General features: G+C 55.7%; 73 protein-coding genes, 3 pseudogenes and 1 riboswitch. Of the genes and pseudogenes, 45 read left to right on the plus strand and 31 right to left on the minus strand.

Features of this window, described 5'->3' with window-relative positions; genetic code table 11:
- The 4 genes and pseudogenes from ACFQUU_RS21875 to ACFQUU_RS21890 all read right to left on the minus strand — a co-directional run.
- Window positions 1-391 (minus strand): annotated as a pseudogene (locus ACFQUU_RS21875) (phosphomethylpyrimidine synthase ThiC); the annotation flags it as partial.
- Between the two features lie 46 nt (window positions 392-437).
- Window positions 438-547, minus strand: a riboswitch (TPP riboswitch).
- Window positions 548-579: 32 nt separating this feature from the next.
- On the minus strand, window positions 580-1,899 hold the full coding sequence (locus tag ACFQUU_RS21880; protein ID WP_382250242.1) for a D-amino acid dehydrogenase: 1,320 nt from the start codon (window positions 1,897-1,899) through the stop codon (window positions 580-582).
- Window positions 1,900-1,926: 27 nt separating this feature from the next.
- Complete coding sequence (locus ACFQUU_RS21885) at window positions 1,927-2,952, minus strand: YeiH family protein (protein ID WP_382250243.1); 1,026 nt, start codon at window positions 2,950-2,952, stop codon at window positions 1,927-1,929.
- 588 nt (window positions 2,953-3,540) lie between these two features.
- On the minus strand, window positions 3,541-4,416 hold the full coding sequence (locus ACFQUU_RS21890) for an NAD(P)-dependent oxidoreductase (RefSeq protein ID WP_382250244.1): 876 nt from the start codon (window positions 4,414-4,416) through the stop codon (window positions 3,541-3,543).
- A 412-nt stretch (window positions 4,417-4,828) separates the two neighbouring features.
- Between ACFQUU_RS21890 and ACFQUU_RS21895 the strand changes: the two are divergent.
- A pseudogene (locus tag ACFQUU_RS21895) lies at window positions 4,829-5,035 on the plus strand (aspartate 1-decarboxylase); the annotation flags it as partial.
- A 132-nt stretch (window positions 5,036-5,167) separates the two neighbouring features.
- Here the strand turns inward: ACFQUU_RS21895 and ACFQUU_RS21900 are convergent.
- Both ACFQUU_RS21900 and ACFQUU_RS21905 read right to left on the minus strand, forming a co-directional pair.
- Entirely contained in the window at window positions 5,168-5,290 is a 123-nt protein-coding gene (locus ACFQUU_RS21900; RefSeq protein ID WP_382250314.1) for a hypothetical protein, read from the minus strand.
- Between the two features lie 34 nt (window positions 5,291-5,324).
- A pseudogene (locus tag ACFQUU_RS21905) lies at window positions 5,325-5,486 on the minus strand (tripartite tricarboxylate transporter substrate-binding protein); the annotation flags it as partial.
- A 722-nt stretch (window positions 5,487-6,208) separates the two neighbouring features.
- On the opposite strand from ACFQUU_RS21905, the gene ACFQUU_RS21910 reads away from it, so the two are divergent.
- Complete coding sequence (locus ACFQUU_RS21910) at window positions 6,209-8,473, plus strand: hypothetical protein (protein WP_382250245.1); 2,265 nt, start codon at window positions 6,209-6,211, stop codon at window positions 8,471-8,473.
- A 12-nt stretch (window positions 8,474-8,485) separates the two neighbouring features.
- On the opposite strand, the gene ACFQUU_RS21915 is transcribed toward ACFQUU_RS21910, so the two are convergent.
- Window positions 8,486-9,376, minus strand: coding sequence for a LysR substrate-binding domain-containing protein (locus ACFQUU_RS21915; protein WP_382250246.1), 891 nt, complete (start codon window positions 9,374-9,376; stop codon window positions 8,486-8,488).
- Window positions 9,377-9,426: 50 nt separating this feature from the next.
- On the opposite strand from ACFQUU_RS21915, the gene ACFQUU_RS21920 reads away from it, so the two are divergent.
- From ACFQUU_RS21920 to ACFQUU_RS21955, 8 genes are all read left to right on the plus strand, one after another.
- A complete protein-coding gene (locus tag ACFQUU_RS21920; RefSeq protein ID WP_382250247.1) occupies window positions 9,427-10,629 on the plus strand; it encodes an AMP-binding protein in 1,203 nt (400 codons plus the stop codon).
- Between the two features lie 16 nt (window positions 10,630-10,645).
- Window positions 10,646-11,827 (plus strand): acyl-CoA dehydrogenase family protein, encoded by a 1,182-nt coding sequence (locus ACFQUU_RS21925; RefSeq protein WP_382250248.1) that lies wholly within the window; start codon window positions 10,646-10,648, stop codon window positions 11,825-11,827.
- A 116-nt stretch (window positions 11,828-11,943) separates the two neighbouring features.
- Complete coding sequence (locus tag ACFQUU_RS21930) at window positions 11,944-13,503, plus strand: AMP-binding protein (RefSeq protein WP_382250249.1); 1,560 nt, start codon at window positions 11,944-11,946, stop codon at window positions 13,501-13,503.
- Between the two features lie 75 nt (window positions 13,504-13,578).
- Window positions 13,579-14,544, plus strand: a complete 966-nt coding sequence (locus tag ACFQUU_RS21935) for a Bug family tripartite tricarboxylate transporter substrate binding protein (protein WP_382250250.1) — start codon at window positions 13,579-13,581, stop codon at window positions 14,542-14,544.
- A gap of 166 nt (window positions 14,545-14,710) precedes the next feature.
- Window positions 14,711-15,172, plus strand: coding sequence for a tripartite tricarboxylate transporter TctB family protein (locus ACFQUU_RS21940; protein WP_382250251.1), 462 nt, complete (start codon window positions 14,711-14,713; stop codon window positions 15,170-15,172).
- A gap of 10 nt (window positions 15,173-15,182) precedes the next feature.
- Window positions 15,183-16,682, plus strand: coding sequence for a tripartite tricarboxylate transporter permease (locus ACFQUU_RS21945; RefSeq protein WP_382250252.1), 1,500 nt, complete (start codon window positions 15,183-15,185; stop codon window positions 16,680-16,682).
- 149 nt (window positions 16,683-16,831) lie between these two features.
- Entirely contained in the window at window positions 16,832-18,760 is a 1,929-nt protein-coding gene (locus ACFQUU_RS21950; RefSeq protein ID WP_382250253.1) for an alkyl/aryl-sulfatase, read from the plus strand.
- A gap of 169 nt (window positions 18,761-18,929) precedes the next feature.
- Window positions 18,930-19,166 (plus strand): sugar transferase, encoded by a 237-nt coding sequence (locus tag ACFQUU_RS21955; RefSeq protein ID WP_382250312.1) that lies wholly within the window; start codon window positions 18,930-18,932, stop codon window positions 19,164-19,166.
- A gap of 77 nt (window positions 19,167-19,243) precedes the next feature.
- Here the strand turns inward: ACFQUU_RS21955 and ACFQUU_RS21960 are convergent, their stop codons facing one another.
- Together ACFQUU_RS21960 and ACFQUU_RS21965 are read right to left on the minus strand one after the other, a co-directional pair.
- Complete coding sequence (locus ACFQUU_RS21960; protein ID WP_382250254.1) at window positions 19,244-19,840, minus strand: hypothetical protein; 597 nt, start codon at window positions 19,838-19,840, stop codon at window positions 19,244-19,246.
- A 74-nt stretch (window positions 19,841-19,914) separates the two neighbouring features.
- Window positions 19,915-20,139, minus strand: coding sequence for a hypothetical protein (locus tag ACFQUU_RS21965; protein WP_382250255.1), 225 nt, complete (start codon window positions 20,137-20,139; stop codon window positions 19,915-19,917).
- A 531-nt stretch (window positions 20,140-20,670) separates the two neighbouring features.
- Here ACFQUU_RS21965 and queE point away from each other — a divergent pair.
- The 5 genes from queE (at window position 20,671) to ldcA (ending at window position 24,607) form a co-directional block, all read left to right on the plus strand.
- Window positions 20,671-21,303, plus strand: coding sequence for a 7-carboxy-7-deazaguanine synthase (queE, locus tag ACFQUU_RS21970; RefSeq protein WP_382250256.1), 633 nt, complete (start codon window positions 20,671-20,673; stop codon window positions 21,301-21,303).
- Window positions 21,303-21,749, plus strand: a complete 447-nt coding sequence (gene queD / locus ACFQUU_RS21975; RefSeq protein WP_382250257.1) for a 6-carboxytetrahydropterin synthase QueD — start codon at window positions 21,303-21,305, stop codon at window positions 21,747-21,749. The genes queE and queD overlap by 1 nt, the downstream gene beginning before the upstream one ends.
- A gap of 6 nt (window positions 21,750-21,755) precedes the next feature.
- Window positions 21,756-22,253 (plus strand): tRNA adenosine(34) deaminase TadA, encoded by a 498-nt coding sequence (gene tadA / locus ACFQUU_RS21980; protein WP_382250258.1) that lies wholly within the window; start codon window positions 21,756-21,758, stop codon window positions 22,251-22,253.
- Between the two features lie 422 nt (window positions 22,254-22,675).
- Window positions 22,676-23,587, plus strand: a complete 912-nt coding sequence (locus tag ACFQUU_RS21985) for an alpha/beta fold hydrolase (protein WP_382250259.1) — start codon at window positions 22,676-22,678, stop codon at window positions 23,585-23,587.
- 90 nt (window positions 23,588-23,677) lie between these two features.
- Window positions 23,678-24,607, plus strand: coding sequence for a muramoyltetrapeptide carboxypeptidase (gene ldcA, locus ACFQUU_RS21990; RefSeq protein WP_382250260.1), 930 nt, complete (start codon window positions 23,678-23,680; stop codon window positions 24,605-24,607).
- 3 nt (window positions 24,608-24,610) lie between these two features.
- Here the strand turns inward: ldcA and ACFQUU_RS21995 are convergent, their stop codons facing one another.
- The 3 genes from ACFQUU_RS21995 to araD all read right to left on the minus strand — a co-directional run bounded on the left by ACFQUU_RS21995 (window position 24,611) and on the right by araD (window position 28,216).
- Window positions 24,611-25,507, minus strand: coding sequence for an aldose 1-epimerase (locus ACFQUU_RS21995; RefSeq protein ID WP_382250261.1), 897 nt, complete (start codon window positions 25,505-25,507; stop codon window positions 24,611-24,613).
- A gap of 8 nt (window positions 25,508-25,515) precedes the next feature.
- Window positions 25,516-26,388 carry an SMP-30/gluconolactonase/LRE family protein gene (locus tag ACFQUU_RS22000; RefSeq protein ID WP_382250262.1) on the minus strand — a complete coding sequence of 291 codons (873 nt, stop codon included), beginning with the start codon at window positions 26,386-26,388 and terminating at the stop codon, window positions 25,516-25,518.
- A gap of 106 nt (window positions 26,389-26,494) precedes the next feature.
- Window positions 26,495-28,216: an L-arabinonate dehydratase gene (gene araD / locus ACFQUU_RS22005; RefSeq protein WP_382250263.1), complete on the minus strand. Its 1,722-nt coding sequence runs from the start codon at window positions 28,214-28,216 to the stop codon at window positions 26,495-26,497.
- A gap of 347 nt (window positions 28,217-28,563) precedes the next feature.
- Here araD and ACFQUU_RS22010 point away from each other — a divergent pair, with 347 nt between their 5' ends.
- From ACFQUU_RS22010 to ACFQUU_RS22020, 3 genes are all read left to right on the plus strand, one after another.
- Window positions 28,564-29,478, plus strand: a complete 915-nt coding sequence (locus ACFQUU_RS22010; protein ID WP_382250264.1) for a 2-dehydro-3-deoxygalactonokinase — start codon at window positions 28,564-28,566, stop codon at window positions 29,476-29,478.
- Between the two features lie 11 nt (window positions 29,479-29,489).
- Window positions 29,490-30,125, plus strand: coding sequence for a 2-dehydro-3-deoxy-6-phosphogalactonate aldolase (locus ACFQUU_RS22015; RefSeq protein ID WP_382250265.1), 636 nt, complete (start codon window positions 29,490-29,492; stop codon window positions 30,123-30,125).
- A gap of 89 nt (window positions 30,126-30,214) precedes the next feature.
- Window positions 30,215-31,816 carry an ABC-F family ATPase gene (locus ACFQUU_RS22020; protein WP_382250266.1) on the plus strand — a complete coding sequence of 534 codons (1,602 nt, stop codon included), beginning with the start codon at window positions 30,215-30,217 and terminating at the stop codon, window positions 31,814-31,816.
- Between the two features lie 152 nt (window positions 31,817-31,968).
- Here the strand turns inward: ACFQUU_RS22020 and ACFQUU_RS22025 are convergent, their stop codons facing one another.
- On the minus strand, window positions 31,969-32,556 hold the full coding sequence (locus ACFQUU_RS22025; protein ID WP_382250267.1) for a hypothetical protein: 588 nt from the start codon (window positions 32,554-32,556) through the stop codon (window positions 31,969-31,971).
- Between the two features lie 404 nt (window positions 32,557-32,960).
- Here ACFQUU_RS22025 and nadA point away from each other — a divergent pair, with 404 nt between their 5' ends.
- Both nadA and nadC read left to right on the plus strand, forming a co-directional pair.
- Entirely contained in the window at window positions 32,961-34,100 is a 1,140-nt protein-coding gene (gene nadA, locus ACFQUU_RS22030; RefSeq protein WP_382250268.1) for a quinolinate synthase NadA, read from the plus strand.
- Complete coding sequence (nadC, locus tag ACFQUU_RS22035; protein WP_382250269.1) at window positions 34,097-34,963, plus strand: carboxylating nicotinate-nucleotide diphosphorylase; 867 nt, start codon at window positions 34,097-34,099, stop codon at window positions 34,961-34,963. The genes nadA and nadC overlap by 4 nt, the downstream gene beginning before the upstream one ends.
- A 94-nt stretch (window positions 34,964-35,057) precedes the next feature.
- Here the strand turns inward: nadC and ACFQUU_RS22040 are convergent, their stop codons facing one another.
- From ACFQUU_RS22040 to ACFQUU_RS22070, 7 genes are all read right to left on the minus strand, one after another.
- Complete coding sequence (locus tag ACFQUU_RS22040) at window positions 35,058-35,381, minus strand: cupredoxin family copper-binding protein (RefSeq protein WP_382250270.1); 324 nt, start codon at window positions 35,379-35,381, stop codon at window positions 35,058-35,060.
- 48 nt (window positions 35,382-35,429) lie between these two features.
- Entirely contained in the window at window positions 35,430-35,951 is a 522-nt protein-coding gene (locus ACFQUU_RS22045; protein WP_382250271.1) for a DUF4142 domain-containing protein, read from the minus strand.
- A gap of 37 nt (window positions 35,952-35,988) precedes the next feature.
- Window positions 35,989-36,669, minus strand: coding sequence for an RNA polymerase sigma factor (locus ACFQUU_RS22050; protein ID WP_382250272.1), 681 nt, complete (start codon window positions 36,667-36,669; stop codon window positions 35,989-35,991).
- A 118-nt stretch (window positions 36,670-36,787) separates the two neighbouring features.
- The gene (locus ACFQUU_RS22055; RefSeq protein ID WP_382250273.1) at window positions 36,788-38,041 is read right to left on the minus strand and encodes a type II toxin-antitoxin system HipA family toxin; all 1,254 of its coding nucleotides are present in this window, start codon (window positions 38,039-38,041) and stop codon (window positions 36,788-36,790) included.
- Complete coding sequence (locus tag ACFQUU_RS22060; RefSeq protein WP_382250274.1) at window positions 38,028-38,354, minus strand: helix-turn-helix domain-containing protein; 327 nt, start codon at window positions 38,352-38,354, stop codon at window positions 38,028-38,030. Before ACFQUU_RS22060 ends, ACFQUU_RS22055 begins: the two co-directional genes overlap by 14 nt.
- Window positions 38,355-38,589: 235 nt before the next feature.
- Window positions 38,590-38,967 carry a DUF4148 domain-containing protein gene (locus tag ACFQUU_RS22065; protein ID WP_382250275.1) on the minus strand — a complete coding sequence of 126 codons (378 nt, stop codon included), beginning with the start codon at window positions 38,965-38,967 and terminating at the stop codon, window positions 38,590-38,592.
- 343 nt (window positions 38,968-39,310) lie between these two features.
- The gene (locus ACFQUU_RS22070) at window positions 39,311-40,009 is read right to left on the minus strand and encodes a TetR/AcrR family transcriptional regulator (RefSeq protein ID WP_382250276.1); all 699 of its coding nucleotides are present in this window, start codon (window positions 40,007-40,009) and stop codon (window positions 39,311-39,313) included.
- 221 nt (window positions 40,010-40,230) lie between these two features.
- On the opposite strand from ACFQUU_RS22070, the gene ACFQUU_RS22075 reads away from it, so the two are divergent.
- The gene (locus ACFQUU_RS22075; protein ID WP_382250277.1) at window positions 40,231-41,130 is read left to right on the plus strand and encodes a hypothetical protein; all 900 of its coding nucleotides are present in this window, start codon (window positions 40,231-40,233) and stop codon (window positions 41,128-41,130) included.
- Between the two features lie 127 nt (window positions 41,131-41,257).
- Here ACFQUU_RS22075 and ACFQUU_RS22080 read toward each other — a convergent pair whose 3' ends face one another.
- Complete coding sequence (locus ACFQUU_RS22080; RefSeq protein WP_382250278.1) at window positions 41,258-41,653, minus strand: hypothetical protein; 396 nt, start codon at window positions 41,651-41,653, stop codon at window positions 41,258-41,260.
- Window positions 41,654-41,756: 103 nt separating this feature from the next.
- Window positions 41,757-42,758 carry a GlxA family transcriptional regulator gene (locus tag ACFQUU_RS22085; protein ID WP_382250279.1) on the minus strand — a complete coding sequence of 334 codons (1,002 nt, stop codon included), beginning with the start codon at window positions 42,756-42,758 and terminating at the stop codon, window positions 41,757-41,759.
- Window positions 42,759-42,853: 95 nt separating this feature from the next.
- Here ACFQUU_RS22085 and ACFQUU_RS22090 point away from each other — a divergent pair, with 95 nt between their 5' ends.
- The gene (locus tag ACFQUU_RS22090) at window positions 42,854-43,300 is read left to right on the plus strand and encodes an MAPEG family protein (RefSeq protein WP_382250280.1); all 447 of its coding nucleotides are present in this window, start codon (window positions 42,854-42,856) and stop codon (window positions 43,298-43,300) included.
- A 48-nt stretch (window positions 43,301-43,348) separates the two neighbouring features.
- Here ACFQUU_RS22090 and nadB read toward each other — a convergent pair whose 3' ends face one another.
- Window positions 43,349-45,007 (minus strand): L-aspartate oxidase, encoded by a 1,659-nt coding sequence (gene nadB / locus ACFQUU_RS22095; protein WP_382250281.1) that lies wholly within the window; start codon window positions 45,005-45,007, stop codon window positions 43,349-43,351.
- An 85-nt stretch (window positions 45,008-45,092) separates the two neighbouring features.
- Between nadB and ACFQUU_RS22100 the strand changes: the two genes are divergently transcribed.
- The 4 genes from ACFQUU_RS22100 (at window position 45,093) to otsB (ending at window position 52,811) form a co-directional block, all read left to right on the plus strand.
- Entirely contained in the window at window positions 45,093-47,552 is a 2,460-nt protein-coding gene (locus ACFQUU_RS22100) for a penicillin acylase family protein (protein WP_382250282.1), read from the plus strand.
- Window positions 47,553-48,655: 1,103 nt separating this feature from the next.
- Window positions 48,656-49,738 carry a mechanosensitive ion channel family protein gene (locus ACFQUU_RS22105; RefSeq protein WP_382250283.1) on the plus strand — a complete coding sequence of 361 codons (1,083 nt, stop codon included), beginning with the start codon at window positions 48,656-48,658 and terminating at the stop codon, window positions 49,736-49,738.
- A gap of 14 nt (window positions 49,739-49,752) precedes the next feature.
- Window positions 49,753-52,011: a trehalose-6-phosphate synthase gene (locus tag ACFQUU_RS22110; RefSeq protein WP_382250284.1), complete on the plus strand. Its 2,259-nt coding sequence runs from the start codon at window positions 49,753-49,755 to the stop codon at window positions 52,009-52,011.
- 2 nt (window positions 52,012-52,013) lie between these two features.
- Entirely contained in the window at window positions 52,014-52,811 is a 798-nt protein-coding gene (gene otsB / locus ACFQUU_RS22115) for a trehalose-phosphatase (RefSeq protein ID WP_382250285.1), read from the plus strand.
- 97 nt (window positions 52,812-52,908) lie between these two features.
- On the opposite strand, the gene purT is transcribed toward otsB, so the two are convergent.
- Together purT and ACFQUU_RS22125 are read right to left on the minus strand one after the other, a co-directional pair.
- Window positions 52,909-54,120 carry a formate-dependent phosphoribosylglycinamide formyltransferase gene (purT, locus tag ACFQUU_RS22120; protein WP_382250286.1) on the minus strand — a complete coding sequence of 404 codons (1,212 nt, stop codon included), beginning with the start codon at window positions 54,118-54,120 and terminating at the stop codon, window positions 52,909-52,911.
- A gap of 183 nt (window positions 54,121-54,303) precedes the next feature.
- Window positions 54,304-55,965 (minus strand): MFS transporter, encoded by a 1,662-nt coding sequence (locus ACFQUU_RS22125; protein ID WP_382250287.1) that lies wholly within the window; start codon window positions 55,963-55,965, stop codon window positions 54,304-54,306.
- Between the two features lie 387 nt (window positions 55,966-56,352).
- Here ACFQUU_RS22125 and ACFQUU_RS22130 point away from each other — a divergent pair, with 387 nt between their 5' ends.
- The 10 genes from ACFQUU_RS22130 to ACFQUU_RS22175 all read left to right on the plus strand — a co-directional run bounded on the left by ACFQUU_RS22130 (window position 56,353) and on the right by ACFQUU_RS22175 (window position 65,798).
- Complete coding sequence (locus tag ACFQUU_RS22130; protein ID WP_382250288.1) at window positions 56,353-57,531, plus strand: acetyl-CoA C-acyltransferase; 1,179 nt, start codon at window positions 56,353-56,355, stop codon at window positions 57,529-57,531.
- A 119-nt stretch (window positions 57,532-57,650) separates the two neighbouring features.
- Window positions 57,651-59,465 (plus strand): acyl-CoA dehydrogenase, encoded by a 1,815-nt coding sequence (locus ACFQUU_RS22135; RefSeq protein WP_382250289.1) that lies wholly within the window; start codon window positions 57,651-57,653, stop codon window positions 59,463-59,465.
- A gap of 106 nt (window positions 59,466-59,571) precedes the next feature.
- Entirely contained in the window at window positions 59,572-60,357 is a 786-nt protein-coding gene (locus ACFQUU_RS22140; protein WP_382250290.1) for an SDR family oxidoreductase, read from the plus strand.
- Window positions 60,358-60,360: 3 nt separating this feature from the next.
- Window positions 60,361-60,798 carry a PaaI family thioesterase gene (locus ACFQUU_RS22145; RefSeq protein ID WP_382250291.1) on the plus strand — a complete coding sequence of 146 codons (438 nt, stop codon included), beginning with the start codon at window positions 60,361-60,363 and terminating at the stop codon, window positions 60,796-60,798.
- A gap of 46 nt (window positions 60,799-60,844) precedes the next feature.
- On the plus strand, window positions 60,845-61,840 hold the full coding sequence (locus tag ACFQUU_RS22150; protein WP_382250292.1) for an NADP-dependent oxidoreductase: 996 nt from the start codon (window positions 60,845-60,847) through the stop codon (window positions 61,838-61,840).
- A gap of 218 nt (window positions 61,841-62,058) precedes the next feature.
- A complete protein-coding gene (locus ACFQUU_RS22155) occupies window positions 62,059-62,988 on the plus strand; it encodes a glutathione S-transferase family protein (RefSeq protein WP_382250293.1) in 930 nt (309 codons plus the stop codon).
- A gap of 57 nt (window positions 62,989-63,045) precedes the next feature.
- The gene (locus ACFQUU_RS22160) at window positions 63,046-63,951 is read left to right on the plus strand and encodes an SDR family oxidoreductase (RefSeq protein ID WP_382250294.1); all 906 of its coding nucleotides are present in this window, start codon (window positions 63,046-63,048) and stop codon (window positions 63,949-63,951) included.
- Between the two features lie 33 nt (window positions 63,952-63,984).
- On the plus strand, window positions 63,985-64,875 hold the full coding sequence (locus ACFQUU_RS22165; protein ID WP_382250295.1) for an alpha/beta fold hydrolase: 891 nt from the start codon (window positions 63,985-63,987) through the stop codon (window positions 64,873-64,875).
- A gap of 60 nt (window positions 64,876-64,935) precedes the next feature.
- Complete coding sequence (locus ACFQUU_RS22170) at window positions 64,936-65,373, plus strand: acyl-CoA thioesterase (RefSeq protein ID WP_382250296.1); 438 nt, start codon at window positions 64,936-64,938, stop codon at window positions 65,371-65,373.
- Complete coding sequence (locus ACFQUU_RS22175) at window positions 65,370-65,798, plus strand: GNAT family N-acetyltransferase (RefSeq protein ID WP_382250297.1); 429 nt, start codon at window positions 65,370-65,372, stop codon at window positions 65,796-65,798. Before ACFQUU_RS22170 ends, ACFQUU_RS22175 begins: the two co-directional genes overlap by 4 nt.
- A 47-nt stretch (window positions 65,799-65,845) precedes the next feature.
- Here the strand turns inward: ACFQUU_RS22175 and ACFQUU_RS22180 are convergent, their stop codons facing one another.
- Genes ACFQUU_RS22180 through ACFQUU_RS22190 form a run of 3 tightly spaced genes read right to left on the minus strand, consistent with a single transcriptional unit; the run spans window position 65,846 to window position 67,915 of the window.
- Entirely contained in the window at window positions 65,846-66,571 is a 726-nt protein-coding gene (locus ACFQUU_RS22180; protein ID WP_382250298.1) for an NRDE family protein, read from the minus strand.
- Complete coding sequence (locus ACFQUU_RS22185; RefSeq protein WP_382250299.1) at window positions 66,562-66,894, minus strand: DUF4936 family protein; 333 nt, start codon at window positions 66,892-66,894, stop codon at window positions 66,562-66,564. The genes ACFQUU_RS22180 and ACFQUU_RS22185 overlap by 10 nt, the downstream gene beginning before the upstream one ends.
- Complete coding sequence (locus tag ACFQUU_RS22190) at window positions 66,878-67,915, minus strand: YgfZ/GcvT domain-containing protein (RefSeq protein ID WP_382250300.1); 1,038 nt, start codon at window positions 67,913-67,915, stop codon at window positions 66,878-66,880. The genes ACFQUU_RS22185 and ACFQUU_RS22190 overlap by 17 nt, the downstream gene beginning before the upstream one ends.
- A 159-nt stretch (window positions 67,916-68,074) precedes the next feature.
- On the opposite strand from ACFQUU_RS22190, the gene mltG reads away from it, so the two are divergent.
- The 7 genes from mltG (at window position 68,075) to ACFQUU_RS22225 (ending at window position 76,197) form a co-directional block, all read left to right on the plus strand.
- Window positions 68,075-69,055: an endolytic transglycosylase MltG gene (gene mltG, locus ACFQUU_RS22195; protein WP_382250313.1), complete on the plus strand. Its 981-nt coding sequence runs from the start codon at window positions 68,075-68,077 to the stop codon at window positions 69,053-69,055.
- Window positions 69,056-69,088: 33 nt separating this feature from the next.
- The gene (gene tmk, locus ACFQUU_RS22200; RefSeq protein ID WP_382250301.1) at window positions 69,089-69,697 is read left to right on the plus strand and encodes a dTMP kinase; all 609 of its coding nucleotides are present in this window, start codon (window positions 69,089-69,091) and stop codon (window positions 69,695-69,697) included.
- 19 nt (window positions 69,698-69,716) lie between these two features.
- Entirely contained in the window at window positions 69,717-70,754 is a 1,038-nt protein-coding gene (locus ACFQUU_RS22205; RefSeq protein ID WP_382250302.1) for a DNA polymerase III subunit delta', read from the plus strand.
- Between the two features lie 28 nt (window positions 70,755-70,782).
- Window positions 70,783-71,175 (plus strand): PilZ domain-containing protein, encoded by a 393-nt coding sequence (locus ACFQUU_RS22210; RefSeq protein WP_382250303.1) that lies wholly within the window; start codon window positions 70,783-70,785, stop codon window positions 71,173-71,175.
- Window positions 71,176-71,199: 24 nt separating this feature from the next.
- A complete protein-coding gene (locus tag ACFQUU_RS22215) occupies window positions 71,200-71,709 on the plus strand; it encodes a GNAT family N-acetyltransferase (protein ID WP_382250304.1) in 510 nt (169 codons plus the stop codon).
- Between the two features lie 655 nt (window positions 71,710-72,364).
- Window positions 72,365-74,347: a response regulator gene (locus ACFQUU_RS22220; RefSeq protein ID WP_382250305.1), complete on the plus strand. Its 1,983-nt coding sequence runs from the start codon at window positions 72,365-72,367 to the stop codon at window positions 74,345-74,347.
- Window positions 74,348-74,661: 314 nt separating this feature from the next.
- Window positions 74,662-76,197 (plus strand): methyl-accepting chemotaxis protein, encoded by a 1,536-nt coding sequence (locus ACFQUU_RS22225; RefSeq protein ID WP_382250306.1) that lies wholly within the window; start codon window positions 74,662-74,664, stop codon window positions 76,195-76,197.
- A gap of 31 nt (window positions 76,198-76,228) precedes the next feature.
- On the opposite strand, the gene ACFQUU_RS22230 is transcribed toward ACFQUU_RS22225, so the two are convergent.
- The 3 genes from ACFQUU_RS22230 to ACFQUU_RS22240 all read right to left on the minus strand — a co-directional run bounded on the left by ACFQUU_RS22230 (window position 76,229) and on the right by ACFQUU_RS22240 (window position 77,985).
- Window positions 76,229-76,900, minus strand: coding sequence for an SOS response-associated peptidase (locus ACFQUU_RS22230; protein ID WP_382250307.1), 672 nt, complete (start codon window positions 76,898-76,900; stop codon window positions 76,229-76,231).
- Between the two features lie 150 nt (window positions 76,901-77,050).
- Window positions 77,051-77,473, minus strand: a complete 423-nt coding sequence (locus tag ACFQUU_RS22235; RefSeq protein WP_382250308.1) for an NUDIX hydrolase — start codon at window positions 77,471-77,473, stop codon at window positions 77,051-77,053.
- A 35-nt stretch (window positions 77,474-77,508) separates the two neighbouring features.
- Window positions 77,509-77,985 (minus strand): hypothetical protein, encoded by a 477-nt coding sequence (locus ACFQUU_RS22240; RefSeq protein WP_382250309.1) that lies wholly within the window; start codon window positions 77,983-77,985, stop codon window positions 77,509-77,511.
- A 989-nt stretch (window positions 77,986-78,974) separates the two neighbouring features.
- Between ACFQUU_RS22240 and ACFQUU_RS22245 the strand changes: the two genes are divergently transcribed.
- Both ACFQUU_RS22245 and ACFQUU_RS22250 read left to right on the plus strand, forming a co-directional pair.
- Window positions 78,975-79,706, plus strand: a complete 732-nt coding sequence (locus ACFQUU_RS22245; protein WP_382250310.1) for an intradiol ring-cleavage dioxygenase — start codon at window positions 78,975-78,977, stop codon at window positions 79,704-79,706.
- A gap of 400 nt (window positions 79,707-80,106) precedes the next feature.
- Window positions 80,107-80,652: a M23 family metallopeptidase gene (locus ACFQUU_RS22250; RefSeq protein WP_382250311.1), complete on the plus strand. Its 546-nt coding sequence runs from the start codon at window positions 80,107-80,109 to the stop codon at window positions 80,650-80,652.
- Window positions 80,653-81,138: the final 486 nt, after the last annotated feature.

Below are 81,138 nucleotides of genomic sequence, written 5' to 3' on the forward strand. Positions count from 1 at the left end.
CGCGACGCGGCTTGCGGTGCAGGTTGAAGCGCAGCTCGGCCAGCTTGGGGTCGTTGAGGCGCTCGATGCCGTATTTCGATGTCGGTCCCGGCAACTCCTCGGTATCGTTGCGCTCGGCAATCCAGCCAGCGCGCAATGCCGCCAGGCCGGAACGAATGTCGATCTTCACCGCCGGGTCGCTGTACGGACCGGACGTGTCATAGACGGTGATGGGCGGATTCTTTTCCGCGCCGAAGGAAGCCGGTGTGTCGGCCTGGCTGATTTCACGCATCGGTACGCGAACGTCCGGACGGGAGCCTTCGACATAGATCTTGCGGGAATTCGGCAGGGGCTGGATTGCGGCTTCGTCGACCGTGGCGGTGGCGGCGAGGAATTGCGGATTGGCGTTCATAAGGTTCCTTTGCTCAAAAAAAGCGAAAGGAACCTCGGAATGGGGGTGTGTTTTCCGATTGCTTCCCTTCGCTGGCATTACCCAGATCAGGTTCAAGGGTATTTCTCACCCGGCTGCTTAGTTGTTTTAAGCAGGCCAGGACCCCTAGCTTTGCCAGTGTTGACTGGCAGGGTGGTTATTACTAACTACTAACTCGTTCGTGCGACGCGCGCCAAACTCCGTCGCGCCGGCATGGCCGGCGACATGCCGGTAAAGACAAAATCGACGTCCGGCCGCCGGCCGCTGACGATGTCCGCAATCGCGCGGCCCGAGCCGCAGCCCATCGTCCAGCCCAGTGTGCCGTGTCCGGTATTAAGGAACAGGTTGTCAAATTTCGTCTTGCCGATATACGGAACATTGGACGGCGTCAGCGGACGCAGGCCAGACCAGTACACTGGATGATCGTAGTCGCAGGCAGCGGGAAAGAGTTCGCGTACGCGGCGTGTGATTGCCTTGCATCGCGCGTCGTTCAACTCCCGCGTGTAGCCATTAAGTTCGCAGGTGCCAGCTACGCGAAGACGGTCACCCAGCCGTGAGAACACCAGTTTGTAGCCGTCGTCGGTCAGCGACACGGTCGGTGCGGCGTTCGCATCGAGGATCCGGTAAGTCGCTGAATATCCTTTGCCGGGGTAGATCGGCAGCGCGATGCCGAGTGGTTTGAGCAAGGGCGCGGAAAAGCTTCCGGCGGCCATTACATAGGCATCGGCGTGGACCATATCGTGCCGACCTTGCGCATTGATGATTTCCACCCCGGCGATCCTTTCGCCCATACGTTGGCCATTGGTCAGCAATCGCGTCACTGTTGTGTTGAATCGAAAATCTACGCCGGCTTCAGCAGCCTTGGCGGCCAATGCAGTGCTGAACTTGTAGACATCGCCCGATTCATCCGTTTCCGTGAAATCGCCGCCGACTATCTTGTGGCGCAGATGTCGCAGTGCCGGCTCCATGCATACCACTTCATCCGCGCTCAGCGAGTTGCGCGGACAACCCAGCTTGCGCATCAGCGCGGCAGCATGCAGCGACTTGCGGAACTCTTGTTCGTCCGTATAAAAATGAAGGATGCCGTGTTGCAGGGCGTCGTAGTCGATACCGGTTTCAACCCGCACCGATTGCAAGATGTGGCGGCTGTAGTCGGCAATCGCGACAATCTGGCGTATGTTGCCGGCGACGCGGCCTGGCGTGCATTCCCGCAGAAAGCGCAGGCACCATGCCCATTGCTGCCAATCCGGCCGCAACCGCAGCAGCAGCGGGGCTTCTTCCCGTCCCAGCCACTTGATCACCTTGAGCAGCGTCGCCGGATTCGCCCATGGCTCCGCATGGGAAACCGAAATCTGGCCGCCGTTCGCAAAACTGGTTTCCATTGCAACGCCCGGCTGACGTTCCAGTACCGTCACCTCGTGACCGGCCTTGCGCAGGAACCAGGCCGACGCGGTACCGACAATGCCTGAACCAAGGACAATGACTTTCATGGGGCTCCTTCGCACGAGGAAACGGATTTAGCGGCTTAGCAGAATCGCACCGGCGACCAATAGCGCAATCCATACGGTTTCCATCACCAGCATGAACACCGGACGCCAGCCCAGCGACGCCAGCGACTGGAACGAAGTCTTGACGCCCAGCGCCGCAATCGCAGTAACGAGGCAGGCGCGGGACGCGCCGTTAATCCAGTCGGCTGCCTGGGGCGGTATGAAGCCGGCACTGTTGACGATTACCAGCCACACGAAGCCGATCAGAAAGAATGGTACCAGCGGCGGAGTATCGATCTCGGTCTTGCCATCCTTGGTCTTAAAGAGGATGGCCAGCGTCAGCACCACCGGAACGAGGCAGGCCACGCGCGTCAGCTTGACGAACGTGGCGACATCGCCGGTATGGTTGGACACCAGGTAGCCAGCACCAACCACCTGTGCGACGTCATGGATCGTGCCGCCAATGAAGACCCCCGCTTCGGTGGGGTCGAGTCCGAGCAGTTTAACGATGAGTGGATAGACGATCATCGCCAATGTCGACAGCGTGGTGACACCGACCACGGTCAACAACGTGAATTTTTCATTTTCCTTGGTCTGCGGCAGCACTGCGGAAATGGCAAGCGCTGCCGATGCGCCGCAGATTGCGACCGAGCCCCCCGACAACAATCCTTCCGTCGCAGGGCGCTTGAGCCAGCGCGACAGCAGGTATCCGAAGCAGAGCGTCATGACGAGTGCGCCGGTTACGATCACCAGCGGCGCCACGCCGACGGACTCGATCTGCGCAAAGGTGATGCGCGCGCCCAGCAGCGCGACCCCAGTCCGCAGTAAGACTTTGGAGCAAAATTCAATGCCAGGTTGGGCGGTACGGTCTTTTGACAGGAAGTGGAACGCAAGACCAAAAAACAGCGCATACAGTAGCTGCGGACCACCGTAACTGGTCGAAATGAATGTCGCCGACATGGCAATGGCGGTCGCCACAGCGATCCCAGGCCAGTTACGCCGAACAGACTTTGGGTGCCAAATCGCAATAGTGGAGGAGAGATATGGAATATTCATATAGGGCGGCCGCGCAGTAACCAAGAATAGGGTTGCATAAGCAAGGCTTTTAAATATCAAAAAACGGCACAAGGCATCTCGGTTTTTATAATATACCAGTGAAAAGACTTTTTAAACGTTTTTTATTAAATTTTGGAATAAAAAGTTCCGCTATATGAGATTAATGAAATGCGAGCACTCAGATGGTGCTAAAGCATTTGCAAAAAGCAAGCTTGTTGATTTCCTTGCGGGAGGAATAAAGGAATGAGCGTAAGCGGGATGAGTTTGCCGCTTTACCGAAGCGGCGCTTACGCCGAAAGACACGCAGTGACGTGACCGGCCCGAATCTTTATCTGGAGATGAAGGGCAACTCTAGGGTTGGGACGGTCGTTCTTGCCGAACTGGAATGGGTGGCAGCGCGCTATGGTTGCGCCGCTGCAAGGAGATCTAGGCAGCGTGCGCAGTGCACAGCCACCGTCAAGCCCCCTGAGGCCGACGGTATGGCCGCGATGCAACCGGTTTAATTGCCTGGAAGACGGCAAGGACGCTGGCAGTCGTTAAGTGTAAAGCCCAGCTCGGGCGCCGGGCAGCGCGAGGAAAGCCTACCGCTCAGGTCTGCGATTTTCCGAGGCATAGAATCAGGCTGGAGGTGTCGAACTTCCCGCCGCCCATTTTTTGAACTTCCGCATAGTACTGATCGATGATTTCCGTAACAGGAAGCCGACTGCCGTTGTGTTTTGCTTCCTCCATGCAGATCCCCAGGTCCTTGCGCATCAGGTCAACTGCGAAGCCAAAGTCGAATTGCCGCACCCGCATGGTATCGGCGCGATTTTCCATGGTCCAGGATTGCGCTGCACCCTTGGAGATGACATCAATCACGCGCCTTACATCCAGTCCGGCGTTCTCTGCAAACGCTATACCTTCTGCCAAGGACTGGATGACTCCGGCGATGCAGATCTGGTTCACCATCTTGGTAAGTTGGCCGGCACCGGCCGGTCCCATGTGGGTCACCGCACGTGCATACGACTCAAGCACCGGCGCGGCGCGCGCAAATACGTCGCCATCGCCGCCGACCATGACGGTCAGCTTGCCGTTCTCAGCACCTGCCTGGCCGCCCGAAACCGGCGCATCGAGAAAATGAAAGCCATGCTGCTTCGCCGCGTCATACAGCTTGCGTGCAGCTTCTGCAGAAGCTGTCGTGTGGTCGATCAGCGTCGCACCCGCTTGCATGCCGGAAAAGGCGCCCTCCGGACCCTGGGTCACCTGATAAAGATCATCGTCGTTGCCTACGCAGGTAAACACGAATTCCGCTTCCGCCGCCGCTGCAGCCGGCGTGTCGGCACTCCGTCCCTTGTATTGCTCCAGCCATGCTTGAGCACGCGCCGGAGTGCGATTGAATACGGTCACCTCGTGGCCGCGCATAGCGAGATGTCCTGCCATTGGGAAACCCATGACGCCTAAACCGATAAATGCGACCTTAGCCATTTCTGTCATCCTTATTCAGTAATGCATGACCATCTGCATATGCCACCGCGTTGCGGAAACGGCCGCCAGCAGGCTGGACCGTCGTTCCTCCGCTTGCCGCCTGCAGATGCGGACCATCCGTCATTCGTTGTCATGTGCGAGAACAGAGGCCGAAATCATCATATCAGCTCTTACCAAGAGATGCCGCGCCGAACAAATACGTCCTGCCAGGTGTGGGGCAAGTCGTGCTGTTCGCGGACTGAGCAAGCGCTGAGAAGCATAAGGGTAAAGATGAAACAACAAAGGCAAGCATGAACGATTTTCACGTGCAGCATTTTGCAGGCGCTACGCATCTTCTCGACTATGACGAAGCTATCGACATGGTTACCTGCTTCGCAAGCTTAGTGGCTGTGGGGGCTCAACATTACATAGGATCCACTTATGTAAAGAATCATGCTGCGCTCCAAAAATCCGTCACGCCACTGTGACGCAATACGATCTCGACTATGAAGGTTCATGTAGTATCGATGAAGATTTGCTCGATGCGGCTGACATACGGGAGTACGAGAAGATCGAGATCTGGGATATTAATAATGGCGAGAGCTTTTCCGCGTACGCGATCAAAGGAAAGCGCGGCAGTGAGTTGTTCACGTTCTGACGTTAAAAGTGATGGCAAACGGTGGTGAGTAAAATCAGGAAGCCAGCGTTCGCACTGGTTTCAAGGTACTGGAAATGATCGAGTGGAAGCGATTCAATAGCGTTCCACGTCGTTTCATACAAGCCCTTGTGTAGCCAGTGCTGCGGCGATCTGCGAGCCGTGGCCGATACCGCCGCTAATGGCACACAGAGTGGGCTGGCTTGCCGCCCACGCCGCATTGAAAAATGTACCGGCCATATCCATGCCTGTCTGCCCACCGCGATGCTTGAACGATGTTGATTCCGGATTCCTTGAGAGTGGGAGCGTTCGTATACTGGGCCATGCGCTTGCCGCTCCAGACAACCAGCAGACGGAATTCTCCCGAATCCACATGTGGTGCCCTTGCAGACATTTCTGCAGTAGATTGCACTTCGTCGCTGCCCTTGCACGGCACATGATGCTCAATTTCAGGCTATGGCTCCAGCTTTTCGTGAATTGGTACCGGGTATTGGCTTCGATGAACTACGACAGCCAATTTGGCGTCTCCCGAGCTTCGCACTCCTCGAGCTCATCCGGGCATTGGCCTACGCTGCAGCGATGGAACTTCGACCGGGTTCGCGTCACTCATAGGGATGAAAATTGTCCGTCATTGCGCACACTCCGGTTTTGTGAGGAATGCGCGTTGGGGTACTAAAAAATGGTTGGAGGTTGCGACTTCGTGAACTACGCACGAAGACCTTGTTTCGGTTGGCTGGATATCCACGGGAGTAGATATGGGCGGGGTTTTGTCATGCATCAGAGGAGGCTCAACGCAAACGTTAGTGAGGGATCACGCACTGGCGCAGAACCCAACGCCAGCGCAGAACCCAACGCCAGCGCAGAACCCAACGCCAGCGCAGAACCCAACGTCAACGCAGAACCCAACGTCAACGCAGAACCCAACGTCAACGCAGAACCCAACGTCAGCGCAGAACCCAACGTCAGCGCAGAATGCGCAAGCGCGTGCCCGTGTCATGCGAAGCATATACAGGCCCCTGCAGGGGAGAGAAACGATCGCTTCGGATATCGCACGATCGCCAAATATCGATGTCACCCGGCCCACAGCAGACGCAACAGTGCCGGCGGAGCCGGAAATTACACCGAATCCATATATCCGGTGCATCCGGGGTGGCATTCATGGCAAATGAGTTGCTGGATGAGATCCTTGGTTACCTGTCTCCGGCGGACATCGCAAGCCTCGGCCAAGTAGACAAGACTCATCATGACGATGAGGCCATTGGGTATAGCTTGGGTGTGGCGAAACTACATCGCCAGTACAGTCAACTTGAATCTGGTTCCATGCATCTGTCACTCCAGCAATGGAATGAGCTAGTCGATCACATTGATACAGCCTCAATTTCGCTGCAAACCCAGTCAGGCGGACCCTTAACCAGAGGAATTTTGCGGCAAGACAGGGCTGAGCTGTTTTGCAGGCTGGCAGGAAAAATCGAGTTGGTACAGGATAACTTCCGATGGAATGCGATGCAATTCATGTGCGACGCCATCAGGACCCGAACGTTGGCGGATTCGCCGCGCACGCAAGCCCAGGTGTTGGTGGCGTTGACCGGCAACATCGTGGACTTGCTCGAAGCACACAGGACTGACGCATTCAATGAAATCTGGAGTGCTGCCGCAGTCCTTCCGGCTGCCGAGCAATGCATGGCGCTGGCGGCACTGAGCAGGGAAATCTCGAGCCTGTCCGAACTGGACAGACTCGACGCATTCAATGATATCCGGGAGCTTGCCGTCACGCTTCGACCTTTCGAGCAATCCGTGATGCTGGCGGCGCTGAGCGAGCGAATCATGAGCCTGTCCCTGGAAGACAGGTCCGATGCGTTCCATAGCATTCGGGTCGCGGCCGCAGACCTTCCGGCTGCCGAGCAATCCATGGTGCTTGCGGCGCTGAGCGAGCATATTTTTAGCCCGCTTTGGGTGGACAGTCCCCTCGAATTCTCCTGGGTGGACAATCCCGCCGAATTCAATAGCATGCGGGCCGCTGCCGAAGCCCTGCCGGCTGCAGAGCAATCCGTGGTGCTGGCGGCGCTAAGCGGGGGAATCGTGAATCTCCCAGTGGAGAACGCCTGCAACGCATTCGGCAGCATCCGGGTCGCTGCCGTAGGCCTTCCAGCCGCCGAGCAATCCATGGTGCTGGCGGCACTGAGCAGGGAAATCTCGAGTCTGTCCGAACTGGACAGACTCGGCGCATTCAATTACATTCGGGCCGCTGCGAACATCCTTCCGGCTGCCGAGCGATCCGTAGTGTTGGCGGCGCTAAGCGGAGAAATCCCGAGTCTGTTCAATCTAGTCAATCTCGGCGCATTCAATGAGATCCTGGCCGCTGCGAACGACCTTCCGGCTGCCGAGCGATCCGTGGTGCTGGTGGCGCTAAGCGGAGAAATCTTGAGTCTGTTTAACACAGACAATCTTGAGGCATTCAATAGCCTCCGGGACGCTGCCATCGGTCTTCCGCCTGCCGGGAAATCCGCAGTCTTGGCGGCACTGGCCGGAGTAATCCCGGGTCCGCCCGATGCAGACATGCTCCCCGGATTCAATAGCCTTCGGGACGCTGCCGTCGGTCTTCCGCCTGACAAGGAGTCTGCAGTCTTGACGACATTGGCCGATAAAATCGTGAACTTTCCCCAGGAACGCGGGCACGATGCATTCAATAGCCTCCGGGACGCTGCCTTTGCCCTTCTTGGCACATTCAATATCACATCGGATGCTGCCGTTGCGCTTCCTGCGGCTCAGACGGCCGCAGCGGTCCTGGTGACGTTGGCAAGCAAAATCGGGAACCTTTCGCAGGGCAGAAAGCGCGAAGCATTCAACGGCACATGGGACGCTGCCTCGGCCCTTCTCAGCGCATTCAATAGCATCCGGGACAATGCCGATGCTCTTCCTCTTGCCGCGAAATCCGCAGCAGTCTTGACAGAATTGGCCGATAAAATCGCGCACCTTCCCGAGACAGAAAGGCTCGGTGCATATAACCGCCTCCGGGACGCTGCCGCTACCCTTCCGTCTGCCACGAAGAGCGTATTACTGGCAACCTTGGTTAATCAAATCCGGCACCTGAATGCAGACGACCGAAGCGATGCATTCGTGGCGTTTGATTCGGTTTCCGACACCCGGGTGCAATCGGCTTTGATCCGCAACTTGAAGCATGTGACGGCGGGTCAAGACGCGCTCACAGAGCTTCGTGACATCATGACGCGAAGCTCTGTACTTTCAGATCTATCGAGGGTTGAGGTGTTGAAAACGATAGCCCGAGAAATTCGCGATTTCCCGCCAAGCCAAGGCAAAAGTGGAATTGTCCAAGGTCTGCACGAAGCAGCGGACGGGCTAGCAGCCCCATTGAGGATAGCGCTGAAGATTCAGTTGCCTCTGCCTCAGATACAAAACGCATAGATAGTAGAGACCTTAAGTCACCTGGTCTTCAAGCAGCGTGATGAGTCGCTCGGCAAGCGGTGGAAGATAAGCACCAGCGCGGGCGACAATGCCGACTCTGCGACGCAGATCAAGTTCATCCTGTCGGACATCGAGCGGGAGAAAACCGGGAGCGACGCCGCTCGATTCAGCACCGGCTACGCTGAGCATCTGTGTGCCACGAATCAAATCGAATAGTAGAGTGCCGCCAAAATCCACTTCTATTCGTAAGTGAGGTTGCGGAAGACCCTGCTGACGGAATGCGGTTTCGACCCGCTGACGCAGGGTGAACTGGGAACCAGGCAGGAGCCATTCCTGATCGACCAGATCGTTGAGGGTCAGATTCCGGCGGCGGTGTAGTGGATGGGCATCGTCCGCCATTACCGCGAGCCGGTCACTGAATAGTGCCCAGACGCGAAAACTATCCGTATGCACCTCCGGCAATGGCACGATTGCAAGGTCGAGCGTACCTTGCGTGACCATGTCCAGCAACTCGCGCGCGAACCGTCTGCTCATGCGCAGACGCGCCACGGGCCGTTCTCTTATCAGCTGGCGACATGCGCTGACGATCACGCCCGTAGGCATCGATGGCGAGTAACCGATCCGAAGAATGCCCTGTTCGCCACTCTTTAGTCCATGCATTTCCTTCATCGCGTCTTCATATTCAAGACGGATGCGCTTAGCGCGTTTAATGAAGAGTGTGCCGGCTTGCGTGGGACTGACGCCGAGGGCAGTGCGCTCGAATAAAGGCAAACCCGTCATTGCCTCGACACGTTGGATCGCTTTTGTTAACGCCGGCTGGCTTAAGCCCAACGCTTCGGCAGCGCGGCTGACGCCGCCATACATATCCACGGCCAATAGGTAATCAATGTCTCTGGTGTCCATCGGGGCATTCTATTTGGTTATGGCTTTATAACCAGTGAGAAGTAGTTGGAATGACAGCCATTTTATACACTGGCCGGACATTTACCACGCACCCAAAGCAGTCATGGGCTTCCCTTATGTATCCGGAATCGCCAAAAGTTTGTTCAGGTAATGAAATCGCCGTACAGCAGGGAAGTCGTGTTCTTTCCTTTGAGGAACTTGACAACTACGCAATACGGTTTGCCGAATGGCTGATCGCGCAGGGGCTCACTCAAGGCGATCGGATCGTGGTGCACATGCCTATGTGTCTGGAACTCGCCGTCATCGAATGCGCCATCCACAAGGTGGGCATGCAAATGGTGGGGATTACTCCTGTTGCGGCGCCGGAAGAGGTAAGCCGGATTGTAGAGAGTTGTACTGCGCGTGCTTTTATCGCCAGCAGCACGCTTTGCAGTTATTCCACCAAGACACGCGGGTTTGGGTCAATCATGGCATTCGCCTCTGTCGGCGCATCGGTGAGCGGGTATGCCGAATATAGTGAATTGGTTGCAAAAGACACGTCGCGGTCTGCGTCAATGCAGCACGTCACACTGCGTGAGCCGACACGTCTCACAATCCTCACAATCCCCACAGTCGACAAAACGGGTAAGCCTGCAACGGCGATTAACTTAGCGCATCTACGCAGTCGGATTGCATTGGTTGGACCGTTCAACCATATCTTACCCGGAGTAATGCAATCGTATCTCGATTCAGGCAGCTCCTTGATTTTGTTCGACAACCCCGAAGTCCCGGAGTTTGGCCGCGCGATTGCAGCGAAGGACGTCACTCATGTCCTGCTGGCGGCCGATACGGTCTTCCGGCTCATCAACAGCAGTGAGGATACGAAGCTTGAACAATTAAAAGTTGTTGTAACGGATGACTTGTCCGCTGCCCGCGTTCAAGACAACACCTGCCATGTAAATGGAACAAGCGATGAACGTGACTGTGCAGCGGCAGAGACCGTGCTGCTCGCCCATCCTGCTGTGATGGAAACATGCGTGATCAAGGTGCCCGACGAGGGTAATGAGGAAAGCTTGAAAGCGGTGGTTGCGCTCAGGCCGGGCGCGCGGGCAAGCGCGGCTGAGCTGATTGCCCATTGCCGTGCGGGGCTTCCTTGCAGCCAATGTCCGGCATCTGTGAGCTTTGTTGCCGAGCTCCCGAAAAATGCAAGCGGCCATCCGGCACGAAAACTGTTACGTGAACAATATCTGCAGGCATATCGCTTGCCCTACTAACGGAAAAGGACATAGCATGTTTGACCAACTGACCACGCCTGAATTCCTTGAAATCCGCAACGGTATTCGACGCTTCGTCGACGAAGAATTGCGGCTGATCGAGCGGGAACTGGGGCTTGATTCAGAAGACCCATGGCCGCAGGAAGTCCTGCGAAAAGTCTGGCGCCGTTCCAGCGAACTGGGCTTTTATTCTGCCTGCCTCCCAACGGCACTCGGTGGCAAGGGACTGAGCATCCTTGAGCAATGCGCTTTAAAGGCGGACCTCGCAGCAAGCGGTTCGGCGCTTGCCATGCATGTGCTAGGCGACCTCGGTGGCCCGCCGCGCGTCGGGAACATGCTTAAGTACGCCACGCCTTACCACCTTGAACGCTATTTCAAGCCGGTGATCCGGGGTGAAAAGTCGACCTGCTTTGCAATGACCGAGCCGCATTCCGGTTCGGATGCGCAGAGTATTACGACAAGTGCCGTTGCCGATGGTGATGAGCTGGTCATTAACGGTCACAAGCATTACATCAGTGGTGCGCCGTTCGCCGACTTCGCGATTGTGATGTGCGTGACCGACTCGTCCACGACGCCTCCGAGCATCACTGCCGTGCTTGTCGATCTGAACTTGCCGGGCGTGACGGTCAGTCATGAATATGTGCCGATGTCAGGCCAGCACATTGACGCTGACATCAAGTTTGAAAACGTACGCGTACCGAAGGAAAACATTTTCGGAGGTGAAGGTCGCGGATTCCAGCTCGGCATGTCTCGCATCAATGTCAATCGGCTGCTGCATTGCCCGACGATGCTTGGTCTGGCGACAAAGGTCTATCAAGCGTCGCTCGAGTATGCCGGTACGCGTCGGCAGTTTGGGGGTCCCATTGCACGCTTTCAGGCAATCCAGCACATGCTGGCCGATATGGCGACAACACTGTGGGCATGCGAGAGCATGATTGCGCAGACAGCGGCTTTGGCCGATGCCGGTGCAGACCTGCGAATGAAGGCCGCCGCATGCAAGCTGTTCGTGTCGGAACGCTGTTTCGAAGTGGCCGACAAGGCAGTTCAGATTCACGGCAATGTTGGCGTGACAAAGGGGCATCCGGTTGAACAAGCGTTCCGCAAGTTGCGTATGTTCCGGATCTTCACCGGCACCAGCGAGATCCAGCGCAACACGATTGCCCGAGCCATCCTTGAGCCTGCTCAGGAAAAAGCATGACGTTCGCTCTCGTGGGCATTGGGAGAACTTGACGTCGTTACATCGTTAAGCCGATTGAGAATATCCGCCGGCGTCTCGGCGTGGCAATCCAATATTAAGAAAGAAATGGAGAAACAATGGACATTAGTTTGTATTTTCCGCGTGCAGCGCGCTATTGGCCCAATCAGACGGCGATCTTGTATGGGGAGCGCGAGATTACGTTTCGAGAACTCGATAGGCGAGCGAACCGCCTTGCAAACGCGTTATTAGGGCTTGGTTTGCGGCATGGTGACCGCGTCGCAATACAAACCTTGAACAGGCCGCAGGTGGTCGAGGTCGAGTCTGCATTGTACAAGGCAGGGCTGGTCAAGGTGCCGGTGAACGCGCGACTCTCGCCTGTCGAAGTGGGAGAGCTCATTGACGATTCCGGTGCAGTCGCCTTTATCGCCAGCAAGGGACATGCTGGGCTGCTCGCTAATGCAGGCGCCTCCCTGACAAGCGTGAAGCATCGGCTCTGCCTTGATGGCGCGCTGGATGGTTGGGGCGAATACGAATCGCTGCTGGCTGCCGCATCCGACAGCATGCCAGTAGTGCACAAGAGCGACAAGGACATCGCCGTCCTGCACTACACCTCGGGTTCGACCGGTCGCCTTAAGGCTGCGATACAAACCTACGGTAATCGCCATGCGTCCCTTAGAAACCTGTTGCTGGGCCGCCCCGGCGGAGCGCCCGGTCCTGGTGACCGTATGGCCATGCTTGGTCCGATGACGCATGCCACCGGCATGTTGATTCAGCCCTTCCTTTCGCGCGGAGTTACATTGTGCGTATTCCCACGCTATGACCCGGAAGAGTTTCTGGAAGCAGTACAGCGAATGAGGATCACTCACGTTTTCATGGTTCCTACCATGGTGAATATGCTGCTTTCCCACCCCAAACTGACGTCCTACGATCTGTCCAGTCTGCGTTCGCTGTCTTATGGTGGCGCCCCGATGTCGGCACGAAATATCACTGCGGCATGGGAGAGCATAGGGCCAGTGCTCACACAGGGCTACGGTGCCGCTGAAACGACCGGCGGGATTATCAATTTCGGCGTCGAAGATCATCAGTTTGCGCTGGCACATCGCCCTGAACGTCTGCTGACCTGCGGCCGTCCCTTCGGCGAAGCGGAAGTACGTGTCGTCAATGATCAGGGCGAAGAAGTCGAGGGTGACGAGATTGGCGAGATTGTTGTACGCGGCGCGAACGTCTTTGCCGGTTACTGGAAAGCACCCGAACTCACCGAGGAATGCCTGCGAAATGGCTGGTGGCACTCAGGCGACCTGGCGCGTGTCGACGACGAAGGATTCATTTACATCGTTGACCGCAAGAAGGACATGATCATCTCGGGCGGCTTCAATATATATACCAATGAGGTCGAGCAGGCGCTGTCGCGTCATCCCGATGTCAACGAAGTTTGTGTGTATGGCATTCCCGACGAGAAGTGGGGCGAGAGCGTGCGAGCGGCGGTGGTCAAGAAGCCCGGATCCGAACTCACCGATGAAGCGTTGATTGCGTTCTGCGCGACGCAGCTGGCTGACTTCAAGAAGCCGCGCAGCATTGAATTTCTGCCAGATCTGCCAAAGAACCAGAACGGTAAGATCGCCCGCAAGGTCTTGCGCGATCGCCACTGGACTGCCGGCGACCGCAAGGTTTCCTGATCGCGATCCAAGCTTCGCAACCACCATGCAGTACGGCCGCACATGGGCCGAATGACCTAATCAAAAGGAGACGTCATGAAGATACTGAATAAAATCGGTGCAGTAGCAATTGCAATCCTGGCAGCCGGACCCGTCAAGGCAGATGATGCTTATCCGAATCAGCCGATCAAGATCGTGCTGCCGTACCAGGCGGGCAGTTCACCTGACGCGACGATGAGACTCATCAGTCAGCAGCTCACGCAGATACTGAAGCAACCGGTCATCATTGAAAACCGACCTGGTGCAGGTGGGCTGATTGGCGGTGATGCGCTTGCAAAAGCGAAGCCGGACGGGTACACGCTCGGCTATCTTTCGAACCAGCACCTGTTGCACCCTTATATGGTCGATAGGTTGCCTTACGATCCGCTGACGGCGTTCCGATCCGTGGCAACCCTGGGACGCAGTGCGCAAGTCATGCTTGTCCCTGCTTCCAGTCAGGCGAACAGCATGAAAGAATTCATTGACTCCGCCAAGGCAAAGGGCGGATCAATGAAGTTCGGCTCTGGCGGCATCGGCAGCCCGGCCCATTTGGCAGGCCAGATTTTCGCCAAACAAGCCGGAGTCAACGCAGTGCACGTTCCCTACAAGGGTGCGCCGGAATCGGTGACTGCACTGCTTGGCGGGCACATCGACTATGTGATCGCAACGGCCGGCGTTGCTTATCCATTGGTCAAGGCAAAGAAGGTTAAAGCGCTTGCCGTTACCTCTGAAAGCAGGCATGAGGCGTTCCCCAATACGCCGACGCTGGCGGAAACGTTCCCCAAGGGATTGGTCCTCGAACCATGGAGCATCATCGCAGTGCCCGCCAAGACGCCGCAACCGGTGATCGACAAACTCAGCCAGGCATTTACCCAGGTACTAAAGGACAAGCGGACGATCGACTACTACCATAGCCTCGGTGCAGATGTGATGGTCAAGTCACCTGTGGAAACCGAAGAGTTCTACAAGGCGGAGGCCGGTCGCCTGGCGAACTGGGCTACTGAGATAGGACTGAAGAACTGATGCCAGACAGTGGTTGCGTGCCGACGGCCGGTGCAGGGGAGTCCTGCGAAGGAGCGGCTGTGCTTTAACCCGCATTCCGCCTTCATGGTCTGCGTTGGGACACATGGAAGCGATGATCGGGAAGCGTGCGGCGCCGCTTCCCGCATTTCTATAAAAGGAGACACGTATGCAGTTCTTCGTTCGAAATCCGAAGGATTTTTGGTCCGGCGTCATTTTTGTCTGTATCGGCTCGACGTCTCTTTTCATCAGTGATGATTACGAACGAGGAACAGCCGGAATGATGGGGCCGGGCTACTTCCCCGTTGTGCTGGGTGTGTTGCTCGCAGTGATCGGACTGGTAGCGGTCATCCGTTCCATCGTCCTGCACGGTGAGGGAATTTCGCGCCTTGCCGTTGGAAAGGCAGTCCTGATAGTCGCTGCAACGGTATCTTTTGGCCTGTTGGTACGCAGTGCCGGTCTTGCGATTGCGATCATTGCGCCAATGATGATTGCGGGTTATGCAAGCGCTCGCTTCAACGTGCGCCGGTATCTGATGCTGGCGCTTTGCATGGCAGGGTTCAGCGCGCTGGTGTTCGTGCAGGCACTTGGTCTGCCGATACCGGTATTTGGCGCGTGGCTTGGCCAATAAGGAACGGATCATGGATACTTTTGCGCACCTGATGCTCGGCTTCGAAACGGCGCTAAGTCTGAGCAATCTTCTCTACTGTCTCCTGGGTGTATTTCTCGGCACTGCGATTGGAGTACTGCCTGGGCTCGGGCCGATCACCACCATCTCCATGTTGTTGCCGGCTACCATGTCTTTGTCTCCGGTGTCAGCACTCATCATGCTTGCCGGGATTTATTACGGCGCCCAGTATGGCGGCTCGACCACTGCCATCCTGGTGAATCTGCCGGGCGAGGCCTCGTCTCTGGTCACTGCCATAGACGGATATGAAATGGCGCGCAATGGACATGCCGGCAAGGCATTGGCAACTGCCGCGATCGGATCATTCTTTGCCGGAACGATCGCGACCGTCCTGCTGGCCGTCTTCGCGCCACCGCTGTCACAACTTGCATTGACGTTTGGTCCGGCCGAGTATTTTTCATTGATGGTACTCGGATTGGTCGCCTCGGTAGTCATGGCACAGGGTTCCTTGCTGCGCGCAATCGGGATGATTGTGCTTGGCCTGCTGCTGGGCATGACCGGGATCGACGTCAATTCGGGTACACAACGTTTTACCTTCGGCATTCCCGAACTCACTGATGGCATTAACTTTGTCGTTATTGCAATGGGCATGTTTGGCATTGGCGAGATCATCCGGAACCTTGAACAAGAGGAGACACGGACGCTGACAGCGAAGAAGATTGAAGGACTCTTGCCAACCAAAGCAGATCTGAAGAGGATTATCGCGCCGGTGCTGCGCGGTACCATGTTAGGATCGATGCTCGGCGTGCTGCCTGGCGGTGGCGCTGCACTTTCTTCCTTTGCCGCGTATTCCATCGAAAAGAAGGTTTCGCCAAATTCCGCCCAGTTTGGCAAGGGCGCAATCGAAGGTGTGGCAGCACCCGAATCGGCCAATAACGCGGCAGCCCAAACGTCGTTTATTCCCATGCTGACGCTCGGCATCCCGTCCAACTCGGTCATGGCATTAATGATCGGTGCCATGATCGTTCAGGGAATCCAACCGGGACCGTCGGTCATCAACGAACAGCCAGCGTTGTTCTGGGGCTTGATTGCATCCATGTGGATCGGCAACCTCTTTCTCGTCGTTCTGAACTTGCCGCTGGTTGGGATGTGGGCCCGTATGGTGTCGGTTCCGTATCATCTTCTTTATCCGGCCATCCTTGTCTTTTGCTCGATCGGCGTATTCAGTCTGAGCAACAGTGAATTCGACATTTACATGATGGCCTTGTTTGGACTGATCGGTTACATCTTTATCAAGCTCGACATGGAGCCGGCTCCGATGCTTCTCGGCCTGATTCTTGGCCCGATGATGGAAGAGCATCTGCGACGCGCCCTGCTGTTGTCTGATAGCGACCCGATGATTTTCGTCGAAAGGCCGGTCAGTGCCCTGATGCTTGCGATGGCGGTCCTGGCAATCATCATGGTTTTGCTCCCAGCATTACGCAAGAAGCGTGAGGAAGCATTCGCCGAGTAGGTTGAACCTCGATTCTTGCAAGTTTAGCTGCGTCAGCTATTCGCTTAATTTTATGGAATGCGCATAGTGGTTCCCTGCATGCCCGACAGCGTGCGAGGAACCACTCACGCCCAGAATCTTCCTTGAAAAACCCATTGGAGTGAGAACACATGAAACCTTCCGAGTCGCAGGCGCTTGCTGCGGAACGCAAACCGGCGCATCCGGCCACCATTTCACAGCAAAAGACGGTTCTGCAGGAACTCGACTTTTCTGACCGATCGGACTTCGAGGATGCACAGCATGGTTTCATCGCCACCATTCCCGATGCGAGGATAGAGAATGAGCGGGGACAAACAGTCTGGGACATGGCCCCTTACCGCTTCCTGAATTCTGAACGGGCGCCGTACACTGTCAATCCGAGCCTGTGGCGCATGGCACGATTGAATGCGCAACACGGCTTGTTCAAGGTGACGGAGCGAATCTATCAGGTGCGTGGATTTGACATTGCCAATATCACCTTTATTGAAGGCGAAACCGGCCTGATCATTATCGATCCGCTTACTTACAGGGAGTCGGCAAGCGCCGCACTCAAACTATACAACCAGCATCGCGGCCCGCGTCCCGTTCGATGTGTGATCTACAGCCATAGCCATGCGGATCATTATGGTGGCGTGCGCGGTGTGATTAATGATGAAGACGTCGTCTCTGGAAGGGTGGAAGTCATAGCCCCGGACAAATTCATGGAAGAAGCCGTCTCCGAAAACATTCTTTGCGGCGTGCCGATGGGGCGACGCTCCCAGTTCCAGTTCGGCACCTTCCTTGAGGCTGGCGAAGATGCTCATGTCGACAGCGGCCTTGGTAAGGCAATGGGCCGGGGAACACCTGGGTTGATTGCGCCGACTCGCACCATCTGCAAGCAACGGGAAGTGCATGTCATTGATGGCGTGGAGATTGAATTCCAGCTCACTCCGGGATCGGAAGCGCCCGCGGAGATGAACTTTTATTTCCCTCAGTTGCGCGCACTCAATCTGGCTGAAAACGCATGCCACACCATGCACAATCTTTGCCCGCTGCGTGGCGCGAAAACGCGCGATGCGTTGGCGTGGGCTCGCTACCTTGACGAAGCCTTGATCGAGTACGTGCCGCATGTCGACGTCGTGTTTGCGCAGCATCACTGGCCGGTGTGGGGAAGCGAGAGAATCGCCAGCTTCGTCAGTGAGCAACGAGACCTGTATCGGTACCTGCACGACCAGACAGTACGTCTGATGAGCCATGGTCTTACACCGACCGAAATTGCCGAACAAATGATGCTGCCGTCCGGTCTGGCGAAGCGCTGGCACGCACGTGGATATTATGGAGCGATCGTCCATAACGTCCAGGCGATCTATGCCCATTACATGGGGCCCTATGACGGCAATCCTGCTAATCTCCATCGCCTAACGCCAGAGATGTCGGGAGCCAAGTATGTTGATTACATGGGTGGACTCCCAGCGGTAATCGAGCGTGCACGATGCGACTTCGAGAAGGGAGAATTCCGTTGGGTCGTTCAATTACTTAATCATGCGGTTTTTGCCTATCCGGAAAACCAGGAAGTTCGCAGCCTCGCTGCAGATGCCATGGAACAGCTCGCCTATCAGTCGGAATCAGCGACATGGCGCAACTCCTATCTGCTCGGTGCGCAAGAGTTGCGGCAGGGCGTCGCGCCAATTGCAGGCAAGGCAAACAGAATACCGCCTGACGTGATTGCACAGCTTCCGACTGAAATGTTTCTTGATTATCTCGCGGTGCGCTTGCACGGCGAGCGGGCCGCCGACCTCCAGGCCAGATTCGATTGGGCCATGATCGATGAGGGCGACTCTTACCGGATTACCGTTTCAAACGGTGCACTTAGTCATGCAAAAGGTTCGCATGGCGCCGATGCCGATGCAGTACTGCGGGCCTCGCGCGCTACGCTTGCCACTGCGCTTCGCGCTGACGGCACGCTGTTGAAAGCACTTGAAGGTGGACAACTGCAAGTCGAAGGGAATACGGAACTGGTGGCAAGCTTCCTGGCTTGCCTCGATACTTTCGATGCCGGTTTTGCAGTTGTTGCACCGTAGTGTCTCTCCGGCCGGCAGGTGATTGAGACGGCTGGCCGGCATCTCATGGAAACCCATGCATGATTCCCATCAGGTAGCCGTTTCGATGTAGTGCCGATGTGAATAATGAAGCTTGCGGCTTTTCAGATATGCACCGCGTTTATGGCGAGCTTTCCCCTCTTTATGTTGGCTGCGGCCAAGGCGGAAAGCATTGCCCCGGGATGCATGGGCTGAGATCAATGTAGGACTTCTGCTTGTGCCAGGTCTCACTGGATGGGCGCAGATCAACGGCCGCGACGAACTCGCCATCGCAGAGAAGGTAAGGCTGGATGCGGAGTACCTGAAACGACAGTCGACGGGATTTGACATGCTGATATTGCTGATGACAGCGGTAAAAGTGGTCAAGGGAGATGGCGTCACCCATTAGACGGAAGTCTGCTTACTGCAGGGCGTCGGTGTGGACAATCCATATACCGACGCCTATGCCACTATGACCTTGCTGCTTCAGTAACCGCGTCGGTTTGACATCATACGGTCGATGTCCTGGTTGAGCATGGCAACCTCTTCACGCAACTGCTGCCGTTCGCGACCGCTGATGAAACCATCGGAACTGAATGCCGCTTCGTGACGGCGCAACATTCTTTCCTTGGCAGAGAGAATTTCTCCTTCACGGCGATCGATCTGGCCACTGCGAATGCCTTGTTCGAGTCGCATGCGGATCTGGGCCTGCGCATTGTCGATCTCCGGTGCGCCGTTATCTCGCCGGTTTGCAAATCGTCCGTTAGCGATCTTGCGTTCTACGTCGGCGCGCAGATCGTCAAGATCTTGCCGCAATTGGCGACGTTCATGCGGAGTAGCCCTGCCATCGCTCTTCATGCGCGCCTCGCGTACCTGGATTTCACGCTCGCGCTGGAACAGGTCGCGTGCTTCATGGCGAGTAATCAGACCAGAGGCAATACCTTGCTGGATGCGTCCATGGATGTCCTGCTGTGCATTGTCAATGCCCGGTGTATGCGGATGTTGAGCCATCGCGGGAGTGACGCCAAAACCAGCTATCGCTGCAGCGGCAATCAGGGACAGGGTAATCGATCTTGTTTTCATGATGGGATTCCTTTCAGTGAATCGGTGCGTCGTTTACGGGCAACTAACTCTGTTCGTCTTTGCGCTCAATCTTTTCAATAGCGATACGGGTTATTGGGACGCCGGTCGTGACGATTCGGTACGCCATCGCCGTCACGGTCCCGGCTGTAACGCGGCGGATGACCGCCGGTGACACGGGCGGTACCTGTGACATGTACGCCACCGTCGCTAACGGGAACCGCGATGCAGCCAGTTAGCAGACTGGAAGTGGCGGCTAAGCACAACATCAGTTTTTTCATCATTTCTCCTTGTTGAATCATGGGGTCTGGTGACAAGCGTCCGCGTTTGTCATGCGTCACCAGCGCATTTACTGGTCATGCAACGCATCGTTCTGCCATGTCTGTATTACAAACTAGCGCCACCATTTCGCCTATCAACAATCAGTAAGGGGAGTTACGAGATGTATGTACCGCAATGTGTCTGTTCTGTATCCGAATTGCGTTTCCGGTCGACGGTGCAACGCTTAAACCTTGAACACATGGATTGATGAAGAATGGCAGGCGTCAAGCTCAGTCCGGATTTCCGTTATTGCAAGAGGAGTTTGGCTATAAGCATCATTACTGGGCATATCCTGCGATAAATGAGAAAATAGCGATTTGGGCTGATAACGCCGTGCCTTTTTCGTTCATTACAGGAAAATCGGGCGCAGACGTGCCGGGCGCCCGGAATCAGTCCTACTGAACGCCGCGTTTGGCTGCCAACCCGGTTGGCACATCCTCCCAGGCAAGACGTTCACTGCCTCTCCGTCGATAGGGGACGCAGCTGAACCAGAATGACTTCAGGAACACATCTTGACTTACAGTGTAAAAGAAATTTTTTATACCCTTCAAGGGGAAGGAACGCATGCGGGTCGGCCTGCTGTGTTCTGCCGCTTTTCGGGATGCAATCTATGGTCCGGACGGGAAGCAGATCGTGCCTCAGCCATCTGCAAATTCTGCGATACCGACTTCGTCGGCACGGATGGCGAACGAGGCGGCAAATACGATGCCGCTTCATTGGCGACCTTAATCAATTCACTATGGCCGGCGGACTACGCAACAACGAAGTTTGTTGTCTTCACCGGCGGCGAGCCGCTACTGCAACTGGATTCCGAACTGATCGACGCAATGCACCGGTGCGGTTTTGAAATCGCCATTGAAACCAATGGCACGCTGCCAGTACCCGCAGGTGTCGACTGGATCTGCGTCAGCCCGAAAATGGGATCGCAACTCAAGGTCACCAAAGGCAATGAGCTGAAGGTCGTCATTCCGCAAGCTGGTCAACCGCTTGATGATTATGCAAAGCTCGACTTTGAGCATTTCTACCTGCAACCGATGGATGGTCCCGACGCGGGAAAAAATACACATCTCGCAATCGAGCTTTGCAAACAGAAACCGCGTTGGAAACTCAGCCTGCAAACTCATAAATTACTGCAAATACCCTGATGCTCACGATTACAAGAAAACTCGAATTTGACGCCGGCCACCGAATCCCTGATCACAAAAGTCAGTGCCGCAATCTGCATGGCCATCGCTATACGCTGGAGATCACCTTGGTAGGTGCAGTGATCGACGTGGAAGGCAGTTCGGACAATGGCATGATCATGGATTTTTCCGACGTCAAGTCATTGGCGAAGCAGCATCTGGTCGATGTCTGGGATCATGCTTTTCTCGCTTATGAAAAAGACACAGCCGTACTCGAATTCCTGAACAGCCTGCCCGGACACAAGACAGTCATCATCGACCGCATTCCCACGGTAGAAAACCTTGCACGTACCGCCTTCGATATCCTGAAAGCGGTTTTCCATGACCGTTATGGCACTGGCCTGCGCCTGCGGAAAGTGGTATTGCATGAAACACCCAACTGCTGGGCTGAAATTTCCGAGGACTGAGCCCGTATGTCGCACGACACGATCTTCATGCAGCAGGCACTTTCACAAGCCCAGAATGCCTGGGCGTTGGGTGAAGTCCCGGTTGGCGCTGTTGTAGTCAAGGACGGCGAGGTGATTGCTACCGGCTTTAACCAACCGATCGGCACGCATGATCCGACCGCGCATGCCGAAATCATGGCCTTGCGCGCTGCGGCGACGATACTCGGCAATTATCGGCTGCCCGGTTGTGAGCTGTTTGTCACGCTGGAGCCCTGTGCGATGTGTTCCGGAGCCATGATGCATGCGCGTCTGTCACGTGTCGTATTCGGCGCGTCCGATCCCAAGACTGGTGCCTGCGGTTCCGTTGTCGATTTGTTTTCCCAGGAGAAGCTGAATCACCATACCGATATCGTCGGTGGTGTGTTGGCGGAAGAATGCAGCGCCTTGCTACGACAATTTTTTGCCGAACGCCGGCGCGCGGTACAGCGTGTTGCTCCAGCGCAAACTGAGTCCGACGTGAATTGAGCAGTATTCTGTAAATACACGTCTGGTCGTGTACAGTCGCCAGGTAATTTGCACAAAAGGCAAACACTGTAGCGACGACTCATGCATATTTTTCCATCTTAGCCGTCACTAATTACACAATTGCTTCCTTCTTAGCCAAACTGGCGCTATGCAGTGCAGGTTCAACCGCAGATCCATGCAGGCATGCGCCTTGCAGGTATCCTACGTGACAAATGGAAAGGAATAAGTGCGGTCAAATACCGTTTGGCAAGATCAGTTTCTGATCCGAAACATGAACTTTTCAACGTAATTTTCAACGTAAAAATGTTATAAGCACAACGCTTCGCGTTGGCATGCGTGGCTACAGTCCATGTGCTACATAAGCTACATGGGCCAAGTATGCCTTTCGTGTGCCGCAATAGTATTGAACCAGGGAGATTTGATTGCCAATTATTAAAGCCAACGGTATTGAGCTGGCGTACGACGTGCAGGGGAACCCGAACGGTGAACCGGTCCTGCTGATCGCTGGACTTGGCCTGCAGCTGATCTCCTGGCCTGAGAAGTTTTGCGAAACCCTGGTCAAGGAAGGCTTCCGCGTGATCCGGTTTGATAATCGGGACTGTGGCAAATCCACCAAAATGAGCCATTTTGGCAAGCCCAACCTGCATCAGGCCTTTTTCCAGTCACTGTTTCGCATGCCGCTGTTCAGTGGCTACACCCTGTATGACATGGCCAAGGATGCGGTCGGACTGATGGATGGGCTCGGCATTCAGAAGGCCCATATCGTCGGCGCGTCAATGGGCGGCATGATCGCGCAGATCATTGCGGCGCGTTACCCGGATCGTACGCACACGCTTACCTCTATCATGTCGACAAGCGGGCGCCCGGGCCTGCCCGGTCCGACTTTCGCAGCCAACAGTGCCATGTTTTCCAGCCCCAAGAATCCACGCGACTTCAATTCCGTGGTCGAGCATTTTGTCCACCTGTTCCGTGTGATCGGCAGTCCCGGCTATCCGACGCCCGATGCACTCTTGCGCAAACGGGTCATCGACAGCGTACGGCGCAATGCGACCATTAACGGTACCTCCAGGCAGATGATGGCAGTCGCCTCGTCGGGTGACCTGGTGGCGCAGCTGCGCACCATACGTCTGCCGTCACTGGTGATCCATGGTACCGATGATCCGCTGGTGCCGGTCGCCTGTGGTCGAGATACCGCTCGCTGGATTCCGGGCGCGATCATGCATGAAATCGAAGGCATGGGACATGACCTGCCGCCTGGACTCGAAGAACCCATCGCCAGACTGATTGCCGCCCATTGCCGTCACGAACTCGCGCCGGAAGCGCGTCAAGCCTGACACCAGTCAAAAAAGTCAAACGATCTTCTTCCTGACGCTACGATTCAGCATGGGTATGACACCGGCAGTCGATGGCGTTAAACTAGCTGCATGCACAATCCAAAACAAGTCACCGACATCACCATCGCCATCGTGGCGGCGAGCGGCTATGCGGCCGATCCCGATGCGGTCGCCCGCGCGACCACGCAACTTGAATCACGCGGATGCCGCGTAAAGAACTTCTACGACGCCGAGCGCAAGCATTTGCGTTTTGGTGGCACCGATGCTCTTCGCTTGCAACAATTGCATGCCGCCGCCGCTGACCCCGAGGTCGATGTGGTCATGGCACTGCGTGGCGGATATGGCTTGTCACGGCTGCTACCGGCACTGGACTGCGAACAGCTTGCAGCCAGCGGCAAGCTCTTTGTCGGACATAGCGACTTCACCGCGCTGCACATGGCTCTTCTCGCACAAGGCGGCGCGGTCAGTTTTGCCGGCCCAATGATCTGCGACGATTTTTCGCGTGCAGATCCGAGTGCACTGACGCTGGACAGTTTCTGGAAATGCATTACACAGCCCGAGTGCGCGATCGACCTGGTTGCGCCGGATAATCCCGTGCTCGACGTATCAGGAATACTCTGGGGCGGCAACCTCACCATGCTGACCCATCTTGTAGGAACGCCTTATCTGCCGCGCATTGAAGATGGCATCCTGTTTATCGAAGACGTCAACGAGCATCCTTATCGTATCGAACGCATGCTGTTGCAATTGTCTTATGCCGGCTTACTCCGGCAACAGGCAATCGTGCTTGGCGATTTTTCCGCATATCGCTTGTACGACTACGACAACGGCTATGACTTCGACAACATGGTGACGTACCTGCGAAGCACGCTAGGCATTCCCATACTGACGGGCCTGCCCTTTGGCCATATCCGCGACAAGGTCACGCTGGCCGTGGGAAGCCAGGCACGCCTGCAATCGGATGGGCGTGCTACGCGGTTGACGATGAGCGGCTATCCCATGCTCGCTAACATCACCTGATCCTCAGGTCTGATCTGCTGCAGCGCTGACCAGAAACTTCGCGCGCAACGCCATGCTGTCGCCATGGCCAAGAATTGCGAGGCCGGGCTGATTTTCCATGTGAAACGCATCAATCGGCTGGGTAATGGGTTCGAAACAAAAATAGTCCAGACCCGGCGGTCGATACATCAGGCTATAGCCGTTACAGTCGGGCATGACCATCGTCAGCGTCAACGCACGGTCGGGATAGGAAATGACCGCCTTGCCATTCCATCCATTGAAGCAGTTGTCGATCATTGGTCCCTCGAGCGGCGAGGGCGTGTTGTAGTCCCATGTCTCGGGAAAGCTGGTGACGTATTCCACCGGGATCGGGTCATCGCCGGACAGCCATACGCCTTCGGCTTTGGCCATCAGTCGGGTATGAGCATTCCGCATGAAGTAAGGGTGCAGCCCGAGGCCATATGGCAGGGTGTGCGGGCCGAGGTGGGTAACCGTCAGGTCGATCTGCAAACCGTCAGGTAGCAACAAAAAGGTTTGGGTGGCGCGATAGTGATAAGGATTGCCGTCGAAACAGTTCGATTCGATCGCCAGCTTGATGCGGTTCTCTGCACGTTCGGCAAGCTGCCATGCCTGCAGCCAGCCGTCGCCATGAATAGGGTAAGCTTCCCCTTCGCGATTGGGACGGATCGGATAGAACTTGCCATCATGCTCAAACCCGCCACCCGTGATGCGATTCGACCACGGCACCAGGGGAAAGCACGAAAGGGTGTAGCGATCACCCGATGCGCCGTCCCATGGACGGAAAAGTGGCGACCAGGCGTCGGCGAGTTTCCAGTCCCAGGCAGTCACACTGCCGCCGAGCTCGGGAGCAAGATGCAAACGTTGCGTTTCGGATTCAAGTGTAATGATGTCGGTCTTCATGGGGAGGATCATCCACGGAACTGGTTGGCAGGAACCCCGGCGATATCGAGGTCGAGCGCAAATAGACCTCCTGCCAGTGGCTCGCGTTCCAGTTGCTGTGGCGACAGTCCATCCGCAGCCGTCGTAATAAACATGGTCGTCAGGGTCGGACCGCCAAAAGCGCAGCTGGTTACCTGGCTGCACGGCAGCATGATGGTCCGCGTGACCTTGCCGTCTGGCGCATGCCGCGTTACCTTGCTCGCGCCCCAGTGTGCGATCCACAAGCCTCCCTTGGAGTCGGTCGTCATGCCGTCGGGAGAGCCTTCCTCCTGGCTGAACTGCAGGAATAATCGCTTGTTGGACAGTTCACCCCGTTCGAGGTCGAAGTCAAATGCAAACACCCGGCCGTTCACACTGTCATTGTGGTACATCGTCTTATAATCCGCGGACCATGCGGGACCGTTGGTCACGATGTAATCCGAATCCATGCGTGTGCAGCGCAGATCCGGGTCGAGGCGATACAGCGAACCGGTAGGCTTCTTGCCGGCGAAATCCATGGTACCTGCCCAGAAGCGGCCCATGCGGTCGCATTTGCCATCGTTGAAGCGGTTTGCGGGCATGCCGGTCTCGGCCTGCGCCAGCTGCATCATTTCTTCGGTCGCGGGATTGAAGTAAGCAAAGCCGTGTCGGCGTGTCATCACCAGGCCAGGCACTTCCGCGCGTTCGGCGATCGCAGAAACTTCTTCGTCAAACTGCCATGTTCGCTGTCCTTCGCTGAGGGAATAACGATGCAGCCGATGACCAAGTATGTCGACCCAGTACAGGGCGTTTTCGCGAATTGACCATAGCGGTCCCTCACCCAATGCCGCGTTGGCATTCCAAACGCATTCGGGAGTATTCATAGTGCGCCCTTTCTCAATGCGGGTTTAAAGCAGAATTAATCTGGATTCATGCAAGATCGATGAAGATCCTCTCGCGTCTGATGCGATCAATAGGATGTAGTGCAATCTAATGGGATTCACGCGGTACCCCTGCACCGCTGCTGCCAGCGAGGAAGTCGAGGTCGGCACCCAGATGGGCTTGCTCGACATGCTCGACATACAGCTTGGCATAGCCGCGCGTCGGCATTGCAGGCGGCACCCATTCCGCCTTGCGGCGTGCCAATTCTTCATCGCTGACTTCCAGATGCAGGCTGCGTTCATGGACGTCCAGCTGGATCATGTCGCCATTGCGTACCAGGGCGAGCGGGCCGCCGACAGCGGCTTCCGGCGATGTATGCAAAACGACCGTGCCGTAGGCGGTTCCACTCATGCGCGCATCCGAGATACGTACCATGTCGCTGATACCCTTTTGCAGCACCTTGCTCGGCAGTGGCATGTTGCCGACTTCCGCCATTCCGGGGTAACCGCGCGGACCGCAATTCTTCAGTACCATCACGCAGGTTTCATCGATGTCGAGAGCTGGATCGTCCAGACGATCGCGCAAGTCTTCGATCGACTCGAACACCACGGCACGGCCACGATGCTTGAGCAAATTGGCCGAGGCAGCGGATGGCTTGATGACCGCGCCGTTCGGTGCGAGGTTACCCTTGAGGACCGCGATGCCCGCATGGTTCATCAACGGGTTGTCGAGCGGTTTGATCACGTCGCGGTTATAGCAGGGTGCATCCGCGATGTTCTCGCCGATGGTCCTGCCATTGACGGTCAATGCATCACGATGCAGTGCATGCTGGATTTCGCGCATCACAGCAGGCACGCCGCCAGCGTAGTAGAAATCTTCCATCAGGTAGTGCCCTGATGGCTGCAGGTTAACCAGGCAGGGCATTTCACTGCCTATGCGGTCCCAGTCTTCCAGTGTGAGTTCAATGCCGATACGGCGTGCGATTGCCAGCAAGTGGATCACCGCATTGGTCGAGCCGCCGATCGCCGCGTTGACGCGAATCGCATTTTCGAACGCTTCGCGTGTCATGATCTTGTCCATCGTCATGTCTTCTTCGACCATCTTCACGATGCGTCGCCCGCTGAGTTGGGCAAGCCGGTTGCGCCTCGTGTCCGGTGCCGGGATCGCGGCATTGCCGGGTAGAGACATGCCCAGCGCTTCTACCATGCTGGCCATTGTCGATGCGGTACCCATGGTCATGCAGGTGCCGGACGAGCGGTTCATGCAACCTTCGGCTTCAGTGAATTCTTCCTGTGTCATCTGCCCGCCGCGCACCATTTCCGACATCATCCACACGCCTGTGCCGGAACCGATGTCCTTGCCACGGAACTTGCCATTCAACATGGGGCCGCCTGACACGCCGATGGTCGGCAGGCCACAACTTGCCGCGCCCATCATCAGTGCCGGCGTTGTCTTGTCGCAACCCATCAAGAGAACAACACCATCGATAGGGTTGCCGCGTATCGATTCCTCCACATCCATGCTCGCAAGATTGCGGAACAGCATTGCGGTAGGGCGCAGCTGGGTTTCTCCAAGTGACATTACCGGGAACTCAAGCGGGAATCCGCCTGCCTCAAGTACACCGCGTTTGACGAACTCGGCAAGTTCGCGGAAATGACTGTTGCAGGGTGTTAATTCGGACCAGGTATTGCAGATCCCGATGATGGGCCGGCCGTCGAATTCATCTGGTGGGTGGCCTGCCTTCTGGGTCCAGCTCCGGTGCACGAAGCCATCGCGATCCTGCTTTTCGAACCAGGCACGGCTGCGACGTTTGGGCTTTTCGGTGGTCATAAGTTTCTCGTGGGGATAGTGAACTGCGAGGAGAGGGTTTCGACTTAGCATCAATATTGAGTAGTCATCGTTTCGAAAGTTCAGGAGAAATCATGGCGGTGCAGGAAGCAAACGTGTGGAGTAGATGGTCAGTTCCCTAACCAATAAGGACAAACTGCAAGCCCGCGTAAACACTATGCGCCGGGTCATCGTGTGATGATTGAATGTGTTTAGCGGTTGGAAGCGTGTGGTCGACGACTATGCTGTTTATACGGCTGCACAATGCATGACAAATCGGTGCTGGCGACCGTGCAGGCTCACTGCAACGAATCCGGAAAATCCTGAAAGAAAAGAGAGGCAGGTTACCCATGACCGAATCCATATCCTCACTGAATGCGACACGGCTAGGCATAGACTGGGGCACGAGCAACAGGCGTGCCTATGTGCTCAATGCTCGCGGAGAACTAATTCATCAGCACAGTGATGACGCGGGTATTCTGCATGTCGAGCGGGATTTTGAAGGATCGCTGCGCAAGTTGTTACAGACACTGGGCTTGCAGTCTGCCGACATCGTAATGTCCGGCATGATAGGCAGCCGCAACGGTTGGCGCGAAGCACCGTACTTGTCAGTAGACCAGCCGTTGACCGCGCTGCACGACAACCTGATGGAGATCGATACCAGCATTCCTGGCGTACGCTGCCGCGTCACGCCAGGATATAAATACATCGATGTCAACGGCATTCCCGACGTGATGCGTGGCGAAGAAACGCAGGTCCTCGGAACGCTGTCGCTAAGTGCCGCGGACGGCTGGTTCCTGCTGCCGGGGACGCATAGCAAGTGGGTACGCGTTGAAGACGGCGGCATGACCGAATTCCTGACCTTCATGACAGGCGAACTATTTTCGCTGATGTCGCAACATGGGACCCTGTCCAAGGTGATGACCGAACAACAGTCGATTCCAGAGGCGTTCGCAGCCGGCGTACGGGCGGCACGGCATGGTTCATTTACGCACACCGCCTTCTGCTGTCGGGCTTTGGTCGTGACCGACATGATGCCCGCTGACCATACGGCGTCGTACTTGTCCGGGCTGCTGATCGGCACGGAGATTCATGACATCCTGCAGCGAACTCATGGACCGATGCGCTCGCCGGTCCAGGTTGTCGGCAGCCCAGGCTTGTCTGCCCGCTATCTTAGCGCGCTGGAACTGCTGGGTATCCATGCACGCGCATGGCAGCCCGATGGCGTCTATCTCGCGGCTCTTCGCGCTCTGTTCAAACTTTAAAGGTAATTACTATGGCTGCAGATAAATTTCATCCCTCACCTTGCCCATTGGTTGCGATCCTTCGCGGCCTCACGCCGGAAGAGGCGCCGATGGTCGGGCGCGTGTTGTTTGGTGCCGGCTTTCGCATGCTGGAGGTCCCGCTGAACCGTCCACGCGCGATTGAAGCCATGCGCATCCTGATCGACATGGCGCCGGACGATGCGCTGGTCGGTGCCGGCACGGTGTTGACCACCTCGGATGTGGATGCCGTCAAGGAAGCGGGCGGCACACTGATTGTGTCGCCCCATTGCGCCGAAGAGGTGATATCGCACGCGGCAGGCAAGGGAATGATTCCGCTGCCCGGTGTGGTGACTCCGACTGAGGCCTACCGTGCGCTTAATGCCGGCGCGCTTGGCCTCAAACTGTTTCCGGCCGAGATGATTCCCCCGCCTGCGGTAAAAGCCATCCGCTCCATTCTGCCTCCCGATACCATCCTGATGCCAGTCGGCGGGATTCATACCCAAAATATGGCTGCTTATATTGCTGCGGGAGCAACAGGTTTTGGCATCGGCGGCCAGTTATATCAGCCGCGCGTGGAGGAAGCGACGCTCAAGCGTTCGGCAGAGGCCTTCATGGCTGCCCGGGACAAGCTGCTGCAGGGCGCCTGAACACGGTTTTCGGCGGAAAGCCGGATTGTACGGGGTGCAGGATGGTAAAATGACCGGTTTCGTACTAATTTCGTAAAAAGGCTTTTCTAGTGCTCTCCACCGCAAACATTACCATGCAGTTCGGCCCCAAGCCGCTGTTTGAAAACATCTCGGTCAAATTTGGCGAAGGCAACCGCTATGGCCTGATCGGCGCCAACGGCTGTGGCAAGTCGACCTTCATGAAGATTCTGGGCGGCGACCTGGAGCCCAGCGCCGGCAATGTCATGCTCGACGCCAACGAACGTCTTGGCAAATTGCGCCAGGACCAGTTCGCGTTCGAAGAAATGCGCGTACTGGACGTTGTCATGATGGGTCACACTGAAATGTGGGAGGCGATGACCGAGCGCGATGCCATTTATGCAAATCCGGACGCGACTGACGACGACTACATGAAGGCCGCGGACCTCGAGGCCAAGTTCGCCGAGTACGATGGCTATACCGCCGAAGCGCGCGCAGGCGAATTGTTGCTGGGCGTGGGCGTGCCAATCGAACAACATCAGGGGCCGATGAGCAATGTGGCGCCTGGCTGGAAGCTGCGCGTGCTGCTGGCACAGGCATTGTTCTCCAACCCGGACATCTTGCTGCTCGATGAGCCGACAAACAACCTCGACATCAACACGATCCGTTGGCTGGAAGATGTGCTTAACGAGCGCAATTCCACCATGATCATCATTTCCCACGACCGCCACTTCCTGAACCAGGTCTGCACACACATGGCAGACATGGATTACGGTACGCTCAAAATTTATCCCGGCAATTACGATGACTATATGCTGGCGTCGTCGCAGGCTCGTGCGCAGCAGATGGCTGTCAATGCCAAAGCCAAGGAACGGGTGGCCGAACTGCAGGAATTCGTGCGCCGCTTCTCGGCCAACAAGTCCAAGGCCCGTCAGGCGACATCGCGTGCCAAGCAGATCGAGAAGATCAAGGTTGAAGACATCAAGCCATCAAGCCGCCAGAATCCCTTTGTCCGCTTTGAAGGCGAGAAGAAACTCCACCGACTTGCGGTGGAAGTGCAGGGCTTGTCGAAAACTTATGACCGGTCGATTTTCAAGAACCTTGACCTGATGGTCGAGGCAGGTGAAAAGATTGCCATCATCGGTGCCAACGGTGCTGGTAAGACCACGTTGCTGCGCTCGATCGGCGGGACCGATATCTGTGGGCTGGCGCCGGATGGCGGTGTCGCCAAGTGGGCAGAAAATGCCAACGTTGGTTACATGCCGCAGGACCCCACCGAGGAATTCGCAGTCGACAAGAACCTGACCGACTGGATGGGGCAATGGACGCAGGAAGGCGACGACGATCAGGCGGTACGCTCGATTCTCGGACGACTGCTGTTCGGTGGCGACGACGTCAAGAAATCGGTGAAGGTGTTGTCGGGCGGCGAAAAAGGTCGCATGATGTACGGCAAGCTCATGCTGGGCCGTCACAACGTGCTGCTGATGGACGAGCCGACCAATCACATGGATATGGAATCCATCGAGTCACTCAACATTGCGCTCGACAAATATGCGGGCACGCTGATTTTCGTCTCGCACGATCGCGAATTCGTGTCTTCGCTGGCAAACCGCATTCTTGAAGTGAAGGATGGTGAAGTCATCGACTTCCAGGGCAACTACGAAGATTACTTGAAGAGCCAGGGCATCGAATAAGTAGCTGGTGGAGAGCAGGCAAGGCGTCGTGTATACGATTGCCTTGCCTTCACTGGCATCACATAGCTTGCATAGTTGCGCACGGGGTCGCCGAACGCTCGGGTGATTGTAGCTTTGTCACGGTGTCGCGCTGCGAGTGGGTTATGCCACGCTCAGCCGGCGAGCCCCATAATCGTGGTCATCGGTGGTGGTATCTCATTGAGATACAGAAGCTGGTCAAGTCGGTCACGCAGGCTGCGCGCCATCTCTGGTCCCTGTGCCTTCAACACCGCTTCCAGGTAAGGCTGACGCAACTGGCGGAATTCATCGATTGATGACGATTTTTCCACTTTCAGCTGTAAGCCATAACCACGCAGTCCTATCGTGCTCTTGATCGTCTCGGTGTAGAAGCGATAGATCGCTTCGAACTGCGATTGCCCTTCGGGAAGCACGGCATGTACGTCCGGATTTGCTGCGGCACTAGCAGTCGGGGCAACTTGTGTTACGGGCTCGGCGGCCACCGGCATACCGCTGGCGGTAGTGACAATGGTTTCTGCCTTTGCATGAATGAAACCCTGCTCGTGCAGGTCATTGAGATTCTGTTCAGTCAGGCCTATTCCTGACACCTTTTGCAGCAAATCCTCGGCCGTGTGTTTACCGTCGATCATCACAAGCAGGCTGCGAAGCCGCGGGGCCAGATGATGCTTGCGCGTCGCTATTTCCTCACGCCCTTTGTCGGTCTTGTCGAACACTGTGCTCATAGTTGTGCGTCCCTTGCGCAGCGCTTCGTTGCTACCGCGCGTCCCCAAATGTTCTGTTGCATCCTGGACGGATGTAACGATAGCCTCTCTTGTTCTTTGTGTCCTATAGGCAATGACGTACACGCCTACTTATAACGAAGCCGAGAGGAATGGACATTGATATTTGTCAGAACTAGTATGCTATCGAATCCCTCCGTCGTAAATTGTCATCTACGGCAAAGTAAGCCACATGTTGTTTCCATGAGTCAACTTTTCATGAGGATCGCCCCTTTAGATATTGTTAGTATTGAAATATTTCACAGTGCACCCAATTGTCGTGGATCAGGCATACTCCCGTTTCTATTGATTGACCTGCCTTCATCGATAATCGCTTAATACTGATTGCTCCGCCTCATTCCGAAATCATGCAGACCTTACCTATTAAAACCATTGAATTCGAGCGTCCACAAATGGACGTCGGCACCAGTTGCACTGCCAATGCATGGGCGCGTGTGCCGGCTGCCCCATCGGCGGCGGAAAAGTCGGCGCTGAAAGACCGTATCCGGCAACTGCTGAAGGAAAAGCAGGCAGTATTGGTCGCCCATTATTACGTCGATGCGGATTTGCAGGATCTGGCTGAGGAAACAGGTGGCTGCGTTTCGGATTCGCTCGAAATGGCACGCTTCGGTCGTGACCACACGGCCAAAACACTGGTGGTGGCTGGCGTCAAGTTCATGGGCGAGACTGCCAAGATCCTCAGCCCCGAAAAAACCATCCTGATGCCCGACCTCGACGCGACCTGTTCGCTCGACCTCGGCTGTCCGGCCGATGAGTTCGCTGCCTTCTGCGATGCGCATCCGGACCGTACCGTGGTGGTCTATGCCAATACCAGCGCGGCGGTCAAGGCGCGGGCCGACTGGATGGTGACTTCTTCGATCGGCCTGCAAATCGTCGAGCATCTGCATGCGCAAGGCAAAAAGATTCTTTGGGCACCCGACAAGCATCTCGGCGGCTATATCCAGAAAAAGACCGGTGCCGACATGCTGCTGTGGCAGGGATCCTGCCTTGTTCATGACGAATTTAAAGGCATCGAGCTGGAACTGCTGAAGAAGGAACATCCCGGCGCCAAGGTGCTGGTTCATCCGGAATCGCCGGAGGCAGTGGTGGCACAGGCCGATGTCGTCGGCTCGACATCACAGCTGATCGCTGCGGCGCAATCGCTCGACGCGCGTGAATTTATCGTCGCAACCGACAATGGCATCCTGCACAAGATGCGCATGGCGGCGCCAGGAAAAATCTTCATTGACGCACCGACCGCGGGTAACAGTGCTACCTGCAAGAGTTGTGCACACTGCCCATGGATGGCGATGAACGGCCTGCAGAATCTGGTCGATGTACTGGAGTCAGGCCGCAACGAAATTTACGTCGATCCCGAAGTCGGCCGCAAGGCCTACGTTTGCATCGATCGCATGCTGTCGTTCGCGGCGGCGCAGAAAGCCAATGTACGTCCAGGCAGCGACCTGGCGAAAGAACAAACCCTGTTTTCTGGAATCGGACCGGCATGAGCACACTCAACAATCCTTTCGCCCCCTTCGATCCCGCATTGCGGGCGGCCTTCGAATCCAACATACAGTTGGCACTCGCTGAAGATGTTGGCAGCGGTGACCTTACTGGCAAGCTCGTACCGGAGAATGAGTGGGTGAAAGCCCGCGTTGTGGTTCGGGAAGACGCTGTGCTGTGCGGCGCTCCCTGGTTTGAAGGCGTGATGAAACAGCTCGATTCACGCATTCGCATCGAGTGGCACTATGCCGAGGGCGAACGCATGAAGGCCGATACGGCAGTATGCGCCATCGATGGACCGGCACGTGCTCTGTTAACGGCCGAGCGCACGGCCTTGAACTTCCTCCAGTTGCTGTCAGGCGTGGCGAGCGCCACCCGTGAATATGCCGATGTCGTACAGGGGACGCGTGCTTCGGTTCTGGATACGCGAAAGACCCTGCCCGGACTGAGGTTGGCGCAAAAATATGCGGTGCGGGTAGGTGGCGGCAAGAACCAGCGCCTCGCGCTATACGATGGGATTCTCATCAAGGAAAACCACATTGCCGCGGCAGGCGGAATCACGCCCGCGATAAAGGCCGCGCAAGACCTCCATGCGGGAGTGTCGATTCAGGTCGAGGTGGAAAGCCTCGCTGAACTGGAAGAAGCGCTTGCAGCAGGCGCGGTATCCATTCTGCTGGATAATTTTTCGCTCGATATGATGCGTGACGCGGTTGCCATTACTGCCGACAGAGCAATGCTGGAAGCCTCGGGAGGCATCAACATGACGACTGTTCGCGCGATCGCAGAAACCGGCGTCGATCGCATTTCCATCGGCAGCCTGACCAAGGATGTAAAAGCGACCGATTATTCATTGCGTGTAATTGAGTAGAGCGACGAGGTGCCGGAACGACATCTCGTCGGTGCTGGCGCCGCTTTCCCGAATAGGGGATCTTACTGGTGACAATGCCGCTGGACCATACCCGCTATTTGACTACCAGGGTCCCTTTCATGGTCTCGTGGAGCGTACATAGATAAGGAAATGTCCCCGTTTTTTTCGCAACAAACTTCCATGTCCGGCCAGCGGCAATCGTTTTTGAATCGAAACCATTTTTTTCCGATGTGGCCGTATGGGGAAAAGGGTCCTGGTTTTTCCATATCACCGTGTCGCCGACATTCACTTCCAGATGCGATGGTGAGAACCGCATAGCCTCAATCACGACGGTATGTACCACGCCGTCCGGCGCCGCAATGGCTTGAGCGCCGGCACTGAGCAGTACAACGCCTAGCAGCCATGCGGTAAACCTCATGGGCCGCCAGGTCAGGTGGCTGTCCTGTCTGAAGTACATTGCGGGGCCTTACTTCATCGAAGCCTGGATTTTCTTTGCATGCTCAAGATGCGCCACAAACGCCGGGCGAACCTTGATCAGCGTGTCCTTAAGCTCGGCATTCTTCGCGTTTGGCACCAAGGTTTTATCCAGCGCGTCGATCACTGATTGATGATAGGTAACTTCGTTATCGACGTAGGCTTTATCAAACTCCTTGCCCTTTAATCCTTTGAGTTTGGCAAGGGTTGCGTCGCCAGCTTCCTTCAGGCTTTTACTGATGTCGCTGTCTTCAGGCGTCACATTCAGCTTTTTAACGAGCGCAGTCGCTTGTTTGTTGACACCGGTGTGGTCGGTCACCATTTGTTTTGCAAAAGCTTTTACTTCCTTGTTTTTTGATGTTTTCTCCGCGAGCTTGCCAGCGTCGATATCAACCGTATTGGCGGTGACTACGATACCTGCAATCTGGGCATCATTGGGGGTGGATTGGGCGAATGCAGTCGCGCTGATGGCGAACACTGCGCTGGCGACCAGAGTGGAAGTTAACTTGCTCATGGTGATTCTCCTTCGTTATGCTTAGTTATAAGTGGTTTCAGTTTTTGCTTTTGTCCTGGATATTGAGTTGTCTTAGAACGCCATCAACAATTCGGTCACAGCGTTCGCCTGCAAAGCCAAACGCTCCCTCAAGAGCAAAATCGATTTCCCGAGACAGGGATTCTCGCAACATGCCCTTCGCCCGGAAGTGACGGGTCCGGACTGTTGCTTCCGGAATCGCGAGTGCAATACTCACTTCTTCGACGGTCATCTCTTCCAGTTCTCGCAGCACGAACACCGTACGAAAGCTTTCAGGAAGCTCGTCTATTTTTTTTTCCAGCAGCCGTCGCGTGTCCGCTCGTACCATCGACGCCTCTGGTTGTTCCGTCTGGTGGTCTTCAATGGCCATCTGACTTCCTTGGTTTTCCGGTGCAATGTCACCGTCAAGATGGATGATTTCTGCTCTGCGCGATGTCTTTCGACGTCGGGCAATCGCCTCATTGACCACGATACGTGTCAGCCAGGTCGATAGCTTCGCCTCGCCTCGAAACTTGTCCATGGACCGGTAAGCCTGTATGTAGGCGTCCTGCAGCACATCCTCCGCCTCGGCATCGTCTTTCAGTACACTCCGTGCGGCACGGAACAATGCCCGGTTGTGGCGTCGCATCAGCAGCACGAAAGCGTCCTGTCGACCAGAAATGATTTCCTGGGCCAGCGCAGCGTCGCTGAGATGTGTCATTTCGTCTTTTACGGATAAGGGCAGCATATAGGGGGTCACATTCTTGTCAGGCTTACACATTAGATGAATGGGATTCCGGCTGCGTTCCGGGGTTTTAGCTTTATCGCATCAAAAAATCTTAGCCTTCAGCCTGCAGGAAAACGCCCAAGTTATTGCGCAAGCGCTGTTCCATCATGATTCTAAGCTCGTGGCTCAGGAGCGACTCGACATGCGTGAAGGCGTGTTCGATACGCCGAAGCAAGCTGTTTAAATACGCCGCAGCGTCTTCCCGGCTGTTAAAGCCAAAGCGAAGAGCATCCGCAAGCACTGCCTCCCGCGAAATATCAAAGCGGCTGGTTGAAAGCTGCATTGTGAGTGTCCTGGGCTGTTCGTCGGGGTTGGGAACTACATCGAAAGCCGGCGAGAGCCGCCATTGCTTATCTTCCGGGCTATAGATGGCCGCATGGTTGCGTGGATGGTCGTCATCGTTTCCGGCAACGGCATTGAACACCATGCGCCCAAAGAGTTCGAGCCGATCTTCGGGCGGTGCGCCAATGCGCTTGAGTTCCTCAGCCAGTCGCGGATAACTCCAGCGTGCGGTTTCGTCAGGCGCGGTGCCTGGATATTCGGTTTGCAGCAGCGCAGCGCCGCTGATCGCCATGATGCGTCTGTCGGCCCGGCGGTCGAAGCGGAGGACGCGCACGACGCTGAGGCCATCGCTAAGCTTGTGGTGCACGGTCTGAGCGAAGTTCAGGCCGCAAGCACGTCCCCATTGCTGTGCGAAGTGTTCGAGCAGAGGTATATCGGCAATGTCAGTAGGGAGAAAGGGTTTCACCAGCCAGAACTGCCCGGCATCCTGGATAGTGGTTTTAGGACGAGCGCCACCCAGGCTCGGAGTCGCCACCAGGCGCTTGCGCAGCCTGGCATCGATTGCCGGGCGGCGTTCGAACATGGCCAGGAGCTCTTGAGCCAAGGCTTCGAGTTGCGGCAGTCGCGGGCTCGACAGAACTGACACTGAGGGCTTGGGCGACTGTCCGATTGCCAGGGCTCCCCAACGATCGGCATTACTTGCCAAATAAAGATACCGGGAGTCATGTGTATTTGCAGGAAGATTGTGCTCCCGCTGGAGCAGCATTTTTCCCCAGGCATCAGGGCAGGCGTCGCGCAGCACGTCATGCAAGCCACGGTAGCGCTTAGCCTCCCATTCCATTCCCGGCACAAACGGCAGGTTGACCGGGTCGATAGACCAGGCGTGCCCGGCACGCGCATAACTCGGCGCATACACGAACCTGCCTGTAGACATGTCCTGGTCCAGTTGGTAGCGACCGACCGTTACCCATTCGCCGTTATCGGGACGCTGCAGATAGACATACAGCGGCTTAGAAGTCGTCATCTTCCGCCTCCCTGGCGACCGGACGGACGCGCTTGCGGCCAGTCGAATTCCACAAATTTTGCGGCAGGGCAGGCACTACCACATCCAACATGCCGAGCACATACAGTGCGGCAAAATAAAGACCAATGCTGGGGCGGGTGTCGCCGCTTTCCAGACGGCGCAGTGTGCTGTCAGAGATCCCCATGCGCCTGCACAAATCTTCTCGCCGGATTTGCTGAGTGATGCGCTGGGTCTTGATACAACTACCCCACAAGTGGAGCCTTTCTTGCACGAGTGTTGGCATCGCTTCCGGCTGCAGGATCTTTTTAGGCACGTATATTTTCCTCCATAGATTAAGGATTATATTGAATAATCCCTGTTCTATGGAGAATTTCATTAAAGAAACTTGTCATAGATTAAGCATTGGAATATCTAATGCTTAATCTATGACAGGTTTTACCTTCAAACCCTATAGATGCAAATAGATCTGTGGATACAAAAAAACAAAAAGCCGCTTTAAAGCGGCTTTTTGTAGTCACGGTGTTACTTCAGCAGGCCTGCGGCGGGGCTTAGTTCAAGCTCGGTGCTTTGCCGGTGTTGGCAAGGCGTGTGTTTGCATTCCGGTTTTGCAGCACAGGGTATTGACCCTCAAACTCCTGTTGAGCCAGTGCATACGAACCATCTTCCTGAGCTTGCCTGAGTTCGGCCATCACTTGGGCACGTGTCTTGGTCGAAGCGAACTTGGCATCGGGCGCAACAAACTCCCGGCCGCCGACGACATAGTCGCCATTTTCCTGGCTGTCTTTCAACTCAGCCATGACTTCAGCACGTGTGCGGGTCGACTGGAACTGGCTGTGGTCGACATAGGGATAAGTTGCATCAGCAGCGAAAGAAGCGCCGGTAGCGGCAAACACGGCAACGGCAGCGATCAGTTTTTTGACATTCATTTTAATTCTCCAGATTCAGTGATTAAAGACTCAGTCTCGGCGGTTCAGGCAAAACGTCTGCCGTCGGGGCTTGCCTCGGTGAGTCGCACTTGATTCCTTGTGTGCTCATCGATGAAGCAGAGTTTGGTCATTGCTGGAAACGAGATAAACCGCGATTGCAACAATTGGTTATTGCGTAATCTGGAATAAAATTCGCTCTATATGACAAGAAAAAATGTCAAGCGTGTCGGGCGCACTGCATTTTGAATTGCTGCTGCCTGACGGCAACTGCTGTCTGCGAGAAGCATATTTCTGATGGAAGAAGTGACCGACACAGCTTATGTCCGAATCAAGGCACTCCTGTTCAACGCTTGCGCGATGACTTAACTTGCTCTCGTTCTGCCCGGTTCTTGTACCAGGCCGCCGGGTCTTCAAAAGTGCTGGCCATGAGCCGCAACATAGCATCCTTAATGACCGCCAGCGAAATGCGTCCTTTAGATTGTTCGAGATAGTAACGGTAGCCGAGGAATTCGATGCCAGTGAGCATCAGCTCGACCAACAGGGCGTTCTTCAGTTTTCCCCCGTTGTCAGCGACGATTTTTCTGTAAAGGTCTGCGATCGTCAACAGCACCTGGGGTCGTAATTTCGACACGGGTGACAAAGGGTCATGGAGTTCCACGAAGAACGGTCTTAGCAGGGCTCCCTGAGCCTTTGCCCAGTCCAGATAAAGATCTACTGCCTTGAGCATCTTTTCTTCCATACCTGCATCCGCCGGAATCTGTGTCACGAAGCGTTCCACCAGTCCTTGATGGGCACGGGCAATCATCAGCCTAGCTGGTTCATCAGCGTTACTGAAGTGCCGGTAAAACGTTGGTCGCGACAGGCCCGCCTTGTGCAGGATGGATCTGACGCTCAAGCCGTGATAGCCGGATTCCGCATAGGCAGCGGCGGTCGCATCGAGAATGCGATTGCGAATTTCCTCATGGTCCGCTTCGGTTTTGGCGGGACGTCCACGCAATTTAGGCTTGGTGGCGGTGTCGGCTTTGCTGATAGTTGAGCGCATGGATATCGCGTCTGATGTTAGTGACTCGTCCCCGGGTAGGGGACGTCACGGTATTTTCGAATTGTATCCCGACTTTAATCTGAATCAATTTCCCTTGTCGGTGTCGGTACCCCCGCTTGAATTAAGTTGACACGAGTGTTAATTTAAATCGCCAGTCACGGCGCTCTCGATCGGCCGGTCTGGCGTATAGAAAAACATACTTAAAACTAATGGAGACATCTATGACGATCACCTTGAAGCGGGCCGCAAGTAGTGCTGTCTTTTTGTGTGCAGGATTGCTGCTGAATGCAAGCGCAGTGGCCCAGACCAGCTTTTCAGCAAGCTATAACGGCGCTGGTATATACGGCGGCAGCTGCACCAGCACCTACAACATCTCGGGCGTCGAGCCAAGTACCTCGGGTAGCTATCCCGTCTTTGTGTATGTGGTCGGCACCATGGAAAACTATACCAATGCATCCGCCATGGCCGCCGTCAATAAGATGGCAGCGAAAGGTTATGTGGCGGCTACTATCGAGTATGCGAGTTCGCAATTCGGGACCTGTTCCGTCATTGGCGCCAAAGCCAGTTGCGCATTCAATCCCAACAACGCGGTAAGCGCAATTTCGCAAATCTGCTCTCGCGCCAAAGCGGATTGCTCCAAAGGCGTGGTCGTCGCGGGATTTAGCCAAGGTTCCATCATGGCAATCCTCGCGAAGAACTACGATGCACGGATACAGGCAGCTTACGGAATCGGAGCAGGCGTAGAGTATTCTGGCTATGACCTGCGGTCTTGTGTTGCTAATGGAAGCCGCAGCCTGCAGAGCGATCGCCTGCGTGCAGTCAACGGCGAAGTGGATAACTTTAACGGCGGATCGGCATCGGCTGCACGAAGCCAGTTGCAGGAGCTAACCGGCCTTAATTGCGGTACTTCAGCCTATGGCTGCCTTAACACTAACAATAGCGGATGGCTGATCGTCAAAAATTCTCAGGTATACGACGGCAGTGCCGACCACTGCTACATGCGGCGTTCCGGTGGCTGCTTCGGAAGCCAGAGTTTGCTTGACTCCGGATGGCAAAGCGGGACGCAGAACTGGCAGCTTGATGCCAATCTGCAGTGGCTGACTAACTTTACGAGCAAATAAACACCGTAGCTGTGCCGGCGCCATCCGGGTTTCGATCGGGATGGCGTGATCGAATGCCATGGTGAAGGGCCAAGACAATGAAGTAAGAGTGGAGTAGCCCCGCAGCCACACTGACTTGTCCGAACTGTCAGGCGCCACCACCTTGTTTCAAATGCGCATTGGCAGCAATTCTAAACAGCCAGGCCGAACCGACAAACAACACGATGAAAAATCCATTTAGCAACAGGATTTCTGCTGGCCCGCTCCACGGCAGACCCAACCCTGCGGACAGCGCTATGACTGTGACTAAGGCTTGAGCAAGCGCCATGGCAAGCAACGCGTGTGACATTCCGTGAGGGTGAAGGCGCGCGATGAGTGTACCGATGATTCCGACAGCGAGCACCCCGAAATACATCAGGTTGGCCGGGTCGCCATCTTTTCCGATGATGCCAACGCCAAGACTCAGCCAAACGAGGAGTAACATTGCCACAAGCGCAACGCTGATGGCGGCTCGATACGCGGCATTGCTTACAGGTGTTCGCATGAATAATTCTCCCAGATGATCTTGGTCCGCAGCCAGCGATATTTTTGCGCCAAGTTACGACGAAGCAGCCTGGTTGAGGAAGGTTGAGTCTACTTCCTGGTATTCAATGTCGCAAACCAAAGCGTACGCGGTATTCGCGCGGTGTCAGCTGTGTCCAGCGCTTGAATGTTTTGCTGAAAGTGGCAACGTCTGCATAGCCGCATTGATCAGTAATTTCCGCGAGAGATAGCCGGGTGGACTCAAGCAAACCTTTTGCCCGCTCCACGCGTAGCTGTTGTGAATATTGGATCGGGCTCATCCCGGTGGCTTCCTGAAAACGCCGCAGCAATGTTCGGGAACTGGTATTGCAATAGGTGGACAGCTCCGCAACAGTCCAGGTCTGGTCCAGTCGTTTATTAAGCCAGCGCCGTGCACGTTCAATGACGGCATGACCCGCATCCTGAATCATGGCCGAGGCAACGTAGGGTGCCTGGCTTGCGCGATTTCCATCCATGACCAGAATCTTGGCCGTCATTTGTCGCAGTTCGGCTCCGCCGAAATGGCCGACCAGCCAGAGCGCCAGGTCAAGCGAGGAGGTAACGCCACCTGATGTCACAAACGGTCCGTCTTGCACGATAAGCTCTTCCGCATCGAGTGTGACGAGCGGAAATTGCTGCCGGAAGTAGGCCGCGAGCCACCAACTCGTCGTCGCACGCCGCCCATCCAGCAATCCTGCATGTGCAAGCAAGCATGCGCTTGAACAGCTGGCAGCCAGTAACTGCCCGGATTGGCTGAACGCTTGAACGGCGTCGGATTCAGGCTTGAGCTGCTTGAGCAGGGGCACGAGGTCGTGCAGGGTTCCGTGATCTATTCCGGGAAGCATGAGTGCGTCGGGCTTCGCCGTCGCCAATGACTCGGTCTGAAAGGTAAGTCCATCAATGGCCACGATGTTTTCCTCACGTGCGCTTAGCCATCGGCCACGGAAATGAACGCGCTGTGACGCAGGACGATATAACGCCAGCGTATTGGCAATCCGGAACACATCAAGCGGGACGACAGCGCTGCTGCGCAGGCAGCAAGGATAGACCAGCACACCAATGTCAACGATGTTGGATGAAGAAGTCATATGGCGGATTAGACCATATGTTTGTCGATTTCGCCAATAGTGTGACAACGGTCATGCCGGGATAATGCATTGCATGTTCACAACTTGAGGAATAAATGATGTCTGAATATCCCGCACTGCCAGCGTTTGCCCTTGCGCTCGTTGCACTGTTCCTGAAAACGACGATGACAAGCTTGTTGCAGGTAGCCGTTCGTTTCAGGACACGCAGCTTTTCGGCACCGGAAGATGCGAAATGGGCGGGCGTACCCTTGGCCTCTGTGGAGGCAAACCTTGTGCAGCGTTGTAACAGTGTCTGGCGTAATGACGTGGAAAACCTGCCACTGTTTCTCGCACTGGCGCTGAGTTACGTACTGCTCGGCGCGACGCTGGCGTCCGCAAGCAAATTATTTGCGGTCTATGTAGCGCTGCGGTATTTGCATACCGCCGTCTATTTGCGCGGGCTGCAGCCGTGGCGCGCCATATTTTACTTGGGCGGGATCGCTGTCTGTTGTGTGATCGCCGTGCAAATCATCCGGATGCTACTTGTGGTTGGCCCCGTATAACAAGGGTGATTTGCCAAGGTGCGCAGCCGTAACAGGGTCAGGCGAGGATTATCGACGCTGAGGTGACAGTACCGTTGGCAACGCCTTCGGCAAGGTCTCAGGATAATCCTGACTGAAATGCAGGCCGCGGCTCTCGCGGCGTGACAGGGCGCTTTCCACAATCATCGACGCCACGTCCACCAGATTGCGGAGTTCGAGCAAATCGCGCGTGATGCGGAAATGCGAGTAGTACTCGTAGATCTCTTCACGCAACAGGCGGATACGGTGTTGGGCTCGCTCCAGGCGCTTTGTGGTGCGGACAATACCGACGTAGTTCCACATGAAGCGACGCAACTCGTCCCAGTTGTGAGCGATGACCACTTCTTCATCGGCATCGGTCACACGGCTTTCATCCCACGCGGGCAGGGGGAGTTCTCGTGGTTTTGCCGAAGACTCGATATGCTGCGCGGCCGCGCGGCCGAGTACCAGGCATTCAAGCAGCGAGTTGCTGGCCAGGCGATTGGCGCCATGCAGACCCGTGTAGGCGGTCTCGCCGACCGCATACAGGCCCGGCAGGTCGGTGCGCCCGCACATGTCGGTAACGATGCCGCCGCAGGTGTAGTGGGCCGCGGGTACCACTGGGATGGGTTGCCTGGTGATGTCGATGCCCAGTTCCAGGCAGCGCGCATAGATCGTCGGAAAATGCTCTTTCAGGAATTCCGGCGGTTGATGACTGATGTCGAGGTCGACGTGATCGAGGCCGCGCTTCTTGATTTCAAAGTCGATGGCGCGCGCAACGACATCACGCGGTGCGAGTTCAGCGCGTTCGTCATGCGACTCCATGAAGCGGGTGCCCGCCGCTGCGCCGGCACCCTGCGGAAGCTTGAGCAAGCCACCCTCGCCACGAACTGCCTCGCTGATCAGGAAAGACTTCGCATAGGGATGGTACAGGCAGGTTGGATGAAACTGGATGAATTCCATGTTGGCTACACGGCAGCCCGCGCGCCATGCCATTGCAATGCCGTCGCCGGTCGCAGTATCCGGGTTCGTGGTGTAAAGATATACTTTTCCGGCACCGCCCGTCGCAAGCACGGTCTGGTCGGCTGCAAGCGTAGTGACCTTGCCGGTATTTACATCCTGTACATACAAACCCGCGCAATAGGGTGTGCCGCTCGTGCCTTCAATCTTGTCGGAGCGAATGACATCAATGGCATAGTGGTTTTCCAGCACCGTGATATTGGGATGCGCGCGTGCCTTCTGTTCCAGCGTAACCTGTACCGCGTGGCCCGTGGCATCGGCTGCATGAATGATGCGGCGCTGACTGTGGCCGCCTTCACGCGTGAGGTGGTACCCGAGTTCGGCGGTAGGGTCGCGGGTGAACGGCACACCCTGTTCAATCAGCCATTCAATCGCAGTACGGCTGTTTTCGACAATGTTACGCGTGGCCGCCTCATCGCACAGTCCGGCGCCTGCGACCAGGGTATCGGCAATATGCTGTTCATGGCTGTCGCCGGAATCAAGCACCGCGGCAATACCTCCCTGGGCCCAGTTACTGGCGCCGTCGAGCAGGTTGCGTTTGGAAATGACCGCGACTTTGCGGGTTTTGGCGAGATGAAGGGCGACGGACAGGCCGGCGAGGCCGCTTCCGACAATGGCAACGTCAAATTTCATAAGATGAGCCTGGGTGAGCTGCGTGGTTTTGCTGCGTTTACATACGTTGCTCGACATCTTACCACCTGACAATGCTGAGGGTTCCGACACAAATTCCATTGTGCTACCCTGTTCGCCTGTTTGCCGGGCAAGATTGAACATCATGACAAAAATAATCAGGAAAGTCGCCGTTGGCAGTATCGTCTTACTGGCCGTATTGGTTGTTGCATCAGTCGCCGCGGCGCTCTGGTACCGTAACCAGAGTCTTCCAAGCGTTGATGGAAAAGTGACCCTTACCGGACTCACGGCAGAGGTCGACATTGTCCGCGACGCAGAAGGCATTCCGCATATTTATGCCAAGTCCGAGAACGATGCCTATTTTGCGCTTGGTTATGCGCACGCGCAGGACCGTTTGTGGCAGCTGGAAATAAATCGACGCATCGCCGCCGGCCGCATGGCGGAAATCCTCGGGCCCAATGCCGTCGATACCGACCGCTTTCTGCGTACCCTCGGTGTCCGGCGTAACGCGGAGCGCATCCTGGCCAGACTTTCCCCCGATACGCGTGCCAGTCTCGAAGCCTATGCCCGTGGCGTCAATGCCTGGCTGGCGTCCCGTCAGGGACCCTTGCCGCCGGAATTCATCCTTACTGGCGCCCCGTCGCCCGCACCATGGCAACCGGTCGACTCCATCGGCTGGCAAACCATGATGGCATGGGATCTCGGCGCAAACTGGACTCAGGAATTGTTGCGCATGCGTCTGTCCCAGCGTATGTCGCTGGCACGCATCAATGAATTCCTGCCGCCGTATCCGGGTGACGCGGTGATGCAGACGCAGGACTACACCAAGCTGTACCAGGAGTTGACCGGCATTACCGGGCAACTGGTGCGCATCGCAGCGATCGCACCTCCGTCGTATCTCGAAGGCATGGGATCGAACAACTGGGTGGTCAGCGGAGCACAGTCGGAGACCGGCAAGCCATTGCTTGCCAACGATCCACACCTGAGCCTATCGGCACCGGCGCTCTGGTACTTTGCGCATTTGTCCGCGCCCGGTTTCAACGTGATCGGCGCAACCCTGCCGGGTATTCCCAGCGTGGTGCTCGGCCGCAATGACAAGATTGCCTGGGGATTCACCAATACTGCGCCAGACGTCCAGGACCTGTACATTGAACGCGTCAGTCCCGATAACGGGCAACAGTACCAGACGCCGGAAGGCTGGACGGATTTCAAGGTCCGCATCGAGACAATCAAGGTCAAGGGTAAACCGGATGTGACGATCGAGGTGAAGGAAACACGCCACGGTCCCGTGATCAGCGGTGCATTGCCCATCATCGACAAGACGTCGCTGGATAGCGGCAAATATGTCGTGGCTTTTGCGTGGACCGCGCTGCGGGACGACGACCTGACCTTGCAGGCGGGGATGAAATTCAATCGTGCTCAAAACTGGGCACAATTCCTGGAAGGAGCAAAAGACTTTTCGTCACCGCAGCAAAGCATGGTGTATGCGGATATTGATGGCAACATCGGCTTCATTGCGCCCGGTCGGGTGCCGGTGCGCAAGCCGGAAAATGACCTCAAGGGACTGGCGCCCGCACCCGGATGGGATGCTCGGTATGACTGGGCCGGATTCATTCCTTTTGATGCATTGCCACGCCAGTTCAATCCACAGCAGCAACGTGTGATGACGGCCAACCATAAGATTGTCGGGCCCGACTATGAGCATTTCCTTACCAGCGAATGGGCCTTGCCATACCGCGCGAACCGTATCGACATGTTGCTCGATGCGCGTCCAAAACATACGATCGATTCCTTCGCCGGTATACAAAACGATGCGGTATCCTTGGCTGCACAGGAAATCCTGCCCAACCTGCGCAAGGTAAATCCGCAATCCGGCCGTGCGCGGGATGCACTTGCACTGCTCGGCAAGTGGAACGGCGAAATGCTGATCGACCGCCCCGAGCCCTTGATCTACAACGCATGGATGCGGGAGCTGTCGCGTTCGATCTTTCAGGACGAGCTCGGCGAAGCGTTAATGAGAGATTACTGGGAGCAACGCAATGTTCACCAGCCGACCATTGATGTGCTGACCAACAAAAATGGTTCAGCCCGCTGGTGCATTGATGTCAGCAAGGCACCAGCGGCAACAGCGCCGGACTGCGCATCGGTATTATCAATGTCGCTCGACGCCGCACTGGCGGACATGAGCAAGCGCTACGGCAACGATATTGCCGCATGGCGCTGGGGCGATGCGCACTTTGCGCGTTCCGAACACCGTCCTTTTGGCAAGGTGGATATCCTTGCGCGCTTCTTCGATATCCGCGTGCCGTCATCCGGCGATACCTTCACTGTCAACGTAGGCCGGCACAGCCTGCGGGATGACAAGGAGCCTTTCGCCAACCGTCACGCACCGAGCCTGCGCGCGCTTTATGATTTGTCCAACTTGGAAAACTCGCGCTTCATGCATTCGACCGGGCAGTCCGGCAATGTGCTTTCACCGTTTTACCGCAATTTCAGCCAGCGTTGGGCTGATACGGAATACGTGATGATGAAGACGCGCCGGGAAGAAGTGGAAAAAGGCAAACTTGGCACCCTGACGCTCATGCCGGGCGGGGCCGCCCAATAGTAATAGTCGTAATATGTTTGCCGGATACGTGAACAGATCCGGTAAATCCCTGCGGATGCTTGTGTTCTATGCGGTCGCTGTCCCGGCGATTGCGTATGCCAAAACGCCGGGATAATTGGATAGTGGACAACTTCCGTCGCATTCATCATGGCGACGGAAGGCAATGCGAAGGCGCCAATGCACTTGGTATGCAGAAACCGCGTGAACGTAATGTCTTGCGGTTCAGTATTGTGAACGCTCCGAGAACGAACTGAAATTAAGCGTATTGGCGTGCATATGCGCAAGGTCGCGCAGCCGCATGATTTCCCTCGAAAGCATCTGTGTGTCGAAACGAGCATGGCACACCTGGCATGCAGTATGCGGATTCCCCGGAACCATGCCGACTCCACAGCACGTCGGTAAACCCTTGTGATCGAATGTCAGTGCCATTTTTTCCTATCTGTTCTCTCGCGGGAGCCGCGTACATCAACAAATATACGCAATGAACATTAGGTGGAACTTAGAGCCCTATCAACATGACGGTAAATCGTTATACACATGACGGCCGAGGACAACTAACCGATCTGCACGATCTTTGTCGGCAGCCCTTGTCTTGACCGACCCCTATGCTGATGCAATGTCGGCAACATGATTGTCGCTGTCCTGGTTGTTGTTCAGGGCATGCGCCAATGCGTCGGATAGCTTGCAACTCTTAAGTTGGGCCTAAGCAAGCGCAGGTATAGTGCAAAGCATCCAAACAGTTCAACACGAGAAGCGCCTGTCGTCCCGACGAGTTCAATAGTGTGCATACCTTGCCGGTCAAAGGGTCGCGCCGCGTGCATCTGCTCGCACGATGGCCGCGTTGGGGAATCCCACTGGTCTGAAAATGCGGTTCAGCCGTTGCTTGCACACGGTGATCGGTAATCATGCATCGCTCGTCCTTTCCATTAATCAGAGAGAAAAATTCTGCTGCATTGATGTCTTAACGTTCTTAACGCATCTTATGCGAGCTATTTCTCGCTAGTCTCTTTCTCTAGCAGGGAGAGTCAACAGTATGCGTGTTCGCTGCCAGGCAGATCTGCCGAGCGCCATGCTGCTGCCAGTAAAATTTTTCAGGAGTTGCCATGAACGGCTTCGACATCATGTCCTACGATGCTGCTCTAGCACTGACCACCGGTTTAGTGGTTCTTGCCGCGTTGCTACTACTCAAGGCATTCATTGCACGTCAGCTTCAACAACGGGCAAAAATCGCCAGACCTTCATTTCTCGAGTACGCCGAACAAATTACGACCGGTACACGGCTACCTTTCTTCATTGGTATCGCACTGCTTGCCGGCGTTAGTCAGACCGAGCTGTCGGCTATCCATGCAAAATGGCTGAACTATGCATGGATCATTATTCTTGTCTCACAGATTGCACTATGGGGAAACCGCATCATCGCGGTCGCTGTCCAGCGCTCCTTTATTTATCAGCGCCAGAGCGACCCGGCGAGTGCGACACACTTGATGATCGCTGGCCTCATTGGCCGCATCATTCTTTGGTCGACCGCCGCGCTGGTGGTTCTGGATAATCTCGGCTTCAACATCACGACCATCATGGCCAGCCTTGGCATCGGTGGCATTGCGGTTGCGCTGGCTGTTCAAAATATCCTTGGCGATATTTTTTCTTCCGTATCGATCGCTTTGGATAAACCGTTTGTGATTGGTGACTTCATTGTGGTCGATTCCTATATGGGCACAGTCGAATACGTGGGCATGAAGACAACCCGCCTGCGTAGTCTGGGTGGCGAGCAGATCGTCTTCTCCAATGCCGAACTGCTGAAAAGCCGCATACGCAACTACAAGCGCATGCAGGAACGTCGCGTACTGTTCGAATTCCGCATCGCTTACGAAACGCCAATCGCGGAAATTGAGCGCCTGCCGCAAACTGTCAAGGACATTGTGTCGGCAAGTTATCTCGAGACCCGTTTTGACCGCGCGCATTTCAAGGGATACGGGGACAGTTCCCTGTTGTTCGAAGTGGTGTATTACGTGCTAGACCCGGACTACAACAAATACATGGACATACAGCAGGAAATCAACCTTGGCCTGCTCGCGGCACTTCGTGATCGCAATATTTCGGTTGCATACCCGACGCGCACCTTGTATGTCGCGGCCCTTCCTGCCAATGAAGAACTGGCCGACGCGGCTGAAAAACTGGTCGCCTGATAAAGGAGACGAAAATGAAGATGCAGTGGACCGGGCTGTCGATGCGCTTTGTCGCCCCTCTCGCCCTGGTACTGGCGCTCGGTGCGTATGTAGTCGTGCCACTTCTCGATAACTTTACACTGCGATGGTTTGTGCGTGATCTGGACATTCGTTCAAAGATGCTTGCCACGACGCTGGAAGAACCTTTATTCGACTACGTGCCGCAACGCGCAAAGAACAGGGTTAATCATCTGTTTAGCAAGGCCATCGAGGATGAGCGGCTTTATGCGCTGGCATTTTGCGATAAGAACGACCGCGTTCTATATGCCACGTCAACTTACCCGGCCTCACTTGGATGCAAGGAGCCGGGAGCAGCGAAAGAGCGCATCGACAAGGCACTGGTGCGTCTGCCGCAAGGTCCAGTCCATGTTGCGCAGAGCGTGCTGAGCCGGGACGGCGAATCGCTCGGTAAGCTGGTGCTGGTGCACGATATGAGTTTTATCGAGCATCGCAGTGCCGACACAAAAAAGTATGTTATCTACTTCTTTATCTTGTTAGGTATTGTTATCTCACTGATTACCGTTGCGGTTGCGCACCTGAGCTGGCGAGGGTGGATAAACGGGGTCAGAGGCTTGTTGCGCGGTGAACTGTTACCTGCATCACATGCAAGGCCTTCGCCGGAAGTCAGTCCGCTGGTAGGCGATCTGCGCGCGCTGCTGCATGAATATCACCTGGAGCGGCAAGGTCATCGGGATGGCGAGCAAACATGGACGCCGGATCGGCTGCGAGAGTTGTTGCGAGGGGAGCTCGCCGGTGATGAGGTTCTGGTCGTATCCAATCGCGAGCCCTACATCCACAATGAAACCGCCAACGGTATCGAGGTGAGCCGTCCCGCGAGCGGACTGGTGACCGCAGTGGAGGCAGTCATGCGTGCCTGCTCCGGCACCTGGATCGCGCATGGCAGCGGTAGTGCCGACCAAAAGGTGGTGGACAAACATGATCGTGTATCGGTCCCACCTGAACAGCCGGAGTATACGTTGCGTCGGGTGTGGCTTTCCAAGGAAGAAGAGCAGGGCTACTACTATGGCTTTGCAAATGAAGGCTTGTGGCCGCTATGCCATATTGCCCATGTGCGCCCGGTTTTCCGTTCATCTGACTGGGAGCAGTACGTCAAAGTGAATCAGCGATTCGCGGATGCCGTCATTGCAGAGGCACGTACCGACGATCCTGTCATTCTGGTGCAGGACTATCACTTTGCCTTGCTGCCGAAAATGATTTGCAAGGTGCTGCCACGCGCCACCATTATCACGTTCTGGCACATTCCTTGGCCGAATCCCGAGTCCTTCGGCATCTGTCCGTGGCGAGAAGAAATCCTTGCCGGCATGTTGGGAAGTACGATCCTCGGCTTCCATACCCCATTTCATCGCAAGAATTTTCTGGAAACGGTGGATCGTTATCTGGAAACCCGTATCGAGTCCGAGGCGTCAACCGTTTCCCATGGCGGCAAGCTGACGCAGGTCGAAAATTACCCGATTTCTATTGCCTGGCCCGGTGCCGGCGAAGTCAGTGCCGAGAATCGCAATGAATGCAGGATCAATATCCGTAAGTCGCTGGCACTGTCGCCGGATCATTTGCTGGGTATCGGCGTTGACAGATTGGACTACACCAAAGGCATTGTTGAACGGTTTCAGGCTGTAGAGCGCATGCTTGAACTGAATCCGGACATGGTAGGCAAGTTTACCTTCGTCCAGATCGCTGCACCCACCAGATCCTCGCTGGAGGAATACCAGAACTTCGAGGCACGCGTCAGGGCTCTGGTGTTACGTATCAATCAGCGCTTCTCGCAAGGGAATTATGTGCCTATCCTGTTAAAGGCGGAACATCATGATCAGTATCAGCTCAACCGCTATTACCGAGCGGCGGATGTCTGCATGGTCACCAGCCTGCACGATGGCATGAACCTGGTCGCGAAGGAGTTTATTGCTTCACGCTACGACGAACTTGGGGTGCTCTTGCTGAGTCAATTCACCGGCGCCGCGCGTGAACTGCACGAAGCACTGATTGTCAATCCTTACCACATTGAGCAAAGCGCGGAGGCTTTATATCGGGCGCTGACAATGCCGGAAGCCGAGCAAAAGGAAAGAATGCGCAGCATGCGTGCACTTGTGAAAGACTTCAATGTTTACCGTTGGGCCGGACATATGCTTCTGGATGCAGCGCGCCTGCGCAAACGTGAGCGTGTCATGCAGAGAATCGATACACATCATCGTCCGGTTCTGCGTCGCGTGGTCTGATCATGGCATTTCCCTTCTTTGATAAAGGGGTTCAGCATCTGCTGGACCTTGTGCGACCCGGCATGTTGTGTGCATTCGACTTCGACGGTACGCTTGCTCCGATCGTTGCCGATCCGTCCGAAGCACGCATTCCTGCGCCGATTTTGCGCCGCCTGGCGGCGTTGACCGAATTTACGCCTGTGGCGGTCATTACCGGCCGCTCGGTGGAGGATGTCAGTCTTCGGCTCGATTTCTTTCCGGAGTATGTGATCGGTAACCATGGCATTGAAGGGATGCCGGGCCAGGAAACACAAGAGGAGTTCTATCGCCTCACTTGTCAGAACTGGTTGGAACGTTTGCAAGCCGCGCTGCAGACGCAAGTCGTTGATTCAGCAGTATGGATCGAGGACAAGACGTTTTCACTGTCGATCCATTATCGTATGGCGCAGGATTTGTCACGGACGGAAACTCAGCTACGCCAGCTTATACGTCAGCAGATACCTGATGCCAAGGTTGTTGATGGAAAATGTGTATTCAACGTACTCCCCAACGGAGCGCCTTGTAAAGGTGATGCCTTGGTAATGTTGCGAAACACGATCTCGGCACCGTCTGCTATTTATCTTGGTGACGATGTGACCGACGAGTCAGTCTTCAGACTGTCTCGTGAGGAATTTCTGACGATACGGATCGAAAATGCACCTGACACCGCAGCACAATATTATTTGCAGCGCCAGGAGCAGGTTATCGAGCTGCTCGACATACTGTTGCATAGATTAAGCGCGATATTGCTTGATCGGGCGGGTTCACGATCGGTGTCATGAATGCACTAAACAAGTATGCTGCTCGACAAATCTTTACGCGCTGTTCCTTGATGTCTATGCCATGCCGCCGCACCCATGCATGCTTCACACAGGCGCCTTACTTATTGACTACCGGCCTTACCTTGGCAGCAGCTTCCTTTGCCAGAACACGCGCGGACTCCACATCCTTTGCCGTCGCCAGTGCAACACCCATTCGCCGACGCGCGAAGGATTCCGGTTTTCCAAATAATCGAATATCGACGCCAGGCGTAGCCAGCGCATCCGCGACGCCTTCGAAGGCCAGCGCTTTCGCTTCATGCTTGCCATAGATAACGGCAGAGGCCGCCGGTGCCAGCAGGGACACGTCCACAGGCAAGCCGAGGATGGCTTTCGCATGCAGTTCAAATTCGTTCTGACGCTGACTGGCCATGGTCACCATGCCGGTGTCGTGTGGGCGTGGACTGACTTCTGAGAACCACACCATGTCGCCTTTTACAAATAACTCGACGCCAAAGATGCCGAGTCCGCCTAGATCATCGGTCACCTTCTTGGCGATTTCCCTGGATTTTTGCAATGCCGCCTCAGGCATCGGATGCGGCTGCCAGGATTCGACGTAGTCGCCTTTTTCCTGCACATGCCCAATCGGTTCGCAGAAATGCGTCGTCACTTCGCCCTGTGCGTTCAATGCACGCACCGTGAGTTGCGTGATTTCGTAATCAAAATCGATAAAGCCTTCCACGATGACCCGGCCTGCGTCGACGCGGCCGCCTGCCGCCGCATAGTTCCAGGCTGTCTCCACCTCTGCGGCGCTGTCAACGCGCGACTGGCCTTTTCCCGACGAGGACATCACTGGCTTGACGACACAGGGGAAGCCAACTGCTTCGCAAGCTGCCTTCAATTCGTCCAGGTTATCGGCAAACCGGTAGGGGGAGGTCGCAAGCCCGAGTTCTTCCGCGGCAAGGCGGCGAATTCCTTCGCGATTCATGGTCAGCCACGCGGCACGTGCAGTCGGAATGACGGTCGCAATACCCTTGCGTTCGAGCTCCACCAATGCCGGCGTCGCAATCGCTTCGATTTCAGGCACGACCAGATCAGGCTGCTCTTTTTCAATCAGAGCGGTCAGTGCTGCTCCGTCCGTCATATCGATGACATGAGCGCGATGTGCTACCTGGTGGCCCGGGGCATTCGGATAACGGTCGACGGCGATGACTTCGACGCCGAGGCGCTGCAACGCGATGATGACTTCCTTTCCCAGTTCGCCGGAGCCGAGCAGCATGACTTTGACAGCGGTGGGAGAGAGCGGTGTGCCGAGGCGAACAGGTGTTTTCATGAAATGAATGAAAATTGAATTCTAAAAGTGAGGTGTGGCATGGTGTCGAACTTGATTCGCGGACGATACCAGAAACGCGGCTTTTTGGCAGGTGACGCGCGAGACGAGTAAATAAAAAAGCCGCCTGAGATTCAGGCGGCTTTCCAAGCTGGGCGGGGTAAACCGCCCGTCACGATTCCACGCTTAATCTGCAGCGTAGATATCCTTGTCCTTGGTTTCCTTGACGAACAGCATGCCGACCACGAAGGTAATCAGAGCGATGATGATTGGATACCAGAGACCGAAGTAGATGTCGCCCTTGTAGGCCACCAGCGCGAACGCTGTGGTCGGCAACAGACCGCCGAACCAGCCGTTGCCGATGTGGTAAGGCAGGGACATCGAAGTGTAGCGAATGCGTGTCGGGAACATTTCAACCAGCATCGCCGCAATCGGACCGTAGACCATGGTGACATAGAGCACCAGGATAACCAGCAGGAACAGAACCATGCCTTTATTTATCTGGGCTGGATCAGCCTTGCTTGGATAACCTGCGGCCTTGATGGCGTCGCCGACTTCCTTCTTGAACGCAGCATCTTTTGCAGCGACTTCCTCTTTCGAGAGGCCGGTTGCATCGTAACCCGGGATGACCTTGTCACCGATCTTGATCGATGCAATCGTGCCTGCAGGCGCTTCAACCGTGTTGTAGCTTACGGAAGCATTAGCCAGCAAGGTACGTGCGATGTCGCAGGAAGAAGTGAACTTCTTGGTGCCGGTCGGGTTAAACAGGAACTGGCACTTTGACGGATCGGCCGTCACGACAACCGGGGAGTTCTTGATCGCGTTTTCCAGCGCCGGGTTGGCGTAGTGCGTCAATGCGCTGAAAATCGGGAAGTATGTCACCGCAGCAAGCAAGCAACCACCGAGGATGATTGGCTTGCGACCGATCTTGTCGGACAGGCTGCCGAAAACGATGAAGAACGGTGTACCGATCACGAGCGATGCAGCGATCAGCAGATTAGCCGTTGCGCCATCCACCTTCAGTGTCTGCGTCAGGAAGAACAGTGCGTAGAACTGACCGGTGTACCAGACCACTGCTTGACCAGCGGTCAAACCGATCAATGCCAGGATCACGATCTTCAGGTTTTTCCACTCTGCGAAGGATTCGGTCAATGGCGCCTTGGAAGTCTTGCCTTCGGCTTTCATCTTGGCGAACGCCGGGGATTCATTCATGGACAGGCGGATCCAGACCGAAATTGCCAGCAGGAACACCGAGACCAGGAACGGAATACGCCAGCCCCAGTCAGCAAAGGCTGCTTCGCCGACGGCGGTACGGGTGCCGAGAATCACCATCAGCGACAGGAACAGGCCCAGCGTCGCTGTAGTCTGAATCCATGCGGTGAAGGCGCCGCGCTTGCCGTGCGGAGCATGTTCGGCGACATAGGTTGCCGCGCCGCCATATTCACCGCCAAGTGCGAGGCCCTGCAGAATCCGCAGAGTAATAAGGATGATTGGCGCTGCAATGCCGATCGAAGCATAGTTGGGCAACAAGCCGACGATGAAAGTCGATACGCCCATGATCACGATCGTTACCAGGAAGGTGTATTTGCGGCCGATCATATCGCCGAGTCGACCAAAGACCAGGGCGCCGAAAGGACGAACAATAAAACCTGCCGCGAATGCCAGCAGCGCGAAAATGAACGCGGTGTTCGGGTCGGTACCGGCAAAGAACTGTTTCGCGATAATCGCAGCCAGCGAGCCGTATAGATAAAAGTCGTACCACTCGAATACTGTTCCCAGCGAAGATGCGAAAATGACTTTCCGCTCCTCTGACGTCATGCCGCGTGCAGTCGTTTGTACTGTCGCCATGCCTATCTCCTCAAATAATTAATATTCATGTGCAAACCTTCTTGCCCATATTGCACATCTGGAGTGTGCGACTCGAACCTTACGGGATGCTTGCTTCAAACTTACAGAACCTTACAATCTGCAAATTGTCGCAATAGCAATTTTGCACGTTAATGAGAGCGGAATGCACCATAGAAAGCCGTTTGAAAAAAGAAGAAAAGCTTTACGAACGATCGTGCTAAAAATATGCTATTCTCAAATTTCAGTGAATTTTTTGCCTGATTAAAACCTAACAGCTTTACCGGAAGACGAGGCGGCAAAGCCGAACGCCGCGCAGTGGTCCGCCGAAGAAGCGACAAGCTCGAGCACTGATTCGAACATCCACAAATCCAACTCAAGGAGCATCAAATGACTGACGCCGTCATCGTATCCACAGCTCGTACCGGCCTGGCCAAATCCTGGAAAGGCGCGTTCAACATGACCCACGGCGCGACGCTGGGCGGCCATGTGCTCAAGGCAGCTATCGAGCGCGCAAAAATTGAAGCAGGTGAAGTAGAAGACGTCATCATGGGCTGCGCCACGCCGGAAGGCGCCACCGGCAGCAACATTGCCCGCCAGATCGCGCTTCGCGCCGGCTGCCCGGTAACGACTGCCGGCATGACCATCAACCGTTTCTGCTCCTCCGGCCTGCAAACCATCGCGACCGCAGCGCAGCGCGTGATCGCCGGTGAAGGCGACGTGTATGCAGCGGGTGGCGTCGAGTCGATCTCCTGCGTACAGAACGAAGCCAACAAGCACATGCTGGCTGAAGTATGGCTCAAGCAGAACAAGCCTGAAATCTACTGGCCGATGCTGCAGACTGCCGAGACAGTCGCCAAGCGCTATAACATCAGCAAGGAACGCCAGGATGAGTACGGCGTCCAGAGCCAGCAGCGCGCAGCTGCCGCACTGGCCGCAGGCAAGTTCAACGACGAAATCGTTCCGATGACGACCATCATGGGCGTGGCCGACAAGGAAACCGGCATGCTGCTGACCCGCGAAGTCACCATCTCCGCCGACGAAGGCATCCGTGCCGACACCACACTCGAAGGCGTGTCCAAGATCCGCACCGCGCTGCCGGGCGGTGTGATTTCCGCTGGTAACGCCAGCCAGTTCTCCGATGGCGCATCAGTTGCCATCGTCATGAACAGCAAGCTGGCTGAACAACGCGGCCTACAGCCGCTCGGTATCTATCGCGGTTTCGCAATCGCCGGTTGCGAGCCGGATGAAATGGGTATCGGCCCGGTCTTTGCGATTCCCAAGCTGCTGAAGAAAGCCGGCCTCAAGGTGGAAGACATCGGCCTGTGGGAACTGAACGAAGCATTCGCCGTGCAAGTCCTGTACTGCCGCGACAAGCTCGGCATCCCGGCTGATCGCCTCAACGTCAACGGCGGCGCGATCGCTGTGGGCCACCCGTACGGTGTGTCGGGCGCTCGCCTGACCGGCCATGCACTGATCGAAGGCAAGCGCCGTGGCGCCAAGTATGTGGTCGTGACCATGTGCATCGGCGGTGGCCAGGGTGCTGCCGGCCTGTTCGAAGTGGTGTAAGTAGTATCAGACTCGTGGGCGCTTAGGCGCCCACGAACGCATCTGGACAAGCTCATGTCCAACTATTTCAACATGCTTTTTGATTCCTGCTGCAATTGATGCGGCAGGCGGGGCTCATCATGCAATCGAAACTTCTCTCCCGACGCGACCTCGAATTCTTGCTGTATGAATGGCTGGATTCCGAGGCGCTGACCAAGCACGCACGCTACGCCGATCATTCCCGTGAGACGTTCAACGCGGCAATGGATACCTGCGAGAGGATCGCGACTGATCTGTTCGCGCCGCATAACAAGAAAAGTGATCAGGAAGAGCCGCACTTCGACGGCGAAACCGTTCATATGATCCCGGAGGTCAAGACCGCGCTGAAAGCATTTTGCGACGCCGGCCTGATGGCAGCCGGGCAGGACTACGACTTCGGCGGCATGCAGCTGCCATGTGTTATCGAGAAGGCGGGCTTTGGCTACTTCAAGGCAGCCAACGTCGGTACGTCGTCCTATCCCTTCCTGACGATTGGTAACGCGAATACACTGCTCAAGTGCGGCACGCCGGAACAGATCGATACTTTCGTCAAACCCATGCTGGAAGGCCGCTTTTTCGGCACCATGTGTTTGTCGGAACCACAGGCTGGTTCTTCGCTGTCGGATATCGTCACCCGCGCCGAGCCCCAGGAGGACGGCACCTACCGCCTCAAGGGCAACAAGATGTGGATTTCCGCGGGCGAGCACGAGCTGTCGGAAAACATCGTGCATCTCGTCCTCGCCAAAGTGCCGGATGAAAACGGCAAACTGATTCCAGGCGTGAAAGGCATCTCGCTGTTCATCGTACCGAAAAAGCTGGTGAATAAGGACGGGTCGCTGGGCGAGCGCAATGACGTGGTTCTGGCCGGTCTTAACCACAAGATGGGTTATCGCGGCACCACGAACTGCCTGCTCAACTTTGGCGAAGGCAAGTTCAAGCCGGGCGGCAAGGCTGGTGCAGTCGGCTATCTCGTCGGCGAAAAGCACAAGGGCCTTGCCAACATGTTCCACATGATGAATGAGGCCCGTATCGGCGTCGGTCTGGGTGCCGTCATGCTGGGCTACACCGGCTATCTGCATGCACTTGAATATGCACGTGAACGGCCGCAGGGGCGCCATCCGATGGCGAAAGATCCTGCTCAGCCTCAGATCCCCATCATCCAGCACACTGATGTCAAGCGCATGTTGCTGGCGCAGAAGGCGTATGTCGAGGGCGGGCTTGCGCTCAATCTGTATTGCGCGCGTTTGGTCGATGAGGAGCGTACCGCCGAATCGGAAGACGTGCGTCGCCATTCGACATTGCTGCTCGATATCCTGACGCCGATCGCCAAATCCTGGCCATCGCAATGGTGCCTCGAAGCGAATAACCTCGCAATCCAGGTGCATGGCGGCTATGGCTACACCCGCGAGTACAACGTCGAACAGTTCTATCGCGATAATCGGCTCAATCCAATCCACGAAGGTACGCACGGCATTCAGGGCCTGGACCTGCTGGGGCGCAAGGTATCGATGCAGGGTGGCGCCGCCTTCAAGGCACTTGGTGTCGAGGTGCAAAAGACCATCGCCAAGGCATTGGAAGTCCCCGAACTGAGCGGCTACGCCAAGGCGCTGGGCGCGGCTCTGCAGCGCATCGAAAAGGTGACGCAAGCCTTGTACGGTGCGGGTGACATGAACAAGACGCTGGCGAACGCCTCGGTTTACCTCGAAGCTTTCGGCCATACGGTGGTTGCGTGGATGTGGCTGCAGCAGGCGCTGCTGTCGACCGGCAAGTCCGGCCACGATGCAGACTTTTACCAGGGCAAGCTGCAGGCATGCGCCTATTTCTTCAAATGGGAATTGCCAAAGATTCAGCCTCAGCTCGACCTGCTGGAAAGTATCGACACAACGACGCTCGACATGCAGGATGCATGGTTCTGAGCTAGGTGGTTAGCCTAAGTAAACTTGCGACAATGACTCTCGTAAAAGCGGTATCTTCGTCATGCTGACGCAGATACCGCCGCACATCACAACATCAGGAGACAGTATGCGTACCACACAACAACTTTTTGACCTGACCGGGAAAACTGCCCTCGTAACCGGTGGCTCCCGTGGCCTGGGATTGCAAATTGCCGAAGCACTCGGCGAGCAGGGCGCAAAGATCGTCCTGTCGTCGCGCAAGCAGGCGGACCTCGATGAAGCCGTTGCACACCTGAAAGAACGCGGCATCGAAGCCAGCGCCATTGCAGCAGACCTGTCGCAGGAAAGCGCCGTGGCCCCGCTGGTGGCCGAGGCCATGAAGCGACTCGGCCACATCGACATCCTGGTCAACAATGCCGGTGCAACCTGGGGCGCGCCCGCCGAAGATCATCCGGTCGAAGCGTGGGACAAGGTGATGAACCTCAACATCCGCAGCATCTTCCTGCTGTCACAGGCAGTCGGCAAACAGTCGATGATCCCACGCAAGTACGGCCGCATCATCAACGTGGCATCCATCGCCGGCCTGTCGGGCAACGGCCCGGATTCCATGCAGACCATTTCCTATAATACCTCCAAAGGCGCGGTCGTCAATTTCACCCGCACCCTGGCTGGTGAATGGGGCAAGCACGGCATTACGGTCAATGCTCTGGCGCCGGGTTTCTTCCCGTCGAAGATGACCAAGGGCATCATGGAAAATTTTGGTGCCGACAATCTGGCCAAGCGCGCGCCGCTGCAGCGCATCGGCGACGATGAAGACCTGAAGGGCGCAGCCTTGCTTTTTGCGTCTGACGCAGGCAAGCACATCACTGGTCAAATTCTTGCCGTCGATGGCGGTGTCTCTTCAGTGCACTAATTAATGGATCAACATTCAACACCTCAGCCGTTTCCGAACGAGATTCCCTTCCTGCATGAATTGGGCGTGGAGTTTCTCGGTATGGGAAACGGTGAAGCCCAAGTCGCGCTGAATCTGGAAAAACGGCACATGAACAGCTGGATGGTCACGCATGGCGGCGTGACCATGACGCTGCTGGACGTGGTGATGTCAATGGCTGGCCGTTCGCTTGACCCGACTGCTCGTGGCGGTGTGACGGTAGAAATGAAGACCAGTTTCATGCAACCCTGTGGACATCCCGGCGGGCGGATCGTCGCCAAAGGCAAGGCGATTCATCAATCGAGCAGCATGTGTTTTTGTGAGGGAGAACTATGGAACGGCGACAAGCTTGTCGCCAAAGCCATGGGTACTTTCAAGTATCTCAGGCGCGTGGATGTCGGCAGCAAAATGGATCACGAATAAACCCATCCTTTGCGTATCTGAGCAAACCATTAATCGCGAGGCAACAATGAATACCTACAAGCGCCTGGTCCTGGCATCCCGCCCCAAGGGCGAAGTGTCGCCTGACAATTTTCGCCTGGAAGAAGTGCCGGTTCCGACACTCAAAGACGGTGAAGTCCTGATCCGCAATCACTATCTGTCACTTGATCCCTACATGCGCATGCGCATGGAAGATGTGAAGAGCTACGCAGCACCGCAGGCAATCGGTGAGACCATGATCGGCGGAACCGTCGGCGAAATCGTCGAATCAAAAAATCCGAAGTTTGCTGCCGGCGACAAGGTTCAGGGCATGATGGGTTGGTCGGAAATGGGTGTTTCTGACGGCACCCTGTTGCGCAAGCTGGATACGACGCATGTGCCGTTGTCTGCCTACCTTGGCTCGGTCGGCATGCCGGGTATGACCGCCTGGTACGGGCTGACACAGATCATGCAGCCTAAAGAAGGTGAAACTATCGTCGTATCGGCCGCCAGCGGTGCGGTAGGCAGCGTGGTAGGACAACTGGCCAAGGTACGCGGTTGCCGTGCGGTCGGCATCGCCGGCGGCAAGGAGAAATGCGATTACGTGGTCAATGAGTTGGGTTTCGATGCTTGCGTTGACTACAAGGCGGGCAACCTGGTGGAAGATCTTGCGAAGGCGACGCCGAATGGCATCGATGCGATCTTTGAGAACGTTGGCGGCGAGGTATTTGACGCGGCACTTGCCCGCATGAATCCGTTTGGCCGTATCGCGCTGTGCGGGTTGATTGCTGGCTATGACGGCGAACCGATGGCAATCAATAATGTGCGGACCTTCCTCACGATGCGCCTGACCATGCGCGGTTTCATCGTGTCCGAGCATATGGAATTCTGGCCACAGGGTCTGAAGGAGCTGGGCACACTCGTCGCAAGCGGCAAGCTGAAATTCCGCGAGTCGGTTGCGCAGGGCCTGGAGTCGGCACCTGAGGCGTTCATCGGCCTTCTAAAGGGCAAAAACTTCGGCAAGCAGTTGGTCAAGTTGATTTGAGCATTCCCCAGACGTTTTTAACGCCTTGATGTTCCTTCCCCTGACGCGGGCCGCCTTGAAGGGGGAAGGGACTGCAACGCACTTGACGCGCGCTTGCCGGCTTATAGCGAGTGATTCGCTTTCTGTCGGAGTAATGCGTTGCCCCGCAATCCTGCTGCTCAACCGCGATATAACATCAAAGACTGGCCATAACAGTCATCGAAAATCAGGAGACAACGATGTCCGGCATTATCTTCCATCATTATCCGAACTCCCCTTTTTCCGAAAAAGTTCGCCTGCTGTTCGGCTATAAAAAATTGCCATGGAAGTCGGTAATCATTCCGAGCATCATGCCCAAGCCTGGCCTCACGGCACTGACCGGCGGCTACCGCCGAACACCCGTGATGCAAATCGGCGCTGATATCTATTGCGATACCTCGCTGATCTGCGACGTGCTGGAAAACATCGCGCCGACTCCGACCATCTATCCAACGGAGAACGAGGGCATCTCTCGCACGCTCGCGCAATGGGCGGACACCACCTTGTTCTGGACCATGATCGCCTACGTATTCCAGCCGGTGTCAATCCCGCATCTGCTGGGTAACGTCACTCCCGAGCAAATGAAGGCATTCTCGGCTGACCGTGCGGCGATGCGCGGTAACGCGCCACGCATGTCGGTGCCGGAGGCGACCGGAACCCTTACCGCCTATCTGGGCCGATTGGAAAACATGCTTGTTGATGGCAAGCTTTACCTGCTTGGCCAGCAAGCGACGATCGCCGATTTTTCGGTGTACCACTCCGTCTGGTTCATCCAGCGCGCTCAACCGGTTGCGGGGATTCTGGACGCAACGCCGGCACTGAAGGAGTGGGCTGCACGCATGGCCGCGTTCGGGCATCACGAGTTTGAAAAAATGAATGCCGAGGAGGCATTGCAGGTTGCCCACGATAGTAAATCCGTTGCCGGTAGCGATGCTGCATTTGTCGATACCCATGGTGTGGCGCTAGGTGACCGTGTCGCGATCATGCCGACCGATTATGCCCTCGATCCAGTTGAAGGCGACCTGATCGTTTCGACCGCCACCGAATTTGCTGTCCGCCGGGAGGACTCGCAAGCCGGAACGGTCGTCGTGCATTTTCCGCGTATCGGATTTCAGCTCAAAAAAGTTTAAGCCTGGTTTGGACCAGGTTGAGATCCAGGATAGATATACAAAATTACAGGAGATACCATGAAAGACTTCAAGGATAAAGTTGCCGTCATCACCGGTGGCGCCAGCGGCTTCGGTCGTGAATTTGCCAATATCGGCGCAGGTCTTGGCATGAAGCTTGTGCTCGCCGATGTCCAGCAAGATGCCCTCGACAAGACACGCGCCGAACTCGAGGCCCAGGGAGCAGAGGTTCTGGCCGTACGTTGCGATGTGCGCAAAGCGGAGGCTGTCCAGGCACTCGCCGATGCGACGATGGAGCGCTTCAAGGCGGTCCACCTGGTATTCAATAACGCAGGCGTTGGTTCCGGCGGTCTGATCTGGGAAAATTCGATTGCAGACTGGGAGTGGGTCCTTGGCGTCAATCTCTGGGGCGTTATTCATGGCGTGCGCACCTTCACGCCGCTGATGCTGGAATGCGCAAAAAATGAACCGGGTTACCAGGGCCACATCGTCAATACCGCGTCCATGGCAGGCTTGCTCAATGCGCCCAACATGGGCATCTACAACGTGTCCAAGCACGCGGTTGTGTCGCTGTCCGAGACCTTGTTCCAGGACCTGCAATTGATCAAGGCACCGATCGGCGCATCCGTGCTGTGCCCCTATTTCGTCCCGACCGGCATCAGTCAGTCGCAACGCAATCGTCCGGATGATGTCAAGGAGGAGGGCGGACCGACCGCGAGCCAGCAGGCTGCGCAGGCAGTTTCGGAAAAGGCGGTTTCCTCCGGCAAGGTCAGCGCCGCGGAAGTGGCGCAGCGTACCTTCGACGCGATTCGTAACGACGCGTTTTACATTTATTCTCATCCACACGCGCTGGGCAATGTGCAGACACGCATGGAAGATATCATTCTGCAGCGCAATCCGAGCGATCCGTTTGCCGCCGCGCCGCAGATCCGCGAAATGCTGCAGGCCAAGTTGAGCGTCAAATAATCTGCTGCGCCACCACTGCAAGGAGAACCCAGAATGACTGTTGCAATCCGTAGCGACCAATATGCCGACCTTTCGAACGGCATGCGACTGCATTATGCAAGCGCGGGAGAGAAGGGCAAGCCTCTGATGCTGTTCGTGCACGGCTTTCCCGAGTTCTGGTACGAGTGGGAGGCGCAGTTACAGGAATTCGGTGGGGATTATTTTGCAGTCGCGCCCGACCTGCGCGGCTTCAATCTCTCCAGCATGCCGTCGGATCTTTCGGCTTACAAGGCAAAACATATCGTTGAAGATTTACGCCTGCTGGCCGCGCATCTTGGTTATGACAAGTTTGTGATGGTGGCGCACGACTGGGGTGGCGCGGTGGCATGGAATTTTGCGATTGCCTTGCCACAGCTTCTGCATAAACTTGTCATCATTAATTCACCGCATCCTTATCTGTTCACCAAGGCCCTGGCCGAGGATCCTGAGCAGAAGTCTGCAAGTGCGTACATGAACTGGTTACGTGCGGAGGGTTCGGAAGCCGCGCTGGCAAAAGACAATTTTGCCTTGCTCGAAGGCCTGCTCAATGGCATGGGGCGTTCGCCGACGCCGTGGTTCACGCCGGAAGTGCGTGCCCGGTATCATGAATGCTGGTCACGCGGCTTGACGGGGGGCGTGAACTACTATCGTGCTTCGCCCTTGCATCCCCCGACCGACGATCATCAGGGGCCGCTCAAGCTGCAGTTGAATCCGGAAGACTTCCGCATCAAGGTGCCGACCGGTGTGATCTGGGGCGAACGGGACATTGCGCTTCCCAAGAGCCTGCTCAATGGACTCGAGGACCTGATTGACGATGTAAAAATCGAACGTATCCCCGAGGGCACCCACTGGATCGTGCATGAGCAGCCTGAGCGCGTGAACCGCCTGATACGCTCCTTTCTGTAGCCCGCAGAAGAACGTAGAAATCGGTCATAATTCCAGTCACATTCACCACTTTCGATCACTATGGCACGCGAAGATTTTTCCTTTTTTCATTCCCTGCGCGTACGCTGGGCCGAAGTCGATATGCAGGGCATTGTCTTCAACGGCCACTACCTGACGTATTTCGATGTCGCGTTCACTGAATACTGGCGTGCAAGTGGATTGCCGACGGCCTTGCAGCAGGCGGCAGAAGGGTGCGAAATGTTCGCCCGCAAGGCGACCATCGAGTACCAGGCGCCGGCACGCTTTGATGATGTGCTGGATATCGGTGTGCGCTGCGCCGCGTTTGGCCGTACCTCCGCCAAGTTTGTCCTCGAAATTCATCTTGGCGATCAACACCTCATTTCCGGCGAACTGGTCTACGTGTATGCGGACACGACGCTGCGAAAAGGCGTTCCCTGGCCGCAGGAATGGCGTGACACCGTGATACGCATGGAAAAGATTGCGCCGGAGATGGCATGACGATACGCCTCAGCCTGGGTGACTGGGCTTCGCAGCAGGCCGGTGCAAAACCCGTCAGGCACGAGGTCTTCGTGGTCGAACAAAAAGTGCCGCTCGACATGGAATGGGACGAGATGGACGACGTCTCGCTGCACGCCGTCGTCTATGGCAATGAAGGACAGCCCATCGCAACCGGGCGTCTTCTTCCCGATGGCCACATTGGCCGCATGGCGGTTGTAAAGGAAATGCGTGGCGACGGCATCGGTGGCCTGGTATTGCAGGCGCTGATGGAGCAAGTCCGCGAGCGCGGTGATCGCGAGGTCGTGCTCAGCGCACAGACGCATGCCGAAGCTTTTTATCAGCGTTATGGATTTTCCCGCAAGGGCGAAGAATTCATGGAAGCAGGCATACCGCATATCGAAATGCGACATGTGTTTGATGAGTAGTTCGCGTGCAGCCTGCGAACTAGACCTCCAGGTGCGTGCTGACACCCTTAACGTATAACCCGCTCCTGAAGCGCGGCGGTTCCATTCGAAAAAATCCGCGCCACTGTCGACGTCCGTGTGCCGTATTCGGGCGATTGTATGCACACTGCCGATAGCACCCTTTCCCATTCGAGGCTGACACCGGTTTTCGGCAAACGGCAATCCGGCGCGCGTGCCGTGTCGGTCAGCATTTCGAAATAAGCATCTTCAGGCGCGCCCTGACAGAGCAGGCTGGAGAACTGCGCCTTGGTGCGCACGACCTTGGGCCAGGGATCGTCCAGCAAGCCATTCGACAGTCCATACACTCCAGGTGCAAGGGCTTTGCCGTTACGCTCATCATTGGTTATGGCATTGGTCAACCACACCAGCTTGTTGGCATCCCCCACGAGCAGGTTGAATCCGTTGTACTGGCTGGCCTCCGGCGCGATGGAGGCAATGTAGGCTTCCGGCCCCATATCGCCGGTCAGGTAACCGGCTACCAGCTCACCGCGCGATGGGGCAGGTTCACGTTTTGTCGCCGGGTCGCGCACGTTGGTGATTGCTGCGAAGCGGCCATCACGCGTCACGCCCATCCAGGTACCGCCGCCGCGCAGGTCGCGTCCGGCGTACACCTGCGAATCATCGGTCCACCAGTCGGCTGGCGCAGCAGGTCGCTCATAAAACTCATCGCGGTTTCCCGCTGCGACCATAGGGATTGCGGGTACGACCTGCCAGGCAAAGACGATCAGGCACATGAGGAAACATCCACAAAATGTTCGGTATGGCGCGGGCCGTGAATGAGTGCGTTCAACTGCGTATCAGTCACTGCCCGTTCGAGCACGGCTTCAAAGTCCGCCGGGACCGACAGGTAGACCTCCATCCATGTCTGCATGCCATCGGTCTCGGCAGGGCGCCGCTTCAGTCGGCTCACGATACCATATTCCCGGGAAAGGGATTGCTGCATGGCCTCGGCACGCGTCTGCAGCTGCGGGGCGTCGCTGCTTGCGACGCGATAGTAGATATACAAGTCCATGGATGTCTTTGCCTCGATGTATTCGCCTTCAGGCGGGTAATGCATAGGGGAGCTTGCCGAATGCAAGGGTAGGGCCCTGTGCAGAACCGAGATGGACCGTGCCTTCCTCGGCCGCAGCGATCTTCAGTTCGACCAGGCAATCGACGCCACCTTGCAAATTGCGCTCCGCATTCACCACCATCCCGCATGGCTGTCCCGGGTCGGCGCTGGAAAACACTTCCATGCCGGGACGGACTTCGGCACCTTCAACGGTCGCCAGCAACATGCGCCGCTTGAGTTTGCCGAGGTACTGGCTGCGGGCGACGATTTCCTGGCCGGGATAGCATCCCTTCTTGAAATTGACCCCACCAATCAGCTCGAAGTTGATCATTTGCGGTACGAATTGCTCCTGTGTCGGTTGCGTAATCTGCGGTACACCGGCGTGGATGTCGGTGAGCCGCCAGATGCCGGTATCAACCGGCGTCATCAACCTGGCCAGGTCTGGCCAGACCTGTTGCGCAATCGCCGTGTCGGCGATCCATTGATATCGCGGCGAGCCAAAGGCGTCAGGAAGACGGATCAGGGACCCGGATGCCGAATCCAGCTTGGCAAATGCTTGCGTGGGCACGGTGGGAAACCATTGCTTCAATACGTCGGCTGCTGCGTCGCCACCCAAGCCCAGTACGGCATACTGATCGCCGGCGTCGTTTAGTTTGGCTTTGGCCCGCAGCACAAACATTTGCAGGCGCTTTTGCACGGTGGACTGGATCTGGCGGGGCAGTTCAAGGAAAATGGTGGCCTCCGTACGCCACATCAGGAAAGAGGCGAGCAGTCGGCCCTTGGGCGTGCAATACCCGGCGAGCCGCGCTTCGGACGCAGGCAGATGCTCGACGTCGTTGGTGACTTGATTATGCAAGAAAGTCGGGCTGTCTTCACCCGTGACGGCGATCAGGCCAAGATCGCCCAGGGGTGATACATAAGCCCTCGGAAGTTGTCCTGCCGGACGAGGGCCGTCGAATTCCGCCGCGCCGTCATCGGGATTGATGCGCGCGCCGCTATCGGCGAGAAACTGCAACCATGGGTTCATAGTGATTGTCATACGCTGTGGAATTATTCAATTATCATCTTGGCTTGATTATAGTGAGGTCTCGGGAAACGCGTCCGGCGTCTATCAAACCTCGCAAAGCCGTCCAAGGCGCTCAAACCGTGCGACGATGGCCGACCACCGATTCAGGATTCAGTTTTGATTAAAAAGTTTATTTTCAGCATCATCGTATTCGCCCTGCTCGCCGCTGCTGGTGTTACTTTTATCGCCAACCAGCCACTCATTGGACGAGAAGACAGGCCTATCGAATTTTCGGTCAAGGCAGGCAGTAGCGTGCGCAGTACCGGCCAGCAAATTGCTGGAGCAGGCGTTCCTGTCAACCCATGGGTATTCGAGCTGCTTGCCCGGTTGACCGGCAAGGCATCGCGGCTCAAGGCCGGCAGCTATGAGGCCAAGCCTGGTACCACGCCGCTGACGCTGATCGATCAGCTGGTGCGCGGCGAATTTGCGCAGGAAGGACTAGCCATCATCGAAGGCTGGTCGTTCAAGCAGATGCGCCAGGCAATCGCCGCCCATCCTGCGATCAGGCATGACACCGCCGGTATGTCGGATCGTGAACTGTTGGAAAAAATCGGGGTGCAATACACCCATCCGGAAGGCTTGTTTTTTCCCGACACCTATCGCTTCGCAAAGGGAGCAAGCGATCTGATTATTTACAAACAGGCGCATTCGCTGCTGCAGAAGCGCTTGAACGAAGCCTGGGCACGCCGCAGTCCGTCCGTGCCGTACAAGTCGCCTTATGAGGCGCTGATCATGGCGTCGATCATCGAAAAGGAAACCGGTCAGAAGTCCGAGCGCAACCTGATTGCCGCCGTGTTCGTGAACCGCCTCAGGAAGGGCATGCTTTTGCAAACCGACCCGACCGTCATCTATGGCATGGGTGAAAAATTTCAAGGCAATATCCGCAAGCGCGATCTCGAAACCGACACGCCGTACAACACCTACACGCGGGCCGGGCTGCCGCCGACCCCCATTGCATTGCCGGGCGCGGAATCGCTCGAAGCCGCGTTGAATCCTGCAAATTCCGATGCCCTGTATTTTGTGGCGCGGGGCAACGGCACCAGCGAATTTAACAATAACCTTGCCGACCATAACCGCGCGGTCAACAAATACCAGCGATAATGCCGGGTGCATTAATCATTACGGTATCGCTTCATGACACTTGGTAAATTTATCACTTTTGAAGGCATCGATGGCGCCGGCAAATCCACGCATATCGCCTTCGTCGCGGACCTGCTGAAAGAGCGCGGCAAGTCCGTCGTCATGACGCGAGAACCGGGCGGTACGCCGCTGGGCGAAAAGCTGCGCGAACTTCTGCTGCACGAAAAGATGCACCTTGAAACGGAAGCGCTGCTGATGTTCGCCGCCCGGCGCGAACATCTCGCACAGGTCATCGAACCGGCGCTGGCACGTGGCGACTGGGTCATCTCCGACCGCTTTACCGATGCCAGCTTCGCCTACCAGGGCGGCGGGCGGAAATTAGGTTTCGATAAGCTGGAAGCGCTGGAGCAATGGGTACATCCGAACCTGCAGCCGGACCTGACCTTGCTGTTCGATGTGCCTCTTGATGTTGCACGAGCCCGGCTCGACGCCACCCGCCAACTCGACAAATTCGAGCAGGAGAAGGCTGACTTTTTTGCCGCGACCCGCGACGCCTACCTGCGCCGCGCCACGCAATATTCACAGCGATTCCGCGTGATCGACTCGACCATGCCAAAGGAAGCCGTGCGTGACGTATTGCGCGGCATCGTTTGCGACCTGTAATGCGAAAGGCTGGCGAACGATGACATCCCCCTTGTTTCCCTGGCAAGAAGGATCTTGGCAACAATTGCAGCAGTTGCGAGAACGGCTGCCGCACGCCATTCTGTTTCATGGTGCCCAAGGCATTGGTAAAACCGTATTTGCCGAGCATTTTGCCCAGTCGCTGTTATGCCAGACACCTTTGGCGGGCGGCCATCCCTGCGGCAAGTGCGATGCGTGCGGCTGGTTCACTCAGTACAGCCATCCGGACTACCGTCGGGTACGGCCTGAAGTTCTTGATGAAGACGACGGCGCCGACGGCGAGGAAGCCGAGGCCGGCGAAGGAAAGAAAAGCAAAGCGACCAAGGCGCCATCGAAAGAAATCAAGATCGACCAGATACGCGCACTCGCAGATTTCATGAACGTGTCGACCCACAGGCAAGGCCTGCGCGTCGTCGTCCTGTATCCGGCGGAAACGCTGAATACCGCGGCGGCCAATGCACTCCTCAAGACGCTCGAGGAGCCGCCGCCGTCCACCATGTTCCTCCTGGTGTCCAATAGCATCGAGCGCCTGTTGCCGACGATTCTCTCGCGCTGCCGCAAGTTTGGCATGCCCATGCCGTCACCTGACGAGGCCCTGGTGTGGCTGCAGCAACAAGGAGTGAAGGATGCCGACCTGTGGCTGGCCGAGCAGGGTGGAGCGCCACTGGCTGCCCACGAAATGGCGCAGAGCGACGCGCATGACATCATGGACGAGTTTCTGCGTGCGCTGGCCCGTCCGGGCACTGAAGGTGCGCTGAAAACCGCCGAAAGGCTGCAAAAGGCGCCGGTCGCCGATCTTGTTGCGTGGTTGCAGCGCTGGCTGTACGACGTGTTTTCACTCAAACTTTCAGGCAGAATCCGGTATTATCCGCGTTACCGGAAGGAAATTGCGGCGTTGGCCGAGCAAGTGGATATGAGCAATTTGCTACGTGGACTGAAGTCGGTGAAAGAGCGACGTGCGATAGCGGATCATCCGCTGTCGGCCAAGTTATTCATCGAAGACATGTTGCTCGATTACGCTGCGCTGTTCCCTTCCTGAACCGAGCTTTTAGTCTCAAAGGACATCCATGGCCGAAAATACTGTCATGCCGCAACCTGCAGGCGCCGCTGGCGCGGCTGTCGCGCGTCCTTCCGTCTTGTCCCTGCCGATCAAGGAAAAAGCGGCGCTGTATGCAGCGTACATGCCGTTTCTGCAGAATGGCGGCATTTTTGTCCCGACCAACAAGCCTTACAAACTTGGCGACGAAATCTATCTGATCCTTACTTTGATGGACGATCCGACAAAATATCCGATCGCCGGCAAGGTTGCCTGGGTGACACCTTCGGGCGCCAACAATAACAAGGCACAAGGCATCGGTGTGCATTTCTCTTCCGACGAAAGCGGGTTGCGGGTCAAACAGCGTATTGAAGAATTGCTCGGCGCTGCACTACGTTCATCCCGCGCTACGCATACCTTATAACCATAATAAATTCGCACCTGCATCATGTCTGCCAAGTACGCTTACCAGCATCGCCTCGCCCGTTTCGACGACTTGCCCGCCATCGTCGACATCTACAACAGTACGGTTGCATCGCGTGAAGTCACGGCCGATACCGAACCGGTCAGTGTGGAGTCTCGCCATGCCTGGTTTGCGGAGCATACGCCGGAACGTCGCCCACTCTGGGTAGTGGAGCAGGACGGCAAGATACTTGGTTGGTTGTCTTACTCTAACTTCTACGGGCGACCCGCTTATTCCGGGACGGCGGAACTGTCGATCTACATTCACGAAGACATGCGTGGCAAAGGGCTAGGACGTTATTTTCTACAACAGGCGATCGACTTTGCGCCGCAGATCAAAGTGCATACGTTGTTGGGCTTTATCTTTGGACATAACCAGCCTAGCCTTAAACTGTTCGATGCCTTCGGATTTGAACAGTGGGCAAACATGCCGCGCGTGGCGACGCTGGATGGCATCGAACGTGATCTGATTATTCTTGGAAAGCGCGTCGCCTGAATCAAACGGCGCAACGAAGGCTTCTGTCGCTGAACACCTGAGCGCTTCTCCCTGACCGAACGGGTCGGAGCAAAATGCTCTCCACCCGATTCTCGCATCAAGCTGCCGGCAGCAAAGCGGCGCCGTCAAGCCGGGAAACTTTACCTTTGGCACGTATCGCACGGCGTGTTATTTGCGTGCGGAAACTTGCCACACGCCACAAGCACTTGACGGTGAACTTATTCCCATTCCCGTTAAAGTTCTCAACGCCTCACAAAGGCTGCTGAATCTCAAATCCTTGCCGCCCAAGCCGTGGAGAATAACCACGAGCCATCCGCCGCCCCGGCTAATGACAAATTTCAACATTCTTAGGCTGATCGGTACGGTGTCAGGAGTGCCGTACCAGGTTCACCGGGCAGTTCCCGGACGGGCTTAACGATGGAGGTGGGGCGTCTGTGCAAACCAATTCAGCGGAAGAGAGGCAGGACGTTATCTTGCCGCTAGCGCTGAACCGATGGAGATTTTTCAATGCTCTTTTGCACGTTTCCAATAGCTGGAAAAGTATGTCGGAAATGACCAGCACATATCGACAAAGCGTTCATTCCCTATTTGGCCTGCCTGCCGAAGTAACGCATTCGTCCGTACGATGCGATATGGGTGCTTACCTGGAGCAAACATGACGAGACCGGAGCCGGTCAACATCCTGTTGGTAGACGACCAGCCAGCCAATCTTCTGGCACTTGAGACCGTACTCGAAAAGCTGGGGGAGACCCTGGTATGCGCTTCTTCAGGCGAGGAGGCGTTGCGGCATGTTCTCAGTACGAACTTTGCCGTTATTCTGCTCGATGTGCGCATGCCTACGATGAGCGGATTCGACACGGCGCGGATGATACGCACCCACCCCAAGTCGAACCGGACGCCAATCATCTTTCTCACGGCCGCACCTGACGACCCCAATTTTCCAGTAGATGAAGCCTATGCGCTCGGTGCGGTCGATTACTTGACCAAGCCTATCATTCCTACAGTTCTGCAGGCAAAAGTGTGTTTTTTCGTTGACTTGTATCGCAAGACGATTGATCTTGCCCGGATCGAAAGGGAACGCCACGCCGCAGCCCTCGGTGAAAAGGATGCCCGAATCCGACTGTTGCTGGAAAACCTCAAGGACTATGCTTTCGTCGTAACTGATGTGGATGGCTGGATTACCGAATGGGAAGGAGGCGCAGAAGCAATTACGGGTTGGACTGCGCGGCAGGCAATCGGCAAACCCCTGTCGATGCTTTTTACTCACGAAGACCGTATTGCGGGGCGGCCAGATATTGAAATGACCGAAGCCAGGGAGCATGGTCGGTGCGAAGACAAGCGCTGGCATGTATGCAAGGACGGAAGCCGATTTTATGCTGATGGGGTGACCGTTGCCCTGAACGATGCACAGGGCGCCCTGCGCGGCTTCACCAAGATATTCCGGGACGTGACTGGTGAAAAGCGCGTGGCCGATAATTTGCGCAGGCTGGCGACCGATCTTGCCGAAACGGATCGCCGAAAGACCGAATTCCTTGCAACTCTTGCACATGAGCTGAGAAATCCGCTGGCACCGTTGCAGAACGGGCTTGAAATCATGCGGCTGTCTGCCGGCAATGCCGAGGTTCTTGGCAGGACACGCGACATGATGGAACGCCAGCTGACTCACATGGTGCATTTGGTCGATGACCTTCTCGATGTGGCGCGCATCACGCGCGGCAAGGTCCATCTGAAAAAGGAGCGGGTACAACTGAAGAACATCGTTGATAGCGCGGTCGAGACCAGCATGCCGCTGATCCGCGCATCGCGGCATCAACTTCTTGTACAGGTGGCCGAGGAAACCATGGTACTGGATGCCGATCCGACGCGGCTGGCGCAAGTGGTGAGCAATCTTCTGAATAATGCATCCAAATACACTCCGGCGGGCGGTCGCATCGCTCTAACGGCTGCACGTGACGGGAATCAGGCAGTCATTGCCGTCACGGATAATGGCGTCGGTATTCCCGAGGACTTGTTGCCGAGCGTTTTTGATATGTTCACCCAGGTCGGGCAAAACAAAGAGCAGGCGCAGGGCGGGCTCGGTGTCGGACTGACCCTGGTGCGGCGTCTTGTAGAACTCCATGGGGGAGCCGTTACGGCCAGCAGCGAAGGGCCAGGATGCGGCAGTACCTTTACTGTACGTCTGCCTCTGGTCTTGCAGGCACCTGCGGAACCGGATATGTCGCTTCCCATAGCGGCCACCATTGACCATACGAATAAGCGCGTATTGGTCGTTGACGACAATAGTGATGTAGCAGAAAGTCTTTCGGCATTGTTGCAAGTAGGAGGGTACACAACCCGTGTAGCCAACGACGCCATGCAGACTTTCGAGATGGCGCAAGAATTCAAACCTGAGGTGGTATTCCTCGACATCGGAATGCCAGGAATGAATGGTTACGAAGTCGCACGCACGTTGCGCAAAACTCCCGGCATGGAACAAGTTGTCCTGGTCGCCCTGTCAGGCTGGGGAAGCGAGAGCGACAGAAAGCGATCACGAGCAGCCGGATTTGACGGGCACCTCACCAAGCCAGCAGGGCTTGCCGCAGTTAATCGACTTTTGTCACGATTGTCCTGGTCGCGCAATGCTGCCCACAGCAGCTGAACTGTTGCGCACCTTCTCCGCAGACTGATCGAATCAACATTGTCCGTCACCTGATGTGACGCGTGGTCGGCCGCCATCTGCGTCGCTGCGTTTTCCGCATGTTTATTCAAAAGCTACTCTTTATGGCAACTAGTTAGGATACTTCTAACAGAAGTGCCCATTCCTTATGGCAGCTCTGCCACATCTATCGATATTTCTGATTCGAAATCGTTCTCTGCTGGCCGAATCAAAACTGCGCGCGGTACTATTTTCCTAACAGCATTTCATCTTTTAATCTTTTTGCAGCGAATGCAGTATGGTCCCGGGGTTATTTCATGTTTTTAAAATTTAAGATTGGCGCTCGTCTAGGCCTTGGATTTGGTTTTGTTCTCATCTTGACGGCAATAATGAGCGTCGCAGGTGTGTGGAGACTCAATGCCGCAGAAGCGGCAACAGACCGGTTAGTGGAAGCGTCAGAAAAGCAGGTACTGGCCGAAGAATGGCTGCGTGGAATAGCTAACAACGCCATCCGAACCTCCGCGATAGGCAAGGTCGCCGGCGAAGACGACGTCAAGCTGCTCGAAAAACAGATGGCTGAACAAAGCGCGGAAATCAGCGCCTTGCAGAAAAAGATTGAGCCGCTGGCGACCAGTCCCGAAGAAAAGCAGTTAATGTCCAAGGTTGCCGAGACACGCGCTTTGTACCGGGACATTCGCCAGCAAGTTATGAAATTGAAGGCCGATGAGCAAGCTCCCCAAGCCAAGGAGCTAAGTGACTCCAAAATGCTGCCAGCCATGACCGCATATGTTGCGGCGGTACAAGCGTTTCGGGATCAGCAGAATACGCGCTTCGATCAGATACATGAAGAGCTCGACGCCATCTACACAGCTAGCCGTATCCTGCTCATCGTGCTTGGAGTATTGAGCCTGGTGATCGGAGCCTTTTTCGCAGCTATTCTGTCTCGGGGCATTACAAAGCCACTGTCGGAAGCGGTTCAACTTGCGCGTTCTGTTGCGCAGGGTGATCTTACTGTCCGGCTGGAGGCGCGTTCCCATGACGAAACCGGCGAACTGGTCAGGGCTCTTGGCGAGATGAGGGATAGCCTGCTGCGCACCGTGCAAGAGATCCGTAGTGGTACCAGTGCGATGACTGTCGCATCTGGCGAGATAGCTGCCGGCAATCTGGATCTTTCAACCCGCACCGAACAGCAGGCAAGCTCACTCGAAGAAACCGCTTCGGCCATGGAACAACTCACATCGGCGGTAAGGAACAACACTGACAATGCACGCCAGGCGGATCACCTCGCAGTGTCCGCGTCAGCGATAGCCAGCAAGGGCGGCGTCGCGGTGAGGGATGTTGTAGGAAAAATGGAGGCGATCAACGCTTCATCGCGCAAGATTGTCGACATTATTGCTGTAATTGATGGCATCGCGTTTCAGACCAACATACTCGCACTGAATGCGGCGGTCGAAGCCGCTCGGGCCGGCGAGCAGGGCAGAGGTTTTGCTGTCGTGGCATCGGAAGTTCGCCAGCTCGCGCAGCGCTCTGCGGCGGCGGCCAAGGATATCAAGGCGTTGATTACCGAGTCTGCGGAAGATGTTCAAGCCGGGACACGCATGGTCAGTGACGCCGGCACGACGATGGCGGAGATCGTGAACGGCGTACAACGAGTTGCCGACATCATGAAGGAAATCCTTGCGGCAAGTGAAGAGCAAAGCAGCGGGATTGAAGAAGTGAATCGTGCAATCACGCAAATGGATCAGGTGACACAGCAAAATGCCGCACTGGTGGAAGAAGCGGCGGCTGCAGCCGACTCCATGCAAAATCAGGCAACGAAGCTTGCGGAAATGGTGAGCTTCTTCAAGTTATGAGGTCTTACAGTTCTTTTCCGACCTCAGACCTTTAAAGGAGAGAACCCTGAATCGCTTTATGCGAACCCCGCGGTGCCGGATGTGCGGTCAGGGCATCCGCAGGGTAGCGTTCCAGGAAAACCGAAAATTCGTCAACCGGGCAATGTAGCCAGTCATCATATTGATCCGGACGGAGAATCACGAGCATACGTTTTTCATCATCCGGCTTGTGGAAGCGTTGCATCAGAGGGTGACCGTCGGCATTGATGGTCAGCATTGAAAATGAGAGCAACGGCAAGCCTTTGTCGGCTGCAGGTTTATAGTCCCAAATCCCCGCAATGCCCAGTGGTTCACCATTGGCTGCGGCGATTTCCCAACGCTCGGCTTTTCCGGATTCGTAACTCGGTTCATAGAACGACGCAGCCGGAATGACACAGAACTGGCCATGTTTGAACGCGTGGCGGAAGCTTGGCTTGGTTGCTACGGTTTCGGCGCGCGCATTATAGGTCTGACGTGCGAGCTTCTCGTCCGCCCAATGTGGCACCATGCCAAACATACCCAATGCGCAGGCTCGATCGCCCGGTAGGGCGTCGGCGCGTGGTAGACGAATCATTGGCGACATATAGCCTGGAAACGATTCGGCCTTGTATTCCGAATCTGGCGGAGCCACCTGAAAATGTTGTCGCAACTGGTCATGAGTCGATGGAATATAGTTCGCACACATGGCGGTATCCGTTCGCTTGGTTCGGAAAAGTCAGGGCATCAACGATCTGGCCGCCTTGCAGCACGCAGCCAGCTTTATTTTACGCGGCAACGCCGCACATTGTGCAATAGACAAGTCGATATGTCGCTAAGCCATTCCTCAGGGCTGCGACTACCAGGGCAGCGACAGCAAACGCTCTGCCATGCGAGGCCAGCAAAGAATTCGAGCGTCTTCGCGCGTTGCCCAGCGAAAGTCATCCATTTCAGGAGTCGGTTTTCCAGTTACATGATGAGGAAAATGACTTGTGCAGACAAGGTGATCAAGGTCGTCAAGATCCATTGGCGCCATGACTTTATACAAATGAAGCTGCTTATTTGGCCGGTAGGCGAAACGGCCAAGTTCTTCAAATTCATTGGTATCAAACGTCAGGCCGGTCTCTTCAAACAACTCTCGTTGCGCAGCCACCAGAGTGGATTCACCGGCGTCGAGCAATCCTTTGGGGATGTCCCAATGATTTGTCCCGGTGACGTGGCAGAGAAGTATTTCGCCGCGTGCATTGATGATCAGCGTTCCACAAGAAATGGCAGTTTTCATCGAAGCTCGCGACTATGATTGATAAGTTGACCCAGCTACGATGTTTTGGCTTGCTGCGCGCGTTCCCAAAGGGTCAGATGATGCACAATGTTCTCATTGTCTGAGGCTGCGTGGTCAATTTCTGCCCGTCCCTGAAACACATAACCTTGCAAGGTTACCGCCGTAAAGTAGGGTTTCATATCGCCTGGTCGCAAAGGCGTGGCAATTGCCGTCCAGAAGGAATTGAGCGGCCGGTCATCTACTGTCAGTGATATTTCCTGGTCAATGCGGAAATAGGGGGTATTTTGAACGTGCGTACCACTGATTACCCTGGCCTTGTAGGCACCACCATGAAAGTCCGTAATGTCAATCAATGCGCCCGGCACCAGCTTGTCCTGTACCAGTTGCGCAAAATGTTTTGTCAATGTGGCCAGCGTCGAAGTTTTCCGTTGGTTGAGCCGGTCGAGTTCTTTCAATGAGGCGAGCACTTCTTCCTTAAAGGAAGCGGCTTTATGAATATTTGTGATTCCCATGGTTCCTTCTATTCCGAAACATCAGCAGAGGCAAACGCTCTGAAGAAATGCCCCACGCTTCGCTCGATATTTTATCCAAGGAAATTGTTTCGACTATACGGTTACGGTAATTTATTATCAGCTGTCGCGAAATGATCACTTGCAAAAACTTTTGCAAAGTTGAGTTGGACATTTCAGGAAGTTGATTCCTTGAATCGCCGGGGCAGATCACCGGATCAACTGAACCGCAGTCAATGGAAAGATGCAGAAGTGTTATTAAACGGAAAAGGCCTGCACCCTTTAAAGAGTGCAGGCCTTTAATGCTACTTGTCTCCGCCATCTCTCTTTGGAAATGGATTTTTATACTGCATAAAAACTTTGGCCCTAATTCTTATTCACTACCATTGGGGATAATACGTATAGAGTGTACATATAGAGGGAGATGGTTGTATTGCGCAAAGAATGAGCCAATGTCGAAGTCCTTGGGCGCGTTGACAGCAGTCAAGAAACTGGATGTTTGTTAATAGGATGAATCGTTAAAATGGATTCTGCCGCGATCTTGCGACAAATAGAGCGCACGGCGATTCGTTGACGTAATGAGCGGCTGGGATGTTCCAGAAAAGCGCCATAACTGAACGGTGGAGGAGTGGTTGGTATGCCGCCCCGTTCTGATTCGGATCTGACGGCATACCTGGCTACCGTCATGCATATCGGTTGCATGTACAGCAGATGTACGGATGATAGAAGTTCGATGTTACGGCATGATGACTTCATTCAACATTTGAGTATCTGATGGGAAGCGAAATGCCTCAGGCAAAGTTACCATATTGAAAGGCATACAAGCGCCGGCTGACATGATCAGACGAGGTAGAGACCTTAGGGTTTAAGTCGGTGTTGAATTTGGTAAAGGCTATTGCAGCACCTTGCGCCTTAGGCCCATCGCTGGAGCCGTTGGCCTTTGCTTTATAGCTTTCAGATATGTTCGTACAATCGACAGCAAGGAGTCTGCCGTGAACGAAAAAGACCAATTGTTGGAGCCCGATCAATCAAGGCGCCGCACACTTATATTGCTTGGTAGTGCGGCGCTTGGAGCCTCAGCTTACGCTGAAGAGGCCCGTGGCGACGAAGTTGAGTCCACCATGCCGGCGTGTGTCGTAACGCCTAAGCAGACCGAAGGTCCATTTTTTATTGATAATCGTCTTCAGAGAGCGGATATCCGTGCCGATCCGGCCAGTGGAGCGCTCCGTGGAGGCACGCCGCTCATGTTGACCCTGCGTGTTCATGCAGTTGGTCGGTCAGCGTGCTTGCCCGTGTCGGGCGCAATAGTCGATGTTTGGCACTGTGATGCAGACGGACAATACTCGGGTGTTGATCAGAAGCCTGGAGGCTCGGCGAAAGAAAACTTTCTGCGGGGCTATCAGGTAACTGGCTCTGACGGCACTGTTCGCTTTATAACGGTGTACCCCGGTTGGTATCCAGGCCGCGCAGTGCATATTCATTTCAAGGTACGCACGAGGGCAAGCGGTAACAAGGGGAGTGAGTTCACCTCTCAGCTATACTTCGATGACGGCATTACTGACATCGTGCACGCCAATGGCATTTATCGTCGCCGCGGCCGACGGGACGTGCTGAACACCGAAGACGGTCTGTTCAGGCACGACGACGGAGCAAGCCTGTTAATCAAGCCAACTAAAACAACAGATGGTTACGCCGCAAATTTTGATATTGGTCTGCGTGCTTAGTATCCGGTGCATCCGCATCTCGCGCCTTATGCCAGGGCAATTCTCTTATTGAAGGTAATGCAGAGGGAAGTAGATTAACGCGGCAAGGCCTAACGCACCGAGGCAAGTCATTACTGCCACGATGACGCGCGATATTTTCTCAGCGCTAGGATCATGCGATTTGTTGATCGATTTCTTGTCCATATCCAGTCTTTCGCATTGATCTAACGCCGTAAACAGGATTCTTGAAGCATAAACGCGTCAAGTCAATTACCTACAAAACGTGCAGTACCGCGATACAAGTGCCATGGCCGGTGTAATGCGTGCTTTCAGAACCAGGTTACAAAGAATCAACTCCAATCCATGTCCATGTATTGACTCCGATGCGGATTCATTAGAACTAAGTGCCCGTCTTTTCTCCATGATCAAGCAAGCAGTTCGACATCTTTACCTTGCAGTCATTATCAATGTGGTTATTGTTTTGATAAAGCCGATGATGGAGGCTGCGGCATTTCGCGCGGATCTCCTTTCCCAAGTACCGGCTGACGTTTTGCCGATACCAGTGGATCACGTTTCCATTTCAGCACTCCGAAATTCCTGGCACGCCCCGCGCGACACAAACCGTCGACATGAAGGCATTGATATATTTGCAAAACGCGGGACACCTGTACGTTCGACAACTCCTGGTGTGGTAAGCCGGATTGCAACAACTAAACTTGGCGGAAACGTAGTCTGGGTGTTTGGGCCGGGTGGCTATCGACATTATTACGCGCATCTCCATCAAGCGGCCAATATAAGAACCGGCCAACGAATCGAAGCGGGGACACTGCTTGGCTTCGTTGGTAACACCGGTAACGCAAAACATACGCCACCTCACCTTCATTACGGGATCTATACCCCCATAGGTGCTGTCAATCCTTTTCCCATGCTTAGGCGGGTACCTTCTGAGGAACATGGAGCCCAATGAGCTGTCTACAGATGTGTTTGCAAAGCGCGTTGCCATGCAATAAGAAACTTGTTGACTCGAAACCAGCGACCGGCGGAGGCGACATGGCAAGGGCTCCTAACGTTGCATGGACGGCACATCGAAAAAAGATTTGCATGTCTCGTTTGGCTTTGCTATAGTTCGGCTCCCGTCGCGAAACGCAGCAAACAAAGCGAGCGCAGCAAGCGGTTTGAGCGGTGATAGGGATGGCGAAGCGGGATGAGAATTCTGCGGCTTCTGCAGCAAGATGGAAGAACGCATGTTCTTGAATTTTGCCGGAAACGCGTCATATTGAATAAATGCTGGCCGACAAACACAACGATTTGGCGGCGGGTACGGCGGATGGAAATCTGCGGTACGGGCAGGATGGTTCTTTAACAAATAACAGCCGATAAGTGTGGGCGCTTGATGGAGTGCGGCGATGGTTCTTCGGGACTATCGTAATACTACAAGCATTAAGTGCTCACG

Source organism: Herbaspirillum sp. GCM10030257, from assembly GCF_042666555.1.
In the GTDB taxonomy this organism is placed as follows: domain Bacteria; phylum Pseudomonadota; class Gammaproteobacteria; order Burkholderiales; family Burkholderiaceae_D; genus Noviherbaspirillum.

Bases quoted from the DNA above. Each gene is read 5' to 3' on its own strand.
- ACFQUU_RS21880 (WP_382250242.1), bottom strand. From the start codon at position 1,899: ATGAAAGTCATTGTCCTTGGTTCAGGCATTGTCGGTACCGCGTCGGCC.
- ACFQUU_RS21885 (WP_382250243.1), bottom strand. From the start codon at position 2,952: ATGAATATTCCATATCTCTCCTCCACTATTGCGATTTGGCACCCAAAG.
- ACFQUU_RS21890 (WP_382250244.1), bottom strand. From the start codon at position 4,416: ATGGCTAAGGTCGCATTTATCGGTTTAGGCGTCATGGGTTTCCCAATG.
- ACFQUU_RS21900 (WP_382250314.1), bottom strand. From the start codon at position 5,290: ATGGCCGGTACATTTTTCAATGCGGCGTGGGCGGCAAGCCAGCCCACT.
- ACFQUU_RS21910 (WP_382250245.1), top strand. From the start codon at position 6,209: ATGGCAAATGAGTTGCTGGATGAGATCCTTGGTTACCTGTCTCCGGCG.
- ACFQUU_RS21915 (WP_382250246.1), bottom strand. From the start codon at position 9,376: ATGGACACCAGAGACATTGATTACCTATTGGCCGTGGATATGTATGGC.
- ACFQUU_RS21920 (WP_382250247.1), top strand. From the start codon at position 9,427: ATGACAGCCATTTTATACACTGGCCGGACATTTACCACGCACCCAAAG.
- ACFQUU_RS21925 (WP_382250248.1), top strand. From the start codon at position 10,646: ATGTTTGACCAACTGACCACGCCTGAATTCCTTGAAATCCGCAACGGT.
- ACFQUU_RS21930 (WP_382250249.1), top strand. From the start codon at position 11,944: ATGGACATTAGTTTGTATTTTCCGCGTGCAGCGCGCTATTGGCCCAAT.
- ACFQUU_RS21935 (WP_382250250.1), top strand. From the start codon at position 13,579: ATGAAGATACTGAATAAAATCGGTGCAGTAGCAATTGCAATCCTGGCA.
- ACFQUU_RS21940 (WP_382250251.1), top strand. From the start codon at position 14,711: ATGCAGTTCTTCGTTCGAAATCCGAAGGATTTTTGGTCCGGCGTCATT.
- ACFQUU_RS21945 (WP_382250252.1), top strand. From the start codon at position 15,183: ATGGATACTTTTGCGCACCTGATGCTCGGCTTCGAAACGGCGCTAAGT.
- ACFQUU_RS21950 (WP_382250253.1), top strand. From the start codon at position 16,832: ATGAAACCTTCCGAGTCGCAGGCGCTTGCTGCGGAACGCAAACCGGCG.
- ACFQUU_RS21960 (WP_382250254.1), bottom strand. From the start codon at position 19,840: ATGAAAACAAGATCGATTACCCTGTCCCTGATTGCCGCTGCAGCGATA.
- ACFQUU_RS21965 (WP_382250255.1), bottom strand. From the start codon at position 20,139: ATGATTCAACAAGGAGAAATGATGAAAAAACTGATGTTGTGCTTAGCC.
- queD (WP_382250257.1), top strand. From the start codon at position 21,303: ATGCTCACGATTACAAGAAAACTCGAATTTGACGCCGGCCACCGAATC.
- tadA (WP_382250258.1), top strand. From the start codon at position 21,756: ATGTCGCACGACACGATCTTCATGCAGCAGGCACTTTCACAAGCCCAG.
- ldcA (WP_382250260.1), top strand. From the start codon at position 23,678: ATGCACAATCCAAAACAAGTCACCGACATCACCATCGCCATCGTGGCG.
- ACFQUU_RS21995 (WP_382250261.1), bottom strand. From the start codon at position 25,507: ATGAAGACCGACATCATTACACTTGAATCCGAAACGCAACGTTTGCAT.
- ACFQUU_RS22000 (WP_382250262.1), bottom strand. From the start codon at position 26,388: ATGAATACTCCCGAATGCGTTTGGAATGCCAACGCGGCATTGGGTGAG.
- araD (WP_382250263.1), bottom strand. From the start codon at position 28,216: ATGACCACCGAAAAGCCCAAACGTCGCAGCCGTGCCTGGTTCGAAAAG.
- ACFQUU_RS22010 (WP_382250264.1), top strand. From the start codon at position 28,564: ATGACCGAATCCATATCCTCACTGAATGCGACACGGCTAGGCATAGAC.
- ACFQUU_RS22015 (WP_382250265.1), top strand. From the start codon at position 29,490: ATGGCTGCAGATAAATTTCATCCCTCACCTTGCCCATTGGTTGCGATC.
- ACFQUU_RS22025 (WP_382250267.1), bottom strand. From the start codon at position 32,556: ATGAGCACAGTGTTCGACAAGACCGACAAAGGGCGTGAGGAAATAGCG.
- nadA (WP_382250268.1), top strand. From the start codon at position 32,961: ATGCAGACCTTACCTATTAAAACCATTGAATTCGAGCGTCCACAAATG.
- nadC (WP_382250269.1), top strand. From the start codon at position 34,097: ATGAGCACACTCAACAATCCTTTCGCCCCCTTCGATCCCGCATTGCGG.
- ACFQUU_RS22040 (WP_382250270.1), bottom strand. From the start codon at position 35,381: ATGAGGTTTACCGCATGGCTGCTAGGCGTTGTACTGCTCAGTGCCGGC.
- ACFQUU_RS22045 (WP_382250271.1), bottom strand. From the start codon at position 35,951: ATGAGCAAGTTAACTTCCACTCTGGTCGCCAGCGCAGTGTTCGCCATC.
- ACFQUU_RS22050 (WP_382250272.1), bottom strand. From the start codon at position 36,669: ATGACACATCTCAGCGACGCTGCGCTGGCCCAGGAAATCATTTCTGGT.
- ACFQUU_RS22055 (WP_382250273.1), bottom strand. From the start codon at position 38,041: ATGACGACTTCTAAGCCGCTGTATGTCTATCTGCAGCGTCCCGATAAC.
- ACFQUU_RS22065 (WP_382250275.1), bottom strand. From the start codon at position 38,967: ATGAATGTCAAAAAACTGATCGCTGCCGTTGCCGTGTTTGCCGCTACC.
- ACFQUU_RS22070 (WP_382250276.1), bottom strand. From the start codon at position 40,009: ATGCGCTCAACTATCAGCAAAGCCGACACCGCCACCAAGCCTAAATTG.
- ACFQUU_RS22075 (WP_382250277.1), top strand. From the start codon at position 40,231: ATGACGATCACCTTGAAGCGGGCCGCAAGTAGTGCTGTCTTTTTGTGT.
- ACFQUU_RS22080 (WP_382250278.1), bottom strand. From the start codon at position 41,653: ATGCGAACACCTGTAAGCAATGCCGCGTATCGAGCCGCCATCAGCGTT.
- ACFQUU_RS22085 (WP_382250279.1), bottom strand. From the start codon at position 42,758: ATGACTTCTTCATCCAACATCGTTGACATTGGTGTGCTGGTCTATCCT.
- ACFQUU_RS22090 (WP_382250280.1), top strand. From the start codon at position 42,854: ATGATGTCTGAATATCCCGCACTGCCAGCGTTTGCCCTTGCGCTCGTT.
- nadB (WP_382250281.1), bottom strand. From the start codon at position 45,007: ATGTCGAGCAACGTATGTAAACGCAGCAAAACCACGCAGCTCACCCAG.
- ACFQUU_RS22100 (WP_382250282.1), top strand. From the start codon at position 45,093: ATGACAAAAATAATCAGGAAAGTCGCCGTTGGCAGTATCGTCTTACTG.
- ACFQUU_RS22105 (WP_382250283.1), top strand. From the start codon at position 48,656: ATGAACGGCTTCGACATCATGTCCTACGATGCTGCTCTAGCACTGACC.
- ACFQUU_RS22110 (WP_382250284.1), top strand. From the start codon at position 49,753: ATGAAGATGCAGTGGACCGGGCTGTCGATGCGCTTTGTCGCCCCTCTC.
- otsB (WP_382250285.1), top strand. From the start codon at position 52,014: ATGGCATTTCCCTTCTTTGATAAAGGGGTTCAGCATCTGCTGGACCTT.
- purT (WP_382250286.1), bottom strand. From the start codon at position 54,120: ATGAAAACACCTGTTCGCCTCGGCACACCGCTCTCTCCCACCGCTGTC.
- ACFQUU_RS22125 (WP_382250287.1), bottom strand. From the start codon at position 55,965: ATGGCGACAGTACAAACGACTGCACGCGGCATGACGTCAGAGGAGCGG.
- ACFQUU_RS22130 (WP_382250288.1), top strand. From the start codon at position 56,353: ATGACTGACGCCGTCATCGTATCCACAGCTCGTACCGGCCTGGCCAAA.
- ACFQUU_RS22135 (WP_382250289.1), top strand. From the start codon at position 57,651: ATGCAATCGAAACTTCTCTCCCGACGCGACCTCGAATTCTTGCTGTAT.
- ACFQUU_RS22140 (WP_382250290.1), top strand. From the start codon at position 59,572: ATGCGTACCACACAACAACTTTTTGACCTGACCGGGAAAACTGCCCTC.
- ACFQUU_RS22145 (WP_382250291.1), top strand. From the start codon at position 60,361: ATGGATCAACATTCAACACCTCAGCCGTTTCCGAACGAGATTCCCTTC.
- ACFQUU_RS22150 (WP_382250292.1), top strand. From the start codon at position 60,845: ATGAATACCTACAAGCGCCTGGTCCTGGCATCCCGCCCCAAGGGCGAA.
- ACFQUU_RS22155 (WP_382250293.1), top strand. From the start codon at position 62,059: ATGTCCGGCATTATCTTCCATCATTATCCGAACTCCCCTTTTTCCGAA.
- ACFQUU_RS22160 (WP_382250294.1), top strand. From the start codon at position 63,046: ATGAAAGACTTCAAGGATAAAGTTGCCGTCATCACCGGTGGCGCCAGC.
- ACFQUU_RS22165 (WP_382250295.1), top strand. From the start codon at position 63,985: ATGACTGTTGCAATCCGTAGCGACCAATATGCCGACCTTTCGAACGGC.
- ACFQUU_RS22170 (WP_382250296.1), top strand. From the start codon at position 64,936: ATGGCACGCGAAGATTTTTCCTTTTTTCATTCCCTGCGCGTACGCTGG.
- ACFQUU_RS22175 (WP_382250297.1), top strand. From the start codon at position 65,370: ATGACGATACGCCTCAGCCTGGGTGACTGGGCTTCGCAGCAGGCCGGT.
- ACFQUU_RS22180 (WP_382250298.1), bottom strand. From the start codon at position 66,571: ATGTGCCTGATCGTCTTTGCCTGGCAGGTCGTACCCGCAATCCCTATG.
- ACFQUU_RS22185 (WP_382250299.1), bottom strand. From the start codon at position 66,894: ATGCATTACCCGCCTGAAGGCGAATACATCGAGGCAAAGACATCCATG.
- ACFQUU_RS22190 (WP_382250300.1), bottom strand. From the start codon at position 67,915: ATGAACCCATGGTTGCAGTTTCTCGCCGATAGCGGCGCGCGCATCAAT.
- tmk (WP_382250301.1), top strand. From the start codon at position 69,089: ATGACACTTGGTAAATTTATCACTTTTGAAGGCATCGATGGCGCCGGC.
- ACFQUU_RS22205 (WP_382250302.1), top strand. From the start codon at position 69,717: ATGACATCCCCCTTGTTTCCCTGGCAAGAAGGATCTTGGCAACAATTG.
- ACFQUU_RS22210 (WP_382250303.1), top strand. From the start codon at position 70,783: ATGGCCGAAAATACTGTCATGCCGCAACCTGCAGGCGCCGCTGGCGCG.
- ACFQUU_RS22215 (WP_382250304.1), top strand. From the start codon at position 71,200: ATGTCTGCCAAGTACGCTTACCAGCATCGCCTCGCCCGTTTCGACGAC.
- ACFQUU_RS22220 (WP_382250305.1), top strand. From the start codon at position 72,365: ATGACGAGACCGGAGCCGGTCAACATCCTGTTGGTAGACGACCAGCCA.
- ACFQUU_RS22225 (WP_382250306.1), top strand. From the start codon at position 74,662: ATGTTTTTAAAATTTAAGATTGGCGCTCGTCTAGGCCTTGGATTTGGT.
- ACFQUU_RS22230 (WP_382250307.1), bottom strand. From the start codon at position 76,900: ATGTGTGCGAACTATATTCCATCGACTCATGACCAGTTGCGACAACAT.
- ACFQUU_RS22235 (WP_382250308.1), bottom strand. From the start codon at position 77,473: ATGAAAACTGCCATTTCTTGTGGAACGCTGATCATCAATGCACGCGGC.
- ACFQUU_RS22240 (WP_382250309.1), bottom strand. From the start codon at position 77,985: ATGGGAATCACAAATATTCATAAAGCCGCTTCCTTTAAGGAAGAAGTG.
- ACFQUU_RS22250 (WP_382250311.1), top strand. From the start codon at position 80,107: ATGATCAAGCAAGCAGTTCGACATCTTTACCTTGCAGTCATTATCAAT.